Source organism: Flavobacterium xizangense (assembly GCF_054075145.1).
Genome location: NZ_JBSIPG010000001.1, coordinates 778508 through 893850 on the forward strand (window position 1 = coordinate 778508; position 115343 = coordinate 893850).

Below are 115343 nucleotides of genomic sequence, written 5' to 3' on the forward strand. Positions count from 1 at the left end.
ATTTACAAAAGATATACTACTCCTAAAGTTTGCATGTATGTTATAAATCCGTCTGAGACTTATGATAATTTAACATACAAAATATTGACTGACAATTTCTACAGTATGATTGAAGAATTTGAAGGGTTTTATTTATATGGACCAAAAATTACAAAACTGAGATATTCTGATATTGAGAAAAAGAAAAAATCAAAATCAACATTTAATATCGATGAATACAATCAGTCGCTTCAGGTTATGCCAACGTTAGTTGATGTAGATAGAGAAAATTGGGCAGATTTATTTGGTGAAGCACAAAAATTCTGGAAAGAACTTGTAAATTTTCAAGATAAAAGTGATGAAGATTTAGCAAAACAAATCAGATTTAGCGCAAACTATAATTTAGCAGCAACTTACATCCTTTTAGGAAATGTAGAAGAAGCTTCAAAGTACTTGCCTGGAATAAAAGAAAATGAAAAAAGCTTCTTAGGTATGAGAACTGATTTCCCTTACATGACCAGCGTAGTTGAAGATATTGAAAAATACAAAAAATTGACTGAAAAAGCATTTACTATTGAGGCAATACCTCAAGAACCAGTTTTGCCTTCATACAAAAAAGCGGCAACAGCGTTTAGATATGCAGAATTCCCTGGGGAAGTTTTAGATACAGATTCTAAAGTTTGGAAGGGTAAAGTTAGAGTTATCAGCGATTATCCTGAGTTGGTAGATTTAAGAACAGAGCAAACAGTATCTGGTTTGAGATCGATGATGGACGGAATTGGTTCTGAAAAAAGTAGTGTTTATATCTATGTTGAAGGACAGAAAAAACCGGAGAGAACGAACTTGAAAAAAGTAGTTAATATCAAAGATGAAGAAGGAAGAATGTACATTGTAGGTAAAACAGGAAGAGGAGTTTCGGCAATTTCATTTGGAGACAAGCCAGAAACAAGTTCAAAAAGATATTCAATGTTTGAAGAAGTAAAAAAAGGCGGAAAAGTTTCTTTATATCATGAGTTTTTCCCGCAAGACGCTTTTACTTTGAAAAAATCAATCGAGGATGAGTTCTTTTGTCCTCCAATTTTCTTAGGAAGAAGAAAAGCATTAAAAGAATATTTTTCTGATTGTCCAAAAATGATTGAGAACATTGAGAAAGGTGCTTACGATTTTGAAAACAAAGAGACTTATATCAAAATGTTTGACGATTACACGAAATTATGTGGTAACTCATAATTTACTTTTTAAATTACAATTTGAAGAAAGGGCTGTCAATTTTTGACAGCCCTTTTTTGTTTCGAAGTTTTTAATCTAATTTCCATCCAAAAGTCGTCTGGAAAACATAATCATCTTTTGATGCTCCGGGTTTTGGTTTATTGTCGTAGTTATAAACAAACGAAAGCTTGATGAAAAAATCCAAAGGCAGATCATATTTTGTATCTAAAGAAAAATCGGTACGAACCCTTTTGCTTTCGGTAATACTCGGAAAAACAGTAGCTTTTGTCTGAATGCTGAAATCGCCAATATCGTACAGATTAAAATCGGTTCCAATGAAAAGCTCCAAACTTTTATTGGGTTCGCTTGTATCTTTAAATTTTTCGTGGTTAAAAGATAATCCTGGGGCAACTCCCCAATATTTTTTATTGCTGTGTATAAGAAATTTTCCATATCCTGCTTTTGATATAACACGTAAATCGATGTCCTGTTCGGTATTAGATAAAGTAGTAATCGATAATGGAATGAAATAATCTTTTGGGAGCAAATGAACATAGCTCAATTCGGAATCAATTCTTCGAATTGGGTCGCTGTCATCTTGAATGGATTGCAGATGTTTGTACATTGCCGTGCCGTACCATCTTTTGGCCGTGTAGCCTAAGTTTACGTTTGCCGTTAATTGCTGTAAGTTTTGCGCTTTAGTTAATTTTATTCCCACATCAAAACTGGCGTCAAGTCTGTCCCAAAAGCTTTCATCAACAGGTTTTATATATACAATATCAGCGAGGTCGATTATGGATTTGATCTGTGTTTCGACATTTGTAATTTCGCATTTATAAGGAGCTTTGGTTTTTGTAATTTTTCCATTTAAGAGAACTCCATTGGTCAAATTGATAATATGAATTCTTTCAGAGCCAATGCTTTTTACATGTTTCCATTCCAGTTTAAAATCATCTTTGCTGTAATCGGTTTCAATTTGAACAACGCCTTTGTTCATTATTTTTATTTCGCCAACAAGAATGTCATTGTTTTTCAATACTAATGTATCAGAGGTCTGCGCACTGGCTTTGAAGAAAAATAAAAGAAAAAATAAAAGTATGATTTTCCTCATATCGGTTTTTATTTCTTTGGTTGTCAGCTTATAAGACTAAAGTTAGAAATAAAAATGCAATGTGATGCGCTATTATAAAAAAATCCCATTTTCAACTGAATGAAAATGGGATTTTTTAAGTTAATTAAATTGTAATAAAAAAATGTTAATTGGCTTTAAATTTCCAAACCTGACCAACAGTTTCGCCTCCTTTATTGTCTTTTACAACAACTTTCCAGAAATATTGTTTACCAGATTCAATTGTGGTATCAAATGTCTTTTCTGGTTTGTTCTCAGCAATTTTTGCTGTTGGTGGATTTGCTGTTCCAAAGTAAACATCATAAGTTAAAGCATCTGCAGTATCAACGTCAGAAGCATTCCATTTTAGAGAAACAGTTCCTGCATTTAAAGCAGAATTTAAAACCGGAGCAACCAATTCTGGAGCAAATGGAAGATGATTTACAACCGCATCTCCAGCAGTATAAAATTTAAAAATTGACGAATAAGCACTTGTTAGGCCTTTGCTGTCTATTGCTTTTATTCTCCAGTAAAAAGCAGTGTTTTTGCCTAATGCAATTGAGGCGGTATTATCTGCTCCATCAAATGTTTTAACGATTTGTGTAAAAGCATTGTCTTTTGCAACTTGAATTTGATAGGTTATGGCATCTTTATTCTCATCCGTAGATTTGTTCCATGAAAACGAAACCGTATTGTCTAAACATAATTTATTGTCAACCGGAGAAGTTAATACTGGTACACTTGGCGCTACATTTACTGCAGGTGTTTCAGGATCATCTGAACCTCCTCCGCAAGAAATAAATAAAGCACTGATTATTGATAGATATATAAAATTCTTCATTTTTATTTTTTTATAATTTTAACGTATTCCGGAGTTTCAAGATAAATTTTTGCAGCATAAATTCCAGATGGAAGATTGGAAAGATTTAGATATGCGCTTCCGTTTTCTGTATTATAAGTTTCCCTAGAAACTACTTGTCCTCCAAAGTTGAAAATTTCGATTACAGTTTCTGATTTGCTGTTTGGGATTTCAATTTCAACATCACCAGAAGTTGGGTTTGGATATGCAGAAAGCATTGTTCCTAATTCTGAAGAAGAAACTTTTTTGGCAAAAATACCTTCACATGCTTTTGAAGTAGCAACTTCGACTAATCCAGCTTGATTTAATTCTAAACTAAAATTAGAATCAGTTGTTTGAAATTGAGCTTCACCATTAACAAATACAGTAAACGGAGCTGTTCCTTCAGTAATTTCAACTTCTACTTTTTTAGAAGCGATAGTTGATTTTCCTGCTATAGTTGCCGCTTTTGGAATTACAATATTAAAAGTCTGCTCATAAGTTTCTCCTGTAACGGCAATAATTACAGTATAAGTTCCAGGAGCAAGGTTTGTGATTTGTAAACTGTTATTTACAAATGTTTTTGAAGTTCCGTTTACGGTTGCTGTATACGGTAATTGAGCAGTTGCAGTAACAGTGATTTGTCCATTGTTTTCTCCAGCACAAGTTTCTCCTTTAGATTCGATAGCGAAATTTTTTGGACCTAAGCTAAATTCACATTCTGTATTATAATTTGCAAATTGATCCTTAAAATTAGACCAGTTTGCATTAGAATAGGCAACATCATCAACTAATATACAAGTCAAATTAGGATTGCCTCCAAATAAACTGGAACTCTGATTTGTCATTTTTGTGTTTCCACCGTTTTTTAAATTTAACTTCATCAAATTGTTACCGGTACAAAGAACCTGAAGCAAATTAGGATTGTTAGACAAATCTAATGTAGTAAGCTTATTATAAGGACAATAAATACGCTCTAATGCAGTGTTTTTAGAAACATCTAAAGAGGTTAGTTCATTAGACCAAACATTTAGATATTTCAAATTTGTTTTTTGAGATACGTCAATAGTTTTGATTTGATTATAAGAACAGTCTAATGTCGTCAAAGCCGGGTATTTAGAAAGATCTAAACTAGTTAGTTTGTTTGTGTTGCAATACAAACTTTCTAAAAGTGTATTTGCAGAGAAATCCACTTTAGTTAATCCATTTCCATTTACCGAAATATGTTTTAATTTTATGTTTTTAGAAACATCAAGATTAACTATTTTTTCATTCGAGGCCAAGCTCAGTCTTTCTAATTCTAGATTTTTAGAAAGATCTATAGTTGTCAGCAAACCTTGTTGTGATGAATAGGAGCCTTCTTTGTTTGATCCTTCAGCATATAATTCTGTAAGAGCTAGATTTTTTGATACATCTAATGTCGTTAATCTATTAAGAGAGCAAGTAAGGCTTTTTAATTCTAGATTTTTTGATACATCTAATGTCGTTAAATTATTGTAATAAACATTTAAGTCTGTTAAAGCTAAATTTTTAGAAACATCTAAACTGGCAAGTTTGTTAGAATTACAATTTAATTTTTTCAATTTTAAATTTTTGGAAACATCAATGCTAGTTAAGACACCATTTCCGTTATTCGGTAATGTCAATTCTTCAAGAGCAGCAAAATCCTGAAGTCCGGTTAAATCCTCAATTTTTAAATTAGTATAGTAGTCGCTTAGATTCAAAATTGTAATTGAAGCGATTCTTTTAGTTAATACTTTTCCATCTTCAACAGCGTCAATTCCTTTTTTGATTAAAGTTCTTTCAAAGTTTATATCAGGAATAAGCGTGTAAGCAGGAGCTTCACATTCGGTAGTAGAAAAATCAGCAGATGATTCTTTACTTGTTGCCCAATTAGTATTTGAGTAAGTAACATCGTCAACAATTATGCAAGTCAAGGACGGATTAGAAGTAAGAATTAAATCACTTGCTTTTATAAGTGTATTTTTTCCGTTTTTTAGATTTACCTGAGATAAAGTTAAATTATTACTGATGTTTAATTTTGTTAAAGCTGGATTTTTAGAAACATCTAAATTATTTATACTATTGTATTGAGTTTCTAATATGATTAATGCTTTATTATTAGATACATCTAAACTTGTTATTTTGTTTGAAAAAGGTCTTAAAATAGTAAGTTTTGTGTTTTTAGAAACATCAAGACTTGTAATTTGGTTTTGATAACATTCAAATGCTAGTAATTCCGGGTTGTTTGAAGTATCAATAGTTTGAAGATTATTAGTTACACAAGTCAAGCTTTGAAGACTTATGTTTTTTGAAATATCCAATGTAGCTATTTGATTATTATTACATTGTAAATTAGTCAACTTAATGTTTTTTGTAATATCTAAGTTTGTTAGTTTATTTGAATAACAATATAATTCTGCTAAGAGCAAATTGTTTGTAACATCAAGCGAAGTCAGTGAATTCCATCCACAATTTAATTTTGTTAAAGCTGTGTTTTTAGAAATGTCAAGAGCAGTTAATTGATTTGTAGAGAAGCTTAAAGAGGCTAATGCTGTATTTTGAGAAACATCTATTGTTTTTATAGCATTATTGCCAAAACTAAGCGAAGTCAAAGCTTTGTTATTGGTTACGTTTAGTGACGTTAATTTACAATTAGTAAGCTCTAATGAGTTTAAATTTACATTCTTAGAAACATCTATAGAGGTTAATTGTAGATTTGTACCGCAATCTAAGATTTTTAAAGCAGTATTTTTCGATATATCTATGCTTTTCAGTTGATTTCCATAAACATATAATGAAGTCAAAGCAGTAAAATCCTGAATACCTGTTAAATCAGTGATTAAGCTGTTTCCAACATTTAAAAAAGTCAAAGCAGCTACTTTTGAGGTCAATACTTTACCATCAGTAGCACCCGAATCAATTCCTAAAGCAATAAGTTTCTTTTCAAAATTTACATCCGGAATTAATGTGTATTGTACTGGAATCTCAGTGATATCTACCATAGAAATATTATCCACCAATATTTCAGCATTCTGATTTCCATTTGTCCAGACATCAACTTCAATATTTTCAGAAACAGTTGGAGTATAATCGAATTCAATTTTTCTCCATTCTGTAGTAGAAAAAGTGACATCTGATTTTTTGATTAGTACTTCTTTGAAAGTACCAGGTTTATGTTGTAAACTGAAATCAATAGAAGACAAAGTTCCTTTTACCAGTTTATGGTAAAAAGTTACTTTATAGGTTTTGCCGGCCACTACCGGAAAGAATTCACTATTAATGAAGTTTAATGTTCCATTGGAAATTGTCATGCTGGTGCTCGACGCACCATTTTGTGCAATTGAACTTTGAGAAGCTAATCCGTTTAAATAACGATACCAATTATCTGGCTGCGATGATGAAGTCCAGATTTCAAAGTTTCCGTTTGGAACTAAGTTGGTTTGGGCATAAATTGAAAAATTTGCTAAAAACAGCAACAAGAGTAGTTTTGTTTTCATAGAGTAAATTTAATTTTGGTCGCGCAAGAATACCTCTTTTAAGTTAGTATTCCTTACGGGAAAGCGTAAGCGCTCGTTTTTTATGCAAAAAAAACGTCCCATTTTCTTAAAATTGAAAATGGGACATTTTAATTATTATTTTGAATTTATTATTCAACTACAATTTTCTTTGCCGAAGCAGCATCTTGATTAATAAGATATAAATAGTAAACTCCTCTTGGCAATCCAGATAAATCGATTTGATTATTAAGATCTGACACATTTAAAGTAAACGATCTTACTAATTGACCAGCTGAATTATAAACCGTTACTTTTTCAACTGAAACATTTAGAATGTTAACTTCGCCTTTTGTAGGATTTGGATAAATTGAAGCTTTGTTAAAAACGGAATCTTCAAGGCCTAAAGATTTACATGTTGAAGAATAAGTTGCTGTTTGATCTTTGATTCCAGCCCAATTAGCATTCGAAAAGCCAACATCATCTACCTGAATACAGCTAAGTTTCAAATTGTTTAAGAAACTTGTATAGATAGGGGTTTCTGTTTTTTTACCGGTTTGAGTTGGTAGGATAAAGTTTTTATTATTACCGTTTTTAACGTTCAGCGACACTAAAGGATTGAACTCAACAAAAATAAGCTCTAATAGAGGATTGTGAGAAATATCTAAAGTTGTTAACTGATTATTGCTCACGTTCAATCTTTTCAATAATGGATTTCCGCTTAAATCCAATGTTGTCAATTTAGCATTATTGAAATATAGATTTTCTAGTTTAGAGTTTGATGTAACATCAAGCTGTGAAATATTGGTATAAATACAATTCAAATCTTTTAGGTTTGGCAAGTTTGATACGTTTAATGACGTTAGATTGTTTTGACCACAGTAAATCGTTTCTATTTCAGGATTTGCAGAAAAATCAATGCTAGTCAATAAATTTCGGTCAGCAATTACATAGTGAACTTTTTTATTTTGAGATAAATCAATTGATGAGATTTGATTTATACTGAACGCAAGATTGAATAATTCAGTATTTGCAGAAATATCTAAACTCGTCAGTTTATTATTGTTTAATGAAAGTTTTGTTAGCAACGTATTTTTGCTGACATCAATTGAGGTCAGATTGTTATTATCACAATCTAAATAAGTTAGAGCTGTAAAATTTTCTAAACCAGACAAATCAGTAATATTAGAATTTGACAAATCTAGATATGTAATCTTGCTAATATCGGCGGTAGCAATTTTTCCGTTAAGACCATCTTTATCGATTCCTAAATCAATCAATTTTTGTTCAAAACTGCTGTCTGGAAGCATTGTGTAAGATGTACAATCTACGTTGTAATTTGCTGTATTGTCTTTGAAACTTGTCCAGTTTTGGTTTGAATAAGTTTGATCATCAACCTGAATGCAGCTTAAATCTAAATTTTTAGTAAAGTTAGAATTGTTCGTAAAGTTTTTATTGTTCCCATTTTTCAGGTTAAGAGAAACTAATTTATTGCTACTACAATCAAGAGAAGTCAAACTTTTGTTTTGTGAAATATCCAGCGCTGATAATTGGTTTGCGCTACAATTAAGAGTTTGTAAATTTGTGAAACCTTTAATTCCTGTTAAGTCTTTAATAGTACTATTCAAGACATTTAAAGAAGTTACGTTTGAAATACTGCTGTTTAAAACAGTTCCGTTTTTACCATCTTTATCGATTCCTAAAGCAATTAATTTGTCTTCAAACACTGGATCAGGTATTGCCGTAATTTGAGCGCAATCTACAGTTGAGTAGGAGGCTGTAGCATCTTTAAAAGTAGACCATTTTTCATTAGAATAAATGGCATTGTCAACCACAATGCATGTTAGTAAAGGGTTTTTTGTGAAGTTAATGACATAAGGTTCCAATTGTATTGAGCCATTGTTTCCATTTTTTAAATTTACATTGGTCAACAACGGGTTATCTGAACAGCGAAAATTAGTAAGAGAAGTGTTTTTAGAAACATCTATTTTTGTTATTTGGTTTGCTTCACAGTTAAACAAGATTAATGATTTATTTTTTGAAACATCAACATCTGCTATTTGATTTGATGAACAAGTAAAATATTGCAAATTAAGATTCTTTGAAACATCTATGGCTTTTAAACTATTATTAGAAATGATTAAGTATTCAAGAGCGACATTTTTGGAAAGATCAATCGCTGTTAAATTATTATAGTTGGCAACAAGATGTTTTAATGCCAAATTTTTAGAAACATCTAAATGCGTCAATTTATTTGACATTACATTTAAAGAATCTAATGCCTTGAAATTTTCTATTCCAGTTAAGTCACTAATATTAGAATAATAAAGATCAAGTCCTTTAACTGGAGTAATATTTGATGTTAAAACTTTTCCATCTGTTGCGCCTGAATCTAAACCAAGAGAAATTAATTTTTGCTCAAAGTTAACATCAGGAATTAAGGTATATGTAGGTAAACAGTCCAATGAAAATGAAGCTGCAGCATCTTTATTAGATGTCCAATTTTTATTTGCATAAGCGACATCATCTACTAAAATACAAGTTAAACCTGGATTGTTTTTTAGATCTAAAGAGGAGTCTAAGATGGTGTTATTTCCATTTCTTAAATTTAATTCAACCAATTGATTATTTGATACATTTAAGGTCACTAATGCTGTGTTTTTTGAAAGATCAAGATTGGTTAACTGATTCCCAAAACCACTTACAAACGATAATTCAGTATTGTGGCTCAGATCAATTTCTTTTAAATTGTTATTCTCGAAGCCTAATCTTTGAAGATTTGTATTTTGACTTAAATCTACCGTTGAAATTTGGTTTTTAGAAAGTTCTAGAGTATGAAGTTTGGTATTTTTTGTTACATCTATACTTGTGAAAGCATTATCTAAAATCCCAATATTCTCTAACATTAAATTTTTACTAAAATCAGCTGTTGTCAGTTTATTGCGGTCGCAGAAAAAGTATTTTAGCGATGCAAAATCCTGTAGTCCTGTTAAGTCTGAAATATTGCTGTCGGCCACATCTAAGGAAACAATATAATTAATAGAAGAAGTTGCGACTTTTCCATTAAGGCCATCTGTGTCAATTCCTAAATTAATTAATTTTTGTTCAAAATTACTGTCCGGGATTAGAGTGAAAAAGTCAGGGCAATCTAAATCGTAATTCGCGGTTGTGTCTTTTGCGTCTGCCCAATTATTATTTGAGTAATCGACATCATCTACTTTAATACAAGTTAATGTCGGATTATTAGATAATTTCAGAGCTTGAGTTAGGAAGTTTTTGTTATTTCCGTTTTTTAAATTTAAATTTTGTAAAGACGGATTATTTGAACAATTCAAAATAGTTAAAGCATTATTTTGGCTAGCGTCTAACATTTTTAAGTCATTAGATCCGCAAAATAATTGAGTTAGGTTTTTTTGTTTTGAGATGTCTATTGTTTTTATCTGATTGCCACTAAAATCTAATAAATCCAAAATAAGATTGTCCTTTACATCTAATGTTGTTAATTGGTTATTTTCGGCAGTTAAAGCGAGTAAATTTACGTTTTTGTCAAGTGATAAATTAGTTAATTGGTTGTTACTACAATCTAAAATTTGTAACTTACTGTTATTACTTAAATCTAAAGACGCTAGGGAATTTTCAGAACATTTTAAGAATTCTAATTCTGAACAATGACTGATGTTTAAAGTTTTTAATTGACTAGATGAACAATGTAATCTTTTTAAAGCTATATTTTTATCTAAGTCTAAAGTTGTCAATTTATTGCCACCACAGCTTAATTCTATTAAAGCCGTATTCTTGCTTACATCTATAGTTGTTAGGTTATTTGAATCGCATCCTAAATATGTTAAAGAAGTAAAATATTCAATTCCCGTTAAATCTGAAATTGAACTTGAAGATATAATTAGACTAGTAACATCAGTAATTTTTTTAGTTAAAACTTTTCCGTCAGCAACACCAGAATCAATACCTAAAGCGATTAATTTTTTCTCAAAATTCACATCAGGTATTTGCGTAAACATTGAAGAACAGTTTGTATTATAAGTAGCCGTAGCATCTTTTAGATTCATCCAATTTGTGTTAGAATAAGCATCATTATCAACTTCAATACAATACAAATTAGGGTTATTTTTAAAATCTGAAAAAGTTAGATCCAAAATATCATTATGACCGTTTTTTAAATTTAAGTTTTGCAGCTGATTATTTTGGCAAGCCAATTCGTTTATTTTAGGATTTTTTGAAATATCAAGAGAAACTAATTTGTTATCTAAACAATCCAGTAAATTCAATTCAGGATTTGATGACACATCTAAAACAGATAATTTATTGCCATGACACATTAATTCCGCTAATAAGGTGTTTTTTGAAACATCCAGAACGGCAATTTGATTGTAATGACAAATTATAGAGGTTAAATGTGTGTTTTTTGATATATCTAAACTTGTGAGCTTATTATTGTCACAGCTTAAATTTGTTAAAGCAATATTGTTATCAATATTTAAGCTTGTTAATTTATTACTGCTAACAATTAAATTCTGTAATTGTGTATTTTGAGATACATCTAAACTTCCTAATTGATTCCTCGCCGCATTTAAGGTAGTTAGATTAATGTTTTTTGAAACATTTAAAACTGTGAGTGTATTTAATCGACAGTCAAGAGTTTGTAATAAAACGTTAGCACTAATATCTAAATTAGAAATTTTATTAGTACTGATATTTAAATCTTGTAATTGCGTATTTTGAGATAAATCTAAATTTGCTATTTGATTAGTAAATGCATTTAAATTTGTCAATTTACTATTTGCTGAAAGATTTAAACTTGTTAATAGGTTTCTCGAGCAATCAAGTGTCTCCAACAAAGTATTCGCACTTAGATCTAAACTAGTGAGTTTATTATTTCCAACATTTAAATTTTTCAGTTTTGTATTTTGAGATAAATTTATGTTGGTTAATTGACTGTTAGATACATATAAGCTGGATAAAGATGTGAATTTTTCTATCCCGGTTAAGTCTGATATAGGATAATCATAAAGGCTCAGAGTAGTTACTGAACTAATATTTGACGTTAAGACTTGTCCGTCAGGAGTTCCAGAATCAATTCCTTTAGCAATTAAAGTTTTTTCAAAATTGAGATCAGGAATTACAGTATAAGGAGTGGAAGGACATGAAGTTTCATTATAAATCGCCGAAACATCTTTTATACTTGACCAGTTTGTTGTTGAATAAGCAGCATTATCTACTTGTATACACGCTAAATTAGGATTATTGTTAAGCTTTGTTGAAGCAGCTTTTAGCTTTGTATTATTCCCGTTTTTTAGATTGAGTGTATAGAGGTTATTATCGTTACAAGTTAAATCAGTCAGAACTGTATTCTTGGAAAAATCTAAATTGCTGATTTTATTTTTTCCGCAATATACTGCGTCAAGCAAAGTGTTTTTAGAAACATCAAGATTCAGTAACTGATTTTGCTCACAATTTAAAGTCGTTAATGCAGTATTTTTGCTGATGTTAAGAGTTGTCAACGAATTTGAGTAACATTCAAGATAATATAAAAGCGTATTTTTAGAAAGATCTAAAGAAGTCAATTTGTTCTCACCACATTCTAATCCGCGTAACTGTAAATTTTTAGAAACATCTAAAGCCGTAATTTGATTGCTAAAACAGTACAACTGCTCTAAAATTGTATTCTGTGAAACATCTAAAGCGGTCAATAAATTACTTTGGCAATCCAATTCCTTTAATTTGCTATTTGCCGAAACATTTAAAACAGCTAGTTGATTGTTATATACCTGCAGCACCTCTAGCTGTGAGTTTTGGGAAACATTTATACTTGTCAATTTATTATAGGAAGCATTTAAAGATTTCAAAGCAGCAAAATCCTGAATTCCGGTTAAGTCAGTAATAGAACTTGACGCAATATTAAGCGATGAAACTTTTGAGATATCGAATGTTAGGACTTTTCCATTTTTTCCGTCTTTATCAATTCCAAGAGAAATCAATTTGTTCTCAAAATTAGGGTCTGGAATAGCAGTATAACCGTAACAATTAGTACTGAAAGATGCTGTAGCTTCTTTTAAGCTTAACCAGTAACGATCAGAATATGTTGGGTCGTCTACTTGAACACATTTGATAGCATAACTTCTTTTAATATCAAAAGCTGTAAAATTAGTATTGTTTCCGTTTTTTACATTTAAAGAAATCAAAGAACTGGCATCGCTAGCTTTGAAAGAAGTTAATTTTGGACAGTTAGAAATATCAATGCTTTTGATGCCTGTAGCGGAGCAGTCAAGACTAATCAAATTGATGTTTTTAGAAAGATCTAAAGCGGTTAATGAACTATTACTAGAACAGTATAAACTTTTTAATGCAGTATTGTTAGTTATATTTAAGCTTGTTATTTGGTTTAAAGTACAAGAAAAATCTGTCAATAATATATTTTTAGAAATATCAAGACTGGTAATCTTATTAAAAGTACAATAAAAAGTCTTTAATGCAGTATTGTTGGTAACATCTAAACTGGTCAATTGATTACTTTGAATATCCAACCAATCTAATTTAGTGTTATTTGAGAGATCAATTGTTGTTAATTTATTGTTGTAAAGAGTTAAAGTGGTCAAAGCCGTCAATTTTGTTATATCTAGTGTGGTAATGTAATTATCACGGCAGATAAGTTTTTCTAAACTGACAAAGTCTTGAATACCAGTTAAATCGGCAATTGAACTGTTTTGAACATCTAAAACCGTCAATTTAGAAATGTTAGAGGTAAGAACCTGTCCATCGACAACACCAGAATCAATTCCTAAAGCGATTAATTTTTTTTCAAAATTAATATCAGGAATCGCTGTATACTGTGCATAAATAGAAAAGTTAGCCAATAAAAGCAAGAAAAGTAGTTTTGTCTTCATAGAATAGATTTAGGTTTTTGGTCGGACAATAATAACTAATTTTAGCGGAGATTCCTTACGGAAAACCGTAACGATACTATTTGATCAAATTTTAAAAAAATTCAAAGAACAAAAAGGCTCTAGTTTTTATAAGAATATTTTTAAGTATTTGATTTAAAGAGCCTTTTGTTAGCTTTCCGTTTCCTTAAAGTAAATTTAAATAATCATAAGACAGTGTTAATGGTTAGCTTTTTGTAACAAAAAATCCTAATTTAGGCGCATCTTTTAACTTTGATATTAAATTAAGATTACATGAGTTACATTAAACCTATTAAATTATCTGCTTTTGCTTTAATGGTTTTAGCAGGTTGCGGAACAACTTTACAAGCGCAATCAGCTGCTTCTAAAGAGTTTATAAAAGCACCTTTGGCTGTTGTTAAAAAAGCACCGGTTACTGAAAATGAACTGAAAAGATGGAGTCATCTTGATTTAGTAAAAGATTCTATTCCGGGAATGAGTGTTGACAGAGCTTACGCCGAGTTATTGCAAGGCAAAACAGGTCAAAAAGTGATTGTAGGAATTGTAGATTCTGGAGTTGATATCGAGCACGAAGATTTACAAGGAAAGATTTGGATAAATCCTAAAGAAATTCCAGGAAACGGAATTGATGATGATAAAAACGGATTTATCGATGATGTTCATGGTTGGAATTTTCTTGGAAATGCCGTTCACGAAAATCTTGAACTGACGCGTATTGTAAAAAAGGGTGATGATGGTTCTGCGCAATATAAAGCTGCATTGGCACAATATAATGAGAAATATGAGGAAGCTTTAAAGAATAAACAACAAGTTGATTTCTTATTGGAGGTTCATAAAACGATTCAAAAAGAGCTTAATAAAAAAACATATAAAATTGAGGATTTAAGCACTTTAGCATCGACAGATCCAAAAGTAGCGCGATCTAAAATGGTTATGACTCAGATTTTTACAAATGCAGGCCCAACTTTTGATCCTGAGGCTGATTTTGAAGAATACAGAGAACAGGTTTATGACGAAATCGACTATAATTTAAACAAAGAATACGACGGAAGAAAAGTTGTTGGCGATAACCCAGATGATATCAAAAACAACCATTACGGAAATAATGTTGTTTTTGGCCCAGATAAAGAAAAAGCACTTCACGGAACTCACGTTGCTGGAATTATTGCGCAGGTTCGTGGCAATAATTTAGGCGGAGACGGTGTAGCAAATAATGTTGAAATCTTGACTGTAAGAGCAGTTCCTGATGGAGATGAATATGATAAAGATATTGCATTGGCAATTCGTTATGCGGTTGACAACGGAGCAAAAGTAATCAACGGAAGTTTTGGAAAAAGCTATTCTCCGCACAAAGACTGGGTTTATGATGCTTTGAGTTATGCAGCAAAAAAAGATGTTTTAATCGTGCACGCAGCAGGTAATGACGGCTATAATATTGATGAAACTAAAAATATCAATTACCCAAATGATTCGAAAGATAACGTAAGAGAGTTTACAAACAATGTTATTACAATTGGTGCGATCAATAAAGAATACGGCGAAAATGTAGTGGCAGGATTCTCGAATTTCGGAAAAATAAATGTCGATGTTTTTGCTCCGGGCGAAGAGATTTATGCAACAATTCCAAACAATAAATACAAATATTTGCAAGGAACTTCAATGGCAGCTCCAAATGCAGCAGGAGTAGCAGCATTGATTCGTTCGTATTATCCAAATCTTAAAGCAGTTCAGGTAAAACAAATTTTAATGGATTCTGGAGTGGCGCTTCCTTCAAAAGTAGTTTTGGGCGAAGGTGAAAATCCAGGTGAAAAACCAGCTGCAGTTTCTTCGACTGAATCTTCAAAAACGGCGAAAATGGTAAATGCATATAATGCTTTGCTAATGGCTGAAAAAATGTCAAAAAAATAATCAAGTAAAATATACTAATCCGGTGGAAGGGTGGCAGCCCTTCCATTTTATTAAAATAACCATGCGAAAAATAATACTATTATCCTTTCTGAGTTTGGGTTTAAACTCTGCCTTTGCACAAAGTGCTCCTTACTGGCAACAACACGTAGATTACAAAATGGAAGTATCGATGGATGTAAAAAGCTATCAATATAAAGGAAAACAAGAATTAGTTTATACTAATAATTCTCCTGATACTCTACGAAAAGTTTTCTATCATTTGTATCCAAATGCATTTCAACCAGGAAGCGAAATGGACGCTCGTCTGCATTCTATAAAAGACCCAGATGCAAGAATGGTGAATAAAGTTAAAGATGCTGAAGGAAAAGAAATCAAACAAAGCCGAATTGAGACTTTAAAGCCGAATGAAATTGGTTTCTTAAAGGTTAGCAATTTTAAGCAAGATGGTGTTGCCGCTCAAACAAGATTGTCTTCAACGATTTTGGAGGTAACTTTGGCTAAGCCAATTTTGCCAGGTTCAAAAACTACTTTTACGTTAGATTTTGATGGTCAGGTTCCGGTTCAAATTCGTCGTTCTGGACGAAATAATAAAGAAGGTGTTGAACTTTCAATGTCACAATGGTATCCAAAATTAGCCGAATTCGATTTTGAAGGATGGCACGCAGATCCTTATGTAGCAAGAGAATTTCACGGTGTTTGGGGAGATTTTGATGTAAAAATTACAATTGATAAAGAGTATACAATTGGAGGTTCAGGATATTTACAAGATAAAAATTCAATTGGACACGGTTACGAAGATGCTGGCGTAACGGTTGTTTATCCGAAAAAAGCAAAAACTTTGACTTGGCATTTTATCGCACCAAATGTTCACGATTTTACATGGGCTGCTGATAAAGCATATACACACGATATTGTAAAAGGACCAAACGATGTTGATTTGCATTTCTTCTACAAAAATGATGAAAAAACAACTGGAAACTGGAAACAGTTAGAGCCTTTAATGGTAAAAGTTATGGATTATTACAACCACAGAGTTGGGCAATATCCGTACAAACAATATTCATTTATTCAAGGTGGAGACGGCGGAATGGAGTACGCAATGTGTACATTAATGTTAGGAAGCGGAACTCTTGAAGGAATTCTTGGAACTGCAACACACGAATTAGGTCACTCTTGGTTCCAGCATATTTTGGCTTCAAACGAGTCAAAACATCCTTGGATGGATGAAGGTTTTACAACTTACATCGAAGACAGTGCTTTGAACGAATTAAAAGGAGACAAAAAAGAAGTAAATCCGTTTAAAGGAAATTATGCTGCTTATTACAGTTTAGTAAATTCAGGAAAAGAACAACCGCAAACGACGCACGGTGATCGTTATGATGAAAATCGTCCGTACAGTATTTCATCTTATGTAAAAGGAAGTATTTTTCTTTCTCAGTTAGAATATGTAATTGGAAAAGAAAATGTTGACGCAACTTTAAAAAGATATTTCAACGATTTTAAATTCAAGCATCCAACTCCAAATGATATCAAAAGATCAGCAGAAAGAGTTTCTGGTGCTGAACTAGATTGGTATTTGGTTGATTGGGCACAAACAGCAAATACAATTGATTACGGAATTAAAGATGTTGCTGATAATGCAGGAAAAACAACTGTTACTTTAGAAAGAATTGGAAGAATGCCAATGCCAATCGATCTGAAAGTAGATTATACTGACGGAACTTCTGAAACATTCTACATTCCTTTAAGAATGATGAATTTTATCAAACCAAACCCAAATTCAAACGAGAAAAGAACAGTTCTAGAAGATTGGGCTTGGGCACAGTCAAACTACAGTTTTTCAATTGACAAGAACAAAACTGCAATCAAAAAAATCACAATCGATCCAAGTGGATTAATGGCTGATATTAAAGCTGCAAATAATGTTTTTGAAGTGAAATAATTTCAAAAGAGAATAAAAAGAAAGTCCCGTTTAAATTAATAAACGGGACTTTTTTATTTTAGAATAATTGAAGCTTAACTCAAGTGTTCAATCATATCTTTTGTCATTGTTTCCAAATCAAAAGTATGTTTCCAGTTCCAGTCTTCTCTGGCAGAACTGTCGTCAATACTTGCTGGCCAGCTGTCTGCAATTTTCTGACGGAAATCTGGATTATAAGTAATTTCAAATTCCGGAATATGTTTTTTGATTTCGGCTGCAATTTCAGTTGGTGTAAAACTCATTGCCGCTAAATTGTATGACGAATGAATTTTGATTTCTTCAGCCGGTGCTTTCATGATGTTGATAGTTGCATCAATCGCGTCATCCATATACATCATCGGCATTTTGGTTTCAGATGATAAAAAGCATTCGTATTTTTTATCGGCGATTGCTTTGTAAAAAATATCAACAGCATAATCTGTCGTTCCGCCGCCCGGAGGCGTAGACCAACTGATCAAGCCAGGATAACGAATACTGCGAACATCAACGCCATAAATATTATGATAATATTCGCACCATCTTTCTCCAGCTTGTTTACTAATTCCGTAAACCGTAGAAGGTTCCATTACTGTATATTGGGGGGTATTTTCTTTTGGAGTTGTTGGGCCAAAAACAGCGATACTTGAAGGCCAGAAAATCTTTTTAATTTTTTTTGCTTTCGCTAAATTCAAAACATGAAAAAGAGAATTCATATTCAAATCCCATGCAAAAGCTGGATTTTTTTCTGCCGTTGCCGATAAAAGCGCAGCCATCAAATAAACATCTGTAATTTGATGCAATTCAACCAAATGCTCAATTTGGTTAAAATCTAAAGCATTGACGACTTCAAAAGGGCCCGAATTAACAACGTCAGTATTTAATTTTCGAATATCAGAAGCAATTACATTTTCTGTTCCGTATAACTTACGCAATTTCTGGGTTAATTCTGTCCCAATTTGACCGCAAGCACCAATGATCAAAATTTTTGGATTCATTTTCTAGTTTTTTAGAGATACAAATATAACGTTTTCGCAATTACGTATGTTTTTTAGAATCATAAATTATAAATTCAATAATGAAAAAGTTTTTTTGTTGGATAATTCTCTTTTTCAAGGGTGTGTCTTTGTGTCTGCAAGAGTGTGCCCATGTGCCTTTGAAAAATTGTTTCTAAAAATCATTCTTATTGATGATAAGTGCAAAAAAAAGTATCTTAATTTGTGATTCTCAGCGCTAATAGAATTATAGAATCTTTGGCAAAAAACAGCCTTCGTAATTGTAAATTTACTTTGTAACTTTGTAGCTTAATGTTTTATCAGATGAAATTTAAAATATCTCTTTTTTTACTTTTGGTTTTTGTGTTGCAATCTTGTCAGGATGAAAATGCAAAACGACTTGCAGAACAACAAAAAGTAGCCAAAAAGAATGAGAAAATCTTCAATAATATAAATAAAGCGTGGACTTTTATCGATGAGCCAATTAATGAAGCTGCAGAGAAAAATGCGAGCACATGGAATGAATGGCGCGAATTTTTAAAAGAAATTGGAGAAAAACCGCGAAGAACAATCGGAGCATTTCAAAAAAAGTCAAAAGCGATTTCAAAAAAAGCGTTGGCCTTAAACAATAATATTCCGGCCGAACTGAATCAGCCTGCAATAAAAAGTCGAATTTCAATTTTGATTACCAAAGTCAAAATGATGGAATTGTTTATCAATTTGAGTAGCGTTCCAGATGATAAAGTAACTTTTTTAATTGGTGAAATCAACAAAGAAATTATTTCATTAGAAAGACAAATGGATAAAATTGTTGAGAAAGCCAAAATCCCGAAAGAGCAAGGAGAAGAAGATTTCTTAAGAATGCTAGATACAACAAGAGCAATTCCGAATGCTAAAGTAGATCCAAATTTATCAATAAATTGAGTAAAAACGCCTTATATACTACCTACGACAATTTGCCAAAAGCGGAGCAGATTGCATCAAGTCTGCTAGAAGGGAATCAGATAAAAATGAACCTTAGCGGATTGCTAGGATCTTCGGTTTCTTTTATAATTCGTTCTGTTTTTAAGAAAACCGAATTGCCTTTTTTGGTTGTTTTAGACAATAAAGAAGAAGCAGCGTATTATTTGAACGATTTGGAGCAAATGATTGGCGAGCAGGATGTTTTGTTTTATCCCGCTTCATTTCGTCGTCCGTATCAAATTGATGAAACTGACAATGCCAACGTTTTGCTTCGCGCTGAGGTTTTAAACCGAATCAATTCCCGAAAAAAACCAGCAGTAATTGTTACGTATCCAGAAGCACTTTTTGAAAAAGTAGTAACGCGAAGAGAACTTGATAAAAACACTTTAAAAGTAGCTTTAAACGATAAAATTTCGATTGATTTTATTAACGAAGTTTTGTTTGAATACGAATTTAAAAGAGTTGATTTTATTACAGAACCCGGAGAATTTTCAGTTCGCGGGGGGATTGTCGATGTATTCTCTTTTTCAAATGATCATCCGTACCGAATTGAGTTTTTCGGAAATGAAGTAGACAGCATCCGAACTTTTGATGTTGAAACACAATTATCAGTTCAGACTCATAAAAAAATCACGATTATTCCGAATGTCGAAAACAAGCTTTTTCAGGAAAATCGGGAGAGTTTTTTAGATTATATTGCCGAAAGAACTGTTCTTTTTATTCAAAATACCGAAGGACTTTTTAGTCAGCTGGACAAACAATTCGCAAGAGCAGAAGAAGCTTTTGAGAAATTGTCGAAAGAAATAAAACATGCTACACCAGATCAATTGTTTTTAAATCAGGCGTCATTTATAAAAAGATCTTTGGATTTTTCAGTTGTAGAACTGGCTTCAAGACCGGTTTATAAAACCACAAAAAAGTTTGAATTTCACATTCAGCCTCAACCGTCATTCAATAAACAATTTGATTTATTGTTGAATAATCTGAGCGAAAATCATTTTAACGGATATGTGAATTATCTGTTTTGTTCGAATGACACTCAGGCAAAACGTTTTCATGATATTTTTGAATCTTTGGATGAAGCTAATTCCGAGAATATCCGCAAACAATATCATACAATTGTATTGCCTTTATACCAAGGATTTATTGATGAAGAAAATCAGATTACGGCTTATACCGATCATCAGATTTTTGAGCGTTATCATAAATTCAATATCAAAAACGGATATTCTAAAAAACAGAATATTACTTTAAAAGAATTAACGGCGCTTTCTGTAGGCGATTACGTAACGCATATCGATCACGGAATTGGGAAATTTGGTGGTTTACAGAAAATTCAGGTTGAAGGAAAAACGCAGGAAGCTATAAAATTGGTTTATGCCGATAATGATATTGTGTATGTGAGCATTCACTCGCTTCATAAAATTTCAAAATACAACGGAAAAGACGGAACGCCTCCGAAAATATATAAACTTGGTTCGAACGCCTGGAAAGTTTTAAAACAGAAAACCAAAGCGCGCGTTAAACATATTGCCTTCAATTTGATTCAGTTGTATGCAAAACGTCGTTTAGAAAAAGGTTTCCAATTTGCGCCTGATAGTTATTTGCAAAACGAATTAGAAAGTTCGTTTATTTACGAAGATACTCCAGATCAAACCAAATCAACAGCAGAAGTAAAAGCCGATATGGAAAGCGATCGCCCAATGGATCGTTTAGTTTGTGGTGACGTTGGTTTCGGAAAAACGGAAGTTGCAATTCGTGCGGCTTTTAAAGCGGTTGATAATAGTAAACAAGTGGCAGTTTTAGTTCCAACGACTATTTTGGCTTATCAGCATTACAGAACTTTTTCAGAACGTTTGAAAGATATGCCGGTGACAATTGGTTATTTAAACCGATTCAGAACCGCAAAACAAAAAACACAAACTTTAAAAGATTTAGCCGAAGGAAAACTTGATATTGTTATTGGAACACATCAATTGGTAAACAAAAATGTAGTTTTTAAAGACTTAGGTTTATTGATTGTTGACGAGGAACAAAAGTTTGGAGTAAACGTAAAAGATAAATTAAAAACGATTGCAGCGAATGTTGATACGTTGACATTGACGGCAACGCCAATTCCTAGAACGCTTCAGTTTTCATTAATGGCGGCGCGCGATTTATCTGTAATTACAACGCCTCCGCCAAACCGTTATCCGATTGAAACGAATGTTGTTGGTTTTAATGAAGAAATAATTCGTGATGCAATTTCGTATGAAATTCAAAGAAACGGACAGGTTTTCTTCATCAACAATAGAATTGAAAATATAAAAGAAGTCGCAGGAATGATTCAGCGATTGGTTCCAAATGCCAGAGTCGGAATCGGTCACGGACAAATGGACGGTGCGAAACTCGAAGAATTGATGTTAGGTTTCATGAACGGAGATTTTGATGTTTTGGTAGCCACCACAATTATCGAAAGCGGATTGGACGTTCCAAATGCGAACACAATTTTCATCAATAATGCCAATAATTTTGGATTGTCAGATTTGCACCAAATGCGCGGTCGAGTAGGACGAAGCAACAAAAAAGCATTCTGTTATTTCATTTGCCCCCCGTATTCCTCAATGACAGAAGATGCAAGAAAACGTATTCAGGCATTGGAACAATTCAGCGAATTGGGAAGCGGTTTCAACATTGCGATGAAAGATTTGGAGATTCGTGGAGCTGGAGATTTATTAGGTGGAGAACAAAGCGGTTTTATTAATGAAATTGGTTTTGATACGTACCAGAAAATCATGAACGAAGCGATCGAAGAATTGAAGGAAAACGAATTCAAAGATTTATATCCGGAAGAAAATGATATCGATACCAAAGAATACGTAAAAGAAATTCAAATCGATGCTGATTTTGAGCTTTTATTCCCAGATGAATATATCAATAATGTTTCGGAACGTTTGGTTTTATACAACGAATTAGGTGCTATAAAAGACGAAGCGGGTTTACAGGAATTCGAGAAAAAACTAATCGACCGTTTCGGACCATTGCCAAAACAAGCAGTTTCGTTATTAAACAGCATCAGAATAAAATGGATTGCTACTAAAGTCGGAATCGAAAAATTAGTTCTGAAACAAGGCAAAATGATTGGTTATTTCGTTTCAGACCAACAATCTGATTATTATCAATCAGTAAAATTTAGAAATGTCTTGAATTTTGTTCAGAAGCATAGTAATCTTTGCAAAATGAAAGAAAAACAAACCGTAAACGGATTACGTTTATTGTTGACTTTTGAAAATGTGAAGTCGATAAAACGTGCTTTGGAGTTGATGGAGTTGTTTGAGGAATAAAAAATAAATGTTGCCACGAATTTCACGAATTTCCACAAATTTAATTCGTGTTAATTCGTGAAATTCGTGGAAAAAAATAAAATAAAAAATGGCGCACGAAAATTTCGTGCGCCATTTTTAATTATTATAATTAATCAAAGTTTTACAACTTTTTCAATCCTTTTAACTCAGAAGGATTTCCTTCTTTAATACTAATAGCAACACCACCGCCTGGAGCTAAATACTGCTTCAATTTGCTTTTTGAGTTTACGATAACTTTAGTAACCGTATATTTCTGTGGATTTTCTTTCCAATTTGCCTCTTTCGCATCAGCATAAATAGTGGCGATGTAGCTTTTTCCAGCGGGTAAATAATCAAAAGAAAGATTTGCTGTTCTGGCATTTTCATCTGTTATTCCGCCAATAAACCATTCGTTTTTACCTTTTGCTTTACGAGCAATTGTAATGTAATCTCCAGGTTCTGCTTCGAGAATATAACTGTTATCCCAATCTACAGCAACATCTTTTATGAACTGAAATGCATCTGGAAAACGCTCGTAATTTCCTGGAATATCAGCAGCCATTTGTAACGGACTGTACATGGTTACATAATAAGCCAATTGTTTTACCAAAGTTGTGTTTACGCGTTGTGTACTTCCGGTTCCATAATATGAAAGATCAGTTTGGAAAATTCCCGGTGTAAAGTCCATTGGGCCTCCCATTAATCTTGTAAAAGGCAAAATTGTGGTATGATCGGGAGTTAATCCGCCCATCGATTCAAACTCCGTCCCCCGCGCAGATTCCTGAGCAATCCAGTTTGGAAAAGTTCGGTTTAATCCCGTCGGACGAACGGCTTCGTGGCTGTCAATCATGATTTTATAATCGGCGGCACGTTTGGCAACATTTATATAATGATTGACCATCCATTGTCCGTCATGGTGTTCGCCACGCGGAATGATTTTTCCAACATAACCTGTTTTCACCGCATCATATCCGTTATCATTCATATACTGAAAAGCGCGGTCTAAACGTCTTTCATAATTCGTTGCTGATCCCGAAGTTTCGTGATGCATGATAATTTTTACTCCTTTTGAAGCGGCATATTCATGAACCGCTTTTACATCAAAATCCGGATAAGGAGTTACGTAATCAAAAACCTCTTCTTTCCAGTTTCCAATCCAGTCTTCCCAACCGATGTTCCATCCTTCAATCAAAATTGCATCAAAACCATTTTTTGAAGCAAAATCAATGTATTCTTTGGCACGTTCTGTCGTTGCTCCGTGTTTTCCATTCGGCGTAAGCTTGGTAAAATCATCAGTTAATTTTACATTATTTTCTTTTCCAAAAGCCCAAGTGCTTCTTCCGGCAACAAAATATTCCCACCAAATACCGATAAATTTTACCGGTTTAATCCATGAAACATCTTTGTAACTTGTAGGTTCGTTAAGATTCAGAATTAATTTTGAAGCTAAAATATCTGTTGCTTTATCACTTACCACAATAGTTCTCCAAGGCGATTGTGCATCAGTTTGCATATAACCTTTTGCTCCAAGTGCATCTGGCGCCAAATGACTCATCATTTTGTTGGTTTTGGCATCAACTTCAAGATACATTGCGGGATAATTTATTAATCCAGCTTCGTGAATGTTGATGTACAAACCGTCATCAGATTTCATCATTGATGGCGTTTGAACAGATAATTCTTTTATCGGATATTGCGCATTAATCTCGATTGTCGCTTTTTTCATTAAGGACGGAATTTCTGAAATCTTCGAAGTGGTGTACGCATATTCATTGGTATCATAATCTCCCGGAATCCAGAAAATTTTATGATTTCCAGCCAATTGAAATTCGGTGCGCTCTTCTTTGATTACAAAATAACTTAGATGATTTTGCTTCGGAAATTCATATCTAAAACCTAATCCATCGTTGAATAAACGGAAACGAATTCGGATAAATCGGTTGTTGTTTTTCGCTTGCTCTAAAGTCACAACCAATTCGTTATAATGATTGCGAATCGTTTTTTCTTCTCCCAAAACTGGGTCCCAGCTTTCATCAAACGAAGTTTGTGCTGAATTGGTAATTGTAAAACCGTCCATAAAAGAAGCTCCATTTTGAATTTCTAATCCTAATGAACTTGGTTTGATAACAGGTTTTTGTTTATAAGATAATTGATAAGAAGGAACACCGCCTTCTTTTAATTCAAATTTTAAAGAAAGGTTTTTGTCTGGCGAAGTTATCTCTTGTGCTCGAAGCCAAAACGTACTTGCGAATACAAAAAATAAAAGAGCAGTTTTTTTGCCTAAACGAATTTGAAGCAGGATTTTTTTGGATTGAAAATTCATGTTATTTGGTTTTGTGCAAATCTAGTTCTATTAAAGGCTTTTTATTGTTTTTTGAGTATTAAATATTGATAATCGGCTAAATTTATTTCGGCATCAATTGTTACCTGACTTTCTCTTAAAGCATCAACCCAACTAATATTTGCCAATGAGGTTGAAGTGGTATACTTTGATTTTTTTTCATAATTTTGTTAATTGATTGTAGTTAATTCGTTATATCCAATCACTTAGTTAATCGTAAATTGTTTGCAACTCTTTCCGATTTTTTTATTTCCGTAATGTTAGTTTCTCAAAGTTTTTAATTGGTTTTAGTGGTTTCAAAATAGTATTTTTTGTAACATCAAATTCTTCATTTGAGTTGTACATTCCGACAGAACCTTCAACAAAAACAACATCGTTTAAAGCATCTTCCGAATATCCTGAATTTTTATTTCTGATATTCTTATTTGCGGTACGATTAAGTGCTAATTTTTCAAATGGTCTGAATAAAAAAGTCCTTTCATCTTTTAATTAAAAAAGACAAAAGGACTGTAGAAATTGAAATATTAATAATTCTAAAATTAAACTTAGTTTTTCAAGTCTTTGATTACTTTGAAAGCAACGTCAACTTGGTCTTCGCCAACTAAAATTGTAAATTCATTTGAAGTCGAAATTACCTCGTTGATAATAATCCCTTCCCAAGCCAAACGCTGGAAAATGAAATAGTAAATTCCAGGAACTACGATGTTTTCTTTTGGAAGTTTTACTGTAATTGAAGCTAAATTGTCTAATTTCTGAATTAGTTTTTCTCGCATAAAGTGTTTTTCAACTAAGTGATTAACACTGCTGCTCACAACAATATTAGTTTCATTTACACCACGAGATGAGGTATAAAAAATATCAGATAATGCATTAATATCAGAAATTAAATCAGCTTGTTTGTTCAAAACAGTTTCAGATGCAGCAAAAGTGTAATCTGTCAATTCAGAACGAACTGTAATTTCACCAATATTCTTAATTACTTTATTGATTTTGTGGTTTAATTTAAAATCTAATTCTTCAGTCAGTCTTTTAAGAGACATTACAACAGCACCCTGTTTTACCTCTTTACCAAATTCACTCTCCAGCTCCGTCATAATGTTTCGAGACAGGGAAGTCAAATTGATAATTCCGAGCGATAATGCATTCAATAAAAAAGGTTTTGTTTTGATGTAATTTTCGACGATTGATGAAACGGTTTTCATAATTTTTTTTCTTTTTTTTTGTAACTTAATTGTGTTGGTTTAGTTAATTTGATGTTATAAATCTTGACAAAGATAAATAAAAAAACAAATTGTTACAATTATAACAATAAAAAAATATGTTAAAAATGATAAAAAGCGTCAGTAAGGTGCTCAATTGCAAATGTTTCCTCGGTTTTGTGGACTGCAATTATGTCAAAACGAATATTTAAGTCATCATTAAAATCCATTTCCCTATCGTTTATGTAGGCATTTACTGCTTTTATGAGCAGCTGAATTTTTTTTTGCTTGACAAAATCCTGCGGAGAACCAAAATCCAAACTCGATCTTGTCTTGACTTCTACGATGGCCAAAATGGAATCTTTTTGTGCAATAATATCTATTTCGGCTTTTTGAATAATAAAGTTTCTTTCTAAAATTTCATAACCATTTTCTTCGAGATAAGAGACAGCAAGATCTTCTCCGAGTTTTCCTAGTTCATTGTGTTCTGCCATAGTTTTTGTTTAAAGTTTAAAGTTTCAAGTTTGAAGTTTTTTTGCATATAAAAACACAAAGTCGCAAAGGTTAGAAACACTTTGCGACTTTGATCCCGATAGTTATCAGGATTGCGAGATTTTATGTGGTATTTTGAGTTTTCCTAAAAGGAATTAATTCGATATTATTTTTGGAAACTTAAAGTGCTTCCAGAAGCATTTACATCAATTGTAACTGTATTTCCCATAATCAGAGTTCTATTGTCTCTAATGTGACCTGCGGGAAAGTTGAAAATTACAGGAATATTATATTTTTTGGTTACATCATCAATAATTTCAAGAGCGTTTTTGCCCCAAGGAACTTCATTATCTTTCATTTTTGTCATTCCTCCAATGACGATTCCTTTAAGATTTTCGATACAGCCGTTTCGTCTCAAATTCATCATCATACGATCAATATGATAAAGGTATTCGTCTAAATCTTCAATAAATAAAATTTTGTCCTTGCAGTCAATTGCTGATGGTGAACCTAACAAACTATATAAAATAGATAAATTTCCACCAACTAATTCCCCTGTAGCTTTTCCAAAACGATTCATAGGAGATGGAGCAACTGTATAAGATAATGATTCGCCAAATAAACTTGCTTTTAAAGAACTGATCGCCTCTGGAGTTGCGCGCGGAATTGTTATCGGCATTACACCATGAATTGATTTATAGCCCATTGTGTTTAAATGATTATGCAAAACGGTAACATCACTAAAACCAATAATCCATTTTGGATGCTGTTTAAATTTGGTAAAATCCAATAAATCTAACATTCTAACAGTTCCGTATCCGCCTTTAACGCACCAAATTGCTTTAATATTTGGGTTGTCTAATTGTTTTTGAAAATCGGCAGCACGTTGTTCATCAGTTCCTGCCAGTTGGTGATAATCGAGACCAATGGTGCTTCCCACAACAGCTTCTAATCCCCAGCTGTGTAATAAATCAATAGTTGGTTTTAAATTGTCGTCGATATTTTTTCTGGCTGTTGCCAAAAGAGCTACAGTATCTCCTTTTTGTAAATAAGGCGGTGTTATCATGATTTGTTGAGATTGACAAGTGATTGTTTGTAAAGCAAAAGTAAGAAATGCTATTTTACAAAAAGTAAAACGTTTCTTGATAGTAAGGAGGTTATTCATGGTTTCTTTTGCTGTTTAATATTAGTCAGAAGCAAATTTAAATATTCAAATCAATAAATGAATTAAATTTCTTACAATTTATTTAAATTGGTCCTTTAATTTTTTAAAGTTATGCAAATTATTAAATTTCAATTTTGTTTGATTGTTTTTTTTACAATTTCTATTATAAATGCCCAACCCAAAAAGTACAATATTCATACAATAGCTTTTTACAATTTTGAAAATATTTTCGATACCATTAACGATCCAAGTATAAATGATGATGAATGGACGCCTACTGGAGCGCAGCATTGGACAAAAGAAAAATACGAGCAAAAATTAAAGAATCTTTCTAAGGTAATTTCTGAAATTGGAACTTCAGAAAATTTAAATGCACCAACTTTGCTTGGCTGTTCTGAAGTTGAAAATAGAGGTGTTCTTGAAGATTTGATTAAACAAGAAAAAATTATAGGTCTAGATTATGGAATTATTCATTTTGATTCACCCGACCAACGGGGAATTGATGTGGCGCTTTTGTATCAGAAAAAATATTTCAGACCCACTTCTTTTTCAAATATTCCTTTAATAATTTATAAAAATAAAACTGCCGTTCAGGAGAATGGAAATGAAGATTTAGGCGATGTTGAAATCAAAGTTGATAAAAATCGAGTGTTTACAAGAGATCAGCTTTTGGTAACGGGTTTTCTTGAAAATGAAGAAATTCATATCATCGTTAACCATTGGCCTTCGCGGTCGGGTGGAGAAAAAGTAAGCAGTCCGTATCGTGAAGCCGCAGGAAAATTAAACAGAAAAATTATCGATTCATTGCAACAAATAAATCCATTTGCAAAAATTATAACAATGGGCGATTTAAACGACGGACCATTTAATAAAAGTTTAAAAGTGGCTTTGGGAGCAAAATCCAAGAAAATCGAAGTTCCCGAATTCGGAGTTTATAATCCATTTGAAGAAATGGCCGAAAAAGGAATGGGAACTTTGGCTTTTAGAGATTCCTGGGATATTTTTGACCAAATTATTATGACTCAAACTATAATACAGCCAGATTTTTCAAGTTTTAAATTTTGGAAAGCCGGAATTTTTAATCGGCCTTATTTAATTCAGACTTCTGGGAAATACAAAGGATATCCATTAAGAAATTCCTTGACCGAAGTAGGTTTTAGCGACCATTTTCCGGTTTATATTTATTTGATAAAAGAATTTTAGTCCCAGTCTCAGTTTTCAGTCTCAGTGAATCTGAAAACTGAGACTGGGACTGAAAACTTTTCGTTAACTTAGCTTTTCATAAATTCTGAAAAAAATGGCTATAGCAAAACCTTTCAACCTTACCAAATGGATTGAAGAAAACCGACAATTATTGAAACCGCCAGTTGGAAATAAAAACCTTTATGTTGATTCAGGTGATTATATTGTGATGATTGTTGCCGGACCAAATGCCCGAAAAGATTATCATTACAACGAAACGGAAGAACTTTTTTACCAATTAGAAGGAAGTATAAAAGTCGTAATTCAGGAAGATGGCGAGCGCAAGGAAATGGAATTAAATGCAGGAGATATGTATCTTCATCCTGCTAAAGTACCGCATTCCCCTGTTCGTGCTGAAGGTTCAATAGGTTTGGTGATTGAAAGAAAACGCGCTGGACTTGGTTATACAGATGGACTGCTTTGGCATTGTGATAATTGCAATCATAAACTTTATGAAGTGTATTTTGAACTTCATAATATCGAAAAAGATTTCCTTCCTCATTTCGAGTATTTTTACAATTCAGAGGAATTAAGAACTTGTGATAAATGTGGAACTGTGATGGAAACAGATCCGAGATTTACGGCTAAGAAATAAATACACCCCCGTAGATTTTTAAAAAACTATCCGGGGTTTTTTAGTGTATTTTCATTCAAAAATATATATTTATATTGTTTTTAATGTATATTTGTATCATAAATGATATAAAAATACATCAATCATGATACAGGAAATTATTGCTTATAAAAATATTGTTAATGATATTGAGGAATTAATGACTAAATCTCCTTTTAAAAAAAATTATATCATTGAACAAATTGGTATTCCGAGTCCGACATTTTATCGAAAATTAAAGACTCAGACTTTTACTCCTGATGAAATGCTTTCAATTGCAAAAATTCTTTCTCCAGAAGAAAATTTTAAATTGCAATTAAAAGCGGACATTGCACAAGGGAAACTTGATTATATAAATAGAGATTATATAACTCATGAAGAAATGCTTGTAAAATTAAAAAGTAAAAATCTTATCTAAAAATTTTGGAGATTGAAAAAACTCATAGGTTTTTGACGATTATTTGAGAAAGCTACTAATATTACGTCATTTTCGTTTATTTCATAATATAATTTAACCTGCTTTGAAAGAACAATTTCCCGGCATTCTAGTTCTGTATTGTATTTGCCCAATTCAGGATTCTTTTCAAGTAAAATAATAATATGCAATGTGTCTTTTATGAATTTTTGTAATATAGCTGAAGTCCAATGTTGTTCTAAATAATATTGAATATTATAAAAGGTCTAATTCGCTTTTTTTGACCAAACAATTCTCATGATAAAGTTTAGATTATTTGGCAAAAATATAGAAAATAACTTACAAAATAATTTCTACAACTCAAATTTTTTCCCTTGTTCAGGATAAATAATCTTCAAACCTAGATCGTTTTGATTCTTAATTTGTTCTTTAAGTTTTGCAATATTTTTAGTTGGTGGTTTTAAATGCGTAACAATAATTTTGCAATTATTTAAAGAGCCTTTTCCAGCCAATTCTTCTAAAACATGAAGCTCGGTCATTAAGTGATTTGGGGTTAAGTGTCCGAATAAAAACTTGTCAGGCTGTTCATTCGGGAAGGAAACTTCAATAAAAATTCCTTTCAATTGTTTGTTTTGGACTAAAGGCGCAACTGCAGTCCATAGATTTTTTAGCTTATCACTTTTTTCAACAGAATCTGGGCCAGTATCACCTAAATATAAAGCATAAGAATCATTAGATTTAATTAAAAATGCAGTACTTTCAAATGGATTAACATGACTTAAAGGAAAAGCTTTTACTGTCATTTTTGTGTTTGAAATAGGAGTTTCTTCACCTAAATTCAAGGTTTGAAAATGGTATTTTTTTAGTGGAAATCCTACACCTTTATCTCCAAAGTTGGCCCAAGTCTGGTCGTTAAAATAATGGTTTTCCATCATTTCCATACATTTTTCAGTAGCATAAACGGTTTTTGAAGAATCGGCAGGAGAGTTGATAATTAAACCAGAAACGTGATCTAAGTGCGCATGTGAAATTAAATATCCTTTGATGTATTTGCGTAAAACTTCACTCGTTGAAACTTTAAAAACTTTATTTTCAATTGCTTTTTCAATTCCGGCATTTAAAGTTCCGGCATCCAGGCAAATAAAATCTTTTGTATTTGAAGGCGCTATTAAATAGGCCGAGAGATTTTTTTCATCAATTCCGCCTTTTATTCCTAAAGGAACTACTTGAAAAGAAGGTTTTTCTTTTTGAGAGAAAACATTCGTTGAAATTAAAAGCAAACAAAGTAAAAGTCTACTGAAAATGGTCATAATTGTTGTTTTGAGTAATGCAAATTTCACTAAATAAATCCAATAAATAAGGCTTCATTTCTGTTAATACTACTAAATAATCTTAAATTTACTTTTATTTATGAAGACACTTCAATTTGAAATTAATTCTAAAAGAATATCTTTACATTAAAAATATAACAATTTTAACTAAAAAAGTTACAATGACAACAATAGCATCACAATTTGGCATGAATGAAGCGCTGGAAAAATTAGGAATCAAACTAGTTAATGAAGGAACTTCAACAGGAGTAGAGAACTTTTCATCAGGAGAAATTTTAGATAGTTTTTCACCTGTTGATGGAAAATTAATTGCATCAGTAAAAACTTCAACTCTTGAAGATTATGAAAAAGTAATGCGTTCGGCGACTGAGGCTTTCAAAACTTTTAGATTAATTCCTGCGCCACAACGTGGTGAAATTGTGCGTCAGTTTGGAGAAAAATTGCGTCAAAACAAAGAAGCTTTGGGCAAATTAGTTTCTTATGAAATGGGAAAATCACTTCAGGAAGGTTATGGAGAAGTTCAGGAGATGATCGATATCTGTGATTTTGCCGTTGGATTATCGCGTCAATTGCATGGATTGACGATGCATTCTGAAAGACCAGGACATCGAATGTATGAGCAATATCATCCGTTGGGAATTGTTGGAATTATTTCGGCGTTTAATTTTCCAGTTGCGGTTTGGTCTTGGAATACAGCTTTGGCTTGGATTTCGGGTGATGTATGCGTTTGGAAACCATCTGAAAAAACACCTCTTTGTGGTATCGCTTGTCAAAATATAATTGCTCAGGTAATTAAGGAAAACAATTTACCAGAAGGAATTTCTTGTTTAATAAATGGAGATTATCAAATAGGAGAATTGTTGACAAAAGATACTCGTATTCCATTAATTTCTGCGACAGGTTCTACCAGAATGGGTAAAATTGTTGCTCAGGCAGTTGCAGGAAGATTGGGTAAATCTTTATTAGAATTAGGAGGAAATAATGCCATTATTGTTACTCCCGATGCAGATATTAAAATGACGGTTATTGGAGCTGTTTTTGGCGCAGTTGGAACGGCAGGACAAAGATGTACTTCAACTAGAAGATTGATTATTCACGAAAGTATTTATGATAAAGTAAAAGATGCGCTGGTTGCAGCATACAAACAATTACGAATTGGAAATCCGCTTGATGAAAACAATCACGTTGGTCCGCTTATTGACGCACATGCTGTTGAACAGTATGCAGTTGCATTAAATAAAGTTGTTGCTGAAGGTGGAAAAATTTTGGTTGAAGGTGGAGTGCTTTCAGGTGAAGGCTATGAAAGTGGCTGTTATGTAAAACCGGCAATTGCTGAAGCTGAAAATTCATTTGCAATTGTACAACATGAAACTTTTGCTCCGGTTTTGTATTTGATAAAATATTCTGGTGATGTTGATAATGCAATCGAAATTCAAAATGGAGTCGCTCAGGGATTATCTTCGGCAATTATGACGAATAATTTACGTGAAGCCGAAAGATTTTTATCGGTTACAGGTTCTGACTGTGGAATTGCGAATGTAAATATCGGAACGTCTGGAGCTGAAATTGGAGGTGCTTTTGGTGGTGAAAAAGAAACCGGAGGCGGACGTGAATCTGGATCTGACGCATGGAAAATTTACATGCGACGTCAAACTAATACAATCAATTATACTACAAATCTTCCTTTAGCTCAAGGAATTAAATTTGATTTGTAATATTTCGGTATTTTATACTAAATAGCAAAGGCTTCCATTATCGGAAGCCTTTTACATTTAAAATTGGGTTTGTTAAGCTAGGTTTGTTGTTTTATTTTTTTAGAATAGTTTGGTTAAAAGAACCATCGCTAGTATTAACTTTTACTAAATAAGTTCCCGAAATCAATGTACTCAAATCAATACTTTCTGCATTTTTTCCTGCACTTTTTACTAATGTTCCAGACATATTATAAATGAAAACTTGCTCTATAGTTTGAGTTGATTTAGAAATATATAACATATCAGAAACTGGATTTGGATATAAAACAACTTTAGACGTTTCTGGCTCTGTAGTGACTTCAGCAGTTTTCGTCATTCGCAAAGTGCTACCCGTATTATACGCTGTACTAATATAAAATAAATTTGCAACAGAACCTTTTGTAATAGTATGCGAACCCGCTGCAATTGATGCTGTTACAATTCCGGCAGATGCAGTATAAGAAACATTATCAACTTTAATAGTTCCGGTAAAGTTAGAATCAAAAACTAAAGTTAATGTTGAAGCGCTTGTTGTTGTATATGAAATAGACGTGCTCGTTTCAATTTTTAAGCGTTTAGTTAAGGTTAGTCCGTTGTATGTTACAGAACCATCTGTAGAGTTCATATTTCCTGTAATTGTATAGAAAGAACTTGTTTTTCCAGAAGTAGTAAAATTATGAATTTCATCTCCGCTTGGTGTTCCAGTAGTAACAGTAATTGTTCCAGAACCTGTTGCAGGTGTTCCCGTTCCTGTTGTTGCAATTGAGTATGATAAAGTTGCTGTTGGTGTTCCTGTAATTGTAATTGTTTTTGCAGTTGTGTTTTTTACAAAACTAATTCCGGATGCCGGCAAACCTGTTACTGTAGCATCTGTAGCAGTTCCTCCCCAAGTAAACACTATTGAAGTTATCGCTGTCCCGCTGGCAACAGTTTGATTGTTGTTTGTTGGAGAGGTTAAAGTTTGTGCTCCGGCCGCTGTAACTGTTATTGTTCCTGAAGCAGTTGCCGGAGTTCCTGTTCCACTTGTAGCGATTGAATAAGAAACTGTTGCGGTTGGAGTTCCCGTAATCGTAATTGTTTTTGCAGTTGTATTTTTTGCAAAACTAAGGCCTGATGCTGGTAAACCTGTTACAGTCGCATCAGTAGCATCTCCACCCCAAGTAAATACAATTGATGCAATTGCAGTTCCGCTTGAAACGGTTTGATTTTGATTTCCTGTCGAAGTCAGTGTTTGCGAACTCGCAGGAGGATTTCCTTCTCCTTGTACAGCAACTAATGTTCCAGTGTAGTTTGTCAAAGCTGATTTTAGTGCTGTAATAACAAGAGAGGATGTATCGTCGACACTATTATCGAATGTCCATTTTAAATCTCCTCCAGAAATACGTCCGGCGTATTGTGCTACTTTAGTTTTTGCTGTTGCAGGTTGATCAATCACTAGATTTTTAACATACAATGAAGCATCAGTATCAAAGTTATTATACGAATTTGCGCCCGATTTAGATTTGATAGTACTACTTACGGTTTCGCCTCTCGTTGTTGCGACATAAGCGTCAAAATCTGTTGTAGAACTTATTTTTCCTGAAATATTATATAACGGATTGGGATCATTATAAGCGACAAAACGCATGTTGTTTGTTCCGTTTGAAGTATCAAAAGTATTGTTAAAAGCTTTAATAAATCCGCCGGCTTCACCAGAAAATGTCCCCATCGTTCCGGCATTATTAACTTGATTTGCTTCATCCCAAATATCAGTTCCTTGCAATGAAGTCAGCATTGGATGTTTTGCATTGCGGAAATAATTACCTTCTACAAAAAGAGATGACCCCATAGTTGATCCAGCGCCATATTTGGCATTTCCATCGTAATAATTGTTATAGATATGTGCTGAATAGTAACGAACTCTTGGATGACGAGAATCGGAATGATCAAACCAGTTATGGTGATAGGTAATGTATAAACCTGTTGTAGTTCCTTCACTTAGCCCTAAAAGACTTGCTTTTCCGTTATCCCAAAAGTGGTTGTATGATAAGGTAATGTAAGTTGAAGATTTGTTGTCCAAAGCCCCATCTCCTTTAATTTGATCAGCATCACTTCCGGCATTTCCGTAGAATAAATCGCAATTATGAACCCATATATGATCGTTGTCTTGTTGCATTCCAACATTATCGCCAGCTGTGCTATTACAGTTCATAAATCCAAGATTGCTTACTTCGATATTTGAAGCTGACTTCAAGCGAACGCCCCAGCCGTTAGCAACAGCGTCATTTCCAATTCCTTCTATCGTTACATAACTTGCCGCATTATTTGCGTTTTCGATTACGACATCACCACCTTCCATTACAGTCATATCAGTAATATTTCCAATTAATCTAATAATAAAAGGGCGAGTATCTTTTCCTTTTTTAATGGCGTATAAAATATTCTGAAGACCAACGCAAGGGTTTGCACTTGCTCCAGTAATATTCATTGAAATCGTATTTTTAGTATTCTGCGTAATGTATAGAATTACGGCATTGTCTTTTGGAGTTCCGTCTGCTTTGTAACCGCCGGGAATTCTCCCGCTTTCAAAAGCAAATCCATTACGATCGTGCGCTGAAACTGTCAGTGTGCTAGTTGTAGATCCAGTTCCTTCTGTTCCTGAAATTACAGGTTTTACTTTGATCGTATAAGATCCAGCTTTTAATCCAGGAACGTCAGCACGAAAATAACTTCCGTAGCTTCTGATAAGCTGGTCATCAATTTTTTGGTCTGTTATTCCATTTCCAGAATAATAGACATTGTAAGTTTGTGCGCCACTTACAGGTTGCCACTTTACAAAAGCAGATTCAAGCCAGCCTGATGCTTCTGTAATTGAAACTTGTTGCGCCCAGATTTGTGCGCTCGCAAGTAAAACGAAAATAAAAAGTAGGTTTTTTTTCATAATTGTTAAGGTTAATAAAGTTAGTAATAGCTATTTGTGGTTTTGATTATCTTTTACGTTGGTTAATTGTAATCGATTACACAAAAGTATACAAATTTTTTATATTCGTAATTATTTGCCTAATAAAAAACGTATTACTTAAAAATTTAAATTTTAAATTACATATTGTGTAATAAATTGCATTAATTGTAATTTATTACACAATATACAATGTTTGTGTGAAGTCTTATTTTACTACGTTTTTATTTTTTACATATCAGAAAGTAGTTCCGAATGCTCTAAATTTTTGCAGACTTGTTAAAATTTAGGGCAGTTTTAATAAAATAAGAAATAGATTACTTTTTGTAGTTTTTCAATTCAGAATTTTGCTTTGAATAAATAGTTTGGATGCAATTTTTTATTTTGGAAGTATACAAAGAGGAATTAAAATCAACAAAACTATTTTTTAATGAAGTTTTTGGAAGAGAAAGAAAAAAGGGAGGAGAGATTTTTTTTTAAGCTAGATAATAAGCATAAAAAAAGCCTTTTTGAATTTCAAAAAGGCTTTTTTTATAAGTTAGAAAAAAATTATTTTTTCGATAATTTAGATAACAGTCTTAGGAATTCGATATATAACCAAACTAATGTGATTACTAATCCCATAGCGCCAAACCATTCCATATATTTTGGCATCCTTTGCTGCGCACCTTTTTCAATTTGATCGAAATCTAGGAATAAGTTTAAAGCTGCAATAATAATTACAAAAACACTGATTCCAATACTCATCATTCCGTTTCCGTAATGAACAGGAGTGAAATTGAATATCAGAGAAGCTAACCAAGAAAATAAATAATAAGTTGCAATCGCTAATGTAGCAGCAACTACTACAGATTTGAATGTTTCAGTAACTTTTACGATTCCAAATTTATATAAACCCAGACAAACTAAAAATGTTACTAACGTCGCAGCAACGGCATTAATTACAATTCCAGGATACATTGCTTCAAAAATTGCAGATATACCTCCAATAAATAAACCTTCAAATAAGGCATAACCAGGTGCCAGATAAGGCGAATATTGTGGTTTAAACGCTGAAATTAATACTAAGATTAGTCCAACGATTGCTCCTCCCATTGCCGGAAGCATGATGTTAATTCCATTAAAAGCCATCCACCACGTTACCATGGCTGCTCCACATAGAATTAAAAATAAAATAGCTGTTTTATTAATTGTTCCTGAAACGGTCATTTCCTGATCATAATCAATAATTTGCGCTTCGTGCACTTCTTCAGCTCTAGAAACAGCATTTGATGAAAAACGTTTGCTGTTTAAAAATGGATTTTTTGAATTGAAAGCCATAGTTTAAAATACATTTAGGTGAAATCAAATATAGGAAGTTTTTTTTAAGTCTACAGATTTGCGTTAAATTTTTAACATGAGTTTTTCCTGCTAAAATTGAATATAAATAAAAAGCCCATCAAAAGAATATTTGATGGGCTTTACATATTTTGAATAAGCTTTTTAGCTCAATAAATCTAAAACTAAAGAAGGGAATAAACCTAAAACGATGTTCAAACTAATTGAAACAATTGCAACTGCATAAATAAGAAATGGTTTCCCAGTACGCTCTTCGTTAGGTTCTTTTGAATACATTGCCAAAATTAATTTGAAATAATAGCCAACACTAATAATAGAGTTGATAACAGCCACAATAACTAGAGCAATATAACCAGATTGGATGGTTTGGCTGAACAAGAATAATTTAGCAAAAAATCCAGAAAAAATTGGAATTCCGGCCATTGATAACAATGAACTTGTCAAGATTGCAGCCAATAAAGGATTCGTTTTTCCTAAACCATGAAAATTTGTAACATCTTCATTATCCTGATTTTTGCATACATATAAAATAACACTAAATGCTGCAATTCCCGCTAAAGCATAAGCCGCAGCATAATATAATAAAACGCCGGCTGATGTTGCAATAGTTAAAAATGTCATTAACATAAAACCTGCATGTGAGATTCCTGAGAATGCCAGCATACGTTTTACATTTGTCTGACGAAGGGCCATAATATTACCCACTGTCATTGAAGCAATAGAAATGATAACGACAATGTTTTCAAATGTTCCTAAAAGATCTTGATTTTCTAATGATGGAATTAAGTTTAATCCAGCTACTAATTTATAAAGCGTTGCAACTGCTACAACTTTAGCTAAAGTACTCATTAATGCTGTTGTCAATGCCGGTGAACCTTCGTAAACATCAGGAGCCCAGAAATGGAATGGAACTGCAGCAATTTTGAAAAACATTCCGATAGTCATTAAAATCATTCCGATTGGAAACCATATTGGCAATTCAGCAGATAAAGAGCTTTCGAAAATTTCTGTAACATCAAAAGTTCCCATTGCTCCGTAAATTAAACAAATACCAAATAAAATAATTCCTGATGCAAAAGATCCCATCAAGAAATATTTCATACCAGCTTCATTACTTTTTATGTTCAAACGATCACTCGCTGCAAGTACATATAATGCGATTGACAAGATTTCGATTCCAAGAAAAAACATTGCTAAATTTCCAAAAGATACCATAGCAACTGCACCCGCTAATAAAAATATTTTTATTGCAATAAAATCGGAGATTTTTGTCTGATGATTTTCGTAGAAATTATGGCTTAAAGCTACTAGGAAAATAGTTAAAATAATAAACAATGATGAAAATGCAGTCGAGAATTTACTCACCACAATCATGTTGTTGTAATAACTTGCTGTTGATCCAAATTCGTAATAGTTTAGTGCCAAGACAGCCAATAAACCTAAAATGGTAAATGGAACGATGCCTTTTCTAAAATTTAGAATTTCAAACAATAGGCAAAAAATACCCAATCCTGTTATAGCTATTAATGTATTCATTTTTGTTTTTTTGATTTAGGAAATCTAAAACGCCCTAATTTATTTTTATTTAAAATATTAATTTTTATTGATAACGTTTAAAATAGTTTCTAAACTTGGTGTGATCAAATCTGTAATTGGTTTTGGATAAAATCCAAAGAAAATCAATACAGCAATAATTGCTACCATAGAAATCCCTTCATTTACAGAAACATCTGCAAAAGTTTTAGAATTTGTTTCGCCTAACATTACATTTTGAAACATTTTCAACATATAATAAGCTCCTAAAATAATTGTTGTTCCGCCTAAAAGAGCGAACCAGATATTAATTTGAGAAAGGCTGTACAAAACTGTAAATTCTCCAACAAAATTAAACGTAGTTGGCAAAGCAACAGAAGCCAAAACCAAAATTAAAAACATTGAAGTGAATTTTGGAGATTGAGTACGAATTCCGCCCAATTCTGCAATATTTCTTGTTTCAAATCTTCTATAAATAATTTCTGCAGCGTAAAATAATCCAACTACAACAAAACCGTGAGCGATCATTTGTAAAACTGCTCCACGGAAACCATCAATGGTTAAAGTATAAGTTCCTGCAGCGATTAATCCAACGTGAGCAAGTGAAGAATAAGCTAATAGTTTCTTTAAATCTTTTTGTCTCAATGCAACGATTGAGCCGTAGATAACGCCAGCAATTCCTAAAGCAATAAAAATATTCATGTATTCTTTTGCAGCAAGAGGCGCAATTGGTAGTTGCCAACGAATAACACTGTACAATCCCATTTTTAACATGATACCAGATAAAAGCATTGTTCCAACGGTTGGAGCTTTTTGGTAAACACTTGCCTGCCATGTATGAAAAGGAATAATTGGAATTTTAATTGCATAAGCCAAGAAGAAAGCCAAGAAAATCCAAAGCTGTTCATCAGCAGACAGATTTAATTTGTATAAATCTTCGATTAAGAAACTGTGCGCTTTTGTGTATAAATAGATAAAAGCAGTTAACATGAATAAAGAGCCTGCAAGTGTATAAATAAAGAATTTAACAACTGCTTTTCTTCTCTCTTCAGCATCTCCGTTACCCCAAATTAAAGCAATAAAGTAGATTGGAATAAGTGCTAATTCCCAGAAAATATAGTATAAAAGACCATCTGCAGCCAGGAATGTTCCTGTCATTGCAAATGCCATAAATAGGATTAGTGCGTAAAAAGCTTTAGCATTTTTATATTCGTTTCCAAAAGAAGAGAATATAATAATTGGAGTCAAAGCTGTAGTCAATAAAAGCATTGCAAGAGCTAATCCGTCAGCATTTAAAGCAAATGAAATTTTAGGCTGAACAATCCAGCTGTTGATTACGCTGATATTTTCACCAGCAGAAAAATTATTCAATAATACAATTGAACATCCTAAAGCTGCTAAACTAAAAAGTAATGCAACTTTTGAAGCTAGTTTGTCACCAGAAAAATAAGTGGCAAATGCACCAATTAAAAGTATAATTAATATAGTAGAAACGTTCATAGTTATAATATTATTGAGCTAAAAAAATATAGGAAACAATTGCGCAAAGTCCTAAAACAAAGGCAAAAAGATATAATCCGATACTTCCGGTTTGTAATTTTTTTCCTTGGAATGATAGTTCATTCGCCACTTTGGCTAATCCAAAAACAAGTGCAGATAAACCAGTTTCAACATAATCTCTAAAGATTTTTGATAAACCGTTTACAGGACGTACAAATACAGCATCATAAAGTTCATCAACATAATATTTGTTGTAAAGCACTTTTGCTACACCAGTAATATTTTCGTCTGATTCAGGAACATTATCTTGTTTAAAGTATTTTATGTAAGCAATTAAAATTCCTAGTAAACATCCTAATACTGCAACTCCCATTAAAGTATATTCAGTTGTGCCTAAGTGGTGTTCTTCTCCTGCTGCTTTTGTGAAAAGAGGTGCTAAATATTCATTCAGCCAGCTGTTTCCTGGTAAACTAATTAATCCACCAAATGCAGCAAGAATTGCTAAAATAATAAGTGGGATAGTAATTAGGGAACCGCTTTCGTGTAAGTGATGTTTTTGTTCTTCAGTTCCTCTAAATTCTTTGAAGAAAGTCAAGAACATTAAACGGAACATATAGAAAGCTGTCATGATTGAAGCGATAGAGCCAACAACATATAATGGAATGCTATGGTGGAAAGCAGTCATTAAAATTTCGTCTTTAGAGAAGAAACCTGAAAGTAAAGGGAAACCTGAAATTGCCAATGAAGAAATCAACATAGTCCAGAAAGTAATTGGCATTGCTTTGCGCAAACCTCCCATGTTACGCATATCTTGTTCTCCGTGTAATCCGTGAATAACAGATCCTGATCCCAAGAATAAACAAGCTTTAAAGAAAGCGTGTGTGATTACGTGGAAAACAGCTACTTCATAAGCTCCAAATCCTAATGCTAAAAACATTAATCCTAATTGTGAAACGGTAGAATAAGCCAATACTTTTTTGATATCGTTTTGAACTAAACCAATTGTAGCAGCAACTAATGAAGTGATAGCTCCAATTACTGCAATTACGGTTTGAACATCAACTGCTAAATCAAAAACAAAGTTTAATCTTGTTACCATGAAAATACCAGCAGTAACCATCGTAGCAGCGTGGATTAATGCAGAAACTGGAGTTGGTCCAGCCATCGCATCAGGTAACCAAGTATATAACGGAATTTGAGCAGATTTACCACAAGCTCCAATAAATAAACATAAAGCAGCTAAAGACAGTAATGGTAAATTTAAGTTAGCAGCTCCAGCAATTGCCGTTTTTAAAGTTGCATAATCTAATGTAGAGAACATTGATCCGATGATAAACATACCAATCAAAAGACCTAAATCTCCGATTCTGTTCATGATGAAAGCTTTTTTTGCAGCATCATTGTAATCTTGGTTTTTATGCCAGAATCCAATTAATAGGTAAGAACAAAGTCCAACACCTTCCCATCCGATGAAAAGAACTAATAAGTTGCTTCCAATTACAAGCGTAATCATAAAGAATACGAACAGATTCAAATACGCAAAAAACTTGTGCATATTCTCATCATCATGCATATAACTGATAGAGTATAAATGAATCAAAGATCCAATTCCGGTTACGAAAAGCAGCCAAAGAACAGATAATTGATCTAATAAAAATCCAAGATTGATTTTTAAGTTGCTAATTTGAATCCAATCAAATAAAGTAACTTCAATTGCTTTTCCAGTTGAAGTAATTTGATTAAAAAGTACAAGAGTAACGATGAAAGAAATTGCAACTGCAACAGTTCCGATTGCTCCAGAAACTGTTTTTCCTAAGCTTTTTCCAAAGAAAACATTGATTAGAAATCCTAAAAAAGGAGTTAATACTAAAAGTAAAGCTAAATTAATATCCATTTCTTTTTATCCTTTTAAATTTTTTAAGTTATCGATACTAATTGAGCCAATGTTTCTGAAAATAGAAACCAGAATAGCTAACCCAACTGCAACTTCTGCTGCAGCAACGGCCATCGAAAAGAAAACAAATACTTGCCCCTGTGCATCCTGATGATATGTTGAAAAAGCCACAAATAAAAGGTTTACAGCATTCAGCATGATTTCGATCGACATAAAAACGATAATAGAATTTCGTCTGTATAACACACCAAAAACACCAATACAAAAAAGTACAACACTTAAAAAGATGTAATTTTCAATACCTATTTGATTTAATATATTACCCATTATTTATTTAATTTTTCTTTTTTAGACAATAATACAGTTCCAATCATCGCAACCAAAAGTAAAATTGAAGCAAATTCAAATGGCACCATATATTCGTTCAATAATATTTTACCCAATACTTTAATTGATTGGAAATCTTCACCAGTTGAATCGTATTCACCCACAATTGGCTTAGAGTTGATGAAAATTGTAATCAAAACAATAACAATCAAACAAAAAGAAACAATGGCACCCAAGCGTGTAATTCTTGGTCGGTGTACATCTTTTTGTTCGTTTAAGTTCATTAGCATAATCGTAAACAGGAACAAAATCATAATGGCTCCAGCGTAAACTATTATGTGAACAATTGCTAAGAATTGAGAGTTTAATAATAAATAATGACCAGCGATAGAGAAGAAACAAATCACTAAGTAAATAGCGGAGTGAATTGGGTTTCTGCTAAAAATAGTCAAGAAAGCAGTGATTACTGTAATAAACGCTAAGATACAAAATATCACTCCTACAGGAGTTGCGTTTGCAAGATCAGGAATGTGTATCATTAGTTAGCGTTGTTAAGTTGTGAATTTTTGATAGCCATTTCTAAAGGCATCACTAATTTGTCTTTACCAAAAATGAAATCTTCTCTTTCATAACTGGCAGGAACTAATACTTTAGATTCTGTCAAGTAAATTGCATCTTTCGGGCACGCTTCTTCACATAAACCACAGAAAATACAACGAAGCATGTTGATTTCATAGATCTCAGCATATTTTTCTTCTCTGTATAAATGTTTTTCATCCGCTTTGCGTTCTGCAGCTTTCATTGTAATGGCTTCAGCAGGACAAGATAATGCACATAATCCACAAGCAGTACAGTTTTCACGGCCTTGCTCATCGCGTTTCAACATATGTTGACCACGATAAACAGGACTCATTGTACGTACCTGTTCAGGATAATGAATCGTAACTTTTTTTCTAAAAAGATGTTTCAGCGTAATCGCCAAACCTTTTACAATCGCCACAAGATACAATCGTTCCAAAAAAGTCATGTCCTTATTTGACACCACCTTTTTTCTACCCGATAATGATATAGTTTCTATTGACATTTTTACTATTATAATTTATGATTCAAAATTTGATCAGTCAAATTCAAATCTATTTTGTTTTTATTTGAAGCTAATTATGGTTTTTAGAACCCTAAAGCTGCTGCGATATCGTGTCTTAAAATAACAGCACCCGTAATCATAATATTAATAATCGAAAGCGGAATCAAAATTCTCCAGCCTAAGTTCATTAATTGGTCATATCTAAATCTTGGAATCGTCCAACGTACCCACATGTAAAAGAATATGAAGAAACATATTTTTACAAATAATACCGCAATTCCTAATAAGTTAGCAGTATTTACACCAACGTTTTCTACCATCCATTGCATTCCAGGATAGTTGTAACCACCAAAGAATAATACAGAAATAATAGTAGCAGAAGTAAACATACTTGCATATTCAGCAAATAAATAGAATCCCATTTTCATGGAAGAATACTCCGTATGATAACCTCCAATTAATTCGCTTTCGCATTCTGCTAAGTCAAAAGGCGTTCTGTTAGTTTCAGCAAATGAACAAATCAGGAAAATTAAAAATGATAAAGGCTGATAGAAAACATTCCAGTTCATTCCTTGTTGTTGTAAAGACATTTCTCTTAAACTCATTGTTCCGGTCATCATCAATAATGCAATCATTGATAATCCCATTGCAACTTCATAAGAAACCATTTGAGAAGCTGCACGAACAGCTCCCATTAACGAGAATTTATTGTTTGAAGCCCATCCACCAATCATGATACCATAAACTCCAACAGAAAGAACGCCAAAGATGTATAATAAAGCAATATTTACATCAGTTGCCTGAAGAATAACTTCTCTTCCAAAAATCACTAAATGATCTCCCCACGGAATTACAGCACTTGTCATTAAAGCTGTACTCATAGCAATAGCAGGACCCACAACAAATAAAAATTTATTAGGAGTATTTGGAAAAAATTCTTCTTTAGAAAATAATTTCATACCATCAGCAAGAGGTTGTAATAAACCTCCCCATCCAGCGCGGTTTGGTCCAACACGATCCTGAAGGAAAGCTGCAACTTTACGTTCAGCCCATGTAGAATACATCGCCATAATCATGGTTACAGCAAAAACTACAACAATTACAACACTTTTTTCTATAATAAACGCACCATCTACCATCATTAAGAATTTTTGTTGTTAGTGTTTAATGGAATTTCAGCCATACTGATTTTTTTACGGTCAATATCTCTACCCAGAAGAATATTCTTTTCAGTATCGATTTGTACTTTCTCTAATTTTTGAGTGTAATTGTTTTGGTTGATAACAGAATCTTTTTCAAATTCTCTTGGTCCTTCAATAACCCAATCATTCACATCTTTGTGGTCAAAACGACAAGAGTTACAAATGAATTCTTCAACTTCATGGTACTCGTCTTTACGACCCGTTACACGTTGAATTTCTCCACCAAACATCCAAACTGTTGTTTTTCCACAACATCCTGGAGTCGTACATTCTCTGTGTGCATTATAAGGTTTGTTAAACCAAACTCTTGATTTAAAACGGAAAGTTTTGTCTGTTAAAGCTCCAACCGGACAAACGTCAATCATGTTTCCAGAAAACTCATTGTCGATTGCTTTAGAAATTCCAGTTGAAATATTAGCGTGGTCACCACGATCTAATACTCCGTGAACTCTGTTGTCTGTTAATTGATCTGCAACTTGTACACATCTTTGGCATAAAATACAACGGTTCATATGCAGTTGAATATTTGGACCAATATCTTCTGGCTCAAATGTTCTTTTTTCTTCAATAAAACGTGATTTCGGATTTCCGTGCTCAAAACTTAAATTTTGAAGATCACATTCACCAGCCTGATCACAAATAGGGCAGTCTAACGGGTGATTGATCAATAAAAATTCTGTTACAGATTTACGCGCTTCGGTAACTCTGGCAGAAGATTTACTGTTTACTTCCATTCCATCCATACATCCTGTTACACAAGATGCCATCAATTTTGGCATTGGTCTTGGGTCAGCTTCACTACCTTTAGAAACTTCAACTAAACAACAACGGCATTTTCCGCCGCTGCCTTTTAATTTTGAGTAATAGCACATGGCTGGCGGAACCAAATCTCCACCAATCATACGTGCAGCCTGCAGGATCGTTGTTCCTGGCTCTACGTCTATACTTTGACCGTCTATGGTTACTTTCATCTCTATATTTTGTTTTTTTAGTTTCAGGTTTAAAGTTTCAGGTTGAACTTGAAACTAAAAAAACTTGAAACTTGAAACTATTTTAAACTGTTTGTTTTCCTACTAAATGCTTTACTTGTGAAAAAGGTTCAGCAACAAAGTGATCTCTATTCTTAATTTTTTCAGGAAAACGAACGTGATATTCAAACTCATCTCTAAAGTGACGAATTGCTGCTGCTACTGGCCAAGAAGCGGCATCACCAAGAGGACAAATTGTGTTTCCTTCAATTTTACTTTGAATACTCCAAAGTAATTCAATATCTTCTTCACGGCCTTGACCGTTTTCGATTCTCCATAAGATTTTTTCCAACCATCCTGTTCCTTCACGGCAAGGTGTACATTGCCCACAAGATTCGTGGTGATAGAAACGAGCAAAATTCCAAGTGTTTCTAACGATACAAGCTGTGTCATCATAAACGATAAATCCCCCTGAACCTAACATTGATCCCGTAGCAAAACCACCATCACTTAAAGATTCGTAAGTCATTAAACGATCTTCGCCATTTGCTGTTTTGAAAATCAATTCAGCTGGTAAAATTGGCACAGAAGAACCTCCTGGCACAAATGCTTTTAATGGACGACTTGAAGACATTCCGCCTAAATATTCATCAGAATTCATGAATTCGTCAACACTTAAGCCTAGTTCAATTTCGTAAACACCAGGATTTTTAATATTTCCAGATGCAGAAATTAATTTAGTTCCTGTAGAACGTCCAATTCCAATTTTAGCATAATCGTCACCAGAATTGTTTACAATCCAAGGCACTGTTGCGATAGTTTCAACATTGTTTACCACTGTTGGATTTGCCCAAAGTCCAGAAACCGCAGGGAAAGGTGGTTTAATACGAGGATTTCCTCTTTTACCTTCCAGAGATTCAATAAGTGCAGTTTCTTCTCCACAAATATAAGCTCCGGCTCCACAGTGAACGTGTAACTCTAAATCGTAACCTGTCCCTAATATATTTTTTCCTAACCAGCCTGCAGCTTTGGCTTCGGCGATTGCTCTTTCTAAAATTTTGAAAACCCACATATATTCTCCACGAATGTAGATATACGAAAGGTTCGCGCCTAAAGCGTAACTTGAAGTAATCATTCCCTCTATCAATAAGTGAGGAATGAATTCCATCAAATAACGATCTTTGAAAGTTCCTGGTTCAGATTCATCGGCGTTACAAACTAAGTGTCTTGGTTTTCCTGATTTTTTATCAATAAAGCTCCATTTCATACCGGCAGGGAAACCCGCACCGCCACGACCACGAAGACCTGATTTTTTCACTTCTTCAGTGACTTCATCCGGCGTAAGTGTTTTTAAAGCTTTTTCTACAGAAGCATAACCACCATTTTGGCGATAAACTTCGTAGGTTTTAATTCCAGGAATATTGATTTTATCTAATAATATTTTTTGTGACATCTTATTTATCGTGTAATATTATTTTATCATCTCTGCAATCAGCGATTAACTGATCGATTTTTTCTTCTGTCAATTTCTCTTTGTAGAAATCTCCTAGCTGCATCATTGGAGCATATCCGCAAGCGCCTAGACATTCTACACCAGCAATAGTGAACATTCCGTCTGGAGTTGTTTCGCCCATTTTAATGCCTAATTTTTCAGAAGTATAATCCATTAAATTTTCGGCACCGCTTAAACAACAACAAGAAGTCTGGCAAAATTCAAACATGTATTTTCCAATTGGCTTTTGGTTGAACATGGTATAAAAAGTAACCACTTCATAAACCTCAATCGGTTTTATCTGAAGAATTTCGGCAACTTTATCTTGTAGTTCAATACTAAGCCAGTTATTGTGTGCATCCTGAACTTCATGCAAAACAGGCAATAAAGCCGATTTTTGTTTGCCTTCCGGATAATGACTAATCAATTCATTGATACGAGCAATCAATGCCTCAGTCATATTTATTTCTTGTTTGTAATGTTTACGTTCCATTTTTATTTTAGATTTTAGATTTTAGATTTTAGATTTTTCAATCTTTGTCCTTAATCCGTATTCTGCAATCTTTGTTAGTTTTTAGACCTTTTGATCTGAATTCTTCAATTCTATATTAAGCTTAGATTTCAATCTAAATTTTAAAATTTGCTATGCAATTTAAAATCTAAAATCTTCAATCTAAAATTTTTTACGCGTCTAATTCTCCAGCAATTACGTTTAAACTCGAAAGGATAACAATTGCATCAGAAAGCAACGATCCTTTAATCATTTCAGGATATGCTTGATAATAAATAAAGCACGGTCTTCTGAAGTGTAATCTATATGGAGTTCTACTTCCGTCTGTAACTAAATAAAAACCTATCTCTCCATTTCCTCCTTCAACAGGGTGGTAAATTTCGGCAACCGGAACAGGAACTTCTCCCATTACGATTTTAAAGTGATAGATTAAAGATTCCATCGAATTGTATACATCTTCTTTTGGAGGAAGGTAATAATCAGGAACCTCTGCATGATATTCGTTTCCAGCTGGCATTTTTTCTAATGCCTGACGAATAATGCTTAAACTTTCCCAAACTTCAGCATTACGAACACAGAAACGATCGTATGTGTCACCTGATTTTCCAACAGGAACAATAAAATCAAAATCTTCGTATGATGAATAAGGTTGTGCAACACGAACGTCATAATCTACTCCTGCAGCGCGTAAGTTTGGACCTGTAAATCCGTAAGCCATTGCTTTTTCAGCAGAAATTGCACCTACATTTACAGTTCTGTCAAGGAATATTCTGTTTCTTTCGAATAAGTTTTCGAATTCTTTCCAGGCAACTGGAAATTCTTCAAGGAAAATATCTAGTTTTCTGAAAGCTTCTGGAGACCAGTCTCTTTCAAAACCACCAATTCTTCCCATATTTGTAGTCAAACGAGCTCCACAAATTTCTTCGTAGATTTCGTAGATTTTTTCTCTAAATTGAAAAACGTATAAGAAACCTGTATACGCACCAGTATCAACACCAAGAATCGAGTTACAGATTAAGTGATCGGTAATACGAGCAAGCTCCATTACAATAACTCTTAAATACTGTGCTCTTTTTGGAACTTCAACACCTAATAGTTTCTCTAATGTCATCCACCATCCCATATTATTAATAGGAGAGGAGCAATAGTTCATACGGTCTGTAAGAGGCGTGATTTGATAGAAAGGACGATTTTCGGCGATTTTTTCGAAAGCTCTATGGATGTAGCCAATAGTTGGTTCAGCCTCTAGAATTCTTTCACCATCCATTAATAGGATATTTTGAAAAATACCGTGAGTCGCAGGGTGAGTTGGTCCTAAATTCAGAACTGAAAGCTCGCTTCCGTCTTCGTTTAGTTTCTCTTTGATTATTTTAGCATAACGATGCTCTGGTGGTAATAATAGTTCTGACATTTTATAATGTTGAATTATTTATTTTTAGCAATTTGTTGTTGTTCTTCCAAAGAACCTGTCATCTTTATCAGTTCTTCCGCTGTCTTCCATAGGGAATTCTTTTCTCATTGGGAAAGACACCATTTCATCCATATTTAAAATACGTTTCAGCTGTGGATGGCCAATAAAGTTGATTCCAAAGAAATCATACGTTTCTCTTTCCATCCAGTTTGAACTTAAGAAAATATTCGAAATTGATTTAATCTCTGGTTTTTCGCCGTTTAGATAAACTTTGATTCTAATACGTTTGTTTTCATACCAGTTGTGTAAATGATATACCACTGCAAACTGACGTTCAGTTTCGTTGTCAGGATAATGAATTCCACATAAATCTGTTAAGAAGTGAAAACGTAAATCAGAATCGTTTTTTAGGAATAGAATTAAGGCTGTGATTTTATCAGCCGAAGCTTCTAAAGAAAAAATATCTCTTTCTTCTTGAAAGTTAAAAACATCGTTGTTGAATGTTTCTGTAAGTTTATCTTGTATCTGGGTATTTTCTAAAGCCATCTTATGAAATGTTATAGGAAGCTAATAATTCTTGGTATTCTGGAGAACTTCTACGTCTTACAGATTCGCTTTTTACCAATTCTTGTAATCTCATTACACCGTCTACGATTTGTTCTGGTCTTGGAGGGCATCCAGGTACATAAACGTCAACTGGGATTACTTTGTCAATTCCTTGTAAAACGGAGTAAGTGTCGAAAATACCTCCTGACGAAGCACATGCTCCAACAGCAATTACCCAGCGAGGCTCAGACATTTGTTCGTAAACTTGTCTTAAAATTGGAGCCATTTTTTTTGAAATAGTTCCCATTACTAATAACATGTCTGCCTGACGAGGAGAGAAACTCACACGCTCAGAACCAAATCGTGCTAAATCATAATGTGAAGCCATTGTTGCCATGAATTCGATACCACAGCATGAAGTCGCGAAAGGAAGCGGCCATAATGAGTTAGCTCTTGCTAAACCAACAACATCGTTAAGTTTTGTAGCGAAGAATCCTTCTCCTACAACTCCCTCTGGCGGTGCAACCATATTTACTTTTGAATCGCTCATTTTTTTATTTTAGATTTTAGATTTCTGATTTTAGATTTTTACAAATCGTGAAAACCGAAATCAATATTTAAAAATCAGTATTGTATTTTGAGAAATTTATTTTTCAAATCTAAAATTCTAAATTGAACCAATCTAAAATCTAAAATCTGAAATCTAAAATTCTTTATTCCCACTCTAAAGCTTTCTTTTTGATGATGTAAAAGAAACCAACTAAAAGTAAAGCCATGAAAACGATCATTTTAAGCATTCCTTCGATGCCTAAATCTTTAAAGTTTACTGCCCAAGGATAAAGGAAGATTACTTCTACGTCAAACAAAACAAATAAAATAGCAACAAGAAAATATTTTACCGAAAAAGGGATACGTGCATTTCCAACAGATTCAATCCCGCACTCAAAGTTTTTGTCTTTAACTTCAGAGGTTCTTTTTGGGCCTAATTTTCCGGAAATAATAATTGTTCCTACTACAAAACCAACAGCCAGAATGAACTGCATTAAAATTGGAATGTAACTGTATTGATCAGATTGCATAAACTTAGGGTTTTTACTTAAAGAATAAGCCACAAAGATAACTTTCAACTATGTAAATCACAAACTAAAGAGGGATATAAGTAGGTTGCGAAACGAGGTTTATATCTAATTTTTATTGATTATAAATAAGAAAGTCTTTTTTTAATATTTTTTTAAGAAATGACCAAAAAAAAACGTCCCGATACTTCGAGACGTTTTTAAAACCATTCAGAGGCAAAAAAAATAAATTGCTATATTTTTCTTAGATTACTGCTACTTTAGCAGCAACTTTCCCTTTTCTTCCTTCTTCTTCTTCGTAGCTTACACGGTCACCTTCGCGTAATTCTTCCGCGTTAATTCCTGAAGCGTGAACGAAGATGTCCTTTCCTGTTTCTTCGTCTGTAATGAATCCATAACCTTTAGATTCATTGAAAAATTTTACTGTACCTGTACGCATTGTAATTGTAATAATAATTTATAATAAAGCAAATGTAACATATTAACTAATACAAAAGACATGTACGTGTTAATTTTTTGTAAAAATTATTGATTTACAGTGTTTTTACGTGGTTTATTGCATCTATTTTTATATGAAATACCATAATTTGAGAATCGTTTATTGTAGGAATATAGGAAAAACGGAATTGTAGGAATTTTTTATGTTGATAAGTGTAAAATTTGCAATTATTCTTAAAGATTTAGAAATAAAAAAAGCAGCTGAAATTTTCAGCTGCTTTTTAGTATAATTTAATTTTTTAAAATTTAAATAGCATCAATTTTAATGTGCAATTCTTTTAATTGTGCATCGTCAATTGCTGCCGGAGCATCAATCATAACGTCGCGTCCAGAATTGTTTTTTGGGAAAGCGATGAAATCTCGAATAGTTTCCTGACCTCCTAAAATAGCTACAAGTCTATCTAATCCAAAAGCTAATCCTCCATGTGGTGGTGCTCCAAATTGGAAAGCATCCATTAAGAAGCCGAATTGCGCTTTTGCTTCTTCTTCGGTAAATCCTAAATATTTGAACATTAATTGTTGTGTTGCTTTATCATGAATACGAATTGATCCACCGCCAATTTCGTTTCCGTTTAAAACCATATCGTAAGCATTTGCACGAACTTTTCCAGGTTCTGTTTCCAATAAAGCCATATCTTCTGGTTTTGGAGATGTAAACGGGTGGTGCATAGCATGGTAACGACCGCTTTCTTCATCTAATTCTAGTAATGGGAAATCAACAACCCATAATGGAGCAAATTCTTCAGGATTACGTAATCCTAAACGAGTTGCTAATTCCATACGAAGTGCAGAAAGCTGCGCTCTTGTTTTGTTTGCCGGACCTGAAAGTACAAAAATCATGTCACCAGGATTTGCTTCCGTTGCTTTTGCCCAGTTTGCCAAATCATCATTATCGTAGAATTTATCTACAGATGATTTATATGTTCCGTCTTCGTTACATTTCACATAAACCATTCCAGAGGCTCCAACTTGTGGACGTTTAACCCAGTCAATTAACCCATCAATTTCTTTACGAGTATAATTTCCTGCTCCCGGAACTGCAATTCCCACAACTAATTCTGCCGAATTAAATACAGGGAATTCTTTGTGTTGTGCAAATTCGTTTAACTCGCCAAATTTCATCCCGAAGCGAATGTCCGGTTTGTCGTTTCCGTATGTTTTCATAGCATAGTCGTAGGTAATTCTAGGGAATTTTTCTACTTCTATTCCTTTAATTTCTTTTAATAAATGTCTTGTCAAACCTTCAAAAACATTTAAAATGTCCTCTTGTTCAACAAATGCCATTTCGCAGTCAATTTGTGTAAACTCAGGTTGACGGTCAGCGCGCAAATCTTCGTCACGGAAACATTTCACGATTTGGAAATATTTATCCATTCCGCCTACCATCAATAATTGTTTGAAAGTTTGTGGAGATTGTGGCAATGCATAAAACTGTCCTTCGTTCATACGGCTTGGTACAACGAAATCTCTTGCACCTTCAGGAGTAGATTTGATTAAGTATGGAGTTTCAACTTCACAGAAATCTAAATCAGATAGATATTTGCGAACTTCCATCGCTACTTTATGACGAAATAATAAGCTGTTTTTTACCGGATTTCTTCTGATATCTAAATAACGGTATTTCATTCGGATATCTTCCCCACCGTCCGTTTCATCTTCAATTGTAAATGGAGGAGTTAAAGCCGAATTCAGAATAATCAATTCAGAAACTAAAATTTCGATTTCACCAGTCGGGATGTTTTTGTTTTTGGCTTCACGCTCAATAACAGTTCCTTTTACCTGAATTACAAATTCACGTCCAAGAGTTTTGGCCAATTCAAAAACGGTTTTATCGGTACGACTTTCGTCGAAAATAAGTTGTGTAATTCCATAACGGTCGCGTAAATCGACCCAATTCATAAATCCTTTATCGCGTGATTTTTGAACCCAGCCCGCAAGCGTAACTTCGGTATTAATATTTGAAGCGTTTAATTCGCCGCAATTATGACTTCTATACATGATCTCAATTTTAGACTGCAAAAGTAAACACAAAATTCAAATTAAAATAGCAAAGTGATAAGCTGATGTGTATTAATTTTTAAATATTTTGTTAATTCTGAAATTTTGAAGCTTTTATTTCTTTAGATTTGAGATACTAAAAACAAACCTTAATAAATTATGAAACAACTTTTTATTGCTGGAATAGTCCTTTTGAGCACCTTTAATGTCGTTGGACAATCTAAAAATTATGTCACTTTTGAAGCAAATATTGCAAATAGAAATACCGACATTATCAAAATTATTAATGACGGAAAAGTTGTTAAGACGATTTATGTTAATGCAAAGGGTATTTTTAAAGATACCTTAGTATTGAATGGAGGAAGAGGCCGTATGTATGACGGTGTGGAATCAACTGAATTGTTTCTGAAAAACGGTTATGATATAAAGCTTAAAATGGATGCGAAGCAATTTGATGAATCGATAGTTTATAAAGGTAAAGGAAGTTTAGAAAACAATATTTTGGCACAGCGCATTTTGGCCGATGAGAAACTTTATGATAATAGTGTTGTAAATTTAGATGATGCAGCTTTTAATAAATTAATTGATGACAAAAAAGCAGCCGATGCAGCTCGATTAAGTAATAAGAAATTAGATCCTGATTTTGTAAAAATTGAAACTGAAAATGGACAGCAAGCAATTGCTGAAATTACAGAGCACCGTAACCAAGTGTTGAAAATGGCAAAATTGAATAATACAGCATCGCCAGATTTCGAATTTGAAAATCACAAAGGAGGAAAAACAAAGCTTTCAGATTTAAAAGGTAAATATGTTTATATCGATATGTGGGCAACCTGGTGTGGTCCTTGCCGAGCTGAAATTCCTTTTCTTCAAAAAGTAGAAGAAAAATATCATGGCAAAAATATCGAGTTTGTTAGTATTTCAATAGATGCGCCAAAAGACCATGATAAATGGCAAAAATTCGTAACCGATAAACAGCTAGGTGGTATCCAGCTTATGGCTGATAATGAGTGGAAATCTGATTTTGCAACGAGTTACAATGTGGTTTCAATTCCACGATTTATTTTAATTGATCCACAGGGTAAAGTTGTTAATTCAAATGCGACAAGACCTTCTGATCAAGCGCTTCAAACGCAGTTAGACTCATTATTGAACTAATTTATTTACGAAATCGATAACGTTATCGTAACATTCTGATTTTCATAAAATACCAATAAAACCAGTGCCTAAGCGCTGGTTTTATTGTTTTAAAAAAAAGCCCAATGTTAAGTTTTTACTCAATGTTACCAAATTGTTAAGTAAAAGTTTTTTTAATGTAAACAATTGATTATATTTGATAAAGATTTCTTAACATTAAATACCTACAGATATGAAAAAGAGTGTAATTTTAGCTGCGTTGTTGTTCTCTGGAATGTTAATTGCGCAGGAAACTAAACCTGAATTAGAAGCCGTTGGAAATACAGTAAAAGCTACTTATTACTATGAAAATGGTAAAGTACAACAAGAAGGTTTTTTTAAGGATGGTAAGTTGGATGGTGTTTGGGTATCTTATGACGAAAAAGGAAATAAAAAAGCCGTTGGAGAATACACAAACGGAGTAAAAACTGGAAAATGGATTTTCTTTAATGAAGACAGTCTAAAAGAAGTAGCTTATGTTGACAGTAAAGTTAGCTCAGTGAAAAATTTACAGAAAAATGCTTTAGCAAACAGAAATTAATTGATTTCGACAAATTATAAAAAAACCGTCTCGTTCTTTAACTAGACGGTTTTTTTATGCTCTTTTTTGACTTTTTTCGGCGTCCAAACCAAATGACAAAACCGGTTACAGGCAATGCTGATGCAATAAGACTAACTGTAAAAGCTATTATTTTTCCGGGCAGATCTAAAACTTGTCCTGTATGAATTCCATAATTCATTTCGACAACCTGAAGTCCTAAAGTTTTTTTATCGAAAGTCTGGCTTTGAATTAATTTTCCGTTAGAAGGATGAAAGTAATAATTGCTTTGCTGATCGTATCGTAACGCATGTGGATAAGCACCCGTACTCACAATATCGCCTTTTTGTTGCGGAATCATTACAAAAAACATTTCGGCTTTTGGTTGAAGTTTCATTGTTTGAATGAAAGCTTTATCAATTGCAGTAACTGAATTTGTTTTGAATTTTGTGGTGTCAATTGTAGGCGTTTTTGTTTCGGTTGCTTTGTCTCCACCAAAATTAAATGTTTTATAAATTCCGTCACCAACCCATTCGTAGGTAAAAGTTAATCCGGTAATGGCAAGAATGAGTGCAATTAGCGCAATATAAAATCCGGATGTATTGTGCCAGTCATAATTTACTCGACGCCATCTTGCATTCCATTTAATGGTGAAACTTCTTTTGATGTCACTTTTTCGCTTTGGCCACCATTGAATTATCCCTGAAATTAACAATAAAATAAAAACAATAGTTGAGCCGCCAATAATATGCTTGCCAATATAATCTGGCAAAAGCAAATACAAATGAATGTATTCTACTATAATGAAAAAATCAGTTTTCGGATTTTCGGTTTTTAAATATTGACCTGTGTATGGATTAAAATAGAGATATAAATTTTCGGTATCAGAATAGGTATAAACAATTGCAGAACGGTTTTTTCCGTAATAAGAAATCATACTGATTTTATATTGGGGAACAATTTCTTTTGCTTTTTCTTCCAAAAAAGAAGGCATTAAAAATGGTTTATTTTGAGGTTCAACCAATCGCCATTCTTTTCTAGTAATGTCTTTTATTTCATCATGAAAACAGAAAATGCAGCCGGTAATACAAACTATAAAAACAATAAGCCCGGAAACTAATCCGAGCCATTTATGCAGAAAACGTATTTTCGTTTTGAATCCCATTTTTTGATTAAAAGCGTAAAATTATGCTCAAAATTCATTTGGGACAAATAATTCTAATTATTTTGTTTGTGGTAAAGTTTTTTTCTCACGCAGATTCCGCAGATTTGGCGGATTTTTTTAAAATATTATCTGTTAAATCTGCGGAATCTGCGAGAGAAACTCCTTTCAGTTTTTTTATGAAACGGCTTTTTTGGTTTTTAAATGATAAGCCACATATAATGAAATTGCTGCCAGGAAAATCCAAAAAACATCAATAAAGAAAATCTGAATTTTGTTTTCCATGAATGAAGTCCAAAACCATTCTCCAGAAACGATTCCATTAGTAATTGGAATTAAGAATCCTAAAATACTTCCTGAAATTAAGCAGAATGTGTTTGTAAATCCATTATTCTTTTTGATGATAAAGAAAATTGTCAAGACAAGCCATCCGCCAAAATAAAGTGTAAATAAATCAAATTGACTTAAAGGATAAAATATTTTACTTCCAATAAAAGCCAAAGCCGTAATAGGATACATACTCAAACAGATCGCCAAATAAATTCGGACAACTGCGGCATTGAAACGTCTTTTCTTTTCAGGCAGATTATTTTTTTGTCTGGCAACCAACCAAATCATCACTCCTGAAATAATGACAAAGCAAGTTATAATTCCTAAAATAAAACTGATGATTTTTAATGCATAGCCACCGTAATCGCCAAAATGAATTCGGTATAAAACGTTCTTTACAACGTCTAAGTAGCTGGTTTGTAAAATAGGATCTTTTTTAGCAATTACTTTTCCATCGGCAACACGATAATCAATTTTTCCAATTCCGGTAAATTTTTTATGATTAAGCATTTCGCCTTCAACCAAAACATGCATATTGACATCACCATAATTTTGGATATATACGCGTGTAACTTCAAAATCGGACCAATTACTTTTTGCTTTTGCTACAAGCTGATTTATGTTAAACGGATTTGCTAATTTCTTTTTTTCAAACTTATAATCAGCATCTGTGTATTCCAGTTCCTTATATAATTTGTCTTGATCGCCTCCATATAATGCCATCACTGCAGGAGCGACAATCAAAAGTTTGATCATGAAAAACGCACCAGTAACAGCATAAACAAATTGAAAAGGAAGTCCAATCATTCCTAAAGCGGTATGAGCATCTGTCCAAAGTGTTTTTAGTTTTTCTTTTGGACGGAAAATATAAAAGTTTGATACAATTTTTTTCCAATGCAATAAAACTCCTGTTATAATTGCGAATAGGAAAAATAAAGCCGTAAATCCAGAAAGATAATATCCGGCCGGATAAGGGATTTGAGCCAGAAAATGCAGACGATATAATAATTCTCCCAAAGAATAAGCTTCTTCGTAAGTATAGGATTTGTAGCTTTTGTTGTCCAGATAAAAGAAATCTCCAAGACGTTGTTTTTTTGGAGCCAATGAGTCTTTTGTTCCTTCAAGTGAAACAGCAACTCGATTTTCTATTGAAGGTTTAGAAATAGTAATATTTCTTGCGTGCAAAACATATTTTTTGTCAAGATGCTGAAGGGCATTGTTGTAGTCTAACTGAATTTCTTTTGTTTGTGCTGTAGATTCACTTCTTTCCCAATTGACAATTTCATCTCTAAAAAAAGAAAAAGATCCAGCGAAGAAAATTACAAATAGTACTACGCTGATTACAATTCCACTGACAGTATGTGTATGAAAATAGATATTATAATGACGGTTGTTCATAGATTAATGCGCTGTTTGATTATAGGTTTGACCCAAGTAGATAAAAAGACAAAAAATAAGACTTAAAAGAATATAAATGCCCCAGATTTTCCAGCCGCTTTTGGCCAAAAAAGCAATTACCATTAATGCTACCCAAAGAATGAATCCGCTGAAAGCCATTGTAATCAGTACATCTGCACGATTGAACCAGGCAGCTAAAGCCAAATGAAAAGTGACAGATACAAAGTAACCTCCTAAAATCGCCGCTGTAATTTTGAGAAAACGAGGCAAAAAAGCCGGAGTTAAATATTTTGGATTTGCTGGCATGTAATTAAGGTTTAGTTGTAGTAAAATTCCAAAATCGCAACAAAGAGCAAGATTGCTAAAAGCGCTTTGCTGTTTACTTTTTTTAATGGAGTCAGAATAATGATTAGGCTTCCAACGGTCATCAACTGAATAAAAAACATCAAAGTGCCACAACACAATGATTTTGCAAAAAGCCACATTGCATAAGCAGTCGCTAGTAAAAATAAGCCGGTGATTTTAGTTTGTTTTGGATTTCGCTTCATCCATTTTTCAAAGCCCAAATCATACGATAAAACAGCTCTTTTTGAAGTGTAATAAAGTGTATAAAAAGCTAAAAAGACGATAAGACTGGCTAATGTTATCATGATTTATAGAATTTAAAAACACCTTTCTGTTAAATCAGAAAGGTGTTTTTTATTAATTAGAATCTATAAGAAAAACTTGCTGCAACGCTTCTCATGTTTCTTGGGTGGATTGTAGACCATCCGTCATAAGTATCAACGTTAGCGATATTGTCAAGTTTTAGAGTCAAAACATATTTTTCTGTTCCGTAGAAAATAGATGAATTTAAAACAGTGTAAGATGGAATTGTAAATTGACCAACAACATTTCTGTTCATAATTAAGTTCTTGTCAGCATAATTCCCTCCAAAACCTAAACCAAAACCGTTTAAGTCTCCTTCTGGAAATTTATAGCTAGCCCAAAAGTTTACTAAGTTTCTTGGTCCAGAGCTTTCAGGTCTATGTCCTACAAAAGATGGATCTCCAGCATTTAAGATAGCATCAACATAGCTGTATCCTGCAACAATGTTTAATCCGTCGATAGGATTTGCAATGAATTCAGCTTCGAAACCTTTGTTTCTTTGTGCTCCATCTTGAAACGCTGTCTGAGTTGTTGCAGTGTAAACGATATAAACCTGATCTTTTACCTGAATATCATAGTAGCTGAATGTAGCGTAAAGTTTATCTTTAAAGATGTTTAATTTAGTTCCAACTTCAAATTGATTAGCGTGTTCTGGTTTAAAAGTTCTTGGACGTCTGCTTCCATCAGATAAAATTTCTGTTACAGGAGCAGAGTTTGCAAAACCATCCATGTAGTTTGCAAAAATCGATACTTTGTCAATAATTGGCTGATAAACCAATCCAAATTTAGGAGAAAATGCAGTTTGGTTAAAATCATCATCTTTAGTTGCTACATCACCAGCAGTCATAAAACGATCAACACGTAAACTTGCCATTGCAGATAAAGAAGGAGTAAAGTTGATTACGTCTGAAAAATAAGCGCTGTAAACTTCTTGTTTTGTTTTAGCATTTGTCATAGTAGCATCAGCTAAAAGCGCATCAGATCCAGCTTTTGTTAATTTTCCACTATCGCCGTTTGTAATATATTTAGCGGGATCAGTAATTCCGAAAAATTCTTCATTTACTGTTTTTGTGTCAAGATTTCCAATGTAAATACCTCCATTTCCAACATAACTTGTACCATTATCAATACCACCTCTGTTGAAGTAGTCAAGACCAGCAACAATTCTGTTTCTCATGCTTCCGATAACAAAATCACCAATAAAGTTTTGTTGAATATCAGTTGTAAGGGTAGTAGAGTTTTGGTAGTTCATGTAACGGGCTAAAACAATTCCTTCTGTAATTCCTGGATAGTATTGCGTTCCTTCGTATAAATATGAGTAATATCCATCTGATTTTGATGAACCTCTAGATACAACAGTTTGTGAGGTCCATTGGTCATTGAATTTATACATCATTTGTCCTTGAAGGTTATATGATGGAGTTTTTATAGATAATTCGTTGCTAGTATAAGAACGTTTGTTGTCATAACCTAATTCGTCGATATTGTGTACCCTAAGCGGTGCACCTCTATCTAAAAACAACATAGTGGGATTAGTTGCTTCATTGCTCATGAATTCCGTATTGATGAAAAAAGAAAGTTTGTCACTTACTTGGTATGATAATGATGGAGCAAAGAAAAACGATTTTCTGAACCCTGCATCTTGAAAACTATTTTCAGTGTGATAAGCAGTGTTTAAACGGAAGTTTATTTTATGCTCTTCGTCTAATGGTGTATTAACGTCTACAGTAACTCTGTTTAAGCCATAACTTCCAGCTGTGTAATTTACCTCGCCACCAAAATGATCGTAAGGTTTTTTAGTAGTCATGTTGATTAAACCTCCGTAAGAGATTAAGCTGCTTCCAAATAAAGTTCCAGATGGTCCTTTGATTACTTCGATTTTGTCAATGTTTGCTGGATCTAAACTTCCGTTTGTTAATCCTGGCAATCCGTTGATCATTGTTGGCTGAACAGCAAATCCTCTTAAAGAGAAATATCCTGCACCATCGCCACCACGTCCAGTTGAAGCCCAAAGCGGTGTTAATCCTGGCGCATTTTTAAGTGCATCGTCAATATTTGTAACAACTTGCTCTTTTAAAAGTTCGCTTGTAATTGTAGTGTAAACTTGTGGATTTTCAAGATTTTTAAGTGGTAATCTTGATACTTGCTGTGTTTCCTTACGAGCTAAAGGATTTTTTTTGTTTCCTCCGTTGATTACAATTTCATCTAATTGCTCTGAATTTGAAATAATTGTGAAATTCTCTATAATTTCATCTCCACTATTAAGTGTAATGTTTTTTTCTTTAGAGGTGAAACCTACAGCAGAAACGCGCAGAATATAATTACCTGGCTTAACGTTTTTGATTTCGTAGTTACCATTACTGTCTGTGTTGGTCCCAATTTTTGTGCCTTTTAATACTATCGAAATATTATCTGCAGCTTGATTATTTACTAAACTGATTTGACCTTTAATAGTTGCTTTTTGTTGCGCCCAAATTGATGTGCCTGAAAGCAAAACAAAACACAAAGTCAAAAGTGAAAATGTAATTTTATATTTCATTTTTATTTAGAATTGATTTTAATAGCGCAAATTTATGTCTTGATCGCTAACTATACAAGCTATTTTTATTTATTCTAAATAAATTATTTTTTGAGGATTTATTTTTTGAATAATTCAAAAAATTAACATCTTAAGCCAATCTTAAGCTAATATTAAGCAAAAAAAAAGCCTGTTCTAATGAAAGAACAGGCTTTTATATTGTCTAAAATTACTTAAAATTACAACTCTAAAGCACGTTTAGCGTCTCCATTCATCAATAATTCTAATGGATTTTCTAAAGCTTCTTTAACAGCAACCAAGAAACCAACAGACTCACGTCCGTCAATAATTCTGTGATCGTAAGAAAGTGCAACGTACATCATTGGGTGAATTTCAACTTTTCCGTTTACAGCAATCGGACGCTCAATAATATTGTGCATTCCTAAGATACCTGATTGAGGAGGGTTAATGATTGGAGTAGATAACATACTTCCGAAAACACCACCGTTAGTGATTGTGAAAGTTCCTCCAGTCATATCGTCAACTGTAATTTGACCATCACGAGCTCTTAAAGCTAATCTTTTGATTTCAGCTTCAATTCCACGGAAAGTTAATAATTCAGCATTACGAACAACAGGAACCATTAATCCTTTTGGTCCAGAAACTGCGATTGAGATATCAGCAAAGTCATAAGCAACTTTGTAGTCACCATCCATCATTGAGTTAACATCTGGATATAATTCTAAAGCTCTTGTAACCGCTTTTGTAAAGAATGACATGAAGCCTAAACCTAAACCACCATGTTTTGCTTTGAAAGCATCTTTGTATTCATTACGAATTTGGTTGATTGGCGTCATGTTTACCTCGTTGAAAGTAGTAAGCATAGCTGTTTCGTTTTTAGCTGAGACTAATCTTTCTGCTACTTTACGACGTAACATAGATAATTTTGTACGCTCAGTTCCACGGCTTCCACCAGTTGGAGTTCCCATAGATGGTACTGCATTTACAGCATCGTCTTTAGTAATTCTTCCGCCTTTACCAGTTCCTGAAACAGTTGCCGGAGCAATATTTTTTTCGTCTAATATTTTTCTTGCTGCAGGAGATGGAGTTCCTGCTGCATAACTTGGTGCTGCTGCCGGAGCTGGAGTTGCTTTTGGAGCTTCAGCTTTTACTTCTGCCTTCGGTGCCTCAGCTTTTGGAGCTTCTGCTGCTGGTGCAGCTGGGGCGCTTCCTGCTGGTTTTGCAGCATCTGTATCAATTAAACAAACTACAGCACCAACTGCTACTGTATCACCTTCTTCAGCTTTTAGTGTAATTACACCACTCATTTCAGCAGGTAACTCAAGAGTAGCTTTGTCTGAATCAACTTCAGCAATAGCCTGATCTTTCTCTACATAATCTCCGTCTTTTACTAACCAAGTTGCAATTTCAACTTCTTTTATTGATTCCCCTGGTGATGGGACTTTCATTTCTAAAATCATCTTTGTTTTTGTTTAAGGTTGTAGCGTTTAAAGTTTCATGTCAATAATAAACCTGAAACTTTAAACTTGAAACATTTTTTTTATCTGAATAAGTTTTTATCGAATACCATTCTAATTGCATCTGCATGACGGCGTTTTGCACGTGTGTAACTTCCAGATGCAGGAGCAGCATAAGCTTTTAATGAAGCCAATCTCCATTTAACAAGATCAAAGTTCATTAACATAAAGCTATAAGCTCCCATGTTTTTAGGTTCTTCCTGAGCCCAAACATAATCATCTGCATTTGGATATTTTGCAATGATTTCTTTGATTTGCTCAACTGGGAAAGGGAATAATTGCTCAATACGAACAACTGCAACATCATTTCTTCCGTTGTTTTCTCTTTCTGCAACGATGTCGTAATAGAATTTACCAGTAACAAAAACCAAAGTTTTTACTTTCTTTTTATCTACTGTATTATCGTCAATTGTTTCCTGGAAACTTCCGGTTGCTAATTCATCAACAGTTGAAACGCATCTTGGATCACGTAATAAACTTTTTGGAGAGAAAACTACTAAAGGTTTACGGAAATTCGTTTTCATTTGTCTTCTCAACAAGTGGAAGAAGTTTGCTGGCGTTGTACAGTCAGCAACATACATATTTTGTCTTGCACAAAGTTGTAAGTAACGTTCCATTCTTGCAGAAGAGTGTTCAGCTCCCTGACCTTCATATCCGTGAGGCAATAATAAAACAATCCCATTTTGGTTGTTCCATTTATCTTCTCCACAAGAAATATATTGGTCAATCATAATTTGAGCTCCGTTAGAGAAATCTCCAAATTGTGCTTCCCAAATTGTTAAGGCTTTTGGGTTTGCTAATGCATATCCGTAATCAAAACCTAAAACGCCATATTCAGACAAAAGTGAATTGAATACACCGAATTTTCCTTTTTTGTTTTCAATGCCATTTAAAAGAATTACTTCTTCTTCAGAATCTTCTACTTTAACTACAGCGTGACGGTGAGAGAATGTACCACGTTCAACATCCTGACCAGAAATACGAACATCAAATCCTTCTGTTAAAAGAGAACCATAAGCTAGTGCTTCTGCAGTTCCCCAGTCAACAGTATTGTTGTCGTATCCTGTTTTTCTATCCGTAACAATTTTAGTTATTTTACTAATGAATTTTTTGTCTGCTGGTAACGTTGAGATTGTATTGATGATAGAATCCAATCCTTTTTTGTCAAAAGTAGTATCTACTTTTTGAAGCATTTGTGTATCTGTTACCTGAACAAATCCGTCCCATTCGTTTTTCATGAATGGAGTTATGATTGTCAAATCTTTTTTACGGGAAGCTTCTAAATTTTCCTCTAAAGCAGATTTGTATTCTTTTTCTAAAGCATTAACATAAGAAGCGTCGATTACGCCGTCAGAAAGTAATTTCTCTGCGTAGATGTCTCTTGGGTTTGTATGTTTAGCAATGATTTTGTATAGAACCGGCTGCGTGAAACGAGGTTCATCACCTTCGTTATGACCGTATTTTCTGTATCCTAATAAATCGATAAATACGTCACGTCCAAATTGCATTCTGTAGTCTAATGCAAAAGATACAGCGTGTACAACAGCTTCTGCATCATCAGCATTTACGTGTAATACTGGCGATAAAGTTACTTTAGCAACATCTGTACAATAAGTAGAAGAACGAGCATCTAAATAGTTAGTTGTAAATCCAACTTGGTTATTAATTACAATGTGGATTGTTCCTCCAGTTTTGTAACCATCAAGTTGCGCCATTTGAATGATTTCGTACAAGATACCTTGTCCTGCAATTGCAGCATCTCCGTGAACGGCGATAGGTAATACTTTAGAGAAATCGTCAGCGTAGTATTTATCTTGTTTAGCTCTTGTAATACCTTCAATTACAGCTCCAACTGTTTCTAAGTGAGAAGGGTTTGGTGCTAAATTGATGTTGATGCTTTTTCCTGATCTTGTTTTTTTGTCGGCAGTAAGACCTAAGTGGTATTTTACGTCACCGTCAAAATATTCCTGATCGTAATCTTTTCCGTCAAATTCACCAAAAATATCCTGAGTAGATTTTCCGAAGATGTTTGCCAAAACGTTCAAACGGCCACGGTGTGCCATTCCCATTACGAATTGTTCAACACCTTTTTCAGCAGCTTGCTCGATTAAAGCATCTAAAGCCGGGATGATAGATTCTCCACCTTCTAATGAGAAACGTTTTTGTCCAACATATTTAGTATGAAGGAAGTTTTCAAAAGATACAGCTTCGTTTAATTTATTTAAGATTGTTTTCTTTTCTTCTGTAGAGAAATTTGGCTGATTTGTATTTACAGCTAATTTATCCTGAATCCATTTTACAACGCCAGGATTCCTGATGTACATATATTCAATACCAATATGCTGACAGTAAATAGTTTTTAGGCGATTTACGATATCTTGCAAAGATGAAGGCACCATTCCGATTGTCTGCGCAGCATCAAAAACAGTTGAAAGGTCAGCTGCTGATAATCCGAAGTTCTCGATATCTAAAGTTGGAGAAGATTGTCTGCGGTCACGAACAGGGTTTGTTTTAGTGAACAAATGCCCACGTGTACGGTATCCGTCAATTAATTTAAGAACATTGAATTCTTTCTTTAGTTTTTCAGAAATCTGACTGTAATCTGTATTATCGCTAGTCACGTACTCAACGATCGTTTGCACTGGATTTTCGTCGTTATAAGTCGTCATTCCAAAGTCAAAACCTTGAAAAAAACTTCTCCAGCTAGGCTCAACGCTGTCTGGGTTAACTAAATATTGATCGTATAATTGTGCAAAAAACTCGGTATGCGCTGCATTTAAAAATGAAAACCTATCCATAATATTAGTGAATATACTTTTTGTTAAATAGAAACGCAAAAGTACAACAATCACATTTATTTAAATCTTTTTTTTACGTACTTTTACGTAAAAATTTGTTAAAATAAACGTTAACTATGAGTAAAAATCAAAATTCAATCGTTTTCAATTCTTTTTTTGTGATTTTGGCTGTATTATTTTTCAACGTTGGAAATGCACAACAAAATTATGTCATTGACAATAGCAATCATTTTTGGGATAAGGTTCAGTTTGGTGGTGGACTTGGATTGGGTTTTGGATCAGGTTACACCAATATTTCGGTTATGCCGAGTGCTATTTACAACATCAACCCCATAGTTTCAGTAGGTGCTGGACTGCAGTTTGGTTATTTATATCAAAAAAACTATTATGAATCTTTTGTTTGGGGTGGAAGCCTTATCGGCTTGGTAAATCCAATTCCGGAAATTCAATTATCCGCTGAATTAGAACAAGTAAGAGTTGATACCCAATATGAAGCTACCTATAATTTTCCGTCCTATTCAGATAGCTATTGGAATACTGCATTATATCTGGGTGCAGGGTATAGGACAAATAATGTTACTATAGGCGCGCGTTATGATGTTTTGTATAATCCGAATAAAAGCCTTTATGGATCTGGATTTATGCCTTTTGTGAGGGTTTATTTTTAAAGGTGCTATCCCGATAGCTATCGTGAATAAGATGCTGAGATTCCAAGGTTTTTTATGAAGTATTATACTTATTGGTCTATATCGGAATTACCTTCTAATACAAGATCTTTTGCAGTCTTTTTTTGGATTGCAATTGTCTCGCTTATTCTTTGGATTTTGATTAAAAAATTCAAAAGGAAAAATGATGACTATGAAAAATTGATATTATTGTGGACAATTGGCGCCGTTTTTAGTCTATCAGTAACTATGTTTTTTTATTTGCAGTTTTACACAACAGATACTACAGAAAAAAGAATTCAGAATGTTTTCAACTCTCCAAACGTGTCAGTAGTCGAAGGTATAATTACTGATTTTGAAAGGAAAGAAGAAGTTAAGAAAATGGGAACTATTACTTGGGAAAGCTTTGCGGTTGATTCTGTCCAGTTTAGATACAATGATGTATTATTAGGTAGATTTAATCATTTTGGTAATACAAATAATGGAGTTTTTAAAAATGATTTATCAGTTAAAATAACTTATTCGAAATTAGATAATGAAATATTAAAAGTAGAAGTTGCAAAGTGAAAAACGTAGAATCTTAGCATCTTAGCGCCTCAGAACCTTTACTTGTAATAATTCCGAAACCAAACCTTCTGCCATTCTCGTTTTAAAATCAAAAAAGAAACTTGTTCAGCCAGAATTACTAAATCAGAGCCATCGAGTTGTTTGATCTCGTTTTCTGGAACGTCTATTATATATAAGAGATTTAAATATTCAGCAAATTTGTACTGAATCATTCGGTAGATTTTTTCGTGAAGCTGAATTTTTAATTCTTCGGGCGAAATACTCAAAGGGAAATCGATTCCTTCATTGGCCAAATTAAAATCTTTATTAATCTGCTCGATTAATTTTAAGTACAAAGATTCCTTTTGGGCTTCTTCAAATAATAATTCTGTATTTAATGGCGAAACATACATAATTTTAAAAATTAGAAATGGCAATTTTCTGAGTCAATAATAATTTCAATGCGTTTATTTGTTGTTTTTGATTTCCAATAATCAACAATTTTAGTCAGCAAAATATCGCCTCCTGCATAGAAAAAAACAGCTCCCATTGGCGGGTTAGATGTCGGAATTAATCCGAAGGTTTTGGGTGCCCATTTCCAGCATTTAAAGTAGGTTCCGGCCAATTCAATAAATATAACACAAAGGGCTATGAAATAATATAAATTTTGCCATTTTTTTCTTTTTAAAAGCAAAAAGAAAAATATCCCAAAAATAAGCGAAAAAATATCTTTTAGAAAGAATCCGACAGCTAAAAACATTAAGGTAAAAGCTCCTGCAAAGCATTTTCTAAATAAATTATCCTTTTTAACGGCTAGTTGTGTGTGAGCAAAAACATAACCTGAAGCAAAAACAATAGCATGTCCAAAAGGAACATATATTGGAATAAATGCAGTTCGGTAATCGTACATTTTGAGCAAAGTGCAGAAAATAAATTCACCCAGATAGGATAAAAATACCATTACAAACATTAGTTTTCTCAAATAAGCATCTGAAGACCAGAAGAAAAAGCAAAAATATAATATGGATAAGACATTTGTAATCTGACGCCCATCAAAATAATGTTCGGTAAAAGAGACACTGTCGATTCCTAATGCCAAAATGGTAAAAAAAGGAAAACAGACTGCAAAAAACAACTGCATTTTTGCATTGTAATTTTTGTCATTAAAGAAAAGAACATTTATTAGTTGATTCATAAAGTTTTGTATGTTTTAAACTTTACGTCCCATTAAGTTTTCGCCAAATGTCCTCAGGATATTTTTCTTTTCAGCATTAATATCCATTTTTTCTAAAGTTTCAAAAGCTTTAAAAGTGTACATTTCTATTGCGTCTTGCGTTGCTTTTGAAGCGCCTGATTCATTAAAAATGGCTTTTGCAGTTTCGATTTTTTCTGAATTTTCATCCAATTGTAAACGGAATAATTTTTCTAATTCTGATGCTTTTTCAGGAGTTGAAAATTCTAAGGCTTTTAAATATAAATAGGTTTTTTTGTTCTCAATGATGTCGCCGCCAACTTGTTTCCCAAAAGTTTCGGGATCTCCAAAAGCATCTAAATAATCATCCTGCAATTGGAAAGCTAATCCTAAATTCAATCCGAAATCATAAATCAAATCGCCTTCTTTTTCTGAAGTTTTAGCTACAATTGCGCCCATTTTCATAGCTGCAGCAACTAAAACGGCTGTCTTGTATTCAATCATTTTCAGATATTCCGGAATAGTAACATCTGTTCTTTCTTCAAAATCAACATCCCATTGCTGTCCTTCGCAGACTTCAAGCGCGGTTTTGCTGAATAATTTTGCCAAGTCTCTAAAAACAGCTGGTTCGTATTGTTCAAAATATTGATAAGCCAGAATTAGCATGGCATCTCCAGACAAAATTCCGGTGTTGATATTCCATTTTTCATGAACGGTTTCTTCTCCTCTACGCAAAGGCGCATCATCCATGATGTCGTCATGTACAAGTGAGAAATTATGAAAAACTTCAACCGCCATTGCGGCCGGAAGCGCTGTTTTATAATCAGTATCAAAAACTTCTGCTGCCATTAAAGTAAGTACCGGACGCATTCTTTTTCCGCCAAGTCCTAAAATATATTCAATAGGCTCATAAAGATTTTTAGGTTCTTTTTGTATGCTTTGTTTTTTTAAGTAACTAATAAAAAAATCCTGGTACTGACTTATATCGTGCATAAAATGAAATTCTGATTTACGAGGCTCAAAGATACAATTCAATTATGAATTATTGCTTTGTAAATACGAAATGCTAAGAAACATTTAATGATTGTTTTTAAAGGGGCAAAAAATGGTTCCTTAAAATAATTATAAAAAAAAACTTGGAAACTTTTTTGGTATTCAGAGTTTCCTGTATATATTTGCATCCGAAATTGGAAACCAAGAACACTAAAAAAGTTTCCTGAACACTTTGAGTAATTTATAAACTCAATTAAATCAGATAATTATGAAAACAACATGGACTTTAGATTCTACACAATCAGATGTTTTAATTAAAATGAGACATTCTATAATTGCTTATTTAGGAGGAACTACAAATAAATTTGGCGGTTATGTGAATATTGAAGATAATGAGATTGAAGATGCGTCGGTAGAATTTTCATTTGATATTAATAACAAAAATGAAAGCTTTCAGCAAATTGATACCAACTTGCAGCTTCAGGATTTTTTTGATGTAGATGAGCATCCAATTATTAGTTTTAAGTCAACTTCTTTTCAAAAAGTAAATAATAATATTAATTTTTTCAAAGGCGATTTAACGATAAAAGATGTGACCAAAGTTGTAGAACTTGATGCAGAATTTATTGGTATTAATAATTACAACGGCGAGAAAAAAGTTGCTTTTGAAATTAAAGGCGATATCAAACGCCAGGATTTTGGATTGGATTACAATTCATTTCATCATAACGGAGGATTAGCGCTTGGAAGAGATATTAAACTTATTGCCAATTTAGAATTCAGCATATAAATCTTACATAATGAATAAATTAATGTAAAATTATTACAAATATAACGGAAACTATTTTTCTGATTTTAGTTTCCTAAGTATATTTGTAATGCAATTGAAAGTTAAAATGAAAGAGAAAATTATATCAAAAGCAAGTGAGCTGTTTTTAAGACTTGGTTTTAAAAGCGTGACCATGGATGATATTGCCGGAGAAATGTGTATTTCAAAAAAAACGATTTACAAGTATTTCTGCAATAAAGAAGTTTTAATTGAAGAGAGTACATCAATGGTTCATAAGCAAGTACATGAAGTTATTGACACGATTGTAGCAAAAAATTATAATGCGATTCATGAAAACTTTGAAATTAGAGAGATGTTTCGTGATATGTTTAAAAATGCAACAGACACTTCGCCCCTTTATCAGTTGAAAAAGCATTACCCGGAAATTTATCAAAATGTAATGACGCACGAAATCGACCAATGCAATCATTATTTTAAAGATAATATTTTAAAAGGTATTAGAGAAGGTTTATACAGAGCAGATCTGAATATCGATATTTATGTGAAATTTTACTACACTTTGATTTTTCATATCAATGAAACTACAGTTTCAGAAAGAGAAGCTCAAAAAATAGAATTAGAAGCTTTGGAATATCACACCAGAGCAATGGCAACAGAAAAAGGAATACAGGAACTCGAAAAACAACTTAAAAAAATCACCGCTTAATCGCCAATAATATATAATTTATGAAAAAAATAATTGTAATACTACTGTGCACTCTTGGCTTGTCTGCCAATGCACAAGTCACATTAACCTTGAAAGACGCGCTTGTTTATGCGCTTCAGAATAAAGCCGACGCTAAAAAGGCAAAATTAGAGGTTGAGAATAGTGAGTACAAAATTCAGGAAATACGCTCTAGAGCGTTACCTCAGATTTCTGCAAACGGAAACTTAACTCATAATCCGATAATTCAGACAACCGTTATTGATGGAGCTGGTTTTGGTCAGCCGGGAACTACGATTCAGGCAGCATTTGGCCAAAAATGGACTTCAAACGCAGGACTTTCATTAACTCAGGCGATATTTGATCAATCTGTTTTTACAGGTTTAAGAGCAGCAAAATCTACTCGTGAATTTTATCAAATCAACGATCAATTAACAGAAGAACAAGTTATTGAAAGAGTAGCAAACAACTATTATTCTGTATACGTACAGCGTGAAAGATTAAAGTTGCTAGACAGTACTTATTTTAATACTACAAAAGTTCATGATGTTGTAAAAGGGCAATTTGATAATGGTTTAGCTAAGAAAATTGATTTAGACCGTATTATCGTAAAATTATCAAACATTGATACAGATCGTCAGCAAGTTAAAAATCAAATTGAATTACAGGAAAATGCTTTGAAGTTTTATATGGGTATGCCAATTGAAACTCAAATTATTATCCCAAAAGAAGAATTTGAAGCTGTACCGGCATCTTTAACTGAAGTTCCAAATGTAGAAAACAGAACAGAATACCTGCTTTTGAAAAAACAAGAAGAGCTTTTAGTATTCAATAAAAAAGCTGTCGAAGCTGGATATTATCCAACACTTTCATTAACTGCTGGTTACAATTATATTGGTCAGGGTCCGCAATTGCCTTGGTTTGCAAAACCTTCAGATGGAGTATATTGGTCAGATTACGCTGCTATCGGATTAAATTTACACGTACCAATTTTTACAGGATTTGGAACTCGTGCAAAAGTAAGACAAGCCGATATAGAAATTAGATCACTTCAGGAAGATATCAAAGACACTAAACTTTCTCTTGATCTGGATTATAGAAATGCAATGGCGCAAATCGATAACAACATGGTAACCATCCAAAACCAACAAGAAAATATGCGTTTGGCTCGTGAAATTTTGAGCAATACAAAAAACAATTATCTGCAAGGTTTAGCATCTTTAACCGATTTATTGGATGCTGAAAATGCACATCAGGAAGCTCAAAATAATTACACAAGAGCTGTTTTAAATTATAAAATTGCCGAAGTGGCATTAATCAAATCAAAAGGCGAACTAAAAACTCTTATTAAATAACTAATTACAATGAAGAAAACTATTATAACAATCGTAATCATAATCGCAGCTTTGGGTGTGATTGGATATGTTTTAAATAACAATAAGAAAAAGAATAAGGAAAAAACAGATATCGTAGCCGAGAAAAATGCTGCTGTTTCAGTTAAAGTTACTCCAGTAAAAACAGAAGTAGTTTCATTAGATTTCGTTGCTAACGGAAACTTTGCTCCAACTCAGGAATTGACTTTCTCTGCTGAAAAATCTGGAAAAGTAATTAGTGTTTTGGCTAAAGAAGGTGATTACGTAAGAGTAGGTCAGACTTTATTGACAATGAGAGGCGATATAATCAATGTAAATGCCCAACAAGCACAAGCAGTTTATAATAATGCAAAATCTGATTATGCGAGATACGAAAATGCTTTTAAAACTGGCGGTGTTACAAAACAACAATTAGATCAGGCAAAACTGGCTTTGACAAATGCTCAGTCAAACTTAACTCAGGCAAATATTAATGTTGGTGATACAAAAGTAAAAGCTCCAATCAACGGATTTATCAATAAAAAGTATATTGAGCCAGGTTCTATCTTGACAGGAATGCCTGCAACAGCGTTATTTGATATCGTAAATACTGCAAAATTAAAGTTGACAGTTACGGTAAACGAAAATCAAGTAGCAAGCTTGAAATTAGGAGATAATATCAATGTTACTGCAAGTGTTTATCCTGATAAAACTTTTCCAGGAAAAATTACATTTATCGCTGCAAAAGCTGATGCTAGTTTGAACTTTCCAGTTGAAATTGAAATTACAAATAATTCAAACAACGACTTAAAAGCAGGTATGTACGGGACAGCAAATTTTGCATCTAAACAACAAAAACAAAGCTTAACAGTCGTTCCTAGAAATGCATTTGTTGGAAGTGTAAGTAGTAACGAAATTTTTGTAGCTGAAAACGGTGTTGCAAAATTGAAAAAAGTTGTTGCTGGAAGAATCTTAGGAGATCAAGTAGAAATTTTAAGCGGATTATCTGACGGAGAAAAGGTAATTACTACAGGTCAAATTAACTTACAAGATGGTAATACAGTAGAAATTATTAAATAATTATTGGTTTTAAGCCTTAAGTAATAAGTTTTAAGCCCTAAAAAAGCCTAAAGCCTATAGCTTACAGCCTATAGCATAAAGCAACAAATATGAAATTAGCCGAAATATCCATAAAACGTCCGTCGTTAGTAATTGTATTGTTTACAATTCTGACTCTTGGTGGATTGTTCAGTTACAGCCAATTAGGCTATGAGCTGATCCCAAAATTTGAACAAAACGTTATTACAATTTCTACTGTTTATCCTGGAGCTTCTCCAAGTGAGGTAGAGAATACAGTGACCAAAAAAATAGAAGATGCGATTGCGTCTTTGGAGAACGTAAAAAAGATTGACTCCAAGTCGTATGAAAGTTTGTCGATTGTTTCGATTACGCTGACATCAAACGCAAAAGTCGATTTTTCTTTGAACGATGCACAGCGTAAAATCAACGCCATCATCAGTGATTTGCCAGATGATGTTAAAACGCCGGCTTTAACCAAATTCTCGTTGAGTGATTTACCAATTATGACACTTGGTGCCAATGGTAAAATGGACGAAGCGGCCTTTTATGATTTAATTGATAAAAAAGTGGCTCCAATTTTATCTCGTGTACAAGGTGTGGCGCAGGTAAACATTATTGGTGGTTCTGAGCGTGAAATTCAGGTGAATCTTGACGCTGTAAAAATGCAGGGTTACGGACTTTCTATTCCTCAGGTTCAGCAAAATATTTTGACTTCAAACTTAGATTTCCCAACTGGAAACATTCAGACTCGTAATCAAAAAATATTAATTCGTTTAGCGGGTAAATATAAAAGTGTTGAAGAATTAAGAAACTTAGTGGTTTCTTCTCAAAACGGAATTCAAATTCGTTTAAGTGATATTGCCGATGTTCAGGATACGCAGAAAATTGCTGAAAAAATATCACGTGTAGACCAAAAAAGTGCAATCGTACTGCAAATCATCAAACAATCAGATGCAAACGCGGTGGCAGTAAGTGAACAATTACTAAAAACAATTGCAACTCTTGAAAAAGATTATAAAGTAAATCAACTTAAATTAGAAGTAGCAAAAGACAGTACAATCTTTACCCTTGAAGCAGCAGATTCTGTTGTTCACGATTTATTGATTGCGGTAATTCTGGTAGCATTTGTAATGTTGTTTTTCCTTCACAGTATTAGAAACTCATTGATTGTAATGGTTTCGATTCCTGCATCGTTAATTGCAACTTTCATCGGAATTTATTTAATGGGATATACTTTGAACTTAATGAGTTTACTTGGTTTATCTCTTGTTGTAGGTATTCTTGTGGATGACGCGATTGTGGTACTGGAGAATATTTACAGGCACATGGAAATGGGTAAAAGCCGAATCCGTGCGTCGTATGATGGAACAGCTGAGATCGGTGGAACCGTAACTTCGATTACATTAGTAATTGTTGTAGTATTCTTGCCTATTGCGATGAGTTCTGGATTGGTTTCTAACATCATTACACAATTCTGTGTTACGGTAATTATCTCAACGATGTTATCATTGTTGGCTTCATTTACTATTATTCCTTGGTTGTCTTCTCGTTTCGGGAAATTAGAGCATATTGAAGGAAAGAATTTATTTGGAAGAATCATCCTTGGTTTCGAAAGCTATTTAACACGTTTCACTAACTGGGTTTCTCATTTATTGACTTGGTGTTTAGATCATTATATTAAAACTTTTATTGTTGTAATTGTATTATTCTTTGCTTCAACCATTGGATTAATGGGCGGAGGTTTCATTGGAGGAGAGTTTTTTGCTTCTTCTGATAGTGGAGAGTTCTTAGTACAAATTGAAATGCCAAAAGATGCTTCATTAGAACAAACGAACTTCATGACGCAAAAAGCAGAAGCTTTCTTAAAAGCACAGGAATATGTTCACAGCCAAATTACAACGGTAGGACAAACTTCTGAAGGTTTTGGAGCATCTCAAGCGACAGCTTACAAAGCAGAGATCGATGTAAAAATGATCGAGCAAAAAGATCGTACAGATGATGCGAATGTTTATGCTGCAAAAATTAAACGTAAACTTGAAAAAGTATTAGTTGGAGCAAAAGTAAAAACGGTTCCTGTTGGTATCTTGGGTACTGCTGAAGACGCAACTTTAGGATTAATTGTAACAGGTCCATCTACAGAAGCGGCTATGGCTTTTGCTAAACAAGCTGAAGCAGAATTACGTACAATTCCTGGAACAACTGAGATCAAATTAACAGTTGAAGACGGAAACCCTGAAATTAACGTAAAAGTGGATCGTGATAAAATGGCTGCTTTAGGTTTGACACTTCAAACAGTTGGTTTAACAATGCAAACTGCTTTTAGTGGTAATACTGACGGTAAATATAGAGCTGGTGAATACGAATACGATATCAATATCAGATATAATGCTTTTGACAGAAAAAGTATTACTGACGTTAGTAATTTGATTTTTATTAATAATGCAGGTCAGCAAATTAAATTGTCTCAATTTGCAGATATTACTGAAGGTTCTGGACCTAGCCAGTTAGAGCGTAGAGACAAATCTGCGTCTGTAACGGTAAAAGGACAAAACGTTGGGGTGCCATCTGGAACAATTGTACAGCAATGGCAGGTTAAATTAGATAAATTGAAAAAACCAGCTGGAGTAAACTACATCTGGGGTGGTGACCAAGAGAATCAATCGGAAGGATTTGGTACTTTAGGAATCGCTTTATTAGCAGCTATTATTTTGGTTTACCTTGTAATGGTGAGTTTGTATGACAGTTTCGCGCATCCATTCGTAGTATTGTTTGCAATTCCGCTTTCGTTTATTGGGGCGATGTTAGCGCTGGCATTAACAAACAATTCATTAAATATCTTTACCATTTTAGGTATCATCATGTTGATTGGTCTGGTGTGTAAGAACGCGATCATGCTTGTCGATTATACGAACCAAAGAAGAGCTGCAGGAGAATCAATCAGAACGGCATTAATTCAGGCAAACCACGCTCGTTTGCGTCCGATCTTGATGACAACAATTGCGATGGTATTTGGTATGTTTCCAATTGCATTAGCAAAAGGAGCAGGAGCTGAATGGAAAAACGGTTTGGCTTGGGTAATTATTGGAGGTTTGATTTCTTCTTTATTCTTAACCTTGATTGTAGTTCCTGTAATTTATAATATCATGGAGAAATTAATTCAGAAATTCTCTAAAGGAGAAAAAATCGATTACGAAGCTGAAATGGTGGCTGATTATACGCCAACTGAATTAAGCGAAGACGGTTTTAATCCGAAACATACGCATTAATAGATTTAATTTTTGATTTGTAAATCCCAAGTTCCTTAATTGGAATTTGGGATTTTTTTTATTGATTCTTTATAAGGAAGAATAGAAATTAGTTCACACAGATTTGGCAGATTTTAGTAGATCCAATTAGAATAGATCTGTATTTATCTGTATAAATCTTTATTCAATCTGCGTGAAAAAATTATAGGCAGTTTTCATATTGTTAACCGAAAATATGTTTATTTGCATGACCTTACTAAAATTATTATGCTACAAAAAGATAAATCTGCGGCGATTGGTTTCATTTTCATAACCATGTTAATCGACATTACCGGATGGGGAATTATTATTCCTGTGATTCCGAAATTAATTGAAGAATTGATTCACGGAGATATTAGCGAAGCCGCAAAAATTGGCGGCTGGCTGACTTTTGCATATGCAATAACGCAGTTTGTATTTGCACCAGTTATTGGAAATTTGAGTGATAAATTTGGAAGAAGACCCATTATTTTGATTTCACTTTTCGGATTTTCATTGGATTATATTTTATTGGCTTTTTCGCCAACAATTCTTTGGCTTTTTATTGGAAGAATAATTGCCGGAGTAACAGGAGCAAGTATTACAACGGCTTCTGCTTATATTGCCGATGTAAGTACAGCCGAAAACAGAGCAAAAAACTTTGGTTTGGTTGGCGCTGCTTTTGGTTTAGGATTTATCATCGGACCTGTTATTGGCGGTTTATTAGGTCAATACGGATCGAGAGTTCCTTTTTATGCTGCAGCCGTTTTGTGTATGGTGAATTTCCTTTACGGATTTTTCATTTTGCCTGAATCTCTGAAAAAAGAAAACCGCAGACCTTTCGACTGGAAACGTGCCAATCCGGTTGGCGCAATTTTAGGTTTAAAAAAACATCCGGAATTAATCGGATTGATTTCAGCGATATTTCTTTTGTATGTTGGTTCACATGCAGTTCAGAGCAACTGGAGTTTCTTCACTATTTACCAATTTAATTGGGATGAAAGAATGATCGGAATTTCTTTAGGAATAATAGGTCTTTTAGTTGGAGTGGTTCAAGGCGGATTAGTTCGTTTTATTAATCCAAAATTAGGGAACGAAAAAAGCATTTATATTGGTTTAGGATTATACACTATCGGAATGCTTTTGTTTGCTTTTGCAACAGAAAGCTGGATGATGTTTGTATTTTTAATTCCATATTGTCTTGGTGGAATTGCCGGTCCGGCGCTTCAATCCGTTGTTGCCAGCAAAGTTTCGCCAAGTGAACAGGGAGAAATTCAGGGAACTTTGACGAGTTTAATGAGTGCTTCTTCAATCATTGGTCCGCCAATGATGGCTAATACATTTTACTTTTTTACTCATAGTGATGCTCCTTTTAAATTCGCAGGAGCGCCATTTATTTTAGGCGGTTTTTTAATGTTATTGAGTACTTTTGTTGCTTATTTTTCATTGAAAAAACATTCAGTTCCAAAAGCAGAAATTCATCCTCAGGAAATTGAATAAAAATAAAAAAGCCTTCATTGTTTAAAATGAAGGCTTTTTTATTGCTTTGAAAAATTATTCTTTAATGAATTTTATTGTCTTCTGTCTGTTTTCAGATTTTACTTTTAAGATATAAATTCCGCGAGAAAGGTTTGATAAATCAATTTCTGAATGAAGATCATTGATTTTCTTCAAGACAACAGATTTTCCAGATATGTCAATAATTTCAACATCATCAATAACCGAATCATTTTTGATATTTAAAATATCTTTCACCGGATTAGGATAAAATTGGAACGAAGTCAAATTAAAATCTGGTGCCGAAAGTGAACCATTTACTTTAGCTGTTACGGCAAGACGTTCTTTGCTTTCAATTCCGTTTATGGTTTGCGAAGCATAATAAGTAGTTCCGTCGACCAAAACAGTTGTCAGAGGCAAAGGAGTTTCAGCTGTTGATTTGCTTGTTTTTCCACTTGAAGAATTTCCAGGAGTACTATACCATTTAATGTCTTGTCCGTCGATAGTTAAGTCTGCTAAAGTTTGTCCAGGCTTAAATTCTACAGTCATTTTATTACTTTGTCCGTTTATTGTTGGAGCAATTGGATCAACAACAACATCCATTATAACATAACATCCATTTAAATCAGAAGTGATGATACTATAAGTACCAGGTGATAAATTAGAGAAAGTATTGTTTACAGAAAACAGATTTAAGTTGGGAGATATTGCATACCTATAACCTCCAGCTCCGCCAGTAGTATTTACCGTGATAGTTTGATCTACTACTTCGGCTGTAGATGCTAATGGATCAGGTTCACTTAACATAATCATCAAATTAAAAATACATTCATTACTGTCTTTTATCATTACGACGTAACTGCCAGCAGACAGATTAGAGAATATATTACTAGCTTGATAAGTGTTTCCATTTAACGAATAGAGATATGGAGCTTTTCCTCCGGAAACTGTTACCTGAATCACTGCATCCTTGCTTCCATTACAATGTATAGGAGAAGTACTAGATGCTACAGCGACCAATGGAGTTGGGGTTGTTACAGTGCCAAAAAGAGTAATTGTAGTGCCTTCTGCATCCCTAACTTTAATGGTGTAAGACCCCGGATTTAAATTTGAAGCTACATTCGAAGTTACGTAAGTTATTCCGTTATCAAAAGAATATTGAAGTGGGTATTTTCCTCCGGCTGCATTTATAGTAATACTTCCCGAAGCTACGCAAGTAGCAGGCGTTACAATAAGAGAGCCAAAAAGAGTTGTTGAAGTAATAGTTATTCCAGTTGTGCTTGTGATACATCCATTAGCATCTTTTGTCTCTATAGTATATTTCCCTATTCGCAAACTTTCAAAAATGTTATGACTCTGAGGATTAGTTAATAATGTGCCATTTTCATTTTTCAATGAATAAAGATAAGGAACCGTTCCGCCAGAAGCAATAACAGTTATTTTCCCATCGTTACTATCAACAGTTGTACTATTAGTTACACTGTTGGTTATTGTTAACGGAAGAGGCTGTGTAATTGTAAATTGAACCGTAGTAAGGCAACCAACGGCATCTTTAACTGTTCCATTATAAGTTCCCGCTTTTAAATTGCTGAACGCATTATTGCTGGTATAGTTAATTTGATCCAATGAATACGTATATGGAGCAATGCCGCCCGAAGCTGTAAATTGAACAGATCCGTCCTGAGATCCGGAACAACTTACGTTTGTTTTAATAAATGTATTGGTTACAGGAACATATTGCTTTACAATATATTTGATCCAGCTTGTATTGCCTAGAGCATCTTTTACATAAAGAATGTAAGTTCCCGCTCCTACAGTATAAATACCAGTTGAAGTATAACCTCTACCGCCATTTGCTGAATATAAATAGGGTCCAGTTCCTCCAGATGCACCAAAAGTTAAAGTTGTGGTACTATTTGAACAAGTCAAAGGAGCGCTGATAGATGCAGATATTACAATAGGCTCCGGAATTGTAAGTGTTACCTCGGTTTTTGCAGATTCGCAACCATTAGCATCTTTTGAAAAGACAGTATAGGTGTCAGCTGGTAATCCGCTATAGACTGTAGAAGTTTCATTTTCAATTAGTACTCTACTAGCGCTCGTTCCTTTAACAGTATAGTAGTAAGGAGCTTTTCCACCTGTCGTGCTTACTGTTATAATACCTGAAGTATAATTGTTTGAGGTTTCATAAGAAACAATAGCAGTCATTTTTGGAGCAGCATATGCTTTTACAATGAAATGTGTTTGTGCTTGGTTTCCGATAGCATCTTTTAATAATATGGAGTAATTACCGGGAGTCAAATTAGTTCGTCCAGGATTGTTGCTGGTATAAGTACTGCCACTGTCATAGGAATAAAGATATGGAGCTACACCTCCCGAAGCGCTTACAGAGAATGAAGCATTTGCGATACAGGATATAGGCGTTTTAACAGTATTTAATAGTATTGGATTATCAAGTGTAATATTTATATCACTTTTGGTTACCTGACATCCATTTGCATCAACAACACTAATGGTGTATAAACCTGCGGACATACCGCCGTAGATTTTTATAGATGAGTTTTGAGCGTATGATATGCCCGAAGTTTGATTTTTCAAAGAATATAAATAAGGCGCAGTACCACCTACAGCATCTAGTTTTATATATGCTCCAATGCTCCCATCATTATTTATAGTTTTAATATCTGTAATTAATTCTAAAGTATTAGGCTCAGTTACTGTGGAGTTATTAGTTACAATACAGCTGTTTGCATCTCTGACGAAAAAAGTATAAACGCCTGCTGTCAAAGCCGTAAAATTAGGGTTAGATGAATACGTCACTCCATCTTTTGAATAGGTGTAAGGAGATTTGCCACCAGAAGCAGCTAAAGTAACCGATCCGTTATTAAAATCTTTACAAGTAACACTTTTGATTGTTGAAGTAATAGCTAAACTAGTTGGTTGTGTAACAATTGCTGTAACGTTTGAGATGCATCTTTTATCATCTTTGATTCTGATTGTATAAGTTTTGGCGACAACATTATTAAAAATATTGCTGGTTTGATAATTAGTACCATCTAATGAGTACGTATATGGTGGAACACCTCCATGTGCAAGAACTGTTACTTTACCATTTGCAGATCCGAAACAAGTTGCATTTGTAACTATTGTAGTAGCAGAGACGGGCGTATATGGCTTTAAGGTTATAGCTGTAGTAGCAATACAATTGGCATTATCTTTAACGTTTATTGTATAAGTGCCTGCTTGTTTATAGAAAAGAGGTACACTTGCGGCATAAGGCTCATTATTAATTGAATATAGGTAGGGACTTTTTCCGCCTGTAACATCCACTCTGAAAGATCCATTGATGCAATCCACTTCTTTCGTAATAGTAGCTGTTGCAAGAAATGGTACAAGAGGATCAACAGTTATAGCTTGTGCATCAGAAATACATCCATAATTATCTTTTACAAGTATTGTATAAACTCCAGCCCCAGCATTAGAAAAAGTATTATTGCTGGAATAAGTATTTCCATTATCGAAAGAATATAAATAAGGGCCTTGTCCTCCAGTTGTAGCAACGCTTATAATACCATTGCTTGTACAATCTATTGCTTTTGCAAGTATTGCGGTTGCAAATATTGGAGTTGGAGTAATTAAAGTAATTGTTGTAGATGCTTGAGAATTTTCAGCATCCTTAACTTTAATCGAATAAGTTCCCTGGAATCCGTTATACGTATTCGAAGCACTATAAGTAACTCCGTCATCAAAAGAATAGGTATAAGGAGGTGTTCCGCCTGTTGCAGTAACAGCTATAACTCCGATAGAATTAGCACATGTAATTTGTGTTGCTGTAGCAGTAGCTACAAGTGCAGGCGGTCCATCAATAATCGAAACCGCTTGCATTGCTATACATCCATTGGCATCTTTAACCTGAACACTATATGATCCTGCTTTTAAACCATCAAAAATATTTGAAGCTTGGAAAATGCTAGAAGGTATTCCATCGATTGTCAAGGCATATATATAAGGAGAAACACCTCCAATTGCAGTAACTGTTATTTGACCATCATTAGAACCAACAGTTGTTGAATTTTTAACGCTTACGGTTGTTGTTATTGCAGTAGGCTCAGTTATAGCTACGTAGGAAGAACTCAGACATCCATTTGCATCTTTTATTCTTATATCATAAACACCAGAGACTAAATTTGTGAAAACATTTGTATTAACAAAACTACTGTTGTTTATGGAGTATGTATAAGGTGCTTTTCCTCCAGTTGCACTTACAATTATAGTTCCGTCAGTGCCCTGAAAACAGCTTACATTCGTTTGAGTAAAAGTTAGTGTCGGAAAATTTATAGGTGCAATAGTTATACTGTTTGTGGCGGTTACAGCACCATTGGCATCTTTTACAGTAAACGAATAAGTTCCCTCGGTTAAATTGCTGAAAATATTACTTGTTTGAAAAGTTGTACCATTTATAGAATAAGCATATGGAGCTTTTCCTCCTGATGCAACAACAACTACTTCTGCATTGCTCATACAATCCATCTCTTTAGTGATGGCAATCGTAGCTGTAATAGGACTCGTAATTTCAGCCCAAAAGCTACCCGGTTCACAATTATTAGAATCCTTTACTCTCACATGGTGCAATCCCGGATTAACATTTGTAAAAACGTTATTGGCTTGAAAACTGCCATTATCTATTGAATAAAAATAAGAGCCGGTTCCTCCGGTTACGTCAGTCACAGATATAGTTTGACCTTCAATCAAAATTTCACCCGTTATAATTGTTGGTTCTGTAATTGTATATGGTTTTACATTTATACACCCATTAGCATCTGTTACTTTGATCAAGTAATTTCCAGCTATAAGACTTGAAAATATATTATTGCTGGTGCTTGGACCTTCGCTAATAGCATATTGATAAGGAGCTTGTCCTGCCAATGCGGTAATTGTTAAAGAAGCTGTTCCTCCATAACATAATACAGGTGTATTAGTGGCGACAAAATCAACAGGAACAGGTGGAGCAAGCGTTATTGTGTTTGTATATGAAATTGTGTTTGTAGCATCTTTTACTGTTACAATGTAAGTTCCAGGAACTAAATCATTATAAACATTTGTTGGAGAATAAGCACCTCCATTTATAGAATAGACATAAGGAGGCTGACCTCCAGTGGCATAAGCAGTTAGAGTACCATTGCTTGTGCAATCTATCATTTTTACAATTGTCAAATTTGAGGTTATTGGATAGTTTACAGTTGTGCTTACTAATGCTATGCAGCCATTAGTATCTTTTACTCTAATATTATAAGATCCTGGTGATAAATTTGCGAAAAAACTAGCGGATTGAAAACTGATTCCATCCAAAGAATATTGATATGGTGCAGTACCGCCAGTGGCAGTAACAATAACATTTTGACGATCAACCATCGCTGTTGCCACTAAAGCTGTCGGTTCAGGAACAACATAAGTAACTTTAGTATTTAGGCAAATAGCATTTTGACTTTTTACCTCTATATTATATGTTCCAGCAGGTAAATTATTATAATAATCATTTGTTGTAAAAGCGCTGCCGTTTACAGAATAGAGATAAGGCGCATTTCCTCCAGAAGAACTAAGACTCAAAGCTGTAGTCTCGCCTTTACATAAAATTGGTTTATGTGAAGCAGTAAGATTTATGGTAGGAAACGTAGTCAGATTAAAGTAATTGGTTGTAATAGTGCCATTATTATCAATTCTGCCATAAATTTTTATTAGACCAACAGAACTTATGTAAGTTTCTGGATTGGCAATCACATTTGTGTTGCTTAATGCATCGGGTTCACTTAAAAAATAAGTTACAGTCGTTTCAGATGAATTTAAATTGCCAATAAAGTCAGTTTTAAGGGAAGTCAGATTAAAAGGTATTCCTTCGCAGATAGAAACAGAAGTTACTTGGGCATAAAAAAAGGTAGAAAATAATAAAAGAAAACAGAGTAGAGTTTTTTTCATAGTATTAAATTTGTTAAAATGGCTTAACAAATATAACACAATAAATATTGTTAAAATTGCGGTTTCCCGTAAAGGCGTAAAAAATTTGAACCTAAAGTAAAACGCTTATTTTAAATACAAATAATGGTTAAAATAATCAATTATTGCTTTTCCTTCTAATAAAACATCAGCGCCAATAATGCCATGAACTGGTTTTGCCTTATGTGATTCCAATGCTTCATTTACATGCGAAAGATCAAAAATAACAATACTGAAATCTTTGCTTTTCCAACTTCCCAATTGCAATTTATTTTCAGATGATATTTGAGTTTTCATTCCCGTTCCGCCCGCGCCCGAAGCCTTGGTTTTTGATTTTTTTGCCGTTAATTCAAAACGTTCTATACTTTCAAAACCAACGCAAGAATTGGATGCTCCGGTGTCTAAAATAAAATTCCCAGAAATGCCGTTGATTTTGGCTTTTATACCAAGATGCTGGGTTTTGGTAAGTTTGAATTTTATTTTCTTGTAATTCTCTTTTTTGAGGTATTCGTGAAGATTTTCCATTTTTTAGTCCGATTGAATATCAAAAATAAACCAATTACGGCCAATAAACTAACAATATAATAGATATAATTTTCAGATTTTTCTTCTTCCGAAAGCGATCCGTAATACACAAAAGAACTCCAATAATAAGGTGATTTCTTGGCATTCGGAATTGATTTGTCGTTTAAATATTCCAGTTTTGCATTTGAATTGGCTTCAAAATAAGAAACACCATTTTTAATGTTTTTATAAAAATCAGTCATAAAAACCGAAGTCGTAAAGTCATTTACTTTCCATAAAGAAAACAATAAATTTTGGGCGCCGGCAAATTGAAAACCTCGCGCAACGCTCATTGCGCCTTCTGCTTTATACAGTTTTCCAATTCCGGTTTCGCAGGCGCTTAAAACCACTAAATCCGGATTAATATGCAGATTATACAATTCAGAATATAAAATTTCCTGATCATAAAATTTGATGCTTGCCGGAGTTTCAATATCACCAGAAGAAGCGTGCGTACTCAAATGTAAAATAGAAAAATTTGGCGCATAATTTTTGAAATTAGAAAATGTTGCATCCGAATTTTCTAAATATTTTCCTTTAAAATTGCTTCTGATTACTTCTAATTCTCTTTTGGAATAACTCAACTCAAAAGCAGTTTTTTCGAAAACAGGAAAAACCCCTAAAACTGTTTTTTCTGATTTTGAAATGAGTTTAGAATTCAGATAAATATTCGCCGAAGTATTATAAGCAATCTTAAAATCATTCAGCAAATAATGCATTTTGGAAAAATTTGTTGTATTGGAGATTTGCGTAATCAAAGCTTCAAAAGGCATAAAATTCAAAATTCCATCTGGAACAATGATGAGGTTTTTATAGGTTACGTTTGAAGGTAATTTTAATAAATCGTAAGCACTTTTTCCATAATAATTATATCCAACAATGTCATTTGTAATGGCATCTGCAGTTCTGAAATAATCAATAAATCTTGAAATTCTTGGAATTGCATTATCAGTAACGTCAAAATGATTTAAGCTAATTTGGTTATTTTGAACGGTGAAATAATAGAGATATTCAGCACCCATAAAATAATAGACCATTGTTGCGTTGTCTTTTTCTAATTTTGAAAATAATGCCTTTAAATCTAAATTCTCCGGAATCGAATTTGGGTTTTCAGATTGAATTTTCTTCAGCGAAAGCATCAATTCATTTTGCTTTTTTATTGCCGAATTAATAGTTGAAATGTTCGCCGAATTACCTTTTTGCTGCTCTTTTAAAATGGAATTATTAGCATTTTGAAATTCCTTTAAAAGCTGTTTTTCTTCTGCAGAAGCCATTTTAATATTTGAAAGATGGCGCTTCAAAATTCCCGATTTTGTCTTTTCTGCCAATTGAAATGCTTCTTCTAAATAGTCAATTTTATTTTCTTTTTTAAACAATTGATCATAAATCAACAGACATTTCTCAGTTCGATTTCTGGCACGAATCTGTGAAATGATTTTAGAGTTTTCATAGACTAATCCGCTCATCAATAAGTTTTCAATATGAAAAGAAAGCCTATAACCTTCAAGTGCTTTTTTAAGTTGATTTTGATTTGCAAAGATTACCGCTTGCAAGTCCAAAATATCCATTAAAACAGTTTCGGGATATAATTCATTTTCAGAGGGAAGAATGTTTTTTGCAACATAATTCGGAAGTAAGATTTTAAAAGCCGCGGCAGTTTGCTTGGTACTTTCGGCATATTTTTTTTCATCAAAAAGTAATAATGCTTTTTCGTAATACAGTTTTGCAATTTTTCTAGGCTGCTGATTTGGGATTTCTAAAAAAAGTTCGGTTGCTTTTTCTAAATAAGAATCGGCGATTTTAAAACGATGTGTTTGCCGACATATATTTGCAAGATTTCGATAAGAATTCGACAAGTTCTCGATATGATTTTTGTCGTTTTCCAAATAGGTAACGGCTAACTTAAATGTGTTTTCAGCTTTCTTATAAAGCTCCTGTGTCATCAAATCCCCTTTAAAGCCTAAGAGATAATTATTGCCTAAATTATTCAGCAAAATTCCTTTTTCCGAATTTGATAATTTCTCTGTTTTTATAGTGTTTTCCAAAAGTTCAATAGCATCAATTACTCTACCCGTATTTTGATAAACATTTGATAAATTTAGAATTGCTGCAAACTTTTGTCTTTGCGCGTCGGGATAATTTTTAGAAGTATTTACAATAAAAAAATATTGTTTTATGGTATTTTCGGCATTGTCATAATCGCCCAAAACGGTATATAAATTGCCAAGCGGTTTTAAACAAAATTCAATTATATCATAATTAGAAAATTTGTTTTTCTGATAAATCTGCCAGGCTTTTTCATAACTCGAAATGGCTTTTTGTGTTTGCCCAAACTGGTTTTCATAGTAGGCTTTATTGCAATTTAAAACTACAATTGCCAGTAATTCGTCTTTGGTTTTTGGTTTCGGATTTCTCCAAAAATCATTTTCTATATTCTCTAAATTTTGCAACGCTTTCGCGGAAGGTTGAGCAACAAAAATATCAATAGCATTATATATTTTATCTTCCTGATTTTGCCCAAAAACATTCAGATTTATGAAAAAGAAAATTAAACCATATAAATAATATAAGTTTATATTAAGTTTTATTTCGCAGAGATTCACAGCGATTTTTCGCAAAGACACACAAAGCATAAAAAGTATTTTGTGTATCTCAGTGCTATCTTTGCAAATCTTGGTGTAATAACTCTCTAAAATTTCCATATCCCATAAAGCTGAATATAATTAAAATTCTGTTCAAAATTAATCACATAACGCGCACCCAAACTCGGACCAATTCTGGCGAAACCTGCTGTTAAATCAAACAATAATCCAGTTTTAAAATCAGTAAAAGAGTTTTTAACGGTATTTGATGTTGTTTTGGAATCAATTAAAAAATTGCCTTTGTCGCCTTCATAAAGATCAGTTTGAATGTTTTGATTTTGCTCCGAAGAAACATTTACATTGAACTGAACTCCGGCTCCAATGCCAATGTAATTATTGATGTTATACCGAATCAAAACAGGAATTTCCCAATTAATATTTTTGTTTTCTGTTGTCGTTGTTGTGCGCTGTAATTGTCGTACTCCGTTGGGGTTTGTCAAAAATTCTTCTTCGACTTTAACTTCGCTATTATATTGATTCAACGCGTTCAACCATTCCGCTTGCCAGTAAAAACGATACGATTTAAAAGGCGAAATCGTAGCTCCAACAAAATAACTTGTTGATTTGTCTAAATCAGGATAAATATTGTAACCTGCTTTTGCGCCAATCGAAATTCCAGGCAAGAATCGGGTAGTGGCATAATTGGTAATTATAGGTTCGTTTTTATCAAAAATAATCGCAGTTCGGCTTTTTGTTTTTACTTTATGAAAGTCTTCGGCAAACTTCATCGAATATTTTACAAAACCTTTTGTAGAATCTTTTTCCTGAACATTTTTCTGTTCGCTTCCTGGTAAATAGATATTCTTAAAAGTAAAAATAATCTGTTTTTGTTTGATGATGGTATCCAGACAGCTTACAGTTGGTTCTTCACCTTTCGGGCAAATCGGACATTCAGGATACATGCTTTCAATCTGAAAAGTCTTTTTGTCGAACATATCAGGAACATCCGTTTCTAATCGGATTTTTCGCGCCGGACCTTCGCCATTATTCTGAAAACGGGTTTTAAAATTCACTCGTTTAAAACGTACCAATCTGTAATTCATAAAACTTCCGTTCGATCCCATTTTATTTGGATCATGCGAAGTCACAATTTCCATTTCGAGGTTTTTGATTTTATGATTCTTATAACTTCGATTTGGAACAAAAATTCCACGCATCGTAACCGTTGCGCTAGTATCTTTAATCATTTCCGGAGTAGTTTTAAATGTATAAAAAACATTGCGTGTTTCTCCCGGATTAGCGTTATCAAATTCTAAAATCGAAACATTATGATACGTTTTATTGGCATCTAATAAAGATGCGTCTAAATCTTCTTCAGCAGTTGTATCTCGATACTTTTTACGTTTGATTATATTTTCGGCGGAAGCCAAATAATTTTTAGAATCATCAAGATCGTCAACTGAAGCTACGAGATTTTCTTTTACTTCACGTTCGTTTGCGTAAGTTCTAAAATCGCTTAATTCGAAATTATTATTCTTGAATTGCTTTTCGTTGTAAAACAAATACAGTTTTCCGCTCGAAACATAATTCTCCAGATTTTGATAACTTACTACAACTATCATTTCCTGATCAGGAATAGGATCACAATTCTTAATTATTGCAAATCCGTTTTGATCAGCAATTGACGCGATGTCTTTATAACTATTGTCTGTAATATCATTTACGGCCACTTTTTTAGGACGCGTTGCAGGAGGTTTTCCGTTGTCATAATTATTCGTTACGGCAAGGCGTGTGGTGTAAGTTCCTTTGTTTTTATAGACATGTTTAGGTTCTGCTTCTTTACTGTAATGGCCGTCGCCGAGTTCCCATAAATAAGAATAACTAGGTTTTGGAGCGCCGGCAATCGGAATTAAAGGCGGTGTTTCAGGCTTGAAATTTACAGCATTTCCGTTCTGGATAAAACCAATATTAGCTCGTCGGGTTATGGTGTCTTTTACTTTGGTTTGACCTATTAAGAGAATAGAGAAGAGAATAAAGAAAATAGACAGTAGTGGCTTCATAACTAGATAGTTTTGGATCTTAAAATCTTCAGAATCAATTTTAAAACAGGATTAAATGTAAAAAAAAGTGATGAGCAAATCACCACTTTTTCTTAAAAAAGCATTTCTAAGTTATTGGATCGCATTAATTGCAGCTACCAATTGCGCTTCTGTACCGACTATTGTTTCGGCAAGAGTAAAAGTGTAAATATCGTTGGCAGCAACAGTTACAGCTTTGATCGCATATCGCCATTGACCATTGTCTTCGGTAACAAAAATCACGTGGCATTTTAGACCAATCGGGATTTGGCCATAATGTTCGCTGAATAATCCTGCAGCGGTATAAGTATCTAATTTTGCAAGTGCATTGTTTCCTTCGCCGTCATACGACAAATAAATTGCACTGTTGTTGTTGTCGTAACCTTCTGGAGCATCGGCAAGAATTGTCGTTTTTGGACGTGGATCACTATAAAAACGATCTACGTTTGTCCATCCAAAGTTTCCAAAAGTTACATAATAATTGTTTCCTTCGCCTTGAACGCCGCCTTTTCCGTTAGCTCCGTCAGCGCCTGCTTTTGCTTCTCTCCATGCTAATTCTCCAGCATCGTTAATTACGCCAGTCCACAACGTCATTGTATTGTCTAAGCCATCGGTTAAAGCAGTTGGAACAATCATGCTCATCGAACAAGAAGTTTGAAGTTCAACACCGCCCTGAGTTGCTTTGATGAAGAATTCTCCGCCAGAAATTAAAAGGTTTTTCTTTCCGTCAGCTGTAATTCCCATTGTTGGTTTGTTGGTAATCAACATGTTTCCTTTGTCAAAAAGCTCGATATATTCAATGTCGATTTGTCCTGTTACAGCATTTCCGTTTTTGGTTAAACAGTTTCCGTTGATGTTTAGTTTAACTCCTTTTGCCGAAGTTATTGTTATCATTCCGCTTCCGGCTGTTGCAGTAAATTTTTGAGTATTTCCTTTAACTCCTTTTTCACTGATGCTTTTAAAAGCAGCCGAAGTTGGCGGTGTAATTTTAATATCATCTCCGTCACTGTTGTCGCAGCTTACGAAAGAGAAAGAGATTAACAATAAAAATAATAGACTGATAGTTTTAAATTTTGTGTTCATGATTTCTAGTTTTTAAAAATCTGTCTTGAATGTTTCAAGTGGTTTTCAGATTTTGGTTGTTATTTACATTCTTATATCAATTTGGGTTTGATATTGTTACCCTTGTTTTCAAAATATTTTTTCAGGCTTGTATAACACTATATCAATTCGCTTTAAAATTTGTTACCCCTGTTTTTGATTTTTTTTATTTAGGTTGATAAACATTTGTCTTCAAAAAGATTTCCATCTTCATCAACGGCTAGCAGAATGTTTCGCTTCCGCGAAAGCGAAACAATTAAATACAGCCAGACAATTGCCCAAAGTCCGATTGTGATACAGGTTAAAAAGAGATGAAAAGAATGTTTGATGGCTTTTTTTTCTTTGGATAAAACAACATACGGCAGTTTTTCATTATGTTCGACAACAATAAAACCGTTTCGTTTTTTGGCCGAAATCATTTCGTAAAACTGATCCAGACTTTTTTCTTTAGTAAATTGATACGTTTCCATTCCTTTTAATTTTTTTTAGTTTAAAAGAGTATTACAGCTTTATATCAATTTGATTTTGTAATTGTTACCCTGTATTTTAAAATTATTTGAGATTCTTTTTTAACTTTAACTAATCAAAAGTTTTTTTATGGAGAAAATTAAAATACATCATGACCAAATGTATATTGACGGACTTGCTGCAAATGATTCGGTAATAATCGAATCTATTTATAAGAAGTTCGTTCCTAAAGTTGTCTTTTTCGTTCTGAACAATTCGGGCGACAGAGATCAGGCGCAGGATATTGTTCAGGAAGTCATGATATTGCTTTACAATCAGGCGAAAGCTGGCACTTTAAAATTAACATGCCCTTTTGATGCCTACTTTTTTCTGTTATGCAAAAGAAAATGGCTTAACGAATTCAAAAAAATTTCGAACAAAGGGGTAACAATTCATGAAGATGTGGTATCTATAAATGAATCTGCACTTGAATTAATAGCTCAGACTGAGGAATTTGATGAAAAACAGCAACTTTTTGACACCATGTTTCAAAAACTGGGAGATAAATGCCAAGAATTGCTGAAGCTGAGTTTTTCTGTTAAATCAATGGAAGAAGTTGCCGAAAAGCTAAATGTAACTTACGGATATGTGCGCAAAAAAAAATCGTTATGTATTGGTCAGTTAACACAGTGGATTCAGGAAGCAAAAAATTTTAATTCTCTAAAAAAATAATTAGTCATGAACGAAGAACACTACATATTATTCGATCAATATCTGGAAGGCGAACTGACTATCGATCAAAAAAATGATTTTGAAAAACAATTGGCCGAAGACGCTCAGTTTGCTTCAGAATTTGAAACTTTCAAATCAGTGCAGCTTCAATTGCAGAATAAATTTGGTTTTGAAGAAGAAAGAGAAGCATTCAAAGAAAATCTGAATCAGATTGCTGAAGAATATTTCAATAAAAAACCAAAAGTCATTGGTCTTAAACCTTGGTACCTTGCCGTTGCAGCATCAGTTGCGGTTTTGTTCGGACTGTTCTTTTTTAATTACAATCAATATCCGGCTTTCGCCGATTATAACCATCCGGAGCAAGCTTCTTTTGCCGAAAGAGGAAGCGAAGACGGTCCTCTAAAAAATGCTGAAAAAGAATTTAATGCGAAAAGATATTCATTAGCAATTCCGCATTTTGAAGAAGTTTTAGCAAAAGGAAAAACACCAGAAATTCAATTTTATTATGGCGTTTCTCTTTTAGAAGAAAGCCATTATTTAAAATCCGAAGCAGTTTTTAATGAATTGAAAGAAGGAAATTCGGTATATAAAGAAAAAGCGACTTGGTATCTTGCACTATCAAAATTGAAACAGCGAGATTATGAAGGATGCAAAAAAATATTGCAGACCATTTCAGAGGATTATGAAGATTATGATGAAGTGCAATTGCTTTTGGACGAATTAGATTAATAAAAAAAAAATGCTTTTACGTAAAGCCGTAACCGAATTTGGAATTTTAGTTCTAAATTCGGTTTTCTTTTTTAAAGAAACAGCCCAAACATCTACCCAAATTTGAACCTAAAATGCAAAGAATTACTGTATTAGTACTTGTTTTATTTTCTCAAACCATTTTCAGCTCGGCAAAAATCACCGAAACTGAAAAATTGGTCGCAACCTGCAAAGTTTGGGGTTTCTTAAAATATTATCATCCAGAAGTTGCGGGAGGAAAAACGAATTGGGACAATCAGCTTTTAGAAAAACTTCCAAAAATAGAAAAAGCACAAAGTAAAGAAGAGTTTTCGTTGATTCTCGAAAACTGGATCGATGATCTTGGTCCAGTAAAAGAAATTGCGCCAATTACTGTTTCAAAAGACATTAAATTCTTTGATAAAAACTTCGATTTAAGTTGGATTAACAGCAATAAATTGTTTTCAAAAAAGCTTTCGAAGAAACTTAAATTTATCGAAGAAAACAGATTTCAGGGCAAACAATTTTATGTGGAAGGAAGTGAACATGTAGAAAATGTTAACTTGATAAATGAACGTTATGACGATCCAAATTTTGAGGATAAAAATTCCAAACTACGTATGATATTTATGTATTGGAATGTCGTTGAATATTTTTTTCCATTTAAGTATTTAATGAGTCAAAAATGGGATGAAACTTTAATGCAGACATTACCTGCGGTGATCAAAGCTGAAAATTATACTGATTTTTACACAGCAATGAAAAAAATGGTTTCAAAAATGGATGACAGCCATACAGAGTTTTATATGTATAAGTCTTCGATAGCTGAAGGAAATGGAAGATTTTTTCCTGCTAAGGGAAAAATAATTGATGAAAAAATAATCGTTACAGAAATTTTAGGCGACAGTTTAGCCGAAGCTTATAACATTAAAATTGGCGATGTTATCACAAAAATAAATGACAAAACTATTAAAGCTCTTATCTCAGAAAATAGAGATTTAATCTGCGCATCAAATGATGCAGCTTATTTAGACAAATTGGCAAAGAGTTTACTGATAAATCTCTCTGATAATGTAAAAGTAGAATTTTTGAAAGACGGAAAATACGAAACAAAAGATATGATTTGGTTTGATTATCATGAGTCACATCGAAATGAATTTAAAAAAGGAGCTCAGAAAAAGAAGGAAAAGTTTAAACTTCTCGATAATAATATTGGATATGTAGACATGGGGATTATAAAATCGAGAAATATTCCGGCTATGATTGAGGCCTTAAAAAATACAAAAGCAATTGTTTTTGATATGAGAAATTATCCATTGGGAACTTTTAGGGAAATATCAAATTTTCTAAATTCTCAGGAAAAAGAATTTGCCATTTATACGCGTCCGTATTATGAGTACCCAGGCAGATTTATTTGGGATGGAGAAACAAAAAGCGGTTCTGATAATAAAGATCATTATAAAGGAAAAGTAATTGTTTTGCTAAACGAGAAGTCAGTAAGCCAATCTGAATGGACAGCAATGTGTTTTCAGACAGCAGGAAATACCACAATTATAGGAAGCCAGACCGCTGGTGCAGACGGTAATGTAAGCCAATTTGATTTTAAAGGATTTCATACTTTGTTTTCAGGAATTGGAGTTTATTATCCAGATGGAAGAGAAACACAAAGAATTGGCATAATTCCTGATATAGAGGTAAAACCAACCATAAAAGGAATTCAGGAAGGAAAAGACGAGGTTTTAGACCGCGCTTTGCTTTTTATTGAAACTGGAAAATAAGTAAAATATGTCATCCTGAGCGAAGTAGAAGAACAAATAAGCAGTTGAAAAAGAATTGGGGATCTTTTTTTGCGTACTTCAACGTCGCTCAGCCTGACATCTATAAAGAATTTAATAAGCAGACCTTTGTCAAAGTTCAAAACTTAGACAAAGGCTTTTTTTTTAAGAAAAAAATCTGTTTTTCATCCGTGTTTTCACGAAGTGAATCTGCGTCATCCGCGTGCCATTTCTCCTCAAAATTGCTATTCTTTTAATATTGTCGTAATTTTGACAGCTTTAAAAAAAAACAATTGAATTCGACACCCATTATTACCGATACACATACACATTTATATTCAGAAGAGTTTGATCAGGATCGTGACGCAATGATTCAGCGTGCTATAGATGCCGGAATTACGCGTTTTTTTATTCCTGCAATCGATGCTGCTGCCACACAATCCATGTACGATTTGGAGAAAAACTATCCAGAAAATATCTTTTTAATGATGGGACTTCATCCTACATATGTAAAAGATAATTATCTGGACGAATTGCAACACGTTGAAACTGAATTATCAAAAAGAAAATTCTATGCCGTTGGTGAAATCGGAATCGATTTGTATTGGGATAAAACACATTTAAAAGAGCAGCAAATTGCTTTTAAAAGACAAATTCAATTGGCAAAACAATACAAACTTCCCATTGTAATTCACTGTAGAGAAGCTTTCGACGAAATCTTCGAAGTGTTGGAGGAAGAAAAATCTGATGATTTATTTGGGATTTTTCATTGTTTTTCCGGAACTTTAGAGCAAGCAGAGCGCGCGATTTCTTACAAAATGAAGTTAGGAATAGGAGGAGTTGTCACTTTTAAGAACGGAAAAATTGATCAGTTTTTAAACCAAATCGATTTAAAACATATAGTATTAGAGACAGATTCGCCGTATTTAGCGCCAATTCCGTATAGAGGAAAACGAAATGAAAGTAGTTATTTAGTTAATGTTATTGCCAAATTAAGCGATATTTATGGAGTTTCTGCCGAAGAAATTGCAGTAATTACGACTCAAAATTCAAAAGACGTTTTTGGGATTTAACCCACGCCTTACAAAACTTTAATTTTTTTTTTGTTCTTTTGCCCACTTAAACCCAAATAAATAATGCAGAGATTTGATGCCATTCGACCGTTTTATGATTCCGAAATAAATGAAGCCCTTCATGATGTTGTAAATCATCCTATGATGAAAACCATGATGAACTTTACTTTTCCGGATGTGGAAGATGAAGTTTGGAAGGATCAATTGAGAAAAACGCATTCTATTCGTGATTTTCAATGCAATTTTATTTACAATACCATCCAAAAGGTTTTAGAAAAAAGCTCTGAAGGTTTAACAACTTCAGGTTTTGAAAAATTGGAACCAAATACTTCTTATCTATTTATCTCGAATCACAGAGATATTCTTTTGGATACTACCTTATTGAATGTTTGCTTGTTCGAACATGGTTTAGTAATGACTGCTTCCGCAATTGGAGATAATTTGGTTAAAAAAGCTTTCTTGGCAACTCTTGCAAAATTAAATAGAAACTTTTTGGTTTTAAGAGGATTAACGCCTCGTGAAATGCTGCAAAGTTCTAAATTATTGTCTGAATATATGGGACAGTTATTGCTTCGCGAAAATCGTTCGGTTTGGATTGCTCAAAGAGAAGGAAGAACAAAAGACGGAAATGACGAAACCAATCCAGGTGTTTTGAAAATGATCGGAATGGGTTCTGACGAAGAAAACTTAATGGATTATTTTAAGAAATTAAAAATCGTTCCGGTTTCTATTTCTTATGAATATGATCCGACTGATGTTTTGAAAATGCCGCAATTAATGGCAGAAGCAAACAACGAAGTTTACGTAAAAGATAAAAATGAAGATTTCATGACCATTTTGAGTGGTATCATGGGAACTAAAAAAAGAATACATATTTCTGTTGGCGATGTTTTAGACACAGAAATCGATCAGATTGTGGCTGAGAATGACAATGCAAACAAGCAAGTTCAGGCTTTGGCGCAAACTATCGATGATGTGATTTTGAAAAACTATCAATTATGGCCAACTAATTTTATTGCTTACGATATTTTAAACGAAACAGACAAATTTGCTCACAAATACAAAGAGAACGAAAAACAGCTTTTTGAGCGTCGTTTAGAAATGAGAATCGGAAGCGATAATCCTGTGACAAGACAAGGATTTTTAGCGATGTATGCGAATCCTGTTGTCAATAAATTAAAATACCAAGATGTCATCTAAAGCTAAAATACTATTGATTTATACCGGAGGAACCATCGGTATGAGCAAAGATTTTGAAACTGGAGCGCTGAAAGCCTTCAATTTTGGTAAATTAATTCAGAAAATTCCAGAAATCAAGCAATTGGACTGCGAAATCGAATCGATTTCATTCGAACATCCAATTGATTCTTCCAATATGAATCCTCAAATGTGGACAAAAATTGCCACAATGATTGAGGAAAATTATGCTTCTTTCGACGGATTTGTTGTCCTTCACGGATCAGATACAATGTCGTATTCGGCTTCGGCATTGAGTTTTATGTTGGAGAATTTAGCTAAACCAGTTGTGTTTACAGGTTCGCAATTGCCAATTGGAGATTTGCGTACCGATGCAAAAGAAAACCTGATTACAGCGATTCAGATTGCATCACTTTTAGAAAATGGAAAACCGGTTATTAAGGAAGTGTGTTTGTATTTTGAATACAAATTATACCGAGGCAATCGAACCTCTAAAGTAAATGCAGAACATTTCAGAGCTTTTACAGCACCAAATTACCCTGAATTGGTAGAATCTGGAGTTCATTTAAAATTAAATAAACATTTATTTCTTCCAGTAAATAAAGATGCAAAATTGATTGTTCATAAAAACTTAGACAATCATGTTGCCATTATCAAAATGTTCCCAGGAATGAGCGAAGTTGTTTTGGCTTCAATTTTGTCAACTCAAGGTTTACGCGGAATTGTTCTGGAAACTTACGGTTCAGGAAATGCACCGACTGAAGATTGGTTTTTGAATTTAATTGAAAAAGCAATCAAATCTGGAATGCATATCGTAAACGTAACACAATGTTCTGGAGGAAGCGTAAACATGGGACAATACGAAACCAGTACAGCATTAAAATCTCTTGGCGTTATTTCAGGTAAAGATATTACTACAGAAGCTGCAATTACAAAATTGATGTATTTGCTTGGACATAATATTCCACAAAATGAGTTTAAAGATATTTTTGAGACTGCACTTCGCGGGGAAATTTCGTAGAAAAAAATCTAATTAAAAAATCCCAGATTCAAAATTTCGATTTTTAGAATCTGGGATTTTTTAATTTTAATCTTTAGAATTTCTGTAAGGAACGGGGCAAGTTTCTAAATCTTCAGAAGTAGTATGTTTTTTATAATACACATAAACAATCACCGAAACAATACATATTATTCCCTGAATCGCAACGGTATTTCTGGTTCCAATAATGTGAGAAACGTAGCCAATGATCAAACTTCCCACAGGAATCATTCCCTGATAAGCCATTAAATAATAACTGATACTTCTGGAACGCATATTTACAGAGCTCTGTGTCTGAACATAAATATTTATAGATGAGGTTTGCGCCATCATTCCTACGCCACTCAAAGCCATACAAATAAGCGCGATAGTCAAACTATTTGAGTAAGCCAATATAATAATGCTAAAACCTAATAATAAGCTCGCTGCGATCATTATTTTGTTCATATTGTCGGCTCTTTTAAGGTTAGCCAAATATATTGCTGATACAATTGAACCAATTCCGGCTGCACTTTCAAACCAACTGAAGGTTTGTGCATTTCCGCTAAAAATATCTTTGGCAAAAACGGGCATTAAAGTATTGAACGAAATAACGAACAAGCTACTACACATTAGCATTAAAAGCATTCTTGCCATTTCGGTTTCTTTTTTTACATAATCTAAACCTTCAAGAAAATCATCCAACATTTTGAATTTATCTTGAGCTTTGATGTGAGGTGTGATTTTCATCATTAAAAGAGAAACTAAAACCGGAATATAGCTCAGGAAATTGCCAATAAAACAAATGTCTTCACCGTAATTGTGCAAAATAATTCCTGCAAGCGCCGGACCGGCAATTCGTGCGAAATTGTTCAAAGTTGAATTTAAGGCTACTGCATTCGGCAAATCGTCTTTATTGTCGACAATGTCAATCATCATGGTTTGTCTGCAGGTCATGTCGAATGCATTGATAATTCCCTGAAAGAGACTTAATGCCAAAATAAAATTGATATTGTAGATTTTTAGATAAAGCAATAAAGCCAAAAGTCCAGCCTGAAGCATTGCTAATGACTGCAATAAAATCATGGCTTTGTGTCGGTCATATCTTCCGATAATACTTCCGGCCAATGGCGCAAGAAATAAAGACGGAATCATGCTTAAAAATGTTGCTAGACCTAATAAAAATACAGAACCGGTTATGCTATAAACCATCCAGCTAACAGCAGTTTTCTGTAGCCAGGTTCCGACAATTGAAACGGATTGTCCGTAAAAGAAGAGCTTGAAGTTTCTAGATTTTAATGCTTTAAACATGATTTGTAATATTTAATACAAAGGTCGGGATTATGATTACATTAGAAAAATTAATAATTTTACTTATAATAAGTATTTAAACTTATCAATATGGAATTATATCAACTTGAATATTTTATTAAAACGGCTGAAGTATTGCATTTTACAAAAGCAGCCGAATTGTGTTTTGTAACGCAATCAGGCCTTTCGCAGCAAATTAAAAAACTCGAAGAAGAACTTGGTATGCCTTTGTTTAAGCGAATTGGCAAAAAAGTGCAGTTGACAGAAGCGGGTTCGGTTTTTTTAATTCACGCCAAAAAAGTAATCGAAAATGTAGAAAACGGAAAACAGGCAATTGAAGATTTAAATGAAATGATTGGAGGTGAACTGCGAATAGGCGTTACCTATATTTTTGGTTTATTGATTCTTCCGGTTGTCAATGCATTTGCTAAAAAATATCAGAATCTGAAAATTGTGGTTGAATACGGAACTACCGAAGCTTTAGAGCAAAAACTAATTGAAAACCAATTAGATGTAGTTTTGGTTATTTCATCACATGAAATTGAATTGCCCATTCAGAAAATACCTTTGTTTACCTCTCAAATGGTTTTGGCGGTTTCGAGAACACACGCTTTAGCCGCTTTAGATAAAATAGCTTTTAAAAAGATCGAAGAAATTCCGCTGGTTTTGCCCGGAAAAGGCTCGAATTCAAGAGAATTTGTTGAAGAATTATTTCAAAAATTTAATATGAAACCTAAAATCTCAATAGAGCTGCATTCGATACACGCATTATTGCAAATGGTAGAGAACAGTGATTGGGCGACAATTGTTGCTGAAATGGCATTAAAAGGCTGGGATCAGCTAAAGGCGATACAAATTACTGGCGTTGCAACAAAAAGAGAAGCGTTTATGCTGACGATTGGCGGTTATCAAAAAAAAGCCGTAAAGCTATTTATGGAAGAATTTAGAAAAAGCATTTAAGTTTGCAGATTTTGTTTTTAAAAACCATTTTTTTTTGTGTTCTTTGCAGACCAACAAAGAAAGGTGTCCGAGTGGTTGAAGGAGCTAGCCTGGAAAGCTAGTATATGGGTAACTGTATCGAGGGTTCGAATCCCTTCCTTTCTGCGAATTTGAAGTTAAAACCTGTAGATTAATTTTTACAGGTTTTTTTATAATACCGGAATATAAATATCAAACTTGGCCCCTTGGTTTAATTTACCTGTTGCCGTAATGATTCCCTGATGGTTTTCTACAATCTTCTTTGCTATAGCAAGACCAATTCCAGTTCCCTTATATTCTGCTCTGCTATGAAGTTGCTGAAACATTTCGAAAACACGACTTTCAAATTGCTGTTCAAACCCAATACCATTATCGCTGATTGTTATATGACAGTAATCAGATGATGACGGAAGATTTTTTGTTTTTTGCTTAGTATAAATGCTTTCTATCTTAATATGAGGTATTTCTCCCTGTTTTGAAAATTTGAGAGAGTTACTTATCAAATTGCATATAAGTTGATGAAATTGTGACGGTATTATATAGGCATTGCAATTTCCGGATACTTTTACAATGGCTTTTTTTAGATTGATTTGTTCACTTAAATCTTCTATTACTTTATTTATGACTTCATTAATGCTAACGTTTTCAAATTTCTTTTCGGTTACATTTGTGCGTGAGTACGTTAATAGATCATTTATAAGTCCTTGCATATGAGAGGCGGCGACTTCAATACGTTCTAAATAGAATTTTCCCTTATCAGTTAAATTTTGTTGTTCATCTGTATTTATTCTGTCTGTAAAAACCTGGATTTTTCTTAAAGGCTCTTGTAAATGATGACTTGAAATATAGGTAAAAGCTTCAAGTTCATTATTTGTTAATATTAATTCAGTTGCTCGTTTTTCTTTTTCTTTATTTTGAAAAGTAAGTTCGGCATTGGCAATGACTAATTCTGCGGCACGTTTTTCTTTTTCCTGATTTTGATAGGCCAGTTCAGTATTGGCAATAACAAGTTCGGCAGCGCGTTTTTCTTTTTCTTTGTTTTGATAGGCAAGTTCAGTGTTTGCTATAACTAATTCTGCTGCTCGTTTTTCTTTTTCTTTATTTTGGTAAGCTAGTTCGATATTAGCAACAATCAGCTCTGCGGCACGTTTTTTCCGCTCTTCTATTTGCTGTGAAAGTTTTTTATTGACCAATAATAATTCGTCATTATGATTTGCTTTATTTTTTTCTGAAAGAGCAATACCATCAGTGGGAATATTTTTTTTTTCGCTCATGTTTTCTTGCGCATTTACTCAAATATAACCTAACTAAATTTAATGTCTTTGTTTTAAATACAATAAGTCGATTTATAATCCAGAAGTAGCATTATTACTGAAAATCAGTAATTATTATTATTCAGTTTTTTCTTTCTTTTTATAATTGTGGGAATTTTTTTTGGTGCTGAAAATTTTGGTTGTTTTTGATTTTATTCTTTTGCAACTTGGTTTAGCCAGACTACATTTTGTTCTGATTTGTGATTTTGACCAATAATATCCTTGTACAATTCTGGTCTTCTAGCTTTTATATAGCGATTCCCTCCAGCCTGAATACATTTTTCCGGAGTAAGTACGGCTGTTGCAAAAGAATCGTCAAAAGTTCTGCATTCGGCTAAAATATCACCAAAAGGATCAATAATCATAGAGCAGCCGTTTTTTAATTGATCATCGTCCATTCCTATAGGATTTGAAAATACCGCATAAATTGCATTGTCGTAAGCTCTTGCCGGAAGCCATTTCATTAACCAGTCACGGCCTTTCATTCCGTCAAATTCTAATCGTAAAGAAGTTGGATCTGCTTCGCGGTTTTCCCAAAGTTGGGTTGCGACAAAACCAGCGCCAGGTCGGGTAGAAGGAGTACACATGGTTACGTGAGGCATAAAAATAATATCGGTTCCTAAAAGTTTTGTAGCACGTACATTTTCTATGATATTATTATCGTAACAAATTAAAATGCCACATTTCCAGCCTTCAATTTCAAAAATACAATAACGATCTCCAGGCGTTAAGTACGGATTTATAAACGGATGTAATTTTCGGTATTTGGCCACTAAACCATTTTTATCTACACAAACATAAGCTTTGAATAGATTATTATTATCATCTTTTTCAAAAAGGCCTGTTAATATTACAATGTTGTTATTTTTGGCAATTTCGACCAATTTTAGAATGCTTTCTCCACTCGGAATTAGTTCTGCCAATTCCAACATTTGTTCTTTTGATAAATTTCTTGCAAATGTATATCCGGTTATAGAACATTCATGAAATGAAATCACATCGCAGCCTTCCTGAGATGCCTTTTGAGAAAGTTTTTCGATTACCGATAAATTATAGTTTTTGTCGCCGCTTTTGTTTTCGAATTGGGCTGTGGCTATTTTTAGATTTTTCATATTGTCGCTATTAATTTCAGTCAAAAATAGCATCGACAATATTTTAAAAATTGTAAAAAACCGACATTAGAATGTCATACAGAAAATCTTTTTATAAAGTTGTTTGTTAATTTTCCGGTGTATAAGTATTGCTTCGGGGTTATTCCGGTATGTTTTTTAAATTCTTTTATTAAATGTGATTGATCTGAAAATTCGGCATCGTAACAAATTGTTGTCAGATTAGTATCTTCGGTTTTGTCTTTTAATAATTTTAGGAAGTGATGCAATCTTACAACATTTCCAAATTTCTTCGGATTTAATCCTATACATTCTTTGAATTTTCTTTCAAGATGTCTTTCAGTATAACCTGTGTGTTTAACCAATTGATTTATAGAAAAATGACCTTTATTTGCGATGATAAAATCTAATGAATTATTTATTATGAACTGATTTGAAATCGGTTTAGTGGTAATCATTGATCGAAAAAAATGATTTAAAAGTTCAATTCGCAATTGATTGTTTTGTTGAGATAATTTTTCCTGAAGTACAGTAATCTTGTGGTCAAATACATCCTCAACAGGAATAATAGCATCGTGAAATTCATTTGCAGGAATTCCTAACAATTGATGGATTCCGTTTGGTTGAAAGACAACAATGATTAACGTTATTTCATTTTCAGAAAAAAGATCTTTAAAACCGTTTAGCTGTCCGTATAAAAAAGAAGTTGGTAAATAATCTTTTGCATTAAATTCATTAATTTCAGAAATCAGCTTGCTTTTTAAAGAGAATACAAGACCAGTATTACCATCAGAAAACAGACGAAATTTTTGCACAGCAGTTTCTGTATTATCTAAAAACAGATAATGTTTAATGTAAGGCGATAACTCTTGTGAAGGAGAAACTTGCATGAATTTAATCGATTTTAAAGATAATCGAAATAGTTATTTATTGTGCTTTTGCGTTGATTCTGAATAATCTATTTTTGCTAAAGTAGGTATATTTTTCTCGAAAAAACAAAAACATCTAATCTAGCCCCGATAGTAGCGGCATCCTTTTATAGTTTCGTTTCTTTAACGAGACTATAAAAGATATAGCGGATAGCGGGACTAAAGGTGTCTTGAAAACTGATTTTTCTGCTTCTAAAAAAGAAAAAACTAATCCTGCAAAGCCATTTTTACTTTCGGCAATATACGTTCGATAAACATTTTATAAGCAGTTTCAGAAGGATGAAGACCATCTGAAGCGACTAAGCTTGGATTGTTGAGACCTTGCCTTGTAATATCAGTTATGGTTATAAATGTGACATTGTTTGATATGCAGTAATTCTCGGCAAAAGTGTTGTACTGGTTTATTTCATTAGAGATTTTCATGCGGTTTGATTCGCTGTAATTTTTAGTAAATGGCGTGTAGGCGTAATCTGGAATCGAAAGTACAATTACATTTTTTTTGTCGCCTTTTGCCAATGCAACCGCTTTGGTCAACAACTGCGGAAATTCTTTTTCGTAAACCGAGAAATCCATGTGCTGATATTGATTGTTGACGCCAATTAAAAGTGTAACCAAATCATAATTGGAATCTGGATTTTGTGTGTTTATTGCCGAAATTAAATCTCTAGTTGACCAGCCGGTTTGGGCAATTATTTTTAATGAAAAAACAGTTTCTGGGTAAATTGTTTGCAACTTGGCTTTTAGTTGTTCAGGATAACGACAAGTTTCACAAACACTTTGTCCAATGGTATAACTATCGCCTAAGGCGAGATAATTTATAGCGCTTGAAATGGGAGTGGTGGGAACTTCCGTTGTAGGTGGTGTGGGTTGAGGTGCAGCAGTATTTCCAGAATCTGAGGGTTCAGCGCTGCAGCTCAAAAGGAATATGGTGAGTATAACGATAACTATTTGTTTGAAATATGGTTTCATAATTTTGGCAAATTTGAATTGATAACATTTTAAACAAATAGTTACGTTAAATATTTGGCTTCGGTTTTATACCATTTCTGTTTTCATCAGAATTTGTTCTTCAATAGCATTCCAAAGTCCGATTCGTTTTTCTAAGGCTAAAATGGAAACTTCTTCAACTTCTTTCCATTTTTGAGCATCATCTTCGCACAATTCTGTAATCATTTGCATTGCCATTGGTCCATGTTCGTCGGCATCAAGTTCGATATGTCTTTCAAAGTAATAAAGCAGTTTTGCTAAATCAACTTCGGGAAGATTCTTTTGGAAATTTTTCAGGATTTGGGTAAACATACTCGGAATCAAATCTTCTCTTCCAAAAGTAAATGCTGCAGCAATTTGATGCGGTTTTCCTTCTTCTATAACTCTAAAAGTAAAATCTAAGAAAGCTTTTACATCAGGATGAAGCGAGCTCTGTTTGATAGCAACAAAAATATTGTGAAGCGAATGTACTTCAGCTAAAAATTTATTGATTGGGGCTGTATCTGCCCCGCAATCTTCCATTGCTTCAAGATACATTTCGTAGTGGCTTTGTCTTCTTCCGTCAATGGTTAAATCGGTTTCTTCAGCAAGAACAATTTCGTTGATCAAATATCTTGTTTCCGGGTTTTTAGTGGCGAACCAAGGTGTTGTTGTGCACGTAAGTTTGGCTTGTAAAGCTTTTAGCAATGACATAAAATCCCAAACAGCAAAAACATGATTTTCTAAAAAACTGTGCAAGTCATCAATGTTTTGAATTTTACCGTATAAGGAGTGGTTTAAAAGCTGGTCTTTTTGAGGTTGAATGCTATTGTTTATAGTTTCAATATTCATTTATGTAAATTTTGCTGCAAAGATAAAAAGCTTCTCGATTAGAAGAAGCTTTTTAAATTGATTTTGTATATAATTTAATAGTTGTTTATGATTTAAATGCTGGAATTCCAGTTACATCCATTCCGGTAATCAATAAATGGATGTCATGAGTTCCTTCATACGTGATTACACTTTCAAGGTTCATCATGTGGCGCATAATGGAATATTCGCCGGTAATTCCCATTCCGCCCAACATTTGTCTTGCTTCACGAGCGATTTCAATTGCCATATTAACATTATTACGTTTTGCCATTGAAATTTGAGCCGTTGTTGCTTTTCCTTCGTTTCTTAAAACACCTAAACGCCAAGTTAATAACTGTGCTTTTGTGATTTCGGTAATCATTTCGGCTAATTTCTTTTGCTGTAATTGCGTTCCTCCAATTGGTTTCCCAAACTGAATTCTTTCTTTTGCATAGCGTAAAGCAGTGTCATAACAATCCATCGCCGCGCCGATTGCTCCCCAGGCAATTCCGTAACGAGCAGAATCTAAACAACCAAGTGGTGCGCCTAATCCGGATTTGTTTGGTAAAAGATTTTCTTTTGGAACTTTTACATTATCAAAAATTAATTCTCCCGTAGACGATGCACGAAGCGACCATTTGTTATGCGTTTCTGGCGTTGTAAAGCCTTCCATTCCACGCTCAACGATTAAACCATGAATTCGGCCTTCTTCATTTTTTGCCCAAACAACAGCAATATCAGCAAATGGAGCATTCGAAATCCACATTTTGGCACCATTTAAAAGATAATGATCTCCCATATCTTTAAAATTGGTGATCATACTTCCCGGATCAGAACCATGATCTGGCTCAGTTAAACCAAAACAGCCCATGAATTCTCCGGTTGCCAGTTTTGGCAAATATTTCATTCGTTGTTCTTCGTTTCCGTATTTCCAAATTGGATACATTACTAAAGAAGATTGTACAGATGAGGTTGATCGTACTCCAGAATCGCCTCTCTCGATTTCCTGCATAATCAAACCATATGAAATTTGGTCTAAACCAGCACCTCCATATTCAACTGGAATATAAGGTCCGAAACCTCCAATTTCTCCAAGTCCTTTAATAATCTGTTTTGGAAATTCTGCTCTTTGTGCATACTCCTCAATAATAGGAGAAACTTCTCTTTTAACCCACGCGCGTGCCGACTCTCGAACTAGTTTATGCTCGTCAGTTAACAAATCGTCAAGGTTGTAATAATCTGGTGCTTGAAATAAATCTGGTTTCATTTTTGATATGTTTTACAAAAACAAATTTACGCAATAAAAATATAACAAAACAAAGCTAAATTGTTATATTTTTTTAATTTTGTTGTAAAATTAACAAGACTATGGCAAATAAATTTTAGTATATTGAAAATATATGCGTTATTTTTGGAATCCAAAAACAAATTAATGAGGCTAATCATCTCTTTTTTATTTTTTCTTGTTTTTAATATGAGTTTTTCTCAGCAAACTCAAATTAGTGAACAGGAATACTTAGTCTTGCAAGACAAAATTCGATTCAGTTTTAATGACAATGTCGATCGAGGTCTTGCATATACTAGAGAATTGATGAAATCAAACGATAATAAGCACCTAGCATTTGCTAATGGTGCAGCTTCTTATTTGTACCAAATTAAAGGTAACATTCCTAAGTCTGAAGAAACATTTAAAAAGGGATTTCGATATTTAGAAAAAATGCCCGAATCTGCGGAAAAAACCAAACTCACAGCTTATTTATATAATTTTCGAGGCTTGACAGAGTGGAAAAGAGGCAATTTGAGTGCTGCACTTGAAAATTATCAAAAAGGGATTAAATTTTCTATTAAAGTTGAAGATGTTATTCAAATTGTTAAATTCAAGAGTAATATTGCAATTGTTAATGAACAGGTTGGAAATTATCAATTATCAATTAAAAATTTAAGACAAAACAATGACTTCATTGATAAAAATGAAAGAGTTTATCCAAAAGATCAATTTCAAAACAGCAAAAGTAATATCAATTTAGATCTGGGTGGTTCTTACGAAGGTTATTTTATGAAAAACCAGGATAAGAAGTATTTACTTGACTCTGCTGAATATTTTTATAAAAAAGCGGTTACTTATTCTCAGAATTTTACTAGTAATAAAATTTCTGCTAAAATGAGTTTGGGGAATATTTACCTAATGAAGAGTGATAATAAAAATGCTGAAAAAATCTATTATGATATTTTGTTTTTGGCCAAACAAAATAATTCAGAAACCCTTTATCAAACTGCTAATTATAATTTAGGAGACTTGTATTTTTATACTGAAAAATATGACAAGGCTTTGGTTTGCTTAAAAAAAGTAGATTCTATTTCATTGAAAAATAAAACTTTGGATCAAAGTTTTTTGAAATCAAATTACCTTCAAGCTAAAATTTACAGTGCACTTAACAAACCCGAAGAAGCTTATAAACATTCTAAAATCTACTTGAATGCTTATGAAAAATCGGAGACAAAATTAAGAGATGAGGCTCAGGAAGTAAACTATAAATTAGGAGTAGAAGATTTGGGTGCCGAAATGCTTACTATTCAGGAAAAATATAAATATGATGTTTTAATAAATAAAGCCCTAAAGGTGTTTTATGTACTTCTTGTTTTAGCAATTGTATTTTTTCTGATAAAAAACATTCGAGACAAGAACAAGGCACATAAAAAAATGAATGCCTTGATTGAAGAGTTTAAAGCTAATTTAGAGAAAAAAGAAAATCCGCCTATTTTAGCAGAAGCTGTTGATAACTTGGAAACTGAAGAAATTCATCTTAAAAAGGAAAATGCTAATTTAAGTATTGACGAAGCCAAGGAAAATAAAATTGTCGAAAAATTATTGGCGCTTGAAAATAAGCTCGAATACCTCAATGCCGATTTTACGTTGCCTTATGTGGCCAAGAAAATTAAAACCAATACAACTTATTTGTCGTATGTGGTAAATAAACGATTTGGTAAATCGTTTGGAGAGTATTCAAATGAGCTTAAAATCAATTATGTAATCAATGAAATGATAACCAATCATATGTACCGAAAATATTCTACTCAAGCTATTGCCGAAAGTGTTGGTTTTAAAAATGCAGTTTCATTTGCAAAATCATTCCGTAAAAGAACGGGAGTTTCTCCAGCTCAGTTCGCAAATAATATTTAGAATACTATTTTGACAATTGAATAAAAGTTATTGGATATCTTTAGATTAAAAAAAACAGCCAAACTCATCTGTTTAGCTGTTAATATTCTATTTCGTCATAAAAAATGGTTTTATCCATTTCCGTTGGATGTTTTTCCTGGATCGTTTTTAGAATCCGTTTCCCCATCTCCTCCGCGAACAGCTTTTTGTTGGTTTGAAGATAATTTTAAAGTTTCAAAATCTTCAATTTTCATTTTTGTACTCTTCATGATATTTTTGATTTAAGTATAAATTGAGTTTTAAAAAGTATTATCCGTTTCCTCCTTTTCCATCTTTCCCTGGTTCATTTGGAGGGTAATCTTCACCATCACCGCCGTGAACTATTTTTTGTTCATTTTTTGATAATTTTTCGGCTTCAAAATCTTCGAATTTTAATGTCTTATTTGCCATGATTTTACTTATTAGGATTATTGATATTCAAAGCTAGATAAAAAGGAAAACGCTTTGTCGAGATTTGGGTTTTGACAATTTTAGATCAAAAAAAATCATTGCAAATATTTGATTTTCAATCTGTTACAATATAGTCTATGACTAGTATAATTTATAAATTGTATGTAGTATAATTGATAAAATGTCTACCAAAGGTCACTTTTTCTCGATAAAAACCACAATATTTGTATTGTAATTATGATTTAAAGCAATCGAAAACGATGTTAAAACTAGTCCAAAAATTTCTACAAATAAATAGATACTCAGACATCAAAAATGAGTTCAAGGATTTGTTTTTGTCTCATCCTAATTATCCAAGTTTATTTGCGATAACAGATTCATTAGATTTATTATCAATAGAAAATGCAGCCATCAGAGTTCCGAAAGAACAAATAGTAGATTTGCCTTCAAATTTTTTAGCTTATTTCAAAGAAGAACTTACATTAGTAGAAAAGGCTAAAAATTTTGTTCGTATTACTACAATTAAAAAAGGAACCCAAAAAATAGCGTATGAAAAATTCCTTTTAGATTGGAATGGAGTAATTGTTGCTATCGAACCTAATAATGTTATAGCAAGAGATAGTTTAAAAATTGAATTGAGCTGGTTGAAATATTGTCTTCCGTTCGTATTCGTAATTGGATTGTCTTTCTTTTATAATATGTATGATGCTTTTAGCGTGTTTTTCCTAACAACATCAACTTTAGGATTTATAGTAAGTGTTTTTATTGTTCAGGAAAAATTAGGTTTTAAAAACAGCATTATATCAAAGTTTTGCAACCTAAGTTCAAATTCATCCTGCAATTCTGTAATTAATTCTAGTGAAGGAACAGAAAATAAGGTATTTAACTTTTCTGATTTGCCACTAATGTTCTTTATATCAAGTTTTATAGCAATATTAATTCAGCCTTTAAATTCAGCGATTTTTGTTGGTTTTTTAAGCTTGCTTGCTATACCAATTATAGTATCATCTATTTGGATTCAAAAATTTGAACTTCAAAAATGGTGCGTAATGTGTTTAGTAGTTTCGTTTTTGATTTTTATGCAGAGTTTTATCTGGTTTTCATCAGATTTATTCACTTTGAGTTTTAGTTTCGAAAGTATTTTTCCATTTGTTTTCTCATTAGTACTTCTTGTACCAATCTGGTTGGCAATGAAACCAATGATAAAAAATGTTTTAAATAGCGAAAATTCACTAAAAGAACTGAAAAAATTCAAGAGAAATTATTCTCTATTAAATTTTCTGGCTAAAAAAGTTCCTTATCCAGATGGATTGGAAGAGTTAAGAGGTTTGAATTTTGGAAGCCGAAGCGCAGCTATAAAATTAGCAATAATTATTAGCCCAAGCTGTGAGCATTGTCATAAAACATTTCACGAAGCATTTGATCTTGTTTTAAGATTTCCAGATAAAATTTATTTGAACGTATTATTCAATATTAATCCGGAAAATACTGAAAATCCATATAAAATAATTGTCGAAAGAATTTTGACAATAAACAGAGCAACACCTGGAAAAACAGTTGAAGCGATTTCAGACTGGCATATTAAAAAAATGAGCCTTAAAAAATGGCTTAAAAAATGGCATGTTGAACCAATCAGCATTTTAATAAGTCAAGAAATAAATAAACAGTACGAATGGTGTTCTAAAAATAATTTTAATTACACACCAGTCAAAATCGTAAACGAAAAATTGTTTCCAAACGAGTATGAACTCAGTGAACTGAAATATTTCTTAAATGATTTTGCTGAAGAAGTCGAAATTCTTGAAAAAATAGCTTAACGGCATTGACAAATTCCTGCGCAGGGATAGACATAACCTTCAAGTGTCTTAAAATGATTGAAGTACGAATCAAGAAACAAAAACCACAAATTATGTTAGAAAAATTCTTAAAAGCGAAGGGAACTCAAAAATTGTCAAAAGAAGAGCAAAAAAATATTTCTGGTGGAAATATGCCTCCAGGATTGTGTTGGGATTATTGGGCACAAAAAGAATATAAGTGCTAATATTCTTTCAAAAATAAAAGAGTGCGGAGAAGTATAAAAGCTTCTCCCTGCTTCACAAAAAATTGAAGAATTAAAAATGTAAGTTGTGGTTTTAGTAAATGAAGTGGAAATAAAAAATTGAAGATTATGCTAAAAAATATTTTAAATCTAGAAGGAACACAGGAAATAACTGCCAGTGAACAAAAATTGATCATGGGCAATTATGCAAAAGAAACTGCGTCAAGATGTAATGCATGGGATTATGTGTCAGCAATGTCATATGAAGACTGTACGGACTATTTTGCATTAGAAATGAGTTATTCTGATGCTCTGGTGATGGGATAGCATTTTTGGCCTTTAAAAAGCCTAAAATCAACTAAGACCTTTAAACGCTTAGAATGGTTTCAGAATAAAAAAGATCAAATATTAATTTGAATATTATGATAAAGAAAATTTTAAGTCTGAAACACACTGAAAAAATCAGTAAAAACGAGCAAAAAACAATGAAAGGAGGTATTCCTGAATGTTGGATTAATGCAATTGAGGCAGGGTGCGTTTTAATACCGGCCGGTGGCGTTTGTCCGATGGATACTTTACCAGGTATTTGTAACACAGGCCGATTATGCTGCTAAAAATGAAATTTATTAAGTAAACAATATAAAGCCTTATCAAAAATTTAGTCATGTTTTTTTTTGAATTTGTAGGCGCTCGATCGTGGAACATTGAGCAAATATCCCAATATTGATGATTGGTGTTGGGATTCTCAGGAAATTGGCCACTGTGTTGATTTTATTTGGTTAGGTTAACCAGTGGCAGGTCCTAGAGAAATTAAGTTATTAAATAATTGAAATAATTATGAGCAGTAAGAAAACATTTCTAACTGCTTTTTTTTTTAAAATTATCTTATCTAAAATACGATTTAAAAGAAAAGACAGAAGCTTCAAATGTCTTAAAAGGATTGAAGCATTAACAAAACCCCAAAAAAACCACATTATGTTAAAGAAAATTTTTGAATTACATGGAGTTGTTGAATTAAGTAAAGAAGAGCAACGAGCACTTAAAGGTGGTAATGCACCGGTTTGCGAACCAAACACTACTGCTAAAAGATGCCCGAGAACGGCAACTTCGCCAGCTTATTGGATTTGCGTGACAGATCCTAACGAGCCATGTGAATAGACATTTTAAATACAATAAACTTGTTATTAGTAAAAGAGAGATATCTTTTTTTTGACATGTTTTTACAAATCTAACAGAGAGGAAAAATTTTCCTCTCTGTTTTTTTGTGCACAATTCTTTTCTCAAAAGGCATTTTTCTTATTATAATTTTGCATTGTCTTTGAGAATGGTTTCACTTATTTTTAAATACCTTGAATAATCACAATTTGAGAAACAAAAAATTCTTTAAGTGCGCGATAAATATTACATTAGCAAAGCTAAAAATTTACCACTAAAGTTTGAAAATGATTAAAAATTGAAAAAATTCACCCATTATAAACAGGCCGACGTTAAAGATTGCGGTCCAACATGTTTAAAAATAATAGCTAAACATTACGGAAAAACAATCAATATTCAAGAGCTCCGCGACAGCAGTGAAACTACTCGTGAAGGAAGCAATTTGCTTTTTTTGAGCGATGCTGCAGAGAAAATTGGTTTTAGGACATTGGGTGTAAAATTAAATGCTGAACGATTAGAGGAGGCACCACTGCCTTGCATTTTGCATTGGAACAAAAATCATTATGTGGTACTTTACAAAATTAAAAAAGGAACTTATTATGTTTCAGATCCGGCATTTGGACTGATTGAATACAATAAAAAAGATTTTTTAAAATTATGGATTGGAAACAACGCTGATGATCAGACCAAGGAAGGAGTGGCTTTACTGATGGAAGCAACACCTAAGTTTTTTCAATCCGATTTTGATAAAGAAGATAATAATGGTGTTGGTTTTGGCTTGTTGGCACAATATGTTTTGCGTTATAAATCGTATTTGATGCAGCTCAGCATAGGGTTGTTTGCTAGCAGTTTGATAATGGCAATTGCACCCTTTTTGACCCAGAGTATTGTCGATGTCGGAATCCAGAATCAAAATCTGCATTTTATTTATCTTATTCTTTTTGCACAATTATTTCTTTTTGCAGGAAGGACAGGTTTGGAACTTATAAGAAGCTGGATTTTGCTGCATCTTTCTACGCGAATTAATATTTCTCTTATTTCAGATTTTTTCATCAAGTTGATGGATCTACCAATTTCCTTTTTTGATGTCAGAATGACGGGCGATATTATGCAACGTATCAGCGATCATCGAAGAATTGAAAAAATTCTAACTACATCATCTCTGAATGTTTTGTTTTCAGTAATCAATATGTTTGTTTTGGGCGCTGTTCTGGCTTATTTCAATTGGAAGATTTTCTTAGTTTTTTTTGCCGGAAGTTTCTTGTATTTTGTATGGATAACACTTTTCTTAAAACGTAGAGAAGTTTTGGATTATAAGCGTTTTGCAGAAGTTTCGCAAGAACAGAGCAAAGTGATTGAGCTTATTAATGGTATGCAGGAAATAAAGCTTCACAATGCCGAAAAGCAAAAACGCTGGGGTTGGGAATACATCCAGGCAAGACTTTTTAGGGTTTCTATAAAGGGATTGGTTTTAGAGCAAACGCAGACTATTGGTTCATCAGTAATTAATGAATTGAAAAATATTTTTATCATCTTTCTTTCAGCTAAATTGGTAATTGACGGCTCGATAACACTTGGGGTAATGCTGGCAATCAGTTCAATTGTTGGTAGTTTGAATGGACCAATTACACAGCTTATTGAGTTTGTAAGAGAGCTTCAGGATGCTAAAATATCTTTAGCAAGATTGTCTGAAATTCATGAAAAAGAAGATGAAACCCAGCAGGAATATCATCAGTCAAATGATGTTCCGTATAATGGGGACATTAACATCAAGGATCTTAGTTATCGCTATTTAGGATCAGATATTCCTGTTTTGAAAGATTTAAACTTGACAATTCCAGCCAATAAAGTAACTGCGATTGTGGGAATCAGTGGCAGCGGAAAGACAACTTTAATGAAGCTTCTTTTGAAATTTTATGAACCTGATAAAGGAGAAATCACAATTGGTAATGCTCAATTGAGGAATATTTCGCAAAAAGCGTGGCGTTCAAATATTGGAGCAGTCATGCAGGAAGGTTTTATTTTTAGTGATACAATTGCCAATAATATTGCTATCGGTGTCGATAAAATTGATAAACAACGTTTACTTTATGCCGCAGATGTAGCTAATATTAAAGAATATGTGAGCGAGCTTCCGCTTGGATACAACACAAAAATTGGTGCAGAAGGAACAGGAATGAGTACGGGGCAAAAACAGCGCTTGCTTATTGCGAGAGCGGTTTATAAAAATCCAGAAATTTTATTTTTTGATGAAGCAACTTCAGCTCTGGATGCTAATAATGAAAAAGAGATTATGGAAAAATTAGATATTTTCTTTAAAAATAAAACCGTTATTGTCATAGCGCACCGATTGAGTACGGTGATGAACGCAGATCAGATTGTAGTTTTGGATAAAGGAAAAATCATTGAAATTGGGAATCACTCTGCGCTTGTCCAGCTAAAAGGAAATTATTTTGAACTAGTTAAAAACCAACTGCAATTAGGAAATTAAATTATGGCAGAAGATTATAATGGATTAGAATTAAGGAGCGAGGAAGTTCAGGACATTCTCACCAAAGTACCACACTGGATGATCAGATGGGGGACGGTTCTCATTTTTACAATCATACTGATGTTGTTTTTTGTTTCCTGGTTTGTAAAATACCCGGATGTAGTGAATACTGAAATCGTAATTACGACTAATATTCCGCCAGAGAAAATTGTTTCGAAGTCATCTGGTCGTATTGAAGCTATTTTGGTCAAAAATAAAGCAGTAGTGGTTAAAAATACAACTCTTGCTATTATAGAGAACACAGCAAATTACAAAGATGTTTTTTTGCTAAAAAGCATTGTAGATAATTATAATATTAATGATTCAAATAAAGAATTCCCATTTGCTTTGTTGAAGAATGTTCAACTTGGCGAAATTGAAAGTGCTTTTGGCGTTTTTCAAAAGGATTATGAAGCAGAAAAGCTGAATGAAAACCTTAAGCCTTTTGAAGTCGAAAACAGAGCGCAGGTTTCAGAAAAAATCCAAATCAAAGAAAGACTTGAAATTCTGCAACAGCAAAAAATAATCAATGAAAGCGAACTGCAGCTTCAAAAGAATGAAATAGCCCGTTTTGAAACCTTATTCAATAAAGGAATCATTTCGGCGCAGGAAATGGAAGCGAAAAAATTAGGTTATTTACAAGCCCAGAAAAGCTACAAGGGACTTTTATCTTCGATTTCACAATTAAAATCGGCTTTGATTGATAATACAAAATTGAGTCAGACGTCACAGATAAGCGGAACTAAGGAAGAGGTGAACTTAGGACGTAATGTGGCGCAGTCTTTTTATCAACTAAAAAAAGTCATCAAAGACTGGGAGTTGGCTTATACGTTGAAATCATCGATTAGCGGTGTGGTTACTTTTTTACAGGTTTGGAATGAAAGCCAAACAATTAATGTGGGCGATAATGTGTTTTCGATTATTCCTGATGCAAAAAATGGTTTTATCGGAAAAGTAAAAGCACCAGCCTTGAATTCGGGAAAAATAAAAGTTGGACAGCGCGTAAATATTCGTCTGGCAAATTATCCTGATCGCGAATTTGGAGTTTTAAAAGGAGAAATTAAAAATATTTCGCTTGTGCCGGACAAAGATGGAAATTTATTACTTGATGTCGCTTTGCCAAACGGGCTTCAGACGTCATACAACAAACAGATAATTTTTCAGCAGGAAATGAAAGGAAGTGCAGAAATTGTGACAGAAGATTTAAGATTAATCGAAAGAATATTATATCAATTCAAAAACATTTTTGAGCAGGTTTAGAATTTTAAATAAAACTCTTTAGTCAATTCAATATATTCAGGTGTATAAACATGTCTGTCGATTTCGATAACTAATTCATCGATTTCAATTTCGGTAACTTCATTTCGGCTAAAAGCCAATAAACTACGTTTGATTTCAGATTTTGGTGCTCCTTTCACTCGAGTAATTTTTAATGGAAACAATTCAGCTTCTTTAGCTAAAGCAGTAAATTTTTCCTCTTCTTTGAAAGGAATTATGATTGCTAAAATTCCATTTTCTGAAAGTAATAAATCGGCAG

The 115343-nt window shown here is 33.4% G+C and carries 87 protein-coding genes, 1 tRNA gene and 2 pseudogenes (2 of these 90 running past the window's edge); 36 read left to right on the top strand and 54 right to left on the bottom strand.

All coding sequences use genetic code 11. The annotated features are described in order from the left end of the window. Nucleotides 1-1209 carry the 3' portion of a hypothetical protein gene (locus tag ACWA1B_RS03315; protein ID WP_456904451.1) on the top strand. It extends 432 nt beyond the left edge of the window, so the window shows 1209 of its 1641 coding nt (coding positions 433-1641); its start codon lies beyond the left edge, outside the window; it ends in the stop codon at nucleotides 1207-1209. 70 nt (nucleotides 1210-1279) lie between these two features. Here the strand turns inward: ACWA1B_RS03315 and ACWA1B_RS03320 are convergent, their stop codons facing one another. From ACWA1B_RS03320 to ACWA1B_RS03335, 4 genes are all read right to left on the bottom strand, one after another. Next, entirely contained in the window at nucleotides 1280-2299 is a 1020-nt protein-coding gene (locus tag ACWA1B_RS03320) for a DUF481 domain-containing protein (protein ID WP_456904452.1), read from the bottom strand. Nucleotides 2300-2444: 145 nt separating this feature from the next. After that, nucleotides 2445-3137, bottom strand: a complete 693-nt coding sequence (locus ACWA1B_RS03325; protein ID WP_456904453.1) for a fibronectin type III domain-containing protein — start codon at nucleotides 3135-3137, stop codon at nucleotides 2445-2447. A 2-nt stretch (nucleotides 3138-3139) separates the two neighbouring features. Then, the gene (locus ACWA1B_RS03330) at nucleotides 3140-6634 is read right to left on the bottom strand and encodes a leucine-rich repeat domain-containing protein (RefSeq protein ID WP_456904454.1); all 3495 of its coding nucleotides are present in this window, start codon (nucleotides 6632-6634) and stop codon (nucleotides 3140-3142) included. A gap of 149 nt (nucleotides 6635-6783) precedes the next feature. After that, entirely contained in the window at nucleotides 6784-13533 is a 6750-nt protein-coding gene (locus tag ACWA1B_RS03335) for a leucine-rich repeat domain-containing protein (protein ID WP_456904455.1), read from the bottom strand. Nucleotides 13534-13824: 291 nt separating this feature from the next. Here ACWA1B_RS03335 and ACWA1B_RS03340 point away from each other — a divergent pair, with 291 nt between their 5' ends. Beyond that, nucleotides 13825-15459, top strand: coding sequence for a S8 family peptidase (locus ACWA1B_RS03340; protein ID WP_456904456.1), 1635 nt, complete (start codon nucleotides 13825-13827; stop codon nucleotides 15457-15459). 61 nt (nucleotides 15460-15520) lie between these two features. Continuing rightward, the gene (locus ACWA1B_RS03345) at nucleotides 15521-17401 is read left to right on the top strand and encodes a M1 family metallopeptidase (RefSeq protein WP_456904457.1); all 1881 of its coding nucleotides are present in this window, start codon (nucleotides 15521-15523) and stop codon (nucleotides 17399-17401) included. A 74-nt stretch (nucleotides 17402-17475) separates the two neighbouring features. On the opposite strand, the gene ACWA1B_RS03350 is transcribed toward ACWA1B_RS03345, so the two are convergent. Then, nucleotides 17476-18414, bottom strand: a complete 939-nt coding sequence (locus ACWA1B_RS03350) for an L-threonine 3-dehydrogenase (protein ID WP_456904458.1) — start codon at nucleotides 18412-18414, stop codon at nucleotides 17476-17478. Between the two features lie 321 nt (nucleotides 18415-18735). Between ACWA1B_RS03350 and ACWA1B_RS03355 the strand changes: the two genes are divergently transcribed. Beyond that, nucleotides 18736-19335, top strand: a complete 600-nt coding sequence (locus ACWA1B_RS03355; RefSeq protein WP_456904459.1) for a hypothetical protein — start codon at nucleotides 18736-18738, stop codon at nucleotides 19333-19335. Beyond that, on the top strand, nucleotides 19332-22697 hold the full coding sequence (gene mfd / locus ACWA1B_RS03360) for a transcription-repair coupling factor (protein ID WP_456904460.1): 3366 nt from the start codon (nucleotides 19332-19334) through the stop codon (nucleotides 22695-22697). Before ACWA1B_RS03355 ends, mfd begins: the two co-directional genes overlap by 4 nt. Before the next feature lie 142 nt (nucleotides 22698-22839). On the opposite strand, the gene ACWA1B_RS03365 is transcribed toward mfd, so the two are convergent. From ACWA1B_RS03365 to ACWA1B_RS03380, 4 genes are all read right to left on the bottom strand, one after another. After that, complete coding sequence (locus tag ACWA1B_RS03365; RefSeq protein ID WP_456904461.1) at nucleotides 22840-25020, bottom strand: glycoside hydrolase family 97 protein; 2181 nt, start codon at nucleotides 25018-25020, stop codon at nucleotides 22840-22842. Between the two features lie 563 nt (nucleotides 25021-25583). Beyond that, nucleotides 25584-26240 carry a hypothetical protein gene (locus ACWA1B_RS03370; RefSeq protein ID WP_008466087.1) on the bottom strand — a complete coding sequence of 219 codons (657 nt, stop codon included), beginning with the start codon at nucleotides 26238-26240 and terminating at the stop codon, nucleotides 25584-25586. 119 nt (nucleotides 26241-26359) lie between these two features. Further along, a complete protein-coding gene (locus ACWA1B_RS03375) occupies nucleotides 26360-26731 on the bottom strand; it encodes a YraN family protein (protein ID WP_035646274.1) in 372 nt (123 codons plus the stop codon). Between the two features lie 164 nt (nucleotides 26732-26895). Further along, nucleotides 26896-27795, bottom strand: a complete 900-nt coding sequence (locus tag ACWA1B_RS03380) for a S66 peptidase family protein (protein ID WP_456904462.1) — start codon at nucleotides 27793-27795, stop codon at nucleotides 26896-26898. 210 nt (nucleotides 27796-28005) lie between these two features. Between ACWA1B_RS03380 and ACWA1B_RS03385 the strand changes: the two genes are divergently transcribed. From ACWA1B_RS03385 to ACWA1B_RS03395, 3 genes are all read left to right on the top strand, one after another. After that, nucleotides 28006-29097 (top strand): endonuclease/exonuclease/phosphatase family protein, encoded by a 1092-nt coding sequence (locus ACWA1B_RS03385; protein ID WP_456904463.1) that lies wholly within the window; start codon nucleotides 28006-28008, stop codon nucleotides 29095-29097. A gap of 94 nt (nucleotides 29098-29191) precedes the next feature. Then, nucleotides 29192-29731, top strand: coding sequence for a 3-hydroxyanthranilate 3,4-dioxygenase (locus tag ACWA1B_RS03390; protein WP_456904464.1), 540 nt, complete (start codon nucleotides 29192-29194; stop codon nucleotides 29729-29731). Nucleotides 29732-29855: 124 nt separating this feature from the next. Beyond that, nucleotides 29856-30167 (top strand): hypothetical protein, encoded by a 312-nt coding sequence (locus ACWA1B_RS03395; RefSeq protein ID WP_456904465.1) that lies wholly within the window; start codon nucleotides 29856-29858, stop codon nucleotides 30165-30167. Between the two features lie 350 nt (nucleotides 30168-30517). Here ACWA1B_RS03395 and ACWA1B_RS03400 read toward each other — a convergent pair whose 3' ends face one another. Beyond that, nucleotides 30518-31474, bottom strand: a complete 957-nt coding sequence (locus ACWA1B_RS03400; RefSeq protein WP_456904466.1) for an MBL fold metallo-hydrolase — start codon at nucleotides 31472-31474, stop codon at nucleotides 30518-30520. A 182-nt stretch (nucleotides 31475-31656) separates the two neighbouring features. Between ACWA1B_RS03400 and amaB the strand changes: the two genes are divergently transcribed. Continuing rightward, nucleotides 31657-33210, top strand: a complete 1554-nt coding sequence (amaB, locus tag ACWA1B_RS03405) for an L-piperidine-6-carboxylate dehydrogenase (protein ID WP_456904467.1) — start codon at nucleotides 31657-31659, stop codon at nucleotides 33208-33210. A 91-nt stretch (nucleotides 33211-33301) separates the two neighbouring features. On the opposite strand, the gene ACWA1B_RS03410 is transcribed toward amaB, so the two are convergent. The 18 genes from ACWA1B_RS03410 to aspS form a co-directional block, all read right to left on the bottom strand. After that, nucleotides 33302-36148, bottom strand: coding sequence for a pectate lyase family protein (locus tag ACWA1B_RS03410; protein ID WP_456904468.1), 2847 nt, complete (start codon nucleotides 36146-36148; stop codon nucleotides 33302-33304). 567 nt (nucleotides 36149-36715) lie between these two features. Beyond that, nucleotides 36716-37486 (bottom strand): Bax inhibitor-1/YccA family protein, encoded by a 771-nt coding sequence (locus ACWA1B_RS03415; protein WP_035646250.1) that lies wholly within the window; start codon nucleotides 37484-37486, stop codon nucleotides 36716-36718. Between the two features lie 162 nt (nucleotides 37487-37648). Beyond that, the gene (locus ACWA1B_RS03420) at nucleotides 37649-39040 is read right to left on the bottom strand and encodes an NADH-quinone oxidoreductase subunit N (protein ID WP_456904469.1); all 1392 of its coding nucleotides are present in this window, start codon (nucleotides 39038-39040) and stop codon (nucleotides 37649-37651) included. A gap of 57 nt (nucleotides 39041-39097) precedes the next feature. Continuing rightward, on the bottom strand, nucleotides 39098-40537 hold the full coding sequence (locus ACWA1B_RS03425; protein WP_456904470.1) for a complex I subunit 4 family protein: 1440 nt from the start codon (nucleotides 40535-40537) through the stop codon (nucleotides 39098-39100). Between the two features lie 10 nt (nucleotides 40538-40547). Further along, a complete protein-coding gene (gene nuoL, locus ACWA1B_RS03430) occupies nucleotides 40548-42431 on the bottom strand; it encodes an NADH-quinone oxidoreductase subunit L (protein WP_456904471.1) in 1884 nt (627 codons plus the stop codon). 6 nt (nucleotides 42432-42437) lie between these two features. Further along, nucleotides 42438-42758 (bottom strand): NADH-quinone oxidoreductase subunit NuoK, encoded by a 321-nt coding sequence (gene nuoK / locus ACWA1B_RS03435; RefSeq protein WP_012023318.1) that lies wholly within the window; start codon nucleotides 42756-42758, stop codon nucleotides 42438-42440. Next, entirely contained in the window at nucleotides 42758-43297 is a 540-nt protein-coding gene (locus ACWA1B_RS03440; protein WP_035646238.1) for an NADH-quinone oxidoreductase subunit J family protein, read from the bottom strand. Before ACWA1B_RS03440 ends, nuoK begins: the two co-directional genes overlap by 1 nt. Then, nucleotides 43297-43842 carry a NuoI/complex I 23 kDa subunit family protein gene (locus tag ACWA1B_RS03445; RefSeq protein ID WP_035646235.1) on the bottom strand — a complete coding sequence of 182 codons (546 nt, stop codon included), beginning with the start codon at nucleotides 43840-43842 and terminating at the stop codon, nucleotides 43297-43299. The genes ACWA1B_RS03440 and ACWA1B_RS03445 overlap by 1 nt, the downstream gene beginning before the upstream one ends. An 83-nt stretch (nucleotides 43843-43925) precedes the next feature. Then, nucleotides 43926-44984, bottom strand: coding sequence for an NADH-quinone oxidoreductase subunit NuoH (gene nuoH, locus ACWA1B_RS03450; protein ID WP_456904472.1), 1059 nt, complete (start codon nucleotides 44982-44984; stop codon nucleotides 43926-43928). After that, nucleotides 44984-46015 carry an NADH-quinone oxidoreductase subunit G gene (locus ACWA1B_RS03455; RefSeq protein WP_456904473.1) on the bottom strand — a complete coding sequence of 344 codons (1032 nt, stop codon included), beginning with the start codon at nucleotides 46013-46015 and terminating at the stop codon, nucleotides 44984-44986. The genes nuoH and ACWA1B_RS03455 overlap by 1 nt, the downstream gene beginning before the upstream one ends. A gap of 82 nt (nucleotides 46016-46097) precedes the next feature. Beyond that, entirely contained in the window at nucleotides 46098-47465 is a 1368-nt protein-coding gene (gene nuoF / locus ACWA1B_RS03460; RefSeq protein WP_456904474.1) for an NADH-quinone oxidoreductase subunit NuoF, read from the bottom strand. Between the two features lies 1 nt (nucleotide 47466). Then, a complete protein-coding gene (locus ACWA1B_RS03465) occupies nucleotides 47467-47997 on the bottom strand; it encodes a complex I 24 kDa subunit family protein (protein WP_456904475.1) in 531 nt (176 codons plus the stop codon). Nucleotides 47998-48187: 190 nt separating this feature from the next. Next, entirely contained in the window at nucleotides 48188-49426 is a 1239-nt protein-coding gene (locus ACWA1B_RS03470; protein ID WP_456904476.1) for an NADH-quinone oxidoreductase subunit D, read from the bottom strand. Nucleotides 49427-49450: 24 nt separating this feature from the next. Then, entirely contained in the window at nucleotides 49451-49972 is a 522-nt protein-coding gene (locus tag ACWA1B_RS03475) for an NADH-quinone oxidoreductase subunit C (RefSeq protein WP_456904477.1), read from the bottom strand. A 1-nt stretch (nucleotide 49973) separates the two neighbouring features. Next, on the bottom strand, nucleotides 49974-50522 hold the full coding sequence (locus tag ACWA1B_RS03480) for an NADH-quinone oxidoreductase subunit B (RefSeq protein WP_035646217.1): 549 nt from the start codon (nucleotides 50520-50522) through the stop codon (nucleotides 49974-49976). A 163-nt stretch (nucleotides 50523-50685) separates the two neighbouring features. Then, nucleotides 50686-51051, bottom strand: coding sequence for an NADH-quinone oxidoreductase subunit A (locus ACWA1B_RS03485; RefSeq protein WP_035646215.1), 366 nt, complete (start codon nucleotides 51049-51051; stop codon nucleotides 50686-50688). Between the two features lie 241 nt (nucleotides 51052-51292). Beyond that, entirely contained in the window at nucleotides 51293-51487 is a 195-nt protein-coding gene (locus tag ACWA1B_RS03490; protein ID WP_007137066.1) for a cold-shock protein, read from the bottom strand. Nucleotides 51488-51792: 305 nt separating this feature from the next. Further along, nucleotides 51793-53544: an aspartate--tRNA ligase gene (gene aspS, locus ACWA1B_RS03495; RefSeq protein ID WP_456904478.1), complete on the bottom strand. Its 1752-nt coding sequence runs from the start codon at nucleotides 53542-53544 to the stop codon at nucleotides 51793-51795. Nucleotides 53545-53703: 159 nt separating this feature from the next. On the opposite strand from aspS, the gene ACWA1B_RS03500 reads away from it, so the two are divergent. Together ACWA1B_RS03500 and ACWA1B_RS03505 are read left to right on the top strand one after the other, a co-directional pair. Next, on the top strand, nucleotides 53704-54702 hold the full coding sequence (locus ACWA1B_RS03500; RefSeq protein ID WP_456904479.1) for a TlpA family protein disulfide reductase: 999 nt from the start codon (nucleotides 53704-53706) through the stop codon (nucleotides 54700-54702). Nucleotides 54703-54913: 211 nt separating this feature from the next. After that, nucleotides 54914-55261 carry a toxin-antitoxin system YwqK family antitoxin gene (locus tag ACWA1B_RS03505; protein WP_035646207.1) on the top strand — a complete coding sequence of 116 codons (348 nt, stop codon included), beginning with the start codon at nucleotides 54914-54916 and terminating at the stop codon, nucleotides 55259-55261. Nucleotides 55262-55298: 37 nt separating this feature from the next. Here ACWA1B_RS03505 and ACWA1B_RS03510 read toward each other — a convergent pair whose 3' ends face one another. From ACWA1B_RS03510 to ACWA1B_RS03540, 7 genes are all read right to left on the bottom strand, one after another. Further along, the gene (locus ACWA1B_RS03510) at nucleotides 55299-56423 is read right to left on the bottom strand and encodes a PepSY-associated TM helix domain-containing protein (RefSeq protein WP_456904480.1); all 1125 of its coding nucleotides are present in this window, start codon (nucleotides 56421-56423) and stop codon (nucleotides 55299-55301) included. A gap of 174 nt (nucleotides 56424-56597) precedes the next feature. Continuing rightward, entirely contained in the window at nucleotides 56598-58148 is a 1551-nt protein-coding gene (locus tag ACWA1B_RS03515; RefSeq protein ID WP_456904481.1) for a PepSY-associated TM helix domain-containing protein, read from the bottom strand. Between the two features lie 3 nt (nucleotides 58149-58151). Continuing rightward, a complete protein-coding gene (locus tag ACWA1B_RS03520) occupies nucleotides 58152-58454 on the bottom strand; it encodes a hypothetical protein (RefSeq protein WP_456904482.1) in 303 nt (100 codons plus the stop codon). An 11-nt stretch (nucleotides 58455-58465) separates the two neighbouring features. After that, entirely contained in the window at nucleotides 58466-58798 is a 333-nt protein-coding gene (locus ACWA1B_RS03525; RefSeq protein WP_035646195.1) for a hypothetical protein, read from the bottom strand. A gap of 56 nt (nucleotides 58799-58854) precedes the next feature. Next, a complete protein-coding gene (locus ACWA1B_RS03530; protein WP_456904483.1) occupies nucleotides 58855-61335 on the bottom strand; it encodes a TonB-dependent siderophore receptor in 2481 nt (826 codons plus the stop codon). Between the two features lie 218 nt (nucleotides 61336-61553). Beyond that, nucleotides 61554-62795, bottom strand: coding sequence for a 2-oxoglutarate dehydrogenase complex dihydrolipoyllysine-residue succinyltransferase (gene odhB / locus ACWA1B_RS03535; RefSeq protein WP_456904484.1), 1242 nt, complete (start codon nucleotides 62793-62795; stop codon nucleotides 61554-61556). Nucleotides 62796-62875: 80 nt separating this feature from the next. Then, complete coding sequence (locus ACWA1B_RS03540; protein WP_456904485.1) at nucleotides 62876-65650, bottom strand: 2-oxoglutarate dehydrogenase E1 component; 2775 nt, start codon at nucleotides 65648-65650, stop codon at nucleotides 62876-62878. 116 nt (nucleotides 65651-65766) lie between these two features. On the opposite strand from ACWA1B_RS03540, the gene ACWA1B_RS03545 reads away from it, so the two are divergent. Next, nucleotides 65767-66318, top strand: coding sequence for a hypothetical protein (locus ACWA1B_RS03545; protein WP_456904486.1), 552 nt, complete (start codon nucleotides 65767-65769; stop codon nucleotides 66316-66318). A 54-nt stretch (nucleotides 66319-66372) separates the two neighbouring features. Further along, on the top strand, nucleotides 66373-66882 hold the full coding sequence (locus ACWA1B_RS03550) for a hypothetical protein (RefSeq protein ID WP_456904487.1): 510 nt from the start codon (nucleotides 66373-66375) through the stop codon (nucleotides 66880-66882). Between the two features lie 38 nt (nucleotides 66883-66920). Here the strand turns inward: ACWA1B_RS03550 and ACWA1B_RS03555 are convergent, their stop codons facing one another. The 3 genes from ACWA1B_RS03555 to ACWA1B_RS03565 are packed head-to-tail and all read right to left on the bottom strand — an operon-like array spanning nucleotide 66921 to nucleotide 69046. Continuing rightward, the gene (locus ACWA1B_RS03555; protein ID WP_035646182.1) at nucleotides 66921-67274 is read right to left on the bottom strand and encodes a hypothetical protein; all 354 of its coding nucleotides are present in this window, start codon (nucleotides 67272-67274) and stop codon (nucleotides 66921-66923) included. 11 nt (nucleotides 67275-67285) lie between these two features. Further along, the gene (locus ACWA1B_RS03560) at nucleotides 67286-68056 is read right to left on the bottom strand and encodes a nucleoside transporter family protein (protein WP_456904488.1); all 771 of its coding nucleotides are present in this window, start codon (nucleotides 68054-68056) and stop codon (nucleotides 67286-67288) included. A 15-nt stretch (nucleotides 68057-68071) separates the two neighbouring features. Continuing rightward, nucleotides 68072-69046 (bottom strand): polyprenyl synthetase family protein, encoded by a 975-nt coding sequence (locus tag ACWA1B_RS03565; RefSeq protein ID WP_456904489.1) that lies wholly within the window; start codon nucleotides 69044-69046, stop codon nucleotides 68072-68074. Nucleotides 69047-69314: 268 nt separating this feature from the next. Here ACWA1B_RS03565 and ACWA1B_RS03570 point away from each other — a divergent pair, with 268 nt between their 5' ends. The 6 genes from ACWA1B_RS03570 to ACWA1B_RS03595 all read left to right on the top strand — a co-directional run bounded on the left by ACWA1B_RS03570 (nucleotide 69315) and on the right by ACWA1B_RS03595 (nucleotide 77734). After that, nucleotides 69315-69836, top strand: a complete 522-nt coding sequence (locus ACWA1B_RS03570; protein ID WP_456904490.1) for a YceI family protein — start codon at nucleotides 69315-69317, stop codon at nucleotides 69834-69836. A gap of 106 nt (nucleotides 69837-69942) precedes the next feature. Beyond that, nucleotides 69943-70542 carry a TetR/AcrR family transcriptional regulator gene (locus ACWA1B_RS03575; protein ID WP_456904491.1) on the top strand — a complete coding sequence of 200 codons (600 nt, stop codon included), beginning with the start codon at nucleotides 69943-69945 and terminating at the stop codon, nucleotides 70540-70542. Between the two features lie 20 nt (nucleotides 70543-70562). Beyond that, the gene (locus ACWA1B_RS03580) at nucleotides 70563-71894 is read left to right on the top strand and encodes a TolC family protein (protein ID WP_456904492.1); all 1332 of its coding nucleotides are present in this window, start codon (nucleotides 70563-70565) and stop codon (nucleotides 71892-71894) included. 9 nt (nucleotides 71895-71903) lie between these two features. Continuing rightward, the gene (locus ACWA1B_RS03585; RefSeq protein ID WP_320569547.1) at nucleotides 71904-72971 is read left to right on the top strand and encodes an efflux RND transporter periplasmic adaptor subunit; all 1068 of its coding nucleotides are present in this window, start codon (nucleotides 71904-71906) and stop codon (nucleotides 72969-72971) included. 89 nt (nucleotides 72972-73060) lie between these two features. Beyond that, complete coding sequence (locus ACWA1B_RS03590) at nucleotides 73061-76237, top strand: efflux RND transporter permease subunit (RefSeq protein WP_456904493.1); 3177 nt, start codon at nucleotides 73061-73063, stop codon at nucleotides 76235-76237. 246 nt (nucleotides 76238-76483) lie between these two features. Further along, a complete protein-coding gene (locus ACWA1B_RS03595) occupies nucleotides 76484-77734 on the top strand; it encodes a TCR/Tet family MFS transporter (RefSeq protein ID WP_456904494.1) in 1251 nt (416 codons plus the stop codon). A gap of 54 nt (nucleotides 77735-77788) precedes the next feature. On the opposite strand, the gene ACWA1B_RS03600 is transcribed toward ACWA1B_RS03595, so the two are convergent. The 6 genes from ACWA1B_RS03600 to ACWA1B_RS03625 all read right to left on the bottom strand — a co-directional run bounded on the left by ACWA1B_RS03600 (nucleotide 77789) and on the right by ACWA1B_RS03625 (nucleotide 90517). Next, a complete protein-coding gene (locus tag ACWA1B_RS03600) occupies nucleotides 77789-83704 on the bottom strand; it encodes a T9SS type A sorting domain-containing protein (protein WP_456904495.1) in 5916 nt (1971 codons plus the stop codon). 105 nt (nucleotides 83705-83809) lie between these two features. After that, nucleotides 83810-84247 (bottom strand): retropepsin-like aspartic protease, encoded by a 438-nt coding sequence (locus tag ACWA1B_RS03605; protein WP_035646164.1) that lies wholly within the window; start codon nucleotides 84245-84247, stop codon nucleotides 83810-83812. Continuing rightward, nucleotides 84199-86919 carry a CHAT domain-containing protein gene (locus ACWA1B_RS03610; RefSeq protein ID WP_456904496.1) on the bottom strand — a complete coding sequence of 907 codons (2721 nt, stop codon included), beginning with the start codon at nucleotides 86917-86919 and terminating at the stop codon, nucleotides 84199-84201. Before ACWA1B_RS03610 ends, ACWA1B_RS03605 begins: the two co-directional genes overlap by 49 nt. Before the next feature lie 56 nt (nucleotides 86920-86975). Next, nucleotides 86976-88928 (bottom strand): PKD domain-containing protein, encoded by a 1953-nt coding sequence (locus tag ACWA1B_RS03615; protein ID WP_456904497.1) that lies wholly within the window; start codon nucleotides 88926-88928, stop codon nucleotides 86976-86978. 111 nt (nucleotides 88929-89039) lie between these two features. Beyond that, on the bottom strand, nucleotides 89040-90029 hold the full coding sequence (locus ACWA1B_RS03620) for a hypothetical protein (protein ID WP_456904498.1): 990 nt from the start codon (nucleotides 90027-90029) through the stop codon (nucleotides 89040-89042). Between the two features lie 188 nt (nucleotides 90030-90217). Continuing rightward, nucleotides 90218-90517 (bottom strand): hypothetical protein, encoded by a 300-nt coding sequence (locus tag ACWA1B_RS03625; RefSeq protein ID WP_456904499.1) that lies wholly within the window; start codon nucleotides 90515-90517, stop codon nucleotides 90218-90220. Nucleotides 90518-90644: 127 nt separating this feature from the next. On the opposite strand from ACWA1B_RS03625, the gene ACWA1B_RS03630 reads away from it, so the two are divergent. The 6 genes from ACWA1B_RS03630 to ACWA1B_RS03655 all read left to right on the top strand — a co-directional run bounded on the left by ACWA1B_RS03630 (nucleotide 90645) and on the right by ACWA1B_RS03655 (nucleotide 97018). Continuing rightward, nucleotides 90645-91226: an RNA polymerase sigma factor gene (locus ACWA1B_RS03630; protein WP_035646154.1), complete on the top strand. Its 582-nt coding sequence runs from the start codon at nucleotides 90645-90647 to the stop codon at nucleotides 91224-91226. Between the two features lie 6 nt (nucleotides 91227-91232). Then, nucleotides 91233-91955: a tetratricopeptide repeat protein gene (locus ACWA1B_RS03635; protein WP_456904500.1), complete on the top strand. Its 723-nt coding sequence runs from the start codon at nucleotides 91233-91235 to the stop codon at nucleotides 91953-91955. A gap of 113 nt (nucleotides 91956-92068) precedes the next feature. Continuing rightward, entirely contained in the window at nucleotides 92069-93730 is a 1662-nt protein-coding gene (locus tag ACWA1B_RS03640; protein ID WP_456904501.1) for a S41 family peptidase, read from the top strand. 290 nt (nucleotides 93731-94020) lie between these two features. Next, nucleotides 94021-94800, top strand: a complete 780-nt coding sequence (locus ACWA1B_RS03645) for a TatD family hydrolase (protein WP_456904502.1) — start codon at nucleotides 94021-94023, stop codon at nucleotides 94798-94800. A gap of 63 nt (nucleotides 94801-94863) precedes the next feature. Next, nucleotides 94864-96000: a 1-acyl-sn-glycerol-3-phosphate acyltransferase gene (locus ACWA1B_RS03650; RefSeq protein WP_456904503.1), complete on the top strand. Its 1137-nt coding sequence runs from the start codon at nucleotides 94864-94866 to the stop codon at nucleotides 95998-96000. Further along, nucleotides 95990-97018: an asparaginase gene (locus tag ACWA1B_RS03655; RefSeq protein WP_456904504.1), complete on the top strand. Its 1029-nt coding sequence runs from the start codon at nucleotides 95990-95992 to the stop codon at nucleotides 97016-97018. The genes ACWA1B_RS03650 and ACWA1B_RS03655 overlap by 11 nt, the downstream gene beginning before the upstream one ends. A gap of 66 nt (nucleotides 97019-97084) precedes the next feature. Here the strand turns inward: ACWA1B_RS03655 and ACWA1B_RS03660 are convergent, their stop codons facing one another. Next, nucleotides 97085-98326 (bottom strand): MFS transporter, encoded by a 1242-nt coding sequence (locus ACWA1B_RS03660; RefSeq protein WP_456904505.1) that lies wholly within the window; start codon nucleotides 98324-98326, stop codon nucleotides 97085-97087. Between the two features lie 90 nt (nucleotides 98327-98416). Here ACWA1B_RS03660 and ACWA1B_RS03665 point away from each other — a divergent pair, with 90 nt between their 5' ends. Further along, nucleotides 98417-99286, top strand: coding sequence for a LysR substrate-binding domain-containing protein (locus ACWA1B_RS03665; RefSeq protein ID WP_456904506.1), 870 nt, complete (start codon nucleotides 98417-98419; stop codon nucleotides 99284-99286). A gap of 57 nt (nucleotides 99287-99343) precedes the next feature. Beyond that, nucleotides 99344-99430 (top strand) — tRNA-Ser (locus ACWA1B_RS03670). 44 nt (nucleotides 99431-99474) lie between these two features. Here the strand turns inward: ACWA1B_RS03670 and ACWA1B_RS03675 are convergent. From ACWA1B_RS03675 to ACWA1B_RS03700, 6 genes are all read right to left on the bottom strand, one after another. After that, on the bottom strand, nucleotides 99475-100578 hold the full coding sequence (locus ACWA1B_RS03675) for a sensor histidine kinase (protein WP_456904507.1): 1104 nt from the start codon (nucleotides 100576-100578) through the stop codon (nucleotides 99475-99477). Nucleotides 100579-100769: 191 nt separating this feature from the next. Further along, nucleotides 100770-101729, bottom strand: coding sequence for a nitrilase family protein (locus ACWA1B_RS03680; protein WP_456904508.1), 960 nt, complete (start codon nucleotides 101727-101729; stop codon nucleotides 100770-100772). Between the two features lie 74 nt (nucleotides 101730-101803). Next, entirely contained in the window at nucleotides 101804-102616 is an 813-nt protein-coding gene (locus ACWA1B_RS03685) for an AraC family transcriptional regulator (RefSeq protein ID WP_456904509.1), read from the bottom strand. A gap of 246 nt (nucleotides 102617-102862) precedes the next feature. Beyond that, a complete protein-coding gene (locus ACWA1B_RS03690) occupies nucleotides 102863-103624 on the bottom strand; it encodes an SGNH/GDSL hydrolase family protein (protein ID WP_456904510.1) in 762 nt (253 codons plus the stop codon). Nucleotides 103625-103690: 66 nt separating this feature from the next. Further along, nucleotides 103691-104473, bottom strand: coding sequence for a DUF3050 domain-containing protein (locus tag ACWA1B_RS03695; RefSeq protein ID WP_456904511.1), 783 nt, complete (start codon nucleotides 104471-104473; stop codon nucleotides 103691-103693). An 85-nt stretch (nucleotides 104474-104558) separates the two neighbouring features. Further along, nucleotides 104559-105740, bottom strand: a complete 1182-nt coding sequence (locus ACWA1B_RS03700) for an acyl-CoA dehydrogenase family protein (protein WP_035646122.1) — start codon at nucleotides 105738-105740, stop codon at nucleotides 104559-104561. 918 nt (nucleotides 105741-106658) lie between these two features. Between ACWA1B_RS03700 and ACWA1B_RS03705 the strand changes: the two are divergent. Then, nucleotides 106659-106826 (top strand): annotated as a pseudogene (locus ACWA1B_RS03705) (hypothetical protein); the annotation flags it as partial. A 585-nt stretch (nucleotides 106827-107411) separates the two neighbouring features. Then, a pseudogene (locus tag ACWA1B_RS03710) lies at nucleotides 107412-107654 on the top strand (helix-turn-helix domain-containing protein); the annotation flags it as partial. A gap of 110 nt (nucleotides 107655-107764) precedes the next feature. On the opposite strand, the gene ACWA1B_RS03715 reads toward ACWA1B_RS03710, so the two are convergent. After that, nucleotides 107765-107902 carry an rSAM-modified peptide gene (locus tag ACWA1B_RS03715; RefSeq protein WP_456904512.1) on the bottom strand — a complete coding sequence of 46 codons (138 nt, stop codon included), beginning with the start codon at nucleotides 107900-107902 and terminating at the stop codon, nucleotides 107765-107767. A gap of 40 nt (nucleotides 107903-107942) precedes the next feature. After that, a complete protein-coding gene (locus ACWA1B_RS03720; RefSeq protein WP_456904513.1) occupies nucleotides 107943-108083 on the bottom strand; it encodes an rSAM-modified peptide in 141 nt (46 codons plus the stop codon). A gap of 260 nt (nucleotides 108084-108343) precedes the next feature. On the opposite strand from ACWA1B_RS03720, the gene ACWA1B_RS03725 reads away from it, so the two are divergent. The 7 genes from ACWA1B_RS03725 to ACWA1B_RS03755 all read left to right on the top strand — a co-directional run bounded on the left by ACWA1B_RS03725 (nucleotide 108344) and on the right by ACWA1B_RS03755 (nucleotide 115066). Beyond that, on the top strand, nucleotides 108344-109900 hold the full coding sequence (locus tag ACWA1B_RS03725; RefSeq protein WP_456904514.1) for a vitamin K epoxide reductase family protein: 1557 nt from the start codon (nucleotides 108344-108346) through the stop codon (nucleotides 109898-109900). A gap of 53 nt (nucleotides 109901-109953) precedes the next feature. After that, nucleotides 109954-110124 (top strand): hypothetical protein, encoded by a 171-nt coding sequence (locus tag ACWA1B_RS03730; RefSeq protein ID WP_456904515.1) that lies wholly within the window; start codon nucleotides 109954-109956, stop codon nucleotides 110122-110124. Nucleotides 110125-110241: 117 nt separating this feature from the next. After that, nucleotides 110242-110448 carry a hypothetical protein gene (locus tag ACWA1B_RS03735; RefSeq protein WP_456904516.1) on the top strand — a complete coding sequence of 69 codons (207 nt, stop codon included), beginning with the start codon at nucleotides 110242-110244 and terminating at the stop codon, nucleotides 110446-110448. A gap of 95 nt (nucleotides 110449-110543) precedes the next feature. Then, nucleotides 110544-110735, top strand: coding sequence for a hypothetical protein (locus ACWA1B_RS03740; RefSeq protein ID WP_456904517.1), 192 nt, complete (start codon nucleotides 110544-110546; stop codon nucleotides 110733-110735). Between the two features lie 361 nt (nucleotides 110736-111096). Continuing rightward, nucleotides 111097-111279 carry a hypothetical protein gene (locus ACWA1B_RS03745; RefSeq protein WP_456904518.1) on the top strand — a complete coding sequence of 61 codons (183 nt, stop codon included), beginning with the start codon at nucleotides 111097-111099 and terminating at the stop codon, nucleotides 111277-111279. A gap of 295 nt (nucleotides 111280-111574) precedes the next feature. Next, nucleotides 111575-113767 carry a peptidase domain-containing ABC transporter gene (locus ACWA1B_RS03750; RefSeq protein ID WP_456904519.1) on the top strand — a complete coding sequence of 731 codons (2193 nt, stop codon included), beginning with the start codon at nucleotides 111575-111577 and terminating at the stop codon, nucleotides 113765-113767. A gap of 3 nt (nucleotides 113768-113770) precedes the next feature. Further along, entirely contained in the window at nucleotides 113771-115066 is a 1296-nt protein-coding gene (locus ACWA1B_RS03755; RefSeq protein ID WP_456904520.1) for an HlyD family secretion protein, read from the top strand. On the opposite strand, the gene ACWA1B_RS03760 is transcribed toward ACWA1B_RS03755, so the two are convergent. Beyond that, nucleotides 115063-115343: the final stretch of a tRNA1(Val) (adenine(37)-N6)-methyltransferase gene (locus ACWA1B_RS03760; protein ID WP_456904521.1), read on the bottom strand. It continues 427 nt past the right edge of the window; 281 of the gene's 708 nt are visible here — the last part of the coding sequence; the start codon falls outside the window, past its right edge; the stop codon is at nucleotides 115063-115065. The two genes, ACWA1B_RS03755 and ACWA1B_RS03760, sit on opposite strands and share 4 nt — an antisense overlap.

Excerpts from the sequence above, each read along its gene's own strand:
- ACWA1B_RS03320 (WP_456904452.1), bottom strand. The coding sequence starts at position 2,299 with ATGAGGAAAATCATACTTTTATTTTTTCTTTTATTTTTCTTCAAAGCC.
- ACWA1B_RS03325 (WP_456904453.1), bottom strand. The coding sequence starts at position 3,137 with ATGAAGAATTTTATATATCTATCAATAATCAGTGCTTTATTTATTTCT.
- ACWA1B_RS03330 (WP_456904454.1), bottom strand. The coding sequence starts at position 6,634 with ATGAAAACAAAACTACTCTTGTTGCTGTTTTTAGCAAATTTTTCAATT.
- ACWA1B_RS03335 (WP_456904455.1), bottom strand. The coding sequence starts at position 13,533 with ATGAAGACAAAACTACTTTTCTTGCTTTTATTGGCTAACTTTTCTATT.
- ACWA1B_RS03340 (WP_456904456.1), top strand. The coding sequence starts at position 13,825 with ATGAGTTACATTAAACCTATTAAATTATCTGCTTTTGCTTTAATGGTT.
- ACWA1B_RS03345 (WP_456904457.1), top strand. The coding sequence starts at position 15,521 with ATGCGAAAAATAATACTATTATCCTTTCTGAGTTTGGGTTTAAACTCT.
- ACWA1B_RS03350 (WP_456904458.1), bottom strand. The coding sequence starts at position 18,414 with ATGAATCCAAAAATTTTGATCATTGGTGCTTGCGGTCAAATTGGGACA.
- ACWA1B_RS03355 (WP_456904459.1), top strand. The coding sequence starts at position 18,736 with ATGAAATTTAAAATATCTCTTTTTTTACTTTTGGTTTTTGTGTTGCAA.
- ACWA1B_RS03365 (WP_456904461.1), bottom strand. The coding sequence starts at position 25,020 with ATGAATTTTCAATCCAAAAAAATCCTGCTTCAAATTCGTTTAGGCAAA.
- ACWA1B_RS03370 (WP_008466087.1), bottom strand. The coding sequence starts at position 26,240 with ATGAAAACCGTTTCATCAATCGTCGAAAATTACATCAAAACAAAACCT.
- ACWA1B_RS03375 (WP_035646274.1), bottom strand. The coding sequence starts at position 26,731 with ATGGCAGAACACAATGAACTAGGAAAACTCGGAGAAGATCTTGCTGTC.
- ACWA1B_RS03380 (WP_456904462.1), bottom strand. The coding sequence starts at position 27,795 with ATGATAACACCGCCTTATTTACAAAAAGGAGATACTGTAGCTCTTTTG.
- ACWA1B_RS03385 (WP_456904463.1), top strand. The coding sequence starts at position 28,006 with ATGCAAATTATTAAATTTCAATTTTGTTTGATTGTTTTTTTTACAATT.
- ACWA1B_RS03390 (WP_456904464.1), top strand. The coding sequence starts at position 29,192 with ATGGCTATAGCAAAACCTTTCAACCTTACCAAATGGATTGAAGAAAAC.
- ACWA1B_RS03395 (WP_456904465.1), top strand. The coding sequence starts at position 29,856 with ATGATACAGGAAATTATTGCTTATAAAAATATTGTTAATGATATTGAG.
- ACWA1B_RS03400 (WP_456904466.1), bottom strand. The coding sequence starts at position 31,474 with ATGACCATTTTCAGTAGACTTTTACTTTGTTTGCTTTTAATTTCAACG.
- amaB (WP_456904467.1), top strand. The coding sequence starts at position 31,657 with ATGACAACAATAGCATCACAATTTGGCATGAATGAAGCGCTGGAAAAA.
- ACWA1B_RS03410 (WP_456904468.1), bottom strand. The coding sequence starts at position 36,148 with ATGAAAAAAAACCTACTTTTTATTTTCGTTTTACTTGCGAGCGCACAA.
- ACWA1B_RS03415 (WP_035646250.1), bottom strand. The coding sequence starts at position 37,486 with ATGGCTTTCAATTCAAAAAATCCATTTTTAAACAGCAAACGTTTTTCA.
- ACWA1B_RS03420 (WP_456904469.1), bottom strand. The coding sequence starts at position 39,040 with ATGAATACATTAATAGCTATAACAGGATTGGGTATTTTTTGCCTATTG.
- ACWA1B_RS03425 (WP_456904470.1), bottom strand. The coding sequence starts at position 40,537 with ATGAACGTTTCTACTATATTAATTATACTTTTAATTGGTGCATTTGCC.
- nuoL (WP_456904471.1), bottom strand. The coding sequence starts at position 42,431 with ATGGATATTAATTTAGCTTTACTTTTAGTATTAACTCCTTTTTTAGGA.
- nuoK (WP_012023318.1), bottom strand. The coding sequence starts at position 42,758 with ATGGGTAATATATTAAATCAAATAGGTATTGAAAATTACATCTTTTTA.
- ACWA1B_RS03440 (WP_035646238.1), bottom strand. The coding sequence starts at position 43,297 with ATGATACACATTCCTGATCTTGCAAACGCAACTCCTGTAGGAGTGATA.
- ACWA1B_RS03445 (WP_035646235.1), bottom strand. The coding sequence starts at position 43,842 with ATGTCAATAGAAACTATATCATTATCGGGTAGAAAAAAGGTGGTGTCA.
- nuoH (WP_456904472.1), bottom strand. The coding sequence starts at position 44,984 with ATGATGGTAGATGGTGCGTTTATTATAGAAAAAAGTGTTGTAATTGTT.
- ACWA1B_RS03455 (WP_456904473.1), bottom strand. The coding sequence starts at position 46,015 with ATGAAAGTAACCATAGACGGTCAAAGTATAGACGTAGAGCCAGGAACA.
- nuoF (WP_456904474.1), bottom strand. The coding sequence starts at position 47,465 with ATGTCACAAAAAATATTATTAGATAAAATCAATATTCCTGGAATTAAA.
- ACWA1B_RS03465 (WP_456904475.1), bottom strand. The coding sequence starts at position 47,997 with ATGGAACGTAAACATTACAAACAAGAAATAAATATGACTGAGGCATTG.
- ACWA1B_RS03470 (WP_456904476.1), bottom strand. The coding sequence starts at position 49,426 with ATGTCAGAACTATTATTACCACCAGAGCATCGTTATGCTAAAATAATC.
- ACWA1B_RS03475 (WP_456904477.1), bottom strand. The coding sequence starts at position 49,972 with ATGGCTTTAGAAAATACCCAGATACAAGATAAACTTACAGAAACATTC.
- ACWA1B_RS03480 (WP_035646217.1), bottom strand. The coding sequence starts at position 50,522 with ATGAGCGATTCAAAAGTAAATATGGTTGCACCGCCAGAGGGAGTTGTA.
- ACWA1B_RS03485 (WP_035646215.1), bottom strand. The coding sequence starts at position 51,051 with ATGCAATCTGATCAATACAGTTACATTCCAATTTTAATGCAGTTCATT.
- ACWA1B_RS03490 (WP_007137066.1), bottom strand. The coding sequence starts at position 51,487 with ATGCGTACAGGTACAGTAAAATTTTTCAATGAATCTAAAGGTTATGGA.
- aspS (WP_456904478.1), bottom strand. The coding sequence starts at position 53,544 with ATGTATAGAAGTCATAATTGCGGCGAATTAAACGCTTCAAATATTAAT.
- ACWA1B_RS03500 (WP_456904479.1), top strand. The coding sequence starts at position 53,704 with ATGAAACAACTTTTTATTGCTGGAATAGTCCTTTTGAGCACCTTTAAT.
- ACWA1B_RS03505 (WP_035646207.1), top strand. The coding sequence starts at position 54,914 with ATGAAAAAGAGTGTAATTTTAGCTGCGTTGTTGTTCTCTGGAATGTTA.
- ACWA1B_RS03510 (WP_456904480.1), bottom strand. The coding sequence starts at position 56,423 with ATGGGATTCAAAACGAAAATACGTTTTCTGCATAAATGGCTCGGATTA.
- ACWA1B_RS03515 (WP_456904481.1), bottom strand. The coding sequence starts at position 58,148 with ATGAACAACCGTCATTATAATATCTATTTTCATACACATACTGTCAGT.
- ACWA1B_RS03520 (WP_456904482.1), bottom strand. The coding sequence starts at position 58,454 with ATGCCAGCAAATCCAAAATATTTAACTCCGGCTTTTTTGCCTCGTTTT.
- ACWA1B_RS03525 (WP_035646195.1), bottom strand. The coding sequence starts at position 58,798 with ATGATAACATTAGCCAGTCTTATCGTCTTTTTAGCTTTTTATACACTT.
- ACWA1B_RS03530 (WP_456904483.1), bottom strand. The coding sequence starts at position 61,335 with ATGAAATATAAAATTACATTTTCACTTTTGACTTTGTGTTTTGTTTTG.
- odhB (WP_456904484.1), bottom strand. The coding sequence starts at position 62,795 with ATGATTTTAGAAATGAAAGTCCCATCACCAGGGGAATCAATAAAAGAA.
- ACWA1B_RS03540 (WP_456904485.1), bottom strand. The coding sequence starts at position 65,650 with ATGGATAGGTTTTCATTTTTAAATGCAGCGCATACCGAGTTTTTTGCA.
- ACWA1B_RS03545 (WP_456904486.1), top strand. The coding sequence starts at position 65,767 with ATGAGTAAAAATCAAAATTCAATCGTTTTCAATTCTTTTTTTGTGATT.
- ACWA1B_RS03550 (WP_456904487.1), top strand. The coding sequence starts at position 66,373 with ATGAAGTATTATACTTATTGGTCTATATCGGAATTACCTTCTAATACA.
- ACWA1B_RS03555 (WP_035646182.1), bottom strand. The coding sequence starts at position 67,274 with ATGTATGTTTCGCCATTAAATACAGAATTATTATTTGAAGAAGCCCAA.
- ACWA1B_RS03560 (WP_456904488.1), bottom strand. The coding sequence starts at position 68,056 with ATGAATCAACTAATAAATGTTCTTTTCTTTAATGACAAAAATTACAAT.
- ACWA1B_RS03565 (WP_456904489.1), bottom strand. The coding sequence starts at position 69,046 with ATGCACGATATAAGTCAGTACCAGGATTTTTTTATTAGTTACTTAAAA.
- ACWA1B_RS03570 (WP_456904490.1), top strand. The coding sequence starts at position 69,315 with ATGAAAACAACATGGACTTTAGATTCTACACAATCAGATGTTTTAATT.
- ACWA1B_RS03575 (WP_456904491.1), top strand. The coding sequence starts at position 69,943 with ATGAAAGAGAAAATTATATCAAAAGCAAGTGAGCTGTTTTTAAGACTT.
- ACWA1B_RS03580 (WP_456904492.1), top strand. The coding sequence starts at position 70,563 with ATGAAAAAAATAATTGTAATACTACTGTGCACTCTTGGCTTGTCTGCC.
- ACWA1B_RS03585 (WP_320569547.1), top strand. The coding sequence starts at position 71,904 with ATGAAGAAAACTATTATAACAATCGTAATCATAATCGCAGCTTTGGGT.
- ACWA1B_RS03590 (WP_456904493.1), top strand. The coding sequence starts at position 73,061 with ATGAAATTAGCCGAAATATCCATAAAACGTCCGTCGTTAGTAATTGTA.
- ACWA1B_RS03595 (WP_456904494.1), top strand. The coding sequence starts at position 76,484 with ATGCTACAAAAAGATAAATCTGCGGCGATTGGTTTCATTTTCATAACC.
- ACWA1B_RS03600 (WP_456904495.1), bottom strand. The coding sequence starts at position 83,704 with ATGAAAAAAACTCTACTCTGTTTTCTTTTATTATTTTCTACCTTTTTT.
- ACWA1B_RS03605 (WP_035646164.1), bottom strand. The coding sequence starts at position 84,247 with ATGGAAAATCTTCACGAATACCTCAAAAAAGAGAATTACAAGAAAATA.
- ACWA1B_RS03610 (WP_456904496.1), bottom strand. The coding sequence starts at position 86,919 with ATGCTTTGTGTGTCTTTGCGAAAAATCGCTGTGAATCTCTGCGAAATA.
- ACWA1B_RS03615 (WP_456904497.1), bottom strand. The coding sequence starts at position 88,928 with ATGAAGCCACTACTGTCTATTTTCTTTATTCTCTTCTCTATTCTCTTA.
- ACWA1B_RS03620 (WP_456904498.1), bottom strand. The coding sequence starts at position 90,029 with ATGAACACAAAATTTAAAACTATCAGTCTATTATTTTTATTGTTAATC.
- ACWA1B_RS03625 (WP_456904499.1), bottom strand. The coding sequence starts at position 90,517 with ATGGAAACGTATCAATTTACTAAAGAAAAAAGTCTGGATCAGTTTTAC.
- ACWA1B_RS03630 (WP_035646154.1), top strand. The coding sequence starts at position 90,645 with ATGGAGAAAATTAAAATACATCATGACCAAATGTATATTGACGGACTT.
- ACWA1B_RS03635 (WP_456904500.1), top strand. The coding sequence starts at position 91,233 with ATGAACGAAGAACACTACATATTATTCGATCAATATCTGGAAGGCGAA.
- ACWA1B_RS03640 (WP_456904501.1), top strand. The coding sequence starts at position 92,069 with ATGCAAAGAATTACTGTATTAGTACTTGTTTTATTTTCTCAAACCATT.
- ACWA1B_RS03650 (WP_456904503.1), top strand. The coding sequence starts at position 94,864 with ATGCAGAGATTTGATGCCATTCGACCGTTTTATGATTCCGAAATAAAT.
- ACWA1B_RS03655 (WP_456904504.1), top strand. The coding sequence starts at position 95,990 with ATGTCATCTAAAGCTAAAATACTATTGATTTATACCGGAGGAACCATC.
- ACWA1B_RS03660 (WP_456904505.1), bottom strand. The coding sequence starts at position 98,326 with ATGTTTAAAGCATTAAAATCTAGAAACTTCAAGCTCTTCTTTTACGGA.
- ACWA1B_RS03665 (WP_456904506.1), top strand. The coding sequence starts at position 98,417 with ATGGAATTATATCAACTTGAATATTTTATTAAAACGGCTGAAGTATTG.
- ACWA1B_RS03675 (WP_456904507.1), bottom strand. The coding sequence starts at position 100,578 with ATGAGCGAAAAAAAAAATATTCCCACTGATGGTATTGCTCTTTCAGAA.
- ACWA1B_RS03680 (WP_456904508.1), bottom strand. The coding sequence starts at position 101,729 with ATGAAAAATCTAAAAATAGCCACAGCCCAATTCGAAAACAAAAGCGGC.
- ACWA1B_RS03685 (WP_456904509.1), bottom strand. The coding sequence starts at position 102,616 with ATGCAAGTTTCTCCTTCACAAGAGTTATCGCCTTACATTAAACATTAT.
- ACWA1B_RS03690 (WP_456904510.1), bottom strand. The coding sequence starts at position 103,624 with ATGAAACCATATTTCAAACAAATAGTTATCGTTATACTCACCATATTC.
- ACWA1B_RS03695 (WP_456904511.1), bottom strand. The coding sequence starts at position 104,473 with ATGAATATTGAAACTATAAACAATAGCATTCAACCTCAAAAAGACCAG.
- ACWA1B_RS03700 (WP_035646122.1), bottom strand. The coding sequence starts at position 105,740 with ATGAAACCAGATTTATTTCAAGCACCAGATTATTACAACCTTGACGAT.
- ACWA1B_RS03715 (WP_456904512.1), bottom strand. The coding sequence starts at position 107,902 with ATGAAGAGTACAAAAATGAAAATTGAAGATTTTGAAACTTTAAAATTA.
- ACWA1B_RS03720 (WP_456904513.1), bottom strand. The coding sequence starts at position 108,083 with ATGGCAAATAAGACATTAAAATTCGAAGATTTTGAAGCCGAAAAATTA.
- ACWA1B_RS03725 (WP_456904514.1), top strand. The coding sequence starts at position 108,344 with ATGTTAAAACTAGTCCAAAAATTTCTACAAATAAATAGATACTCAGAC.
- ACWA1B_RS03730 (WP_456904515.1), top strand. The coding sequence starts at position 109,954 with ATGATTGAAGTACGAATCAAGAAACAAAAACCACAAATTATGTTAGAA.
- ACWA1B_RS03740 (WP_456904517.1), top strand. The coding sequence starts at position 110,544 with ATGATAAAGAAAATTTTAAGTCTGAAACACACTGAAAAAATCAGTAAA.
- ACWA1B_RS03745 (WP_456904518.1), top strand. The coding sequence starts at position 111,097 with ATGTTAAAGAAAATTTTTGAATTACATGGAGTTGTTGAATTAAGTAAA.
- ACWA1B_RS03755 (WP_456904520.1), top strand. The coding sequence starts at position 113,771 with ATGGCAGAAGATTATAATGGATTAGAATTAAGGAGCGAGGAAGTTCAG.